General features: G+C 61.6%; 95 protein-coding genes and 1 other RNA gene (2 of these 96 only partly in view). 34 read left to right on the top strand and 62 right to left on the bottom strand.

The window, feature by feature from the left end; genetic code table 11:
* The 10 genes from ISP18_RS18365 to ISP18_RS18320 all read right to left on the bottom strand — a co-directional run.
* Positions 1-1,585 carry the 5' portion of a ShlB/FhaC/HecB family hemolysin secretion/activation protein gene (locus ISP18_RS18365; protein ID WP_380015506.1) on the bottom strand. 92 nt of this gene lie to the left of the window's left edge, so 1,585 of the gene's 1,677 nt are visible here — the first part of the coding sequence; the start codon lies at positions 1,583-1,585; its stop codon lies beyond the left edge, outside the window.
* 43 nt (positions 1,586-1,628) lie between these two features.
* Positions 1,629-9,503: a YDG domain-containing protein gene (locus ISP18_RS18360; protein WP_380015503.1), complete on the bottom strand. Its 7,875-nt coding sequence runs from the start codon at positions 9,501-9,503 to the stop codon at positions 1,629-1,631.
* A gap of 494 nt (positions 9,504-9,997) precedes the next feature.
* Entirely contained in the window at positions 9,998-10,612 is a 615-nt protein-coding gene (locus ISP18_RS18355; RefSeq protein ID WP_380015500.1) for a phage tail protein, read from the bottom strand.
* Positions 10,613-10,647: 35 nt separating this feature from the next.
* Positions 10,648-11,001 (bottom strand): DUF6916 family protein, encoded by a 354-nt coding sequence (locus ISP18_RS18350; RefSeq protein ID WP_380015497.1) that lies wholly within the window; start codon positions 10,999-11,001, stop codon positions 10,648-10,650.
* Between the two features lie 54 nt (positions 11,002-11,055).
* Positions 11,056-11,721 carry a GNAT family N-acetyltransferase gene (locus ISP18_RS18345; RefSeq protein ID WP_404559533.1) on the bottom strand — a complete coding sequence of 222 codons (666 nt, stop codon included), beginning with the start codon at positions 11,719-11,721 and terminating at the stop codon, positions 11,056-11,058.
* Positions 11,722-11,912: 191 nt separating this feature from the next.
* Entirely contained in the window at positions 11,913-13,259 is a 1,347-nt protein-coding gene (locus ISP18_RS18340) for a hypothetical protein (protein ID WP_380015491.1), read from the bottom strand.
* Between the two features lie 165 nt (positions 13,260-13,424).
* Positions 13,425-13,883 carry a hypothetical protein gene (locus tag ISP18_RS18335; protein WP_380015488.1) on the bottom strand — a complete coding sequence of 153 codons (459 nt, stop codon included), beginning with the start codon at positions 13,881-13,883 and terminating at the stop codon, positions 13,425-13,427.
* An 84-nt stretch (positions 13,884-13,967) separates the two neighbouring features.
* Entirely contained in the window at positions 13,968-16,007 is a 2,040-nt protein-coding gene (locus tag ISP18_RS18330) for an alkaline phosphatase family protein (RefSeq protein WP_380015485.1), read from the bottom strand.
* A 208-nt stretch (positions 16,008-16,215) separates the two neighbouring features.
* Positions 16,216-17,787: a multicopper oxidase family protein gene (locus ISP18_RS18325; protein ID WP_380015482.1), complete on the bottom strand. Its 1,572-nt coding sequence runs from the start codon at positions 17,785-17,787 to the stop codon at positions 16,216-16,218.
* Between the two features lie 180 nt (positions 17,788-17,967).
* Positions 17,968-18,498 carry a lipocalin-like domain-containing protein gene (locus ISP18_RS18320; protein ID WP_380015479.1) on the bottom strand — a complete coding sequence of 177 codons (531 nt, stop codon included), beginning with the start codon at positions 18,496-18,498 and terminating at the stop codon, positions 17,968-17,970.
* A 459-nt stretch (positions 18,499-18,957) separates the two neighbouring features.
* On the opposite strand from ISP18_RS18320, the gene ISP18_RS18315 reads away from it, so the two are divergent.
* Both ISP18_RS18315 and ISP18_RS18310 read left to right on the top strand, forming a co-directional pair.
* Positions 18,958-20,148, top strand: a complete 1,191-nt coding sequence (locus ISP18_RS18315; RefSeq protein WP_380015476.1) for an AAA family ATPase — start codon at positions 18,958-18,960, stop codon at positions 20,146-20,148.
* A gap of 2 nt (positions 20,149-20,150) precedes the next feature.
* Positions 20,151-20,624, top strand: coding sequence for a GNAT family N-acetyltransferase (locus ISP18_RS18310; protein ID WP_380015473.1), 474 nt, complete (start codon positions 20,151-20,153; stop codon positions 20,622-20,624).
* Positions 20,625-20,824: 200 nt separating this feature from the next.
* On the opposite strand, the gene ISP18_RS18305 is transcribed toward ISP18_RS18310, so the two are convergent.
* From ISP18_RS18305 to glnA, 6 genes are all read right to left on the bottom strand, one after another.
* A complete protein-coding gene (locus tag ISP18_RS18305) occupies positions 20,825-30,304 on the bottom strand; it encodes an autotransporter-associated beta strand repeat-containing protein (RefSeq protein ID WP_380015470.1) in 9,480 nt (3,159 codons plus the stop codon).
* A gap of 112 nt (positions 30,305-30,416) precedes the next feature.
* Positions 30,417-31,232 carry a sulfotransferase family protein gene (locus ISP18_RS18300; protein WP_380015467.1) on the bottom strand — a complete coding sequence of 272 codons (816 nt, stop codon included), beginning with the start codon at positions 31,230-31,232 and terminating at the stop codon, positions 30,417-30,419.
* A 191-nt stretch (positions 31,233-31,423) separates the two neighbouring features.
* Complete coding sequence (locus tag ISP18_RS18295) at positions 31,424-32,422, bottom strand: helix-turn-helix domain-containing protein (RefSeq protein WP_380015464.1); 999 nt, start codon at positions 32,420-32,422, stop codon at positions 31,424-31,426.
* Positions 32,419-33,705 carry an MFS transporter gene (locus ISP18_RS18290; protein ID WP_380015461.1) on the bottom strand — a complete coding sequence of 429 codons (1,287 nt, stop codon included), beginning with the start codon at positions 33,703-33,705 and terminating at the stop codon, positions 32,419-32,421. The genes ISP18_RS18295 and ISP18_RS18290 overlap by 4 nt, the downstream gene beginning before the upstream one ends.
* Positions 33,706-33,903: 198 nt before the next feature.
* Positions 33,904-35,730, bottom strand: coding sequence for an alpha-L-fucosidase (locus ISP18_RS18285; RefSeq protein ID WP_380015458.1), 1,827 nt, complete (start codon positions 35,728-35,730; stop codon positions 33,904-33,906).
* A gap of 279 nt (positions 35,731-36,009) precedes the next feature.
* Positions 36,010-37,419 (bottom strand): type I glutamate--ammonia ligase, encoded by a 1,410-nt coding sequence (gene glnA / locus ISP18_RS18280; RefSeq protein WP_380015456.1) that lies wholly within the window; start codon positions 37,417-37,419, stop codon positions 36,010-36,012.
* Positions 37,420-37,681: 262 nt separating this feature from the next.
* Here glnA and ISP18_RS18275 point away from each other — a divergent pair, with 262 nt between their 5' ends.
* Complete coding sequence (locus ISP18_RS18275; protein ID WP_380015453.1) at positions 37,682-38,479, top strand: undecaprenyl-diphosphate phosphatase; 798 nt, start codon at positions 37,682-37,684, stop codon at positions 38,477-38,479.
* Between the two features lie 39 nt (positions 38,480-38,518).
* Here ISP18_RS18275 and ISP18_RS18270 read toward each other — a convergent pair whose 3' ends face one another.
* On the bottom strand, positions 38,519-39,502 hold the full coding sequence (locus tag ISP18_RS18270) for a LysR family transcriptional regulator (protein ID WP_380015450.1): 984 nt from the start codon (positions 39,500-39,502) through the stop codon (positions 38,519-38,521).
* 165 nt (positions 39,503-39,667) lie between these two features.
* Here ISP18_RS18270 and ISP18_RS18265 point away from each other — a divergent pair, with 165 nt between their 5' ends.
* The 3 genes from ISP18_RS18265 to ISP18_RS18255 all read left to right on the top strand — a co-directional run bounded on the left by ISP18_RS18265 (position 39,668) and on the right by ISP18_RS18255 (position 45,724).
* Positions 39,668-40,930, top strand: a complete 1,263-nt coding sequence (locus ISP18_RS18265) for an efflux RND transporter periplasmic adaptor subunit (protein WP_380015447.1) — start codon at positions 39,668-39,670, stop codon at positions 40,928-40,930.
* Positions 40,931-41,103: 173 nt separating this feature from the next.
* Complete coding sequence (locus tag ISP18_RS18260) at positions 41,104-44,289, top strand: efflux RND transporter permease subunit (protein ID WP_380015444.1); 3,186 nt, start codon at positions 41,104-41,106, stop codon at positions 44,287-44,289.
* Between the two features lies 1 nt (position 44,290).
* Positions 44,291-45,724: an efflux transporter outer membrane subunit gene (locus ISP18_RS18255; RefSeq protein ID WP_380015441.1), complete on the top strand. Its 1,434-nt coding sequence runs from the start codon at positions 44,291-44,293 to the stop codon at positions 45,722-45,724.
* 173 nt (positions 45,725-45,897) lie between these two features.
* Here ISP18_RS18255 and ISP18_RS18250 read toward each other — a convergent pair whose 3' ends face one another.
* The 6 genes from ISP18_RS18250 to ISP18_RS18225 all read right to left on the bottom strand — a co-directional run bounded on the left by ISP18_RS18250 (position 45,898) and on the right by ISP18_RS18225 (position 49,213).
* A complete protein-coding gene (locus tag ISP18_RS18250; RefSeq protein WP_380015438.1) occupies positions 45,898-47,055 on the bottom strand; it encodes an AI-2E family transporter in 1,158 nt (385 codons plus the stop codon).
* Positions 47,052-47,363 (bottom strand): hypothetical protein, encoded by a 312-nt coding sequence (locus ISP18_RS18245; protein WP_380015435.1) that lies wholly within the window; start codon positions 47,361-47,363, stop codon positions 47,052-47,054. The genes ISP18_RS18250 and ISP18_RS18245 overlap by 4 nt, the downstream gene beginning before the upstream one ends.
* A 1-nt stretch (position 47,364) precedes the next feature.
* Positions 47,365-47,844, bottom strand: a complete 480-nt coding sequence (locus ISP18_RS18240; RefSeq protein WP_380015432.1) for an ABC transporter ATP-binding protein — start codon at positions 47,842-47,844, stop codon at positions 47,365-47,367.
* 30 nt (positions 47,845-47,874) lie between these two features.
* On the bottom strand, positions 47,875-48,237 hold the full coding sequence (locus ISP18_RS18235; RefSeq protein WP_380015429.1) for a DUF883 family protein: 363 nt from the start codon (positions 48,235-48,237) through the stop codon (positions 47,875-47,877).
* A gap of 74 nt (positions 48,238-48,311) precedes the next feature.
* Entirely contained in the window at positions 48,312-48,467 is a 156-nt protein-coding gene (locus tag ISP18_RS18230; protein ID WP_284319167.1) for a DUF1328 domain-containing protein, read from the bottom strand.
* A gap of 119 nt (positions 48,468-48,586) precedes the next feature.
* Positions 48,587-49,213, bottom strand: a complete 627-nt coding sequence (locus ISP18_RS18225) for a YbhB/YbcL family Raf kinase inhibitor-like protein (RefSeq protein ID WP_380015425.1) — start codon at positions 49,211-49,213, stop codon at positions 48,587-48,589.
* Between the two features lie 153 nt (positions 49,214-49,366).
* Here ISP18_RS18225 and ISP18_RS18220 point away from each other — a divergent pair, with 153 nt between their 5' ends.
* Positions 49,367-50,848, top strand: coding sequence for an AAA family ATPase (locus ISP18_RS18220; protein WP_380015422.1), 1,482 nt, complete (start codon positions 49,367-49,369; stop codon positions 50,846-50,848).
* A 3-nt stretch (positions 50,849-50,851) separates the two neighbouring features.
* Here the strand turns inward: ISP18_RS18220 and ISP18_RS18215 are convergent, their stop codons facing one another.
* From ISP18_RS18215 to ISP18_RS18205, 3 genes are all read right to left on the bottom strand, one after another.
* The gene (locus tag ISP18_RS18215; protein WP_380015419.1) at positions 50,852-51,865 is read right to left on the bottom strand and encodes a YheT family hydrolase; all 1,014 of its coding nucleotides are present in this window, start codon (positions 51,863-51,865) and stop codon (positions 50,852-50,854) included.
* Positions 51,862-52,662 (bottom strand): lysophospholipid acyltransferase family protein, encoded by an 801-nt coding sequence (locus ISP18_RS18210; protein WP_380015416.1) that lies wholly within the window; start codon positions 52,660-52,662, stop codon positions 51,862-51,864. Before ISP18_RS18210 ends, ISP18_RS18215 begins: the two co-directional genes overlap by 4 nt.
* A 133-nt stretch (positions 52,663-52,795) precedes the next feature.
* Positions 52,796-53,392, bottom strand: a complete 597-nt coding sequence (locus tag ISP18_RS18205; RefSeq protein WP_380015413.1) for a TetR/AcrR family transcriptional regulator — start codon at positions 53,390-53,392, stop codon at positions 52,796-52,798.
* A gap of 75 nt (positions 53,393-53,467) precedes the next feature.
* Here ISP18_RS18205 and ISP18_RS18200 point away from each other — a divergent pair, with 75 nt between their 5' ends.
* On the top strand, positions 53,468-54,760 hold the full coding sequence (locus tag ISP18_RS18200; protein WP_380015410.1) for an MFS transporter: 1,293 nt from the start codon (positions 53,468-53,470) through the stop codon (positions 54,758-54,760).
* On the opposite strand, the gene ISP18_RS18195 is transcribed toward ISP18_RS18200, so the two are convergent.
* The gene (locus ISP18_RS18195; protein ID WP_380015407.1) at positions 54,761-55,237 is read right to left on the bottom strand and encodes an Lrp/AsnC family transcriptional regulator; all 477 of its coding nucleotides are present in this window, start codon (positions 55,235-55,237) and stop codon (positions 54,761-54,763) included.
* Between the two features lie 151 nt (positions 55,238-55,388).
* Here ISP18_RS18195 and phhA point away from each other — a divergent pair, with 151 nt between their 5' ends.
* The gene (gene phhA, locus ISP18_RS18190; protein WP_380015404.1) at positions 55,389-56,282 is read left to right on the top strand and encodes a phenylalanine 4-monooxygenase; all 894 of its coding nucleotides are present in this window, start codon (positions 55,389-55,391) and stop codon (positions 56,280-56,282) included.
* A gap of 18 nt (positions 56,283-56,300) precedes the next feature.
* Here the strand turns inward: phhA and ISP18_RS18185 are convergent, their stop codons facing one another.
* The 13 genes from ISP18_RS18185 to ISP18_RS18125 all read right to left on the bottom strand — a co-directional run bounded on the left by ISP18_RS18185 (position 56,301) and on the right by ISP18_RS18125 (position 66,402).
* Positions 56,301-57,122 carry a CPBP family glutamic-type intramembrane protease gene (locus tag ISP18_RS18185; RefSeq protein ID WP_380015401.1) on the bottom strand — a complete coding sequence of 274 codons (822 nt, stop codon included), beginning with the start codon at positions 57,120-57,122 and terminating at the stop codon, positions 56,301-56,303.
* A gap of 159 nt (positions 57,123-57,281) precedes the next feature.
* The gene (locus ISP18_RS18180; RefSeq protein WP_380015398.1) at positions 57,282-57,956 is read right to left on the bottom strand and encodes an SGNH/GDSL hydrolase family protein; all 675 of its coding nucleotides are present in this window, start codon (positions 57,954-57,956) and stop codon (positions 57,282-57,284) included.
* Positions 57,957-58,022: 66 nt separating this feature from the next.
* Entirely contained in the window at positions 58,023-58,709 is a 687-nt protein-coding gene (locus ISP18_RS18175; protein WP_380015395.1) for an RES family NAD+ phosphorylase, read from the bottom strand.
* Positions 58,710-58,811: 102 nt separating this feature from the next.
* A non-coding RNA gene (locus tag ISP18_RS18170) (sX9 sRNA) lies at positions 58,812-58,888 on the bottom strand.
* Between the two features lie 60 nt (positions 58,889-58,948).
* On the bottom strand, positions 58,949-59,344 hold the full coding sequence (locus ISP18_RS18165) for an MbcA/ParS/Xre antitoxin family protein (RefSeq protein WP_380015392.1): 396 nt from the start codon (positions 59,342-59,344) through the stop codon (positions 58,949-58,951).
* 93 nt (positions 59,345-59,437) lie between these two features.
* Positions 59,438-61,180 (bottom strand): DUF885 domain-containing protein, encoded by a 1,743-nt coding sequence (locus ISP18_RS18160; protein ID WP_380015389.1) that lies wholly within the window; start codon positions 61,178-61,180, stop codon positions 59,438-59,440.
* A gap of 23 nt (positions 61,181-61,203) precedes the next feature.
* Positions 61,204-62,847 carry a SulP family inorganic anion transporter gene (locus ISP18_RS18155; RefSeq protein WP_380015386.1) on the bottom strand — a complete coding sequence of 548 codons (1,644 nt, stop codon included), beginning with the start codon at positions 62,845-62,847 and terminating at the stop codon, positions 61,204-61,206.
* Positions 62,844-63,458, bottom strand: a complete 615-nt coding sequence (locus ISP18_RS18150) for a ParB-like protein (protein ID WP_380015383.1) — start codon at positions 63,456-63,458, stop codon at positions 62,844-62,846. Before ISP18_RS18150 ends, ISP18_RS18155 begins: the two co-directional genes overlap by 4 nt.
* A gap of 156 nt (positions 63,459-63,614) precedes the next feature.
* Positions 63,615-64,319, bottom strand: a complete 705-nt coding sequence (locus ISP18_RS18145; RefSeq protein ID WP_380015380.1) for a helix-turn-helix transcriptional regulator — start codon at positions 64,317-64,319, stop codon at positions 63,615-63,617.
* 121 nt (positions 64,320-64,440) lie between these two features.
* Positions 64,441-65,067, bottom strand: a complete 627-nt coding sequence (locus ISP18_RS18140; protein ID WP_380015377.1) for a glutathione S-transferase family protein — start codon at positions 65,065-65,067, stop codon at positions 64,441-64,443.
* Positions 65,068-65,088: 21 nt separating this feature from the next.
* On the bottom strand, positions 65,089-65,493 hold the full coding sequence (locus ISP18_RS18135) for a GFA family protein (RefSeq protein WP_380015374.1): 405 nt from the start codon (positions 65,491-65,493) through the stop codon (positions 65,089-65,091).
* A 27-nt stretch (positions 65,494-65,520) separates the two neighbouring features.
* A complete protein-coding gene (locus ISP18_RS18130; protein WP_380015371.1) occupies positions 65,521-65,769 on the bottom strand; it encodes a hypothetical protein in 249 nt (82 codons plus the stop codon).
* A gap of 12 nt (positions 65,770-65,781) precedes the next feature.
* The gene (locus tag ISP18_RS18125) at positions 65,782-66,402 is read right to left on the bottom strand and encodes a DJ-1/PfpI family protein (protein ID WP_380015368.1); all 621 of its coding nucleotides are present in this window, start codon (positions 66,400-66,402) and stop codon (positions 65,782-65,784) included.
* 149 nt (positions 66,403-66,551) lie between these two features.
* Here ISP18_RS18125 and ISP18_RS18120 point away from each other — a divergent pair, with 149 nt between their 5' ends.
* Positions 66,552-67,568: a class 1 fructose-bisphosphatase gene (locus tag ISP18_RS18120; RefSeq protein WP_380015365.1), complete on the top strand. Its 1,017-nt coding sequence runs from the start codon at positions 66,552-66,554 to the stop codon at positions 67,566-67,568.
* 65 nt (positions 67,569-67,633) lie between these two features.
* Here ISP18_RS18120 and ISP18_RS18115 read toward each other — a convergent pair whose 3' ends face one another.
* From ISP18_RS18115 to ISP18_RS18100, 4 genes are all read right to left on the bottom strand, one after another.
* Positions 67,634-69,193, bottom strand: a complete 1,560-nt coding sequence (locus ISP18_RS18115; protein WP_380015362.1) for a carbohydrate-binding protein — start codon at positions 69,191-69,193, stop codon at positions 67,634-67,636.
* A 310-nt stretch (positions 69,194-69,503) separates the two neighbouring features.
* Entirely contained in the window at positions 69,504-70,061 is a 558-nt protein-coding gene (locus tag ISP18_RS18110) for a hypothetical protein (protein ID WP_380015359.1), read from the bottom strand.
* A 34-nt stretch (positions 70,062-70,095) separates the two neighbouring features.
* Positions 70,096-70,980 carry a 2OG-Fe(II) oxygenase gene (locus tag ISP18_RS18105; RefSeq protein WP_380015356.1) on the bottom strand — a complete coding sequence of 295 codons (885 nt, stop codon included), beginning with the start codon at positions 70,978-70,980 and terminating at the stop codon, positions 70,096-70,098.
* A 302-nt stretch (positions 70,981-71,282) separates the two neighbouring features.
* Positions 71,283-73,340: a M3 family metallopeptidase gene (locus tag ISP18_RS18100; protein WP_380015353.1), complete on the bottom strand. Its 2,058-nt coding sequence runs from the start codon at positions 73,338-73,340 to the stop codon at positions 71,283-71,285.
* Positions 73,341-73,481: 141 nt separating this feature from the next.
* Between ISP18_RS18100 and ISP18_RS18095 the strand changes: the two genes are divergently transcribed.
* Positions 73,482-75,248 carry a patatin-like phospholipase family protein gene (locus ISP18_RS18095; protein ID WP_380015350.1) on the top strand — a complete coding sequence of 589 codons (1,767 nt, stop codon included), beginning with the start codon at positions 73,482-73,484 and terminating at the stop codon, positions 75,246-75,248.
* Between the two features lie 9 nt (positions 75,249-75,257).
* Positions 75,258-75,791, top strand: coding sequence for a gamma carbonic anhydrase family protein (locus ISP18_RS18090; RefSeq protein WP_380015347.1), 534 nt, complete (start codon positions 75,258-75,260; stop codon positions 75,789-75,791).
* A 54-nt stretch (positions 75,792-75,845) separates the two neighbouring features.
* On the opposite strand, the gene ISP18_RS18085 is transcribed toward ISP18_RS18090, so the two are convergent.
* The 6 genes from ISP18_RS18085 to ISP18_RS18060 form a co-directional block, all read right to left on the bottom strand.
* Positions 75,846-76,364, bottom strand: coding sequence for a hypothetical protein (locus ISP18_RS18085; RefSeq protein ID WP_380015344.1), 519 nt, complete (start codon positions 76,362-76,364; stop codon positions 75,846-75,848).
* Between the two features lie 136 nt (positions 76,365-76,500).
* Positions 76,501-76,797 (bottom strand): hypothetical protein, encoded by a 297-nt coding sequence (locus ISP18_RS18080; RefSeq protein WP_380015341.1) that lies wholly within the window; start codon positions 76,795-76,797, stop codon positions 76,501-76,503.
* Positions 76,798-77,168: 371 nt separating this feature from the next.
* On the bottom strand, positions 77,169-78,938 hold the full coding sequence (locus ISP18_RS18075) for a peptide-N4-asparagine amidase (protein ID WP_380015338.1): 1,770 nt from the start codon (positions 78,936-78,938) through the stop codon (positions 77,169-77,171).
* Between the two features lie 105 nt (positions 78,939-79,043).
* A complete protein-coding gene (locus ISP18_RS18070) occupies positions 79,044-79,301 on the bottom strand; it encodes a YkgJ family cysteine cluster protein (protein WP_380015895.1) in 258 nt (85 codons plus the stop codon).
* A 10-nt stretch (positions 79,302-79,311) separates the two neighbouring features.
* Positions 79,312-80,148: a shikimate dehydrogenase gene (aroE, locus tag ISP18_RS18065; RefSeq protein ID WP_380015335.1), complete on the bottom strand. Its 837-nt coding sequence runs from the start codon at positions 80,146-80,148 to the stop codon at positions 79,312-79,314.
* Between the two features lie 129 nt (positions 80,149-80,277).
* Complete coding sequence (locus ISP18_RS18060) at positions 80,278-82,749, bottom strand: TonB-dependent receptor plug domain-containing protein (protein ID WP_380015332.1); 2,472 nt, start codon at positions 82,747-82,749, stop codon at positions 80,278-80,280.
* 471 nt (positions 82,750-83,220) lie between these two features.
* Between ISP18_RS18060 and ISP18_RS18055 the strand changes: the two genes are divergently transcribed.
* Positions 83,221-83,478, top strand: coding sequence for a hypothetical protein (locus ISP18_RS18055; RefSeq protein ID WP_380015329.1), 258 nt, complete (start codon positions 83,221-83,223; stop codon positions 83,476-83,478).
* A 236-nt stretch (positions 83,479-83,714) separates the two neighbouring features.
* Here the strand turns inward: ISP18_RS18055 and ISP18_RS18050 are convergent, their stop codons facing one another.
* Positions 83,715-85,199 (bottom strand): RimK family protein, encoded by a 1,485-nt coding sequence (locus ISP18_RS18050; RefSeq protein ID WP_380015326.1) that lies wholly within the window; start codon positions 85,197-85,199, stop codon positions 83,715-83,717.
* Positions 85,200-85,478: 279 nt separating this feature from the next.
* On the opposite strand from ISP18_RS18050, the gene ISP18_RS18045 reads away from it, so the two are divergent.
* On the top strand, positions 85,479-85,955 hold the full coding sequence (locus tag ISP18_RS18045; RefSeq protein WP_380015323.1) for a GNAT family N-acetyltransferase: 477 nt from the start codon (positions 85,479-85,481) through the stop codon (positions 85,953-85,955).
* A 48-nt stretch (positions 85,956-86,003) separates the two neighbouring features.
* On the opposite strand, the gene ISP18_RS18040 is transcribed toward ISP18_RS18045, so the two are convergent.
* Complete coding sequence (locus ISP18_RS18040) at positions 86,004-86,276, bottom strand: hypothetical protein (RefSeq protein WP_380015320.1); 273 nt, start codon at positions 86,274-86,276, stop codon at positions 86,004-86,006.
* Positions 86,277-86,405: 129 nt separating this feature from the next.
* A complete protein-coding gene (locus tag ISP18_RS18035) occupies positions 86,406-87,095 on the bottom strand; it encodes a hypothetical protein (RefSeq protein ID WP_380015317.1) in 690 nt (229 codons plus the stop codon).
* Positions 87,096-87,220: 125 nt separating this feature from the next.
* On the opposite strand from ISP18_RS18035, the gene lptM reads away from it, so the two are divergent.
* The 8 genes from lptM to ISP18_RS17995 all read left to right on the top strand — a co-directional run bounded on the left by lptM (position 87,221) and on the right by ISP18_RS17995 (position 93,051).
* Complete coding sequence (gene lptM / locus ISP18_RS18030; protein WP_380015314.1) at positions 87,221-87,424, top strand: LPS translocon maturation chaperone LptM; 204 nt, start codon at positions 87,221-87,223, stop codon at positions 87,422-87,424.
* 14 nt (positions 87,425-87,438) lie between these two features.
* Positions 87,439-88,275: a diaminopimelate epimerase gene (gene dapF / locus ISP18_RS18025; RefSeq protein WP_380015311.1), complete on the top strand. Its 837-nt coding sequence runs from the start codon at positions 87,439-87,441 to the stop codon at positions 88,273-88,275.
* A 54-nt stretch (positions 88,276-88,329) separates the two neighbouring features.
* The gene (locus ISP18_RS18020; RefSeq protein ID WP_380015308.1) at positions 88,330-89,013 is read left to right on the top strand and encodes a DUF484 family protein; all 684 of its coding nucleotides are present in this window, start codon (positions 88,330-88,332) and stop codon (positions 89,011-89,013) included.
* A gap of 8 nt (positions 89,014-89,021) precedes the next feature.
* Positions 89,022-89,909, top strand: coding sequence for a tyrosine recombinase XerC (gene xerC, locus ISP18_RS18015; RefSeq protein ID WP_380015305.1), 888 nt, complete (start codon positions 89,022-89,024; stop codon positions 89,907-89,909).
* Between the two features lie 10 nt (positions 89,910-89,919).
* Complete coding sequence (locus tag ISP18_RS18010; protein WP_380015302.1) at positions 89,920-90,252, top strand: GlpM family protein; 333 nt, start codon at positions 89,920-89,922, stop codon at positions 90,250-90,252.
* A 98-nt stretch (positions 90,253-90,350) separates the two neighbouring features.
* Complete coding sequence (hslV, locus tag ISP18_RS18005) at positions 90,351-90,884, top strand: ATP-dependent protease subunit HslV (protein ID WP_380015299.1); 534 nt, start codon at positions 90,351-90,353, stop codon at positions 90,882-90,884.
* Between the two features lie 102 nt (positions 90,885-90,986).
* Positions 90,987-92,327 carry an ATP-dependent protease ATPase subunit HslU gene (gene hslU, locus ISP18_RS18000; RefSeq protein ID WP_380015296.1) on the top strand — a complete coding sequence of 447 codons (1,341 nt, stop codon included), beginning with the start codon at positions 90,987-90,989 and terminating at the stop codon, positions 92,325-92,327.
* 109 nt (positions 92,328-92,436) lie between these two features.
* Positions 92,437-93,051: a hypothetical protein gene (locus ISP18_RS17995; RefSeq protein WP_380015293.1), complete on the top strand. Its 615-nt coding sequence runs from the start codon at positions 92,437-92,439 to the stop codon at positions 93,049-93,051.
* 104 nt (positions 93,052-93,155) lie between these two features.
* Here the strand turns inward: ISP18_RS17995 and ISP18_RS17990 are convergent, their stop codons facing one another.
* The gene (locus tag ISP18_RS17990) at positions 93,156-93,842 is read right to left on the bottom strand and encodes a glutathione binding-like protein (protein WP_380015290.1); all 687 of its coding nucleotides are present in this window, start codon (positions 93,840-93,842) and stop codon (positions 93,156-93,158) included.
* Between the two features lie 165 nt (positions 93,843-94,007).
* On the opposite strand from ISP18_RS17990, the gene ISP18_RS17985 reads away from it, so the two are divergent.
* Entirely contained in the window at positions 94,008-94,475 is a 468-nt protein-coding gene (locus ISP18_RS17985) for a hypothetical protein (RefSeq protein WP_380015287.1), read from the top strand.
* A 112-nt stretch (positions 94,476-94,587) separates the two neighbouring features.
* Positions 94,588-95,484: a ribokinase gene (gene rbsK / locus ISP18_RS17980; protein WP_380015284.1), complete on the top strand. Its 897-nt coding sequence runs from the start codon at positions 94,588-94,590 to the stop codon at positions 95,482-95,484.
* On the opposite strand, the gene mnmE is transcribed toward rbsK, so the two are convergent.
* Genes mnmE through rpmH form a run of 4 tightly spaced genes read right to left on the bottom strand, consistent with a single transcriptional unit; the run spans position 95,485 to position 99,159 of the window.
* Positions 95,485-96,837: a tRNA uridine-5-carboxymethylaminomethyl(34) synthesis GTPase MnmE gene (gene mnmE / locus ISP18_RS17975; RefSeq protein ID WP_380015281.1), complete on the bottom strand. Its 1,353-nt coding sequence runs from the start codon at positions 96,835-96,837 to the stop codon at positions 95,485-95,487. It lies immediately after the preceding gene.
* A 51-nt stretch (positions 96,838-96,888) separates the two neighbouring features.
* Positions 96,889-98,571, bottom strand: a complete 1,683-nt coding sequence (yidC, locus tag ISP18_RS17970; RefSeq protein WP_380015278.1) for a membrane protein insertase YidC — start codon at positions 98,569-98,571, stop codon at positions 96,889-96,891.
* 60 nt (positions 98,572-98,631) lie between these two features.
* Entirely contained in the window at positions 98,632-99,012 is a 381-nt protein-coding gene (rnpA, locus tag ISP18_RS17965; protein WP_380015275.1) for a ribonuclease P protein component, read from the bottom strand.
* 12 nt (positions 99,013-99,024) lie between these two features.
* The gene (rpmH, locus tag ISP18_RS17960) at positions 99,025-99,159 is read right to left on the bottom strand and encodes a 50S ribosomal protein L34 (protein WP_007510029.1); all 135 of its coding nucleotides are present in this window, start codon (positions 99,157-99,159) and stop codon (positions 99,025-99,027) included.
* A gap of 180 nt (positions 99,160-99,339) precedes the next feature.
* Between rpmH and dnaA the strand changes: the two genes are divergently transcribed.
* The 9 genes from dnaA to ISP18_RS17915 all read left to right on the top strand — a co-directional run bounded on the left by dnaA (position 99,340) and on the right by ISP18_RS17915 (position 109,858).
* A complete protein-coding gene (gene dnaA, locus ISP18_RS17955; protein ID WP_380015270.1) occupies positions 99,340-100,674 on the top strand; it encodes a chromosomal replication initiator protein DnaA in 1,335 nt (444 codons plus the stop codon).
* A 248-nt stretch (positions 100,675-100,922) separates the two neighbouring features.
* Positions 100,923-102,023 (top strand): DNA polymerase III subunit beta, encoded by a 1,101-nt coding sequence (gene dnaN, locus ISP18_RS17950; RefSeq protein WP_380015266.1) that lies wholly within the window; start codon positions 100,923-100,925, stop codon positions 102,021-102,023.
* A 91-nt stretch (positions 102,024-102,114) separates the two neighbouring features.
* Positions 102,115-103,194 carry a DNA replication/repair protein RecF gene (gene recF, locus ISP18_RS17945; RefSeq protein ID WP_380015263.1) on the top strand — a complete coding sequence of 360 codons (1,080 nt, stop codon included), beginning with the start codon at positions 102,115-102,117 and terminating at the stop codon, positions 103,192-103,194.
* 76 nt (positions 103,195-103,270) lie between these two features.
* Positions 103,271-105,685 carry a DNA topoisomerase (ATP-hydrolyzing) subunit B gene (gene gyrB, locus ISP18_RS17940; protein ID WP_380015260.1) on the top strand — a complete coding sequence of 805 codons (2,415 nt, stop codon included), beginning with the start codon at positions 103,271-103,273 and terminating at the stop codon, positions 105,683-105,685.
* A gap of 305 nt (positions 105,686-105,990) precedes the next feature.
* Positions 105,991-107,289, top strand: coding sequence for a tetratricopeptide repeat protein (locus tag ISP18_RS17935; protein WP_380015257.1), 1,299 nt, complete (start codon positions 105,991-105,993; stop codon positions 107,287-107,289).
* 225 nt (positions 107,290-107,514) lie between these two features.
* Entirely contained in the window at positions 107,515-108,174 is a 660-nt protein-coding gene (locus tag ISP18_RS17930) for an energy transducer TonB (RefSeq protein WP_380015254.1), read from the top strand.
* A 48-nt stretch (positions 108,175-108,222) separates the two neighbouring features.
* Complete coding sequence (locus tag ISP18_RS17925; RefSeq protein ID WP_380015251.1) at positions 108,223-108,999, top strand: MotA/TolQ/ExbB proton channel family protein; 777 nt, start codon at positions 108,223-108,225, stop codon at positions 108,997-108,999.
* A 10-nt stretch (positions 109,000-109,009) separates the two neighbouring features.
* Entirely contained in the window at positions 109,010-109,432 is a 423-nt protein-coding gene (locus ISP18_RS17920) for an ExbD/TolR family protein (protein WP_380015248.1), read from the top strand.
* A 6-nt stretch (positions 109,433-109,438) separates the two neighbouring features.
* Entirely contained in the window at positions 109,439-109,858 is a 420-nt protein-coding gene (locus ISP18_RS17915; protein WP_380015245.1) for an ExbD/TolR family protein, read from the top strand.
* Between the two features lie 161 nt (positions 109,859-110,019).
* On the opposite strand, the gene ISP18_RS17910 is transcribed toward ISP18_RS17915, so the two are convergent.
* The 4 genes from ISP18_RS17910 to ISP18_RS17895 all read right to left on the bottom strand — a co-directional run bounded on the left by ISP18_RS17910 (position 110,020) and on the right by ISP18_RS17895 (position 113,852).
* Positions 110,020-110,763 (bottom strand): pyridoxine 5'-phosphate synthase, encoded by a 744-nt coding sequence (locus ISP18_RS17910; protein ID WP_380015893.1) that lies wholly within the window; start codon positions 110,761-110,763, stop codon positions 110,020-110,022.
* A gap of 43 nt (positions 110,764-110,806) precedes the next feature.
* Entirely contained in the window at positions 110,807-111,451 is a 645-nt protein-coding gene (locus ISP18_RS17905) for a 4'-phosphopantetheinyl transferase family protein (RefSeq protein ID WP_380015242.1), read from the bottom strand.
* Positions 111,452-111,560: 109 nt separating this feature from the next.
* A complete protein-coding gene (gene acs, locus ISP18_RS17900) occupies positions 111,561-113,501 on the bottom strand; it encodes an acetate--CoA ligase (protein ID WP_380015239.1) in 1,941 nt (646 codons plus the stop codon).
* A gap of 129 nt (positions 113,502-113,630) precedes the next feature.
* Entirely contained in the window at positions 113,631-113,852 is a 222-nt protein-coding gene (locus ISP18_RS17895) for a hypothetical protein (protein ID WP_380015236.1), read from the bottom strand.
* A gap of 146 nt (positions 113,853-113,998) precedes the next feature.
* On the opposite strand from ISP18_RS17895, the gene ISP18_RS17890 reads away from it, so the two are divergent.
* On the top strand, positions 113,999-115,343 hold the 5' portion of the coding sequence (locus tag ISP18_RS17890) for a hypothetical protein (RefSeq protein ID WP_380015233.1). The gene runs 845 nt beyond the window's last position; 1,345 of the gene's 2,190 nt are visible here — the first part of the coding sequence; its start codon is at positions 113,999-114,001; its stop codon lies off the right edge, out of view.

Here is a 115,343-nt window from a genome sequence, read left to right as displayed (position 1 = left end):
CTTGCGCTATCCATTGATCGGGACCGGCCCAGGCCAGTCCAGCGCCCACGCTGCTCAGCGTGGCGTGGTTGCTGCCAGTGCTACCAGCCCACTGATGCGGGTTGATCCATAGTCCACCGTTGTCGGCAAACACACTGCCCTGCCAAGCTCCGCCGGGCAGGCGCAAGTCATGGCGCAGTTCCACCGTGGCCAGATAACCCGAGGCACCGGCCAGCGTACTCACTTCGTAGCCACGTACGCTTTGCATACCACCAAGCAGGAACTGTTCGGAGGAGTCCAGGTTGTGGTGGCTGTATTGACCACTGAGTGCCACGTACAAGCGCGTCGTGGCAGTGATCGTCTGCAGGCGGCTCACATTGCCATCCCAATGCAGCTCATGCCCCTGCGTGTGGGCTGTCACTGCATCACTGGCCTTTGCTGCAGCGTTGTCAAAGCCTAGCTGTCCGCGTGTCAGCGACAGTTGCGCTTGCGTCACGCCTCCTCCGCCCCAGCTATCGCGGTGATCGAATGTGCTACTGGCCGTCCAGTCCCATGTGTGGCGGTCATCGTGCACACCGGTGCTGCCGGTGTCGTCCGCCAAATGGTGATTGTCCACTTCCAGTCGTGCACTGACATTCGTGTTGGGACTGCGCACGATGGCTTGCGACAACCACGCGCTGGCTTCGGTGGCATGCCCTCGGGCATGCAGGTCCGACAAGCCATCGCCCAATTGGTAGGACAGCGTCGAGTACGCAAGTCCGAACCGGGTGCCTGCACCATTGAGCGCAAAGTCATAGGCCGCATGGCCGTAGTGCATGTGCTCGTCGGAAGCCAAAAGCCCCACGCTGAGCTGATCGCCGAGACCTGTCAGATTGTTCACGGCCACATTGCCGCCCAAACGGATACGGCCGGTGTAGCGATCTCCCCCATCATCCAGCGTAAGGTTGCCGGTCACAGGCGGCAGCGCCTGTGCATCGACGCTGAGGTCGCTGGTTCCGGGCGTTCTGCCGGGGCCTAGTACGGCATGCCCTTGCACTCCCGGTAGATCGTTCAACAACAACAGCTGACGATCCAGTCCATCCTGCGTGACCAGTTGGCCGCTTTGCAACGGGCTGAGCGTAGCGTTGAGCAGGCTCGTCTGGACACGGCTGTGGTTGATCACCTGCACCTGGTCATAGCGCGCCTCGATAACCTTGAACTGCACCACGCCGTTACTCAAGTCCTGTGCCGGCACGGTGGCGCGCGACAGCGGATAACCATGGGCGCGGTAGTAATCGGTGATGCGCTGCGCCAGCACGATGAGCGAGGTGAGCGTCTGCGTGTGGCCTTCACCGTCGGCGACCAGAGCGTGCAGCGTCCCTGTATCGAAAGCAGTGTTGCCGCTAACGACAATCTGCTTCACCTCGAAGGGCGTGTTATCGGTGACGTGGGCGGCCACGGGCGACTGGATCTGTATCCCCGGCTCACGTTTGGGTAACGATTGCTGCGGAGGCTGCGCCTGCTGCAGTAGCTGACCGCTGGTGGGCGGCGTCTGCTGCGCGAACGCGGGAGCAACCAACAAGGCCATGGCGAGGGGCGATAAACGCAACGCGATAGATCGGGTCACAGGCAAGCATCCGAAAGACGAGGAAGGAAGATGGTGTGAGTCGTTATGGCAGGCGCACACCGCCGCCCACTACGCGTACATCCGGCGTGTAGAGATCCGACGCAGCCGCTGGAGTAGCAGACCGGAGCGGCACGGTGGACGGCGCCGATCCATCCGATGTGGTCATCGCCGACACCAGCAAGCCGCCCTGCGGTAGTTCGGTGGCAGTGGGCACTGACTGACCCACTTGCTGCTCCAGATACGCCACGCCTGGTAACGCCACTTCACCGTTGGCCAACACATTGAACGCTATCGCATTGCCTGCGGCCTGCACGAAGACGTAATTGCCATCGTTCGCGGCCAGGCCGCTGCCATTAATGGCGTATTCCCCGGCCGGACTCTGTGCTGTGGCCGGAGTGGTAAAGGTCAGCCCACCGGTGGTGGCATTGGCCAACGTGTCGTTCCCCTGGAAACCGGTAATCATGCCGGTCAGCGTCGGAATCGCTTGGCCGGCATATATCTGCGCAGGTGTCGCTACGTACGACAGCGTGGCGGGCGTTACCGCGAGCGAACCGCCGTTGTAGGTGATGGCGTAGTTATTCGACGCGAGGCCACCGGGCATGAGTGTGTAGCTGCCCACGTTCAAGGCGCCTTGTGAACTGCCGCCATAGGTCAATGCACCACCCAGCACTGCTGAAGTCTGCCCATCGACGAAGCCGTTATAGATAACGCCGTTGCCACCGCTGTACGCCTGCGCGTTGTAGATGGTGCTGGCGTTATTGGCCGTGATGGTGAGTCGGGCCGGAGTAATCATGCCGATGGCGGCGGTGGCGGTGCTGTTGCTCAGTATGTAGTTGCTTGCTCCACTGCCGCTGATCGCCAATCCACTCGCTTGTACGTTGATGCCACTGCCGGCATTGGCGCTGGCATAGACGCCGGACGTCGGATTATTGAGGTTCACCACATCGCTGCCGAACACACCGGTCAATGTGTAGTTGCCCGACGCCAGCGTTGCCGCGGTGGTGCCGTCGTACACCTTGCTCACCGCGCCAATGAGGTTGGCCGTCAACGTGGCCGGGTTCACCGTCAGCAGGCCATTGTCGTAATTGATCGTGTAATTGCTCGAGCTCAGCCCTGTCGGCGTGATGGTGTAGAACCCGGCGTTGACCGCGCCTTGTGAAGCTCCACTGTAGGCCAGCGTGCCACCGAGTACCGATGCACCTTCACCATTCACGAAGCCACTGTAGACCACGCCATTGCCGCCACTGTAGGCAGCACCGTTATAGGTCTTGCTGGCGTTGTTCGCCGTCACCAGCAACAACGCTGGCGTGATGCTCGCTGCACCGCTCGCACTGGTGGGTAATGTGTAATTGGACAGGTTCGTGCCGCCGTTGGCAGTGAAGTCACCGCCACCCAGTGTTGCTGTGACCGTGGTGGCGTTGGCCACGTTGGGGCTGTTGTAGGTACCCGCGGTCTGCGTCACCGTTGCGCCCTGGCCACTGACAAAACCGCTCAGCGTGTAATCGATCGGTGTGAGCGTTGCAGTGGTAGTACCGTCATACACCTTGCTGATCGAGCCAGTAAGGCTGCCTGTCAGCGTGGCCGGTGTGATGGTCGCTGCCACGCTGGCGCTTCCGGACGCCAAGGTGTAATCGCTCGCCACCGAGCCGTTGCTGCCGGCAATGCCGCTGATGCTCAGACCCGATACCGTGACGTTAGTGGCATTGGCTACGTTGGCGTTGTTGTAAGCCGCGCTGGTGTCGGAGAGGTTGGCACTTGTATCGCCGGAGACCAGCCCGCTGTAGCTGTAGGTCGGCGTAAAGCCGCCTGGCGCATTCGTCGTGCCGTCATAGGTTTTGGTCACGCCACTGTTGGTCAGTGTCGCCGTCAACGTTGCAGGTGTGATGGTCGCCGCCACACTCACGTTGCTGGATGCCAAGCTGTAATCGCTGGCCTGCGAACCGTTGCTGCCGGTAATGCCGCTGATGCTTAGCCCCGATACCGTGACGTCGGTGGCGGCTACCACGTGCGCGCTGTTGTAGATCACACTTATGTCAGTGAGGCTGGCGTTGGTATCGCCGGAAACAAAACCACTGTAGCTGTACGTCGGGGTAAAGCCGATCGGCGCGCTGATAGTGCCGTCATAGCTCTTGGTCACGCCGCTGTTGGTCAGCGTCGGCGTCAATGTTGCCGGTGTGATGGTTCCGGCCACCGCGGCGATGGATGGCAGTGTCACGCTGTAGTCGGTGCTCTGGCTACCGTTCGTGCTGGAAAGGATATCCACCGCGAGACTGCCGCTGGCGCTGATGCTGCTGGCACTGGCTACGTGACTGCTGTTGTAGTCCAACACGATGCCGCTGGTATCGAGCGACAGGCTATCGCCGCTAAGTGCACCGCTGACGCCGCCCCCATTCAAGCTGGCGCCGGTTGCCGCGATGGTACCGTTGTAGACCTTGGTCGTCGCGCCGCCGATGGTCGGTGCCGTAGCCGTCAACGCCAGCGGCGTGATGCTTGCCGCGCCCGCGCCGGTGGAGGCGGTGGTACTCACCAAGGTGTAATCGCTGAGCACGGAACTATCGGTACCGTTGCCAGAGATCGATGCCAGCGACAGGCCGCCTTGCGTGATCTTCGTCGCCGAGGCCACGTGAGCCGAATTGAATAGCGGCGTCGCCGAACTACTCACCGCGGCGCTGTCGCCAGACACCAGACCTGCGATGAAGTACGTCGGGCTGAACCCGCCTGGTGTAGCTGTGGTGCCGTCGTAGTGCTTGGTGACGTTGGTATTGGAGAGCAATACCGTCAGCGGTGCTGGTGTGATCGTCGCTGCCACACTCGCGCTGCTGGATGCCAGGGTGTAATCGCTGGCCTGCGAACCGTCGCTGCCGGTAATACCACTGATGCTCAGACCCGATACCGTGACGTTGGTGGCGCTGGCCACGTGCGCGCTGTCGTAAGCCACGCTGGTGTTAGCCAGACTGGCGTTGGTATCACCGGAAATCAGTCCGCTGTAGCTGTACATCGGCGTAAAGCCGCCTGGCGCATTCGTCGTACCGTCATAGGTCTTGGTCACACCGCTGTTGGTCAGCGTTGCCGTCAGCGTCGCGGGTGTGATGGTCGCCGCCACACTCGCGCTGCTGGATGTCAAGGTGTAGTCGCTGGTCAGCGAACTATTGCTGCCGACAATGCTGCTGATGCTTAGCCCTGATACCGTGACGTCGGTGGCGCTGGCCACATGCGTGCTGTTGTAAGCCACGCTGGTGTCGGCCAGGCTAGCGCCGGTATCGCCGGCAGCCAAACCGATGTAGCTATACGTCGGGTTGAAACCAGCCGGCGCAGCGATCGAACCATCATAGGTTTTGGTCACACCGCTGTTGGTCAGCGTCGCCGTCAGCGGCGCGGGTGTGATGCTCGCTGCCACATTCGCGCTGCTGGATGCCAAGCTGTAATCGCTGGCCTGCGAACCGTTGCTGCCGGTAATGCCGCTGATGCTCAGTCCCGATACCGTGAGGTTGGTGGCGCTGACCACGTGCGCGCTGTTGTAAATCACACTTGTGTCGGCGAGGCTGGCACCAGTATCGCCGGAAACAAAACCACTGTAGCTGTACGTTGGGGTAAAGCCGACCGGCGCATTGATCGTGCCGTCATAGGTCTTGGTCACGCCGCTGTTGGTTAGCGTCGACGTCAGCGTCGCTGGCGTGATGGTTCCGGCCACCGAAGTGATCGCCGGCACCGACACGCTGTAGTCCGTGCTCTGACTGCCGTTCGTGCTGCTGACGATATTCACCCCGAGACTGCCGATGGCGTTGATGCTGCTGGCATTGGCTACATGACTGCTGTTGTAGTCCAACGTGATGCCGCTGGTATCGAGCACCAGACTATCGCCACTGAGTGCACCGCTGACGCTACCGCCGTTCAAACTGGCGCCGGTTGCCGCGATGGTGCCGTCGTAGACCTTAGTCGTCGCGCCGCCGATGGTCGGTGCCGTGGCCGTCAACACCAGCGGCGAGATGCTTGCCACGCCCGCACCGGTGGAAGCGGTGGTGCTCGCCAAGGTGTAATCGCCGAGTACGGAATTATCGGTACCGTTACCGGTGATCGATGCCAACGACAAACCACCTTGCGTGATCGCCGTCGCCGACGCGACATGAGCCGAATTGAATGTCGGCGTCGCCGAACTACTCGCCGTGGCGCTGTCGCCAGATACCAGGCCCGCGAAGCTGTATGTCGGACTGAAACCGCTTGGTGCCGCTGTGGTGCCGTCGTAGGTCTTGGTGACGTTGGTGGTATTGGAGAGCAATACCGTCAGCGGTGCTGGCGTGATCGTCGCCGCCACATTCGCATTGCTGGATGCCAGGGTGTAATCGCTGGCCAGCGAACCGTTGCTGCCGGTAATGCTGCTGATGCTCAAGCCCGATAGCGTGAGGTTGGTGGCGCTGACCACGTGCACGCTGTTGTAAGCCGCACCGGTGTCGGACAGGCTGGCGCCGGTGTCGCCGGAGATCAAGCCACTGTAGCTGTACGTCGGCGTAAAGCCGCCTGGCGCATTCGTCGTGCCGTCATAGGTTTTGGTCACGCCGCTGTTGGTCAGCGTTGCCGTCAGCGTCGCGGGTGTGATGGTCGCCGCCACACTCGCGCTGTTGGGTGCCAAGGTGTAATCGCTGATCAGCGAACCGTTGCTGCCCGTAATGAGGAGGATGCGCAAACCCGATACGGTAATGCGGGAGGCGCTACCCGCGTGCACGCCGTTGTAGGCCACGCCGGTGTTGGTCAGGATGGCGCCGGTGTCGCCAGGGACCAGGCCAAGGTAGCTGTACGTCGGGGTAAAGCCGACCGGTGCATTGGTCGTGCCGTTATAGACCTTGGTCACGCCGCTGTTCGTTAGTCTCGGCGTCAGTATTGCGCGTGTGATGGTCGCCGCCACATTCTCACTCGCGGCCGCCAAGGTGTAATCGCTCGCCAGCGAGCCGTTGCTGCCGGTAATGCCGCTGATGCTCAGACCCGATACCGTGACGTCGGCAGCGTTGACCACGTGCGCGCTGTTGTACGTCGCACTGGTGTCGGTCAGGCTGGCGCTGGTATCGCCGGAAACCAGCCCGGTATAGCTGTACGTAGGAGTAAAGCCGACCGGTGCAGCGGTGGTGCCGTTATAGGTTTTGGTCACACCGGTATTGGTTAGCGTCGGCGTCAGCGTCGCCGGATTGATCGTCAGGGTCGCGCTCGACGTGCCGAAGCTCAGGTCGTAACTGGTGGAATACGCCAATGAGACATTCTCGGCGTAGCTGCCGGCGTGCTGCGCGTTCGTCAGCCCCAGTGTGATCGCCGAAAGATTCGGCGATGCAAGCGAATAGCTCAACACTGCAGCGTCTTGATTGGTTCCGTTATACGTCACCGTCTGATTGCTTGCGCTGATCGTCAGTGGAATCAGTAGGCTGTCGATCAAGGGTGTGGTGTAGCCGTTGTAGATTCGCCAGGTGGCGCCACTACCGCCGCTGATTGCGGGGATCCAGGAAAAACTGCTCTGCTGCATCATGCCGGCTGTGGACAGGCCGGTCATCCCGGTTGCTGCGGCACCGCCAGTCCCGAATTGCTGTCCGGTAGTCTCCGTATCCCAATAGCTGGCTGTAGTCGTGCCTGCTGAGACAAGCCCAACCAAGCCACCGAGCTGATTGCTTGCATCACTATTCGACATGATGCCTGTGGCATAGGCGTCTTTGATCGTGCCCGCGTTTACCCCTACCAGCCCTCCAATCTCATTGTTGTTGCTGATCCCATTGGAGGTCCACGACACATTGCCCGTTTCGTAGGCGTTCTGGATTCCGCCCACGTTATAGCCGATCAGGCCGCCGATATAGTCCGCCGCTGCGGCCGTGGGGGTGCCATACGAACCGCTCACCGCACCCGTGGCGTAGGCATTGCTCACCGAGCCGTAGTTGGCCCCGACCAGACCGCCGAGATAGGCGGTATATGACGATCCGTTGACCGCTCCCGTAGCGTAAGCGTTACTGATGGTTCCGACGGAGGATCCGCTCTGACCATTCTGGCCAACCAACCCACCAATCGCTTCGCCGCCTCCCAAGCCACTAACCGTTCCCGTCGTGAAAACGTTGCTAATGGTGCCCAAGTTATCGCCCACCAGACCACCGATGTGAGCTTGCACTGCCGTAGCTGTGCCTGAAACGCTCCCCCCAAGCAAGCCAACGTTGCGAATCGTGCCCGAGGACACTCCAAACAGGCCTACATTGACAGCGGAAGAACTCGTGATGGTGAGGTTGCTGATGGTGTGACCAAGACCGTCAAACACCCCTGAGAACGGCGCGGTACTGGTTCCGATCGGTACGAAGCTGGAGCTCGGAAGAGTCAGATTGCTCGCAAGCGCATAGAATCCGCTCGTTCCAATGCCCTGCAGCACCCCAGTGCTGCTGATCAACGTATAGCCCTGTCCGTTGATGCTCAGCGTGTTGCTGCCCGTAAAGTTCACCTGACCAGCAAACCCACTGCCGCCCAGCCCCACATTGACGCTGGTGCCCGCAGCCGGCGTGGTAACGGTCGTACCGTTGTAGCTGCCGTAGTTCAATGCGAGACCCGCCGAACCACTTGCGGTCATCGTCCTGTTGATATTGATGTTGCTCTGCGCATCCAGCGTCAGCGTGTTCGAGCCCCAGCTCACCGTGTCATTCACGTTCACGTTGCCGGTACCGCTGGTACTACCCGCGCTGGACTGGATAACAACATTACCGCCGCCCAACTCAGTGCTTAGTGCGGCGCCCGTAATGTCACCACCAGAGGGCGCGATAGTGAAATCATTCGGGTCGATCAGCCACGTTCCGGACAAACCGAGCAGAGCGGCCGTCGTGATTCGTGTTTTATTCGCAACGTTGACTTTCGCCGCACTCGTTTCGATCTGACCGCCGTTTCCACCGTTAGGGGCGCTGGCATCGAGCGTGCCGCCCACACTGACCGTGCCCGCATCCATGCCACCGAGCAGCATGATGTGACCGTGCTGGTTCTGTACGGTCTGCGCCTCGATGGTGCCGGTATTGTTCACCGCACTGGCGAGCAGGCTTTCGCGTGCACCGGCCGTCATCCATACATTGCCGCCATCCGCTTCGATCAGCTGGCCGTTCTGCGCCAGCGCGTTGAGCGTGCTCTGGTCCACCCGCACGCTCACCAGTTTGTCGCCGCCGAAGTTGAGCGTCACGGCGCTACCACCGGCGAGCGCCACACTGCCCAGCTGGGCATGAATCGCACCCTGGTTGCTGACCTGATTGCCGAGCAGTGCTGCGTAGCCGCCGCCATTGACGTTGATCGTGCCCAGATTGGTCACGCTGCCCTTGCCCGTGCCACTAAAGCTCAGCGAGTCGGTACCCAATGCGCTGTCGTCGACATCCAGCGTCGAGGCGACGAGACCGCCCACATTCACCTGCGCACCCTGACCAAACAGAACGCCGTTGGGATTGATCAGGAACACCTGACCGTTGGCGTTGAGGTGGCCGAAGATCTGGCTGCCGTTGGTATCGGCGATGCGGTTGACCGCAATGGCGCTGGCGTCAGGCTGCACAAAGTCCACGGTGGACTGGCTGCCGATATTGAAGGTCTGCCAGTTGAGCGAGAGGTTCTGGCTCTGCTGGCTGATGGTGAGTGTGTCGCCACGTTGCGCAAGGTGACCGGCGCCGCTGGTGACCTGGCCGCCGGTGGGCAGTGCGTTTGCCGCCACGGCTGAAGTTGCGGTGGGAGCGGCGCTCGACGTGGTGATGCCTGGAGACGGTGTCGCCGCGAACGCCAGAAGCGGCAGACTCAGGGGTATACCCGCCAACCACGCGGCACGGCGCGTGCCACCTTCAGCACTGCGCCCACCCTTGGTACGGCCACGGGCGAATTCGGACGCCACCTGAAGCACGCCCAGCTTACGGTTCCAGACCAGCCGAAAGATGCGGTTCATTTGATTGTCCCCTGTAAGGCGCCCGTGGCTGAGCGCCAGTCTTCACGCGGTAATAACGCGACCGACATCACCCACGATTCGCATAATCCGTGCGGCCCCTCGAGTGGTGATCCCCAAAAACTTTAAGCAGCGTCTATGCCAGCCTTCGCGTTCGCTGCTGGCAACAGCGTGGCGCCGCAACTCGATCAACTTGATCAACAGCTACTGAGGTTGCTCGAAAATCGAGCACTTCAGAGCCCGAATCAGACTGCCGGCATGCTGCCTTATTTGTGATGTACATCACAATAGGCTCATCGTCAGGCAAGTACTTCAGCAAAACGAAAGCGGCCGGGAGTACGGGCGCCCGGCCGCTTTTTTAACGTGTGATGTGCGCCGCTGGCCTGGCGCACTCCGTTTTTTAGCGTGCACGATCCAATCCGTTCCTACGCCTGCCGTCGCGCGAAACGCGAACGGCGAGGCGTGTTGACCGTGCAACGCTCATTCGGAGAACCCAACTAGGGACGGGATGGGAAAATGCCCTGCAGCGAAATGATGCAAGTCAACCCGAGATAGGGATTGCGCACCGAGAACGGCTGACTGCCGCCCGTGATACCAGTCGTGCCAGCGGAAACTGTGCCGGTCGACTGCACATTGAAAGGCAGGAGGTTGGTGTTCGGCGCGGTGGTGGTGTACAGCTCGCCGGGTCGGCCGCCGGCGATACTCGTCCCCAATACCGTAGTCGCCCCAGGCGTTCCCGTTGAGGTTCCAGACGTTGGCGACGAGCAGGCCGGAATAGATGCACTGCCGGTTACCGTTACATTGGCGCCGCCTGTCGTATGCGTATGCATGGGCATCTGCGTGACCAAGAGCGTGACGGCCTCGTTGCCGGACTTTTCGCCAGGTACTATCGGGCTAAGCCCCAGGCCGCTGCCTGTGCCGACCGGCGAGCGCCCCTGCAGATCGGGCAAGCCGAACGTACTTTGACCATTACCGCCATAGGTCGTGCCGAGCAAAGAAAACAGCGCGGTGTTCTGGTTGATCGACATCAGGTTTCCGTTGCACATGGCCCAGCCGTTCGGTGCAAAGGTGAAGCCAACCATACGAATTTCGCCTAGAAACGGATCGCTCATGATGTTCCCCTGTTTAAGAGTGAAGGATCGAGTGATTACGTCACCACCTGATACGACGGTTCTGTGTCGCGCTGGGCGGCGTCTTTGGAACGCAGGTAATGCATGACTGCAGTAAGGTTGGCCCGGCCATCGGCACTGGGCTGAGTCGGCGTGGCAAGCAGATCCCAGGACGTGCCATCAGGCGCCGTAATGCGATAGGTATCCTGGGGAAGCCCGATGCCAACGGGCAGTTCGAAGATCGCGGAATAACTGACGTACGTTGCATTCATCGCGATGCCGGCTGGCGCAGCGGCCAGGCGCGCCTCTACGCGACGGCCATCGGCCGTTTCCAGCACGAACAGCTGGTTCAGCGATGCAGTGAGCGCCTCATGGGTTGGAACAGCCTGCATTTGCCTCTCCCTGTTTCGTTCGCAACGATGCTGCGAACGCCATGCAACCGTCGATTATTGAAAAGGGTTGTTTAAACCTCTTACTGACGCCCACGCCTCTTCGTCAAAGGGCATGGCATCCCGATGCATCAGCTCGTAGATACCGTTTTCGCCAGCAGGCGCGAATCCGAGCGTGCGATACAACGCTCGAACCGGATTGTCGAATTCCACGTACAGCTGCATCCGCATGTGCTTTCGAGCCGCCTCGGTCACGATCGCCCGCATCAAGCGCGTGCCGATGCCCGCACCGCGATAAGCCGACAAGAGAGCGATATCGATCAACTGGACAACATCACCGCTCCAATCGTGATAAAGCCGGCCGATATTTTTCGTGCCCTGCATGATGATGTCGAAGCGACCATGCGGGTAATGCTGACGGTAATAGGTGTGCTGGATAGAGAACTGGCTGGCAAGCAAGGATTCGGCCTGTTCCACCGGCATGCCCGCGCTCACGAATTCATGCATTCGCGTGGACGAAAACACGTCGCGAAGAAAATCCATGTCCGCATCTGTGGCGGCGCGTAACGCGATGTCATCATGCGTCACACAAACGTCATTTTCCGCCGAGGTGCTTCCGGCGGATCGATTCAACCAAGCTTCGCGGCCGTCCATCCCCATGGAACCAGCTTGCCCCCTGTCCCTCGAGGCCCGGAATCTACTCGGGCGATTGTTAAAGCGCAATCAAGAAGCCTGCCCCGTGCCTGCCTGGTTTGAGAGATGGCAGAGAAACGAGTGGTTTCCCGTAGCATTGTTCGATATGACTGCGCGCAGCAAAGTCCGTGGCAAGGAAATCGCTAGTTCTGCGAACAATCGTTGCAGCGCACACGAACCGGACTGTTTGAGCAGCCCGGCTCGTGCTGTTACGCAGGCGATCAATGCAATTCGTTGAGCGCCGGATCGCGTTCCACTTTGTAGACCTTCGCCGGCGGTGTAGCCGACTTCATCAGCTTGAGGCGGAAGTTGGTCGCCTGTTGGCAGGCATTGCCGCCACCGACGAAGACGCCGCCCTGATCGCATTTCCATTCGTAGAAGTTGGCGATGCCACCGGCCAATTGCAGGCTGTAGTCGGTGCTGAGCGCCGCGGCATCGAACGGTACGCCGGCTTCTTCGTTCTGGAACCAACGCATCCATGCTTTCGATCCCACTGGCGGTACTTTGTCCGGCGCCTGGAAGGTGGGATTCATCGGCGAAAGTTGCGGGCTTTCGGCGGTCATGTGGCAGCTCATGCACGAACTTACCGGGTTATCGACTGGACCGTTTAGACGTCCATTCCAACCCAGGTGCGTGGGTGGCAATTCCGGACGTGCGTTGATGGCCGATTCCATGATCGTAGGATTGATCTTGGTCACCGTGGGCTGCTTGTTGGTGTAGTTGTCCTTGTTGTTTTCCGGATCGTTGCCCCACATCACGCCCACCGGCACCAGATTGTCCCAGCCCGGTTTGCCGGTGACTGCACCGTTGTACTGGAAGGTGCCGAAGATCCAGCCGGTGCCCGGCACACGGCTATCACGCACGGCGAAATCCATTTGAATCAGCGCAACGTTTTTGATCTCGCGATTGGCCGAATCGAAAGTGTCGGTGATGTAGGCCTGCCACAGCACCGGATTGACCAGGAACGGCACCTGCTGAAGGTCGATGTCGGCGAACAGCGCTTTGCAGACCACCGTGCCGTCATGAAAGCTGTTGGGCTTGGACGTGAAGCTTGGATCGGGATCCTGCGGGTTCTTCCACACTTCGCCGAAGGTGTAACCACCGACATCGTTGTAGATGCCTACGGCAAAGGTCTGCCCTTTCGTGATCTGCGTGGACGCAAGCTGCTTGGATTGAATTTGCGCTTCCTTGGTCAGGCCGTGAATGCCTTCGCGTCCTAGCGGTCCGTAGTGCTGCCATGGCGCGTGGTACCAGTGGCGGATGGTGTTCTTCTGCACGACCCAGTCGTTTTCGACGTTGCCCTCCAGGCAATACTGCTTCACCGCATCGACATACGGCCGCCATTGCTCGAAGTTGTTGGTGAGCTTGGCCGGCAGCAATTTGAAAAACGCAGGCGGCGGTCCGCTCGGCAGCGTTGTCGGGTAGTTCTGGCTCAACTCGAACAGCGGACCCTTGTACGTGGCCGGCGGTTGATAGCCGTAATCCGGAAAGGTACCTGCGCTGACCACAGCACTCGTCATCACCAGTGCCACGACGGCACCGGCTTTCACGCCTTTGGCGAAAAGCATAAATTGTTCCCCCTTTGTTGGTCGTCCTAACGCGAGCGTTGCGCTCGCACGTTGTCCGGCATGACGCTGGCCCGGACGGCCTTCCTCCATCCATCGCGGGCTAACTTGGCCCCGGTTATGTGTTGGTGATGTGAAGGCTGGCGATCGAAAGGGGGACAGGTTCGATCAGTCGGCCGGACCGGTGCAGGCGGCGTAGCGTTGGCCTTCCACCTGCAGCGAAGCCTGGCCATCCAGTGCTACCTCACCGGTGTAATGCTGCGGCGAGTCCAGCGCGATACGACCATGTCCGGCATGGGCACCGCATGTCGTTTTCCAGGCCAATGCTGTGCTCGTGCGATGTTCGCCGCTACGCGCGCAATTTGCTTCTGACTGCACGGGATCCACGAAAGTGGTCCACGGATCCGCGCCGTCGTAGAAGCATTTCCATTTGACGGTCAGAGCGCCGGCATGCCCATCTTTGATGGTGTGCAAGGTGATCTTCCACAAGCCGGGCATGGCCTGGAAATCGGCCGGATCGGCATGTGCGCTTGTGCTGAACGCAGCGGATGCGCCGATCAGCATCATGGCAGCAACGGGATTGGACCAGCGGCTGAGGTGCGCAGTAGAGCGTGATAGCAAGGTCATCGTGCGAATCGTATGTGGGTTGTGTCAGGTCGGAAACAACATACCCTGCCTGCCGGAGCAGGCAGGGTATGCATCGGAGCTTACTCAGTTTTTCGCCGAAACGACGCTTGAATCTCCATCCCAATGGCGATGGAAGTCGAACATGTCCATCAGGTCGCCAATGGCCGGGGAGTTAAGCGGCACATACGGGTTGTTGGGCAGCGAGATCGGGTTCGGCAGGTTGTCGCGGCTGCGGCGGGAGATGGTTTCATCCAGATCCCAGTTCGCTTCCACGAATTTGTCGAACGATACGTGATCGCCATACGTGTGCACCACGCGGCCACCGGTCGAATACTTCGACACCACCAGCAGCGGAATGCGCGTGCCGTCGCCGAAGAAGTCGATCGGCTGCACGTAACCGGAGTCGTAGTAGCCGCCGCCTTCATCGAAGGTAATCATGACGGCGGTGTTCTCCCACAGCTTCGGATTGGCTTTCACCATCTCGATGATCTTCTGCGCGTAGCCTTCGAACAGCTCCAGCTTGCTCGAGGACGGATGGCCGTCCAGCAGTCCATCCGGCTTGGCGATGGAAACGGCCGGCAACGTGCCGTTCTGGATATCGCTGTAGAGGTTGTTGAGATCCTGGTTGTTCGCACGCAGCTTCGCGTTGGTCATGACCTGCGTGGAATACAGGAAGGGATCGCAGATGTTGCAGAAGGTGCCGGCTTCACCGTCTTCCTTGCCGCCGTCGAAGCCTTCACCGTAATACTTCCAGCTTACGTGATGGCGGGCCAGCAGCAACGCGAGATTCTGCTGCTTGGTCGGCGGAACAGTGAACTGGTTGGCGCCCAACGGTGCGGGTGTGCCATCGCCCAGGTAGCCGGGGTTGTAGTTGTTGACCAGGTAGTACGCGCCCTTCTTGCAATCGCCGTGGCGGAAAGCGTCGTACGGAAGGCTCTTGAGATATTTGCGCACCGCGCCGACACCCGGCTGGCTTTCATCCGCGCAGTTCACGTAGGAGCCGCCGCCGTAGCCGTCCTGCACCCACCAGTTGTTGGTACCCGTTTGCGAGTTCGGGTTTTCGATCTGGTTGGATGGCGGCACAGCCGCTTCGCCATTCGCGTCGGCGTAATAGATCGGGTCGCCGAAGCCCAGCATGATGTGATTGGCACCGGTACCGCCCATCACCGACTGGTGGAAGTTGTCGCTGAGCGCATATTGCTCGGCCAGGTGCTTGAAGTACGTTACATCGCCCTGCGCCATGTTGAGGAACTGCATCGACGTGGAACCTTCGCCGGTGCTCTCATCCGTGAAGTTGGCCGGTTGCGTCTTGCCGTTGTTGCCGGCACCCATGGTCACTTCCACCCACGGGAACAGGTCGGCACGGCAACCACTGGGATTCTTCCAAGTCGCGTGGCTCACGTCGCAATCGAGCTGCTGCCACATCTGGAAGAAACGGTGTACGGGACTGTTGGCGTAATCGTTGTAGCTGATCGAGGCATGCATATCGACCGGCGCATTCGGCAGCGTGGCCGGGAAGCGCGTATCGATCACGTCGTTCGGCAGTCCGGTGCCGCCCTCGGCGAGATAGGGGTAGTAATTCGGCAGCAGTCCTGGCTCGATCGCTTCCGCCTGTGCGACAGAAGAAAGATACGGCTGGGTGGGCGCACCACCGGTATTCATCGGCGGCAGGTTGGTATATGCGCTGGTGTGTGTGGGCGAGTTGGAATAATCGCCAGTCTGGCTCGCCTGCCACTGCTGCGCCTTGGTCATGTTCGGACCAGGCGTGCCGTCTGCATTGACGATGCCTTCGGACAGCAGGTTCTCGACGGTTTGTCCTTTCGGCGGCGTGTAGGTAGCGAACACGTGGTCGAAGGTGCGGTTTTCACCGATCAGCAGAATCACGTGCTTGATCGGCGTGCGGGTGCGGTTGCTGGCGTCCTGGCCGTCATTCGGGCTGTAGAGCGTGACCGCGCCGCCGGGCTGACCGTCCACGGGTTTGGTGCCCGTGGCTGGCACGTTCGCGCGGAAGTGCGCGTCATTGGGTGGGCTCGCGGTCTGCGCATTCGCCAGCCCGACAAGGCTGGTGATGAGCGCACCGAGTACAAAAGGTTTCAACCGGGTACGGCCAAACTTCGTGGGCATAACTGGTGTCTCCTGCTGGCATGCTGCGAAAGCCTGCAATCGAGTAATCCCCCTGATTACGGTTTGCGATGCGCAAGTCCCCCGCAAACCGTATGGAAGTCTGCGCTGCTTAGATGACGTAACGTTGGCAAGAGCGCGACATTGCGTCAGCGCGCGATGACAGTGCTGCGACAAATGTGACAACTTGCACGCTGCATTGACGCGCGCTTCACGAATGCGCCGGCAACAAGTCGAACGGGCGCATCATTTCGTTGTCTTCGTGCTCAAGCAGATGACAGTGCCACACGTAGCGTCCCGGCTCGCCTTCGAAGCGCATCGCAATACGCGTGACCATTCCCGGATCGGCGCGCACAGTGTCCTTCCATCCAAGTTCTTGTGGCTCGGGCGAAATGGCCGGCCCGGTGAACACCAGTTTGCGATGCGCATTCCACGCGAAGAGATCGAACGGTCGGCGATCGATCACCTGGAAACGCACCAGATGCAGATGAATGGGATGCGCATCGCCGGTGAGATTGACGAAGCTCCAGGTTTCGATGCTGTTCTGTCGCGGGTTTTCCGTGACGGGATCGGACCAGCGTTTGCCGTCCAGCAGCATCGTCATCGCGTTGCCGTTGGCATCGTCGGTTTCGTTGAGCGTGAGGATGCGTTGGCGCGCAGCACTCGCCGGATCGATGCGCGGCACCTTGCGCAAGGTTGCAGGTAGTGCAGAGGTGTCGCGGGTACCGCGATCGCGTACGCGGAATTCCAGAATGCCTTCCGCTTCATGCCGCAATTGCAGAGACTTGCCGGCGAAGTCCGAGAAATCGATTACCACGTCGGCGCGCTCGGCCGGGTGCAACTCGATGCGCGTGCGCTGTAGCGGTGCGGAAAGCAACCCCTGATCGCTAGCGATCTGCTGCATGGGTTGATCGTGCGATAGCGAGAGATCGAAGAAGCGCGTGTTCGCCACATTGATGACGCGAAAGCGATAGCGCCGCGGCTCTACGTCGAGGTAGGGAAAGATCTTGCCATTGCACAACACGAGATTGCCGTTGCACTGCATGACCCACGGCGCAGAAGGATCGTCCGACACGGGGTAATAAAGCTGGCCATCCTGCGCAACCAGACGATCGCACAGCATCAGCGGTATGTCGCATTCGCCGGAGGGAAGATGCAGCGCCTGCTCCTCGTCATCCCGCACGAGATACGCCCCGAACAAGCCGGCATAGATGTTCAGCCGCGTAATACCCATCGCGTGATCGTGATACCACAGCGTGGCCGCATCCTGTCCGTTGGGATAGTGATACAGCGCCGAATGGCCGGGCGTGTACCAATCGTCAGGAAAACCATCCGATTTGGCCGGCGCACGCGCGCCGTGTACATGCGTGACCGCGCGCACTTCAGGCTTGTCGTGTTCCGCGCCATGGATGGTGTGATCGATGGGCAGAAAATGTTTCGGCGGTAATCCATTGATCCATTCGACCAACAACGGCTCGCCGCGCCGTGCCTCGATAGTCGGGCCGGGAAACTGGCCGTTGTAGCCCCATAGCGGCGTAGCTGGAATATCGCGATGCAGGTGCACTTTGCACTCGCGCATCGTCACGCGATAGCAAGGCAGCGTACGTCCCGGATAAGCCGGATGCGTGCGCTGATCCGAAGCGCGCGCCACGGCGGGAATGGGAAGCGGATCGACGAAACGCGCCAGCGAGGTCGGATTGATCAGCGGCACCTTGGGCGCAGCCAGGGTGGCCGCACTGGTCCGCGCCGGCATCGCCATCGGCATGGACGATGCCGATGCCATGCGCCACGCATCTGCAAGTGTCCATGCACCCAAAAACGTACCGGCGCCACAGAGAAAGTCCCGCCGCCTCATCGTCATGCCGGTACCGCCTGGCTTCGGCGGTCAGCGCTTGCTGGATAAGTCATCCAGCCACCCTAAGGGGCCGAAATGACAGAAATGTGGCAACGTCTTGGTCTGCCTTCAGTGGCCGGCCATGTTCGTGTCGACACGCTGCCATACCGAAATCGGCACATCGCCGTTCGGACGCGGCGGCACGCGATAGCTGAGCATGTTGCCTTTCAATTCGTACTGTCTGCGCTGCTGCTGGCCTTCCCAATTGGGAAACGAGGCGCCGTCGATATGGAAGACCAATTCGCCGCGCGCCGAATCCATGCTGACCGTGCCGAAGTGCGTGCTGGAGCCCATCACGGCAGCCTTGTATTCGGCATCGCTTCCTTTCGCCTTGTCGCCAGTGCTGAAGCGCGGGCGGTCGGCCCTGAATATTTGCAATGAATAGTGACCTTGCTTGTCGATCAGTAGCACGCCCTTGGGCGCGGCGCCGAAATCGGACGTGCGCGTTCCATCCGGATGCAGCACGTCGGCCGCTGCCAGCGTCCAGGTTCCGGCGAGTGTCGACGACGTGGCTGGCGGTATGGCCAACGCGACCGAGGCAGGGACGATCAAGCTGCCTAACATGGTTGCGATGAAGGCGAATCGTGACGATCGTTTCATGGGCTTTGCTCTCTCGCGCGGTCATGCGTTGTGATGCACAGCCTAGCGATGGTCCATCACGGGATACACATAGCGAAACGTCTTTCAGTGATTCGAGTTCTCAATGGCTCGTACTCGTAAGGGTCTAGCGCTCGCCCGTGCTTCGCCGCTTACCTGAACTCGATGACCGCTTCGGTCACGATGTAGCCACGTGGCGGAAGTTCTCGGTGAATACCGGTTTGGCCGCAGCATTAACGCCGCACCTAGCCGCTGTAGTGGGGACCGGATCGGTACACGTTTCGGCAATGGCGATCGGCTTGGTGCCCTTGCTCTGCGGCATCCGATACACGGTTTGCGCGCACGTGCGCCACCGAGAGCCCTCGTATATACAAATTTAACAAATCTGGCAGTTATGCTGAAGTTTGCCTAGTTTATGCAATTTACATAAACTCCTTAAACTCCCTGGATATCGAGACCGCAATGGACCCTGTACTTAACCCCTATGCGCCCGGAGCCGGCGCTCAGCCTCATGAGCTGGCCGGGCGTGACGGCGTCCGCGAAATGGTGCGCATAGCGATAGCTCGCGTAAGGGCAGGACGTCCAGCCAAAAGCGCAATGCTCGTGGGCTTGCGTGGAGTCGGCAAAACTGTACTGCTGGACAAGATGAGGTTGGATGCGGAAGTCGCGGGCTGCATCACCGCGCGGATTGAAGCGCCAGAAGGTCGGTCCCTGCCATCCATGCTGGCGCCGCAATTGCGTATCGCGCTTTTGTCTTTGAGTCGGATCGAGATCGCGAAGGAGGCAGGCATCAAGGCTCTTCGCGCACTGGCCGGTTTCGTGAAGAGTTTGAAGGTCAAATTCAACGACATCGAGGTTGGCATTGATTATGACCCCGACCCCGGCATCGCGGACAACGGCGACCTTGAACATGACATGCAAGCACTGTTTGAACGGGTTGGTGAGGCCGCAAAGGTGGCGAGCACTGCCGTTGTCATATTCGTGGATGAACTCCAATATGTCCGGGAAGAAGAGCTTGCGGCTCTGATCACCGTGATGCATCGCATGTCGCAACGAGCTCTGCCCGTCTTGCTGGTCGGCGCAGGCCTTCCTCAACTTCGTGGTCGGATGGGCGAAGCGAAATCATATTCAGAGCGCCTTTTCGAATTCCCGGAAATCGGCGCGCTTAGTCCGGCTGACGCCGGGGCAGCGTTAATCAAACCGGCGGAAGAAAACGGCGTCACCTATACGGAAGAAGCCATCTATACGATCTTGGGCCACACCAAGGGCTATCCCTACTTCATTCAAGAATGGGGTTCGCACAGTTGGAACATCGCACTGAATTCCCCTATTGGATACGAAGATGTCCATAAGGCTTCCGCCACTGTGATCGCGGCAATGGATGAGGGGTTTTTCCGCGTAAGATTCGACCGGATGACTCCCACCGAAAAGAAATATCTGCGCGCGATGGCAGAACTTGGCCCTGGGCCGCATCGCTCGGGAGACATCGCTGATGTACTCGAAAGATCGGTTCAATCCATGGCACCCGTTAGAAGCAGCATCATCACCAAAGGCATGGTTTGGTCACCAAGTCATGGCGATACTGCGTTTACCGTGCCATTGTTCGATGAGTTCATGCGACGAATCATGCCGGGCGACGAATGGAAACGTTAGAGTTGCAAGAGCGATTCAAAGTGCAATGGGTGTTCGGCAACATTACCGAAGCACTGCGGTGCCAGATCGTCGCATTTTGGCTGCAGGAAGGTGCACTGACGAATCCAGACGAAGCCTGGCGCCGTTCGTTTGAAGTCGCATGCGTGCTTGAGGATGATGAAACCGGAAGCATCGCGGGTGTGTGTACTGTCGCGATCGGCATGGACGATCAGGACCGGTCATATGGATTCGTGCGCATCTTCGTCAGGCCGAGCAGCCGGCGCGCGGGACTGAATGTGCGAATGATGGAGCGAATGATCGAAGGCTTTAAGGTGCTTGCACGTGAACCAGGCGGTCCGCATCGGCTGGTAGCGACGATCGAGAATCGCAAACTGGAGCGCCGTGCGGCGCAGAGGATTCTTGCGCGACTTGGGTTCGTGCATGTCGGCGTTGCACCGAATGGCGAACAGGTTATGCAGCGCATGCTTGCGGCATAACACCGGGCGCAACCTCATGGCCGTCATTCCCGCGAAAGCGGGAATCCATTTGCCGTGATGCAAAGGCAAACATGGATTCCCGCTTTCGCGGGAATGACGACCATACATAGGCTGGGATGGCATCTAAGGCGAGTGTTCAACCCTCCCCTGCAAGCAGGGGAGGGAGCTCGTGTGAAGCATCACCAAGCTTTCTTTCGTACTTAGAACTTCTTGGTGAAACCCACACTCAACGCATTGTCGTTGAGGTGGCTGGCGAACTGACCCTGATAATCCAGGTACAGACTCCACGATGCTCCGGCTTGCGCAGTGATGCGCGCGCCCACCGTCGCCATGCCTCGTCCGAAGGTTTCGCCTGGCAGCGAGAACGCCGTGCCATCCTGGCTGGCGGCCTGCACCATGGCATTACCGCCGTGCGCGTTGTAGCGATAACCCACGTCAAACTGCGGCACATAGCTGATGCCCTGCGCCACGAACGGCCGCGAGAACAACACACGCGCATACGGCTCCAACGTGGTGTAGGTGCTATGTGCACCCTGCAGCGCGAAATCGTTGGCAAACGGATTGGTGCTGGCGATGGATTCGCTGAAGCTGCTCAGGCTCTGGTGCTGATACAGCGCACCGATCGCCGGCGTCACTTGCCACTTTGCCGCCGCGATCGGCCATGCGGCTTGCAATGCTGCGCCCGTGGTATCGCCGTCCGGACGCGCCACGCTGTGGCCAATGCCTGTCTGGCGATACACGCTGTAGCTGCTGTGCGTTTCGTCGATCATGCCCGACAACACCACAGGCCCGACGTTGGCGTAGGCATACACGCCACCGTGCACGCTATCCACGTTGGCATTGCTGCCCTGGTGGTCGCTGCTGTTGATGCGGCCGAAACCCGCTTCCACGCCCACATGCAGCACATCGGTTACCGCGTGATCGAATCCACCCTGCAAGCCGAACAGCGAGCTGTTCAAGCCATTGCTGCCGGTGAGCGATTCGTTGCCACCGCTGTACTGAACCCACAGATCGCTGTTGCAAGACGACGCAACCGTGTTGGCATGCGCAGCGTGCGTGTCGTTGCACGCCGTGTCACTGGAACGTAGCGTCGCGCCGAGTACGGTGTTCAGCGATTGCTGGCCGACCAGGTTCGTGCTTTGCAGCAGATTGGCGTACAGCGCACCGTCTGCGGGCGCGACAATCTTCGACATCACCATCAGATCGGCTTGCGTCGGCGTGTAGACCACCCTCGTGTCGAGGGCGGACGGCGCACCTGTGGAGGTCGTCGTGGCAAATTGCCCGCTCAGCGACGTGGCCTGCACCAAGGTGTAGCTGTTGGTGTTGTACGTGCCTGGTGCATAGATCAGGTGCAGCGTGCCAGCAAGGCTTGCGTTGCCGTTGACCAGCAATTCCGATGCCTGCGTCGGTGTTACATCGATCTGCAACGTCGCATCCGCGTTCTGCGTGTAATTGCCGTTGATGGTCAGCATGCCTACCGAACCGCCCGGCCATACCGTGCCATCGCTGGTCACATTGCCGTTGATGCTGCCGTGACCACGCAAGATGCTGCCGACATCCACTGTGACATTGCTTTGCACGGATGCGCTGGTGTGCGAGCTGTCACCCACTTCCAGCGTACCCGACTGCACCGTGGTGCCGCCGGTGTAGGTGTTCACACCGTTGAGGATCAATGTGCCGCTGCCGATCTGCGCCACGCTGCCGGTGCCGCTGATCACCGCGCTGTAGGTGACCGTGTCGGAACGATCGAACGCCACCCTGCCGGTGCTGGCGACATTGCCGTTGATCATGCCGCTGGTGGTGTTGTTGGCCACCTGCAACAGGCCACCGGTGATCGTGGTGGTGCCGGTATAGGTGTTGGCACCAGTCAGCACCAACGTGCCGCTGCCGGTCTTGGTCAACGAACCGTCGCCGCTGATCGCGCCGGTGAAGGTGCCGTTGGTCGACTGGTTGAACGTCACGTCGGCACTGCCGCCGCTGACCGGTGCGAACGTCACGCTGCCAGCGATGCTGCTACTGGAGCCGACCAGCGTGCCGTTAGTGATCGTGGTACCGCCGGTGTACGTGTTGGCGCCGGTCAGGGTCAGCGTGCCGGTACCGGTCTTGATCAGCGAGCCGTTGCCGCTGATCGCGCCGCTGAAGGTACCGGTAGTCGACTGGTTAAAGGTGAGGTTCGCACTGCCACCGCTCGCCGGCGCAAACGTCACGTTGCCGGTGAGGCTGGTGGTGGCGCCCACCAGGCTGCCGTTGGTGATCGTGGTGCCGCCGGTGTACGTGTTGGCACCGGTCAGTGTCAGCGTGCCGCTGCCCGTCTTGGTCACCCCACCGTTGCCGCTGATCGCGCCGGCAAAAGTGCCGTTGCTCGACTGGTTGAAGGTCAGGTCGGCAATGCCCCCGCTCACCGGTGCGAACGTCATGTTGCCGGTGAGGCTGCTGCTGTTGCCCACCAGCGTGCCGTTGGCGATCGTGGTGCCGCCGGTATACGTATTGGCGCCCGTCAGAGTCAGCGTGCCGCTGCCTGTCTTGGTCAGCGAGCCGTTGCCGCTGATTGCGCCGGCAAAAGTGCCGTTGCTCGACTGGTTGAAGGTCAGGTTCGCGCTGCCGCCACTCACCGGTGCAAACGTCACGTTGCCGACAATGCTGCTGCTGTTGCCCACCAGCATGCCGTTGCTGATCGTCCACGCCTGGCTGGCGCTGCCGGTTCCGCTCAGCGTCCAGGTGCTGGTGCCGCTCTTGCCGAACTGGTTAAAGCCCTGGATCGCCGCGTTGCTGCCCACCGCGCCCACCTGTCCCAGGTTGAAGCTGGCGTTGCTGTTGCCGCCGAGTTCGAGCGTGTCGCCGCCGTTGCTGCTGCCGCTGGTGCTCACCACGTTTCCAGTGAACGTGTAGCCGGCTTCCAGCACCAGCGTGTTGCCGCCGCCGCTCAGATTGACGGCATCGGCTTGCACGCCGCTAGCACTCAAGCCCCCGCTGATGGTGCCGGCATTGACGATGATCGAGCCGCCGCTGGACACCACGCCCACGCCACCCGCACCACCCGCACCGCCGTTACCCCCCATGCCACCCGCGCCGCCGGTCACCGAGCCAGTATTGGTCAGGACGAACTGCGTGCCCTTCACGCCATTGCCGCCGGCACCGCCCACACCACCGGCGCCGCCATTGCCGCCATTGCCCGTGGTGCCGTTGTTCGTGCTACCGCCCAAGCCGGCGTTCCCGCCAGAGCCGCCGGTACCGCCCATGCCGCCGACCACCGAACCGGCATTGGTCAGGGTGAACTGCGTGCCCTGCACGCCACTGCCACCGGTGCCGCCCACGCCACCTGCACCGCCGTCACCGCCGAGGCCGCCATTACCGCCCGTGGCCCCATTGCTGGAACCGGAGCCACCCGAACCGCCGCCGCCCCCCATGCCACCGATGCCACCCTGGCCGCCGACGATCGATGCATGGCTGTTGTTGGTGAGGCTGAAGCTGGTGCCGCTCACGCCTGCGCCACCGGCGCCACCGATACCGCCCGTACCGCCAGTGCCACCCGCACCGCCATTACCGGTGGTACCGCTGACCAAGTAGGCGCTCGAGCCGCCACCGGCGCCCACACCGCCCTGACCGCCCACGCCGCCAAGGCCGCCGGTGATCGTGCCGCTGTTGACCAGGCCGCTCTGCCCGGCCGCGTAGACACCTGCGCCGCCATGGCCACCTGCGCCGCCCATACCGCCGTTACCGCCGTTGCCGGCGTTGCCGCTGGCCCCAACCACGGGGGGCACCGGTGTGTTGCCCCAGTACTTGCCACCTTCACCACCGCGCCCACCCACGCCGCCGGCACCACCCTGGCCGCCGACGATGCGGCCGGTATTGGTGAGGGCAAGTCCCGAGCCACTCACGCCCGCGCCACCGATGCCACCGCTACCGCCGGTACCGCCATAGGCGCCGGCCGTCGGCGCGCTCGAATACTTGGGGCCGTGCATGACGCCGAAGCCGCCCTGGCCACCGCTGCCACCGGCACCGCCGAGGCCGCCAGCCAGCTGGCTCTGGTTGTTCAGCGCAAAGCCGGTACCGCCGACCGCGGCGCCGCCGACGTAGCCAGCGCCACCCGCGCTGCCAGCCGTGGCCGACGCACCAGTGGAACCGGAGGTGCCGCTATTGCCCGAATTGCCGTTGGCGCCGGTCACCGTCACGCTCGCGCCGTTCACGCCCACCTGCAGGGTGGTACCCGATGCCATGCTGACGCCGCCGCTGACACTGCTGCCGGACCCGGCCAGGTCCAGCTCACCGCCCTGCACCGACACGCCGCCGCTGATGGTGGTGGTGCCGGCCAGCAACAGCGTGCCGGCATTGGTCTTGGCCAGGCCCACACTGGAAATCAGCGCGTTGTTGAGCGTGGCGAGCCAGCTCGCACTGCCGCTGCTGCCATCGCCAACCGCGATCACCGGGGCGCTACCGTTGCCGCTCACCAGGGTCAGCTGGCCGCCGTTCAAGACATAACCGTTGCTGGCGAACTGCAGGCCGGTGGCCTGCACGGCGCCCACGCTGTTGTCGACCGTCACGGTGCCAGCCGCGCCGCCAAAGATGGCGAAGCCCGGCTGCGGTTGCATCGGCGCGGTGACCGCGCCGCTGGCATCGGTCCAGTTGGGCGATGTGGTCGACCAGGTGCCGCTGCCGCCGCCGAGCTGGCTCGCGCTGGCCTGACCGTTGGCGTTCCAGAAGCTCAGCGTGAGGCCGGCAGTGTTGAGCAGGTTGATCTGCTTGTTGGCGGACAGGTACTGGATCGAGAAGCTGCTGCCAGCCGGCGTACTGCCCAGGCTTAGGCCACCGTTGTTCTGCACCAGGCTGCCGCCATAGCTGAACAAGTTGTACAGACCCGGTCCCATGCTGCCGCTGTTGCTCACGTTCACCGTGGCGCCATCCAGCTCCAGATTGCCGGTGACGGCGACGTTGCTGCCGCTGCCAAGCGTGGTGAAGTTCGGACCGGGCGCACCCAACGAAATGTTGATCTGGCTGCCCTGTTCGGCGACCAGGCTGCCCAAGGTCAAGGTGCCGGTGGGCATAAGGTTCGCCCCGGAGCTCAGGTCAACCTGGCCACCCACCGAGCCGGAGCCACTCAGCGTAGCCCCGTTCTGCACATTGACGGCGCCGGCGATCGATGCGCCAGAAGTCAGCAGCAAGGTACCCGCCTGTACCGTGGTGCTGCCGGTATAGGTGTTGATGCCACCCAGCGTGAATGTGCTGCCGCCCTGTTTGACCAGCGAACCGCCGCTGCCGGCGATCACGCCGTCGAACTCGGTGTTGTTGGCGAGGCCCAGCGTCAGCGTGTTGCCGCCTAGCTGCACGCTGCCCGTACCGGACAGATCGCCGATGGTGGTGCCGCCGTTGCTGAGGCCGGAGATATCCAGCGTTCCACCGCTGACGGCGACGCCACTGGACGCGGCAATACTGCCGCTGCCCGACAGCTGCAGCGTGCCGCCGTTGACCGTCGTACTGCCGGTGTAGGTGTTCGTCCCCGTCAAATCGAGCGTGCCGCTGCCCTGCTTGATCAGCGAACCGCCGCTGCCGCCCGCGATACCGCCGTCGGCGATCACCCCGTCGAACTCGGTGCTGTTCGCGGTACCGAGCGTTAGCGTATTGCGACCCAGGGCGACCGTGCCCGCACCGGAAAGGTTGGCGATAGTGGTGCCACCATTCGTCAGACCGGAAATGTCGAAGCTGTCGCCGCTGCTAACGGCGACGCCAGTCGACGCGGCAATAGCGCCGGAGCCCGACAACTGCAGCGTGCCGCCGTTGATCGTGGTGCTGCCGGTGTAGGTGTTCGCGCCGGTCAGATCGAGCGTGCCGCTGCCCTGCTTGATCAGCAAACCGCCGCTGCCGCCCGCGATGCCCCCGTCGGCGATCACGCCATCGAATTCGCTGCTGTTTGGGGTACCAAGTGTGAGTGTGTTGCCGCCCAGCGCCACCGTGCCCGCGCCGGAAAGGTTGCCGATGGTGGTGCCACCATTCGTCAGACCGGAAATGTCGAAGCTGCTGCCACCGCTGACGTTGACGCCACTCGATACGGCAATGCTGCCGGAGCCCGACAACTGCAGCGTGCCGCCGTTGACCGTGGTGCTACCGGTGTAGGTGTTCGTGCCGGTCAGATCGAGCGTGCCGCTGCCCTGCTTGACCAACGAACCGCCGCTGCCGCCCGCGATACCACCGTCGGCGATCACCCCGTCGAACTCGGTGCTATTCGCGGTACCGAGCGTGAGCGTATTGCGACCCAGCGCCACCGTGCCCGCACCGGAAAGATCGCCGATGGTGGTGCCACCATTCGTCAGACCGGAAATGTCGAAACTGTTGCCGCCGCTGACGTTGACGCCCCTCGATGCAGCAATGCTGCCGGCTCCCGACAACTGCAGCGTGCCGCCATTGATGGTGGTGCTGCCGGTATAGGCATTGTCGCCCGTGAGATCGAGCGTGCCGCTCCCTTGCTTGACGACTGCACCGCCGATGCCGAGCGCGCCATCGGCGATCACGCCGTCGAACTGGCTGCTGTTCGCGGTACCGAGCGTGAGCGTGTTGCCGCCAAGCGTGACGGTACCGGTGCCGGTAAGGTCGCCGACAGTGGCGTCGAGCGTGGTCACGCCGGAAATGTCGAAGCTGCTACCGCTGCTAACTGCGACGCCACTCGAAGCAGCGATGCTGCCGCTGCCTGACAACGCCAGCGTGCCGCCACTGATCGTAGTGCTACCGGTGTAGGTGTTCGTGCCGGTCAGATCGAGCGTGCCGCTGCCCTGCTTGACCAGGGAGCCGCCGCTGCCGCCCGCGATACCGCCGTCGGCGATCACGCCATCGAACTCGCCGTTGTTTGCAGTACCAAGTGTGAGCGTGTTACCACCCAGCGCCACCGCGCCCGCACCGGAAAGGTCGCCAATGGTGGTGCCATGGTTAGTCAGCGCGGAAATGTCCAAGCTGCCGTTGTTGACGGTCACACCGCTGGACGAGGCAATGCTGCCGCTGCCCGACAGCTGCAGCGTGCCACCGCTGATGTTGGTCGCACCGCTGTAGCTGTTGTCTGCGGTAAAGATGGTGGTGCCCGCCAGCTGGTCGACCGTGCCGGCGCCGGTGATCACCGGCGCAAACGCGTAGCCGGTGTCGGTATGGTTAAACACGAGCGTGCCCGAACCATTGCCGAAGGATACGGTGCTGGTGTTCAACGTACCCACGGCCGTGGGAGCGTCGCCCGCTGCAGCACCGATGTTCACGGTGCCGACGGAGCCGCTGTCCGCGGCGATCACGAAGCTGTTGGTAGCGGTGACCGTGCCGCCGTTGGCGACGGTGAGGCTACCCGTACCGTCGTGATTACCCACCGCGATGTTCGGCGAGCTGAGGCTTGAGCCGCTGTCGGTGACCAGGACGGTACCGTTGGATCCGCCGCCGTCGGCGATGGAGAAGAAGCCGCTGGCGCTAACTTTGCCGCCAGCTGACACAGTGAGCGTACCGGTGCCAAGTTGGCCGACATTGATGAAGGTGCTGCTGGACAGCTGCGCGCCGCTGGTGACGGTCACCGTACCGTTGTCGCCTGCGTTCTGGCCGATGTTCAATTGGCCGTTACTGATGACGGTCGCGCCGTTGCTGACGGTCAGCGTACCGGTGCCGTTATCGCCGACCATGATGGGAGTACCGCCGGGGGGGAGGGTGGCGGTGATGTTCGAGCCCAATCCGTCGACCACCACGGTGCCGTCGTCGATGAGCTCCGAGCTGCGGGCGACGCTACCGCCGCTGGCAATGGTCAGCGTGCCGGCCGCGACCGCCGTGGCGCCGGTGTAGCTATTGGCACCCGTGAGCACCAACGCGCCGCCACCGCTCTTGGTCAACGAGCCCGCGCCGCTGATGATGCCGGTTTCCGTCAGGGTCGTGCCGTTATCGGTGGACAGCGTGCCACCGCTACCGCCGAGCGCGATGGCGCGGTTGGAGGTGATGGCTGCGGTGGTCTCCAGCGTGCCGCCGTTGAAGATTAGCGCGGCTGAGCTGGCGCCAAGATTGGCGTCACTGGAAATAGCCAGCGTGCCTGCATTGATCGTGGTGCTGCCGGTATACGCATTGGTGCCGGTAAGCGCCAACTTGCCACTACCGGACTTGGTCAGCGTGCCGGCGCCGCTGATGACGCCTGTTTCCGTCCAGGTCGTACCGCTATCGGTGGACACGGTGCCGCCGCCGGCGCCGAGCGTGATGGCGCGGCTGGAGGTGATGGTTGCGGTGGTCTCCAGCGTACCGCCATTGAACGTCAGCCCGCCCGCGCTGGCGCCAAGGCTGGCGTCATTGGAAATGGCTAGCGTGCCGGCGACCAGCGTCCAGGACGTCGTCGATGCGGTCGCGCCCGTCAATGTCCAGGTGCTGGTACCAAGCTTTTCGTACTGAGCAAAACCTTGATATTGGGAACCGATTTGCGACGCGGCAAAGCTACTGTTGGCGGTGCCGCCCAGGGCAAGCGTATCGCCGCCGTTGGTGCTGCCGCTGCTGCTGACCACGTTGCCCGTGATGGCTGACCCGGCCTGCAGGACCAACGTGTTGCCACCGCCGCTCAGGTCGATCGCGTCGGCCTGAACGCTGCCACCCGTTAACAGCGGCTCCAGTCCTCCGGCAATGGAGCCGCTGTTGGTGATGGTGGAATTGCCCGTCACCACCACGCCAACGCCACCGGCGCCGGCGTTGCCGTTGCTATGGGTATCGAGGGCACCCGCACCGCCGTTGCCGCCCACAATCCGGCCGCTATTGGTGATCGTCAGGTTGCTGCCAGCGACACCCGCGCCACCGTTGCCGCCGTTGCCGCCATATCCACCATCGCTGAGCTGTCCGCCGCCGTTGCCACCGGCGCCGCCGGTGATCGTGCCCCCGTTATTAAGGGTGAAACCCACACCTGCCACGCCCACGCCACCGCCCGCACCAGCGGCCGCTTTGAAGCCGCCGCCGCCATTGCCGCCGGCACCGCCGGTGATCGTAGTGCCGGTAGCGCTGGTGATCGCACTGCCATTGATGGCGTATACGCCAGCACCACCACCGCCACCGCCACCGCCATAACCCGATGAGGTGGAGAAAGCGCCATTGCCGCCGTTACCGCCCTTGCCACCCACGATGCTGCCTGGGTTGGCAAAGGACGTGCCGCTGACGGACTGGCCGGCGCCGCCGCCACCGCCACCACCGCCGCCGCCATACTTGCTGTTGCTGCCATTGAAGTAGCCGCCACCACCACCGCCGCCGCCATTGCCAAGCGTGCGCAGTCCGCCGCCCGCACCCGCGCCACCGGGCAGATCGACGGGGCCGCCCGATCCGCCACTGCCATTGACTCCTTGACCTGCGGCGCCGCTGCCATTCGAACCGCCCGCGCCACCGCCGTTGGCGGAGAGGCCTGAAGTGATGGCCCCGATACCTCCCGCACCAGCTTGATCGCTGGTGGTGCCGGCGCCGCCGTTCCCGCCGGCCACGCCGCAGATCGTGGTCGCGCTGGGCGTGCAGGTCTGCGACCAGGCCGGCGATGCAACGGCCGCCAAGGCCACACTCACCGCGATCGCCAACAGGCGTGATGTCGGCTCGAACTTCGATGCCGCATTGGCGCCGTCGACCACGCCGCCTTTCGGCGCACTCGCCAATTCGGACACCACTTGCGGAATGCCCAAAGTGCGGTTGAAAACGATGCGATAGATACGGTTCATGGCAAGGCCCCCTGTTGGCCTGGAAGTTAATGACGGCAATACGGCAGCGCGGCGCGCGCAGGCGTGCCGTTTTTCAATCACATAGCGATGGAGCGGTAAGGACCCTGCGCGCTTACACCACCCGCACGCCGTGCGGATTCAATGCGGGGTCCAGCCAGAAAACATCATTCTCGAAACGTCGGAACACGTCCGGCGGCAGCACGCTGGTGCGCCCACGCGCTTCGACTTTCTTGCGCACGGTGTGCAGTCCCGGCGTGCCCGCACGCAGATCGAATTCATCGGCTTGGTAGCTGACGTTGTCGAAGTCGTGGGCGTAAGCCGATTCACCGATGAAGTCGTAGACGGCGGCGATGGCGCGCGCCGGATCGCTGGTCAGCGTTTCGTAGCTCAGCAGCAACAGGTTGTCGGTCTGGTCGCCGTAGAACGCCTCTTTCAAGGCGTTGTAGGCAAAGCCGACCATGCCCTCGCCGTTGGCTAAGCCTTCGGCACGCGAATACACCGTACCGCCGGTCTGGTAATTGAAAATGGAGGAGGGTTGGAACGCGTTCTTGCGCACGAGCTGTTCGATGCTGTCGATGATCCACGACACGTGCCGCACGCAGGCGATCACCTTGCCTTGCGGGAACAACTCTTTCAGCTGACGCATCTTGGTGCACCAGCTGCGATTGGTGTCGAACACCACCTCGGCTTTGTATTCGGGGCCGTAATAGGTGTCGAACAAGCCCTTCAGCATCCGCTTGCGCTGTTCGTCGGTGATGAATACCGAGTACTCGTTGCGGTCGCTGAGCTCACCCAACAGGGTGTTGAAGGCGCCGCCCATCGGGCCGCTCATGCCCGCATGAAAGCGCGGGTTCTGGCTCAAAATGGCCGCAAGCAAGGTCGACCCGGACCTTGGCAGGCCCGAGATAAAGTGAAACTGGCGTTCCATCCGATTGTCCCCTGTAGGCTTTCGCCCCTTTGTTCCGCGCACGCCGTTCCTCGTCGTCCGCGTCATTCAATAATGTGAACTGAGTCACATATTTTTCTTAGCAGTGATGCTAGGCGATGGGAGGCGATAGGGACATGTCTGTGCGTTTCAGCTTTGGAACGTACGTGCAAGAAAAGCGCGCTGATCGGGGCTCAGCGAAGCTCGGCCAGGCTGCCGTTCCAGCGGCGCGCCATCAGGTCGACCGTTGGATTTTCCATACCGCGAATGCTGGCCGCGCGATAGGCGCCAGGCGAGATGCCGAAGGCTTGCTTGAACAGACGACTGGCGTGGCTTTCGCCGGAGAAGCCCAACATGGGCGTCAGCTCGGCGAGGGATAGATGGTCGAAGGCCCGGTCGTCCAGTTGATCGCGCAACCGCTGCAACCGGCAAAATTGCATGAAGCGGGCCACGCCGCCGCAGCTCTCGAACAGGCGATACAGACCGGTGCGCGACATGCCCGTGCCGTCGATGATGTCTTGAACGGAAAAATCGGGCGTACCGAGGTTCGCCTCAACCAGCCGGCGGACTTTTTCACGGCGCACATGTTCGAGCCGGTAAAACTCCGAGCGCCCGCCCGAGCCAGCAGGATTGATCGCCACGGATAAAAGATCGACCAGCGTGCGCGTGACCGCTGCATGCGCACCGAGCGGCAATCGCGGAGCTTGCTCGACCAACGCACGCAGCATGGCGCTGAGCAAGGCGCCTTCCTGCGCGCCAATGCGGTAGCCATGGAGACTGCTCAAGTCGCAGGCTGCCGCCCGCGTGGCCTCGCGCGCCAGGCTTACCGTGATCAGGCCGACGCTCTCCGCGGCGTTTTCCATCGACTGGCATGTATCGGCCAGCAAGGTTTCGCCTGGCACGACCGGCACAGCCTGACCGATCGGACCACCGACCAGCTCGCCGCTGACGACATGGTTTAGGACGAAATGATCGAAACCATCGTCCGCCACGCGTTCCCCACGGCAATGGCGAACACCACCGTACTCGCGCTCGAACAGTATCGTTCGATCCAGCCGCCAGCTGCGCACTCGGGCGAAGAATGGTGTGCCCGTTCGCTCTACGTCCGCGCCGCGCGCGTAAAGATCACGGTAACGCGCGAACGCCTCATCTGCCTCGTACGCCGCGCTATCAAAGGTGAAGATCTCGCTCACCGAGCTGCCTCCGCCGCGACGGGCCGCCTACCGCTGCGTGCCAGCAACGACGCCACGACGCCAGCGATGGCCGCGACCATGCACACCTCGCTTAGGGCCGACGACAAGCCGTGACCGCCCAGGCCCCTGGCATCGCTCACCACTCCCGCCATGAACGGACCCAGCGCCACGCCAACCAGAGTGATGAAGGCGAGAAACACGCGCAGGCCGGCATCGCGCTGTGATGGGCTCAGCATCGCGGGCAATCCGGCCAACGCGGCCACGGCCGCAGTACCGCCGACCAGTGAAGCCAGCGCCAACAAAGCGCAGGCCGCCACACTGGAGGAGGTCAGGGGAATCACTGCCAGCATCGGCATGACGAGCAGCAGTGCACCGGCCACGATGGTGAGGGGCGAGCGCCGCTCGCCACGCTTGTCGACCAGGATTCCCGCAATGAAATGCCCAAGCGGCGACGCGATGAGCAACGAGGCGCCGAACGCGAGCGAAGCCGTCGCCGGCGTCAGCCCTTGTTCGCGATGCAGTACTGACGGCGCCCATGCACCGATCGTCTGCACGACCAGCACGCTGGCACCGGCTCCGCACAGATACATGCTCATCAGGCGCGATTGCCCGCGGAACGAGGCGAGTATTTGCTTGAATACGTGCCCGGCGGGTGGAAACGGCGTGGCACGCGGTTCGGCTCGGCACACCAGCAGCACCATCAACACCAGATTCGGCGCCGCCATGGCCAGGAACAATAAGCGCCAATGAGCAAGCGCGGGCGCGGGCGCCCATTTCGCCAACCAGGCCAGCACCAACCCTCCCAACAGCAGCGAAAGACTGCGCCCGGTCGTCGAAGCCGCCGTAAACACTGCCACGCAGCGGCCGCGCCACTGCGGCGCGGAACACTCTACGATCAGGCCCAAGGCGAGCGGCACAAAAGCGGCCTGTCCCAATCCCACCAGCGCCCGCGCAACCATCAGCGTCGCCAACGCATGCCCGCACGCGAAAACGACCATGCCGAGCATCCAGGTCGCGATGCATCCGGCCAGCAGGCGAAGCCGCTGCGGCGAATGCGCCAGCGGCCAACTGGCCAGCATACCGATGACATACAGCAGTGCGAATGCGGGCCCATCGAGCAAGCCGAGCTGGGTATCCGACAAGCCGAGGTCCGTCTTCAGCAACGGCGCTGCGACGGCGGGTAGATTGCGGTCGATAAAGGCCATGCAGTGGCCCAGCGCAAGCAAGGCAATCAGCGATGTCGGCGTGCTTGCCGAATTGGAACGAGAATCGGACAGCTGCATATCTCCCCTGCACAACTGTTCGTAGATCGATGAGGTGACGTGGGCGGTCCATTTTGTGAACCACATCACACCTTTGAGTGGAAGCAACGTTTATGCCACGGCGGCGCGCGAGCTCGGCCCTGTGCGCCCGCGCCTGGTCTAACCGGTTGCCGGCAGGCGTCGGACGCGACAGGTCACCTTATGCCCTGAAGAGACGCCTTATCGGGTCGGGGACAGATCCACGGATTGCATCGTCACCGGCAGCGCCGTGCCCTGCTCGAACGGTGCCGGCGGCGTAAGCTCGACCTGCATGGCGTAAGGATGCACGGCACGGTTCCGGTGAATGAGCAAAACCTGGCTGCCTGCTTGTTGCTTGCCTGCAGCGCCGCCGCCCAGATCCAGCGGATAACGCTGGCCGTCGATCCACAAATCCATCTTGGTGTGCGCAGGCACCGGCGTGTAATGCAGGGTGAGCGTGTAATTCGTAGCTTTCGCATCGAGCTGCCAGCTCAGCTTGTAGAGCGTGGCAGGCGCTTCGTAGCCTTCGCCGTTGTAGTTGAGGTAATGCTCGGCCTGCGATGGCTGCAGATGAAAGCTGCCATCGGGCGCGGCGGCGATCATGCGAGGCCGGACGTGCAGCGGACCTTTGAGAGGCAGCACGACGACGGGCATGAATGCGTCGATGTCATCGTTGCTGGCGCCCGTTGTTAGGTTGGCGAGACGATCCAGAGGAATAGTGATGTCTTCGCCATCGCGCTGCACGTCAACGGTAGCTTCATGCGCGCCAAGTCGATAAGCGGGGCCGAATGCCGTGTCAGCCACCCCCGGCACATGTAGTTTGTGATCCGGCGGCAGCTTGGCCACGAACAGGTAGATCGCATGCGGGCTTTGGGTTGCATAACCGAAATCCAGTGGCGCGAACGGCTGCTTGCGCGTGCCATAGATGGCCTCGCCGTTGCGCTTGAGCCACGCACCGATGCCGTGCAATACCTGCGCTTCGTACGGAACGACGGAACCATCGCCTTCCGGTCCGATATTGAGAATGTAGTTGCCGCCCTGGCTGACCACGCGTACCAGCCGCGTGATGTTCTCGCGGATCTTGTCTTGCGGATCCTTTCTTTCCTGCCACGAGCGATAGCCCCAGGTTTCCGGAAACATGGAGGCCGGCGATTGCCAGGGCAGCTCCATCGCCACGTCGGGTTCGGCGTTGTCACCCATCACGGCGAAGTCACCGTAGTAGTTCCATACGCGGCCGGAGATCATGGTTTGTGGCTGCAGCGCGTGCACGGTGTGCGCGAAGTGCGCGCTTTGCGCGGGCGTGGGTTTGCCCATGTCGAACCAGATTTCGGAGATGGGGCCGTAGTGGCCCAACAGTTCCTTCAGCTGCGTGACATTGAATGCTTCTTGCTCCGATGTGATCGGATTGCTGTTGCCTTCGATGTACTTGTTCCCGCCTGGGTGATGCCAATCAATGGTCGAGTAATACACACCAAACTTCAGGCCACCGCGCGCGCAGGCATCAGCAAGTTCCTTCACGATGTCCCGGTGATAAGGCGTGCCATCCACGGCGTTGTAAGAAGTCTCTGCGGTCTGAAACAGATTGAAACCGTCGTGATGTTTGGCAGTGATCACAATGAACTTCATACCCGCAGCTTTGGCCAAGGCCACGATTGCGTCGGGATCGAAGTTCACCGGATCGAATTGTTTGGCCAGTGCTTCGTAATCTTTGTCGGGAATCGGCCCGTTGGCGAATATCTGCTCGCTATAGCCGTTGTCCACGCGCTTGCCGTTCCACATGCCGCCCGCAATGGAATACAGGCCGAAGTGGATGAACATGCCGAACTTGCGGTCTTGCCAGGCCTTGATGGTTCCGGCGCTGGGCCCGGGACCCGGTAGCGGCCGAGGCTGGTCGAGCGAGCGGCGTGTCGCAACGGGAGCATCGGTCGCAGGCGTGGAAGGTGATGCAGCGAACAGGGTATGCGAGCAACACGCGATGGATGCAATGAGCCACAGTGCGGCTCGCTTTCGCGTAGCGATGATTCCCATGTGGTTCGCTTCCTTTGTCTAGAACGAGAACGAAGGAGCAAACCTTGCCATGAAATCGAAAGATCCGGGTAAAACGCAAGACAAACATTAGCGAGAAAGTTTGAGGCAAGTGCTCACTCCACCCCAACCCCCGTTCAAGTCGAGGGCAGGCTCCTCCCCTGCAAGCAGGGGATGGAGCAGTTCTGACGATCGTAGTGCTAGCCGTACATTTGAAATTGCATGGCATAAACAACAACGGGCGCCGAAGCGCCCGTTGCTTTATTGCGATGATGCGCGCGATCAGATCGCGTAGTACATCTGGAATTCCAGCGGATGCGTGCTGGCGCGGTAGCGCGTCACTTCCTGCATCTTCAGTTCGATGTAGGCATCGATGAAGTCGTCGTTGAACACGCCACCGGCCTTGAGGAAGTCGCGGTCCTTGTCCAGCGCTTCCAGCGCGGCGTCGAGGCTGGAGCACACCTGCGGGATGTTCTTCTCTTCTTCGGGCGGCAGATCGTAGAGATCCTTGTCGGCCGGCGCGCCCGGGTCGATCTTGTTCACGATGCCATCGAGGCCGGCCATCATCAGCGCGGTGAAGGTGAGGTAGCCCGACTGCATCGGATCGGGGAAGCGCACTTCGATGCGGCGGCCCTTTGGGTTCGACACGAACGGAATGCGGCAGCTCGCCGAGCGGTTGCGCGCGGAGTAGGCCAGCATCACCGGCGCTTCGAAGCCCGGCACCAGGCGCTTGTAGCTGTTGGTGGTGGAGTTGGCGAACGCGTTGATGGCCTTGGCATGCTTGAAGATGCCGCCGATGTACCACAGCGCGAGCTGCGACAGGCCGCCGTACAGGTCGCCGGAGAACAGGTTTTTGCCGTCCTTGCTGAGCGACTGGTGCACATGCATGCCGCTGCCGTTGTCGCCGACTATCGGCTTGGGCATGAAGGTGACGGTCTTGCCGTTCTGGTGCGCGACGTTCTTGATGACGTACTTCAGCGTCATCAGCTCGTCGGCCTTCTGCACCAGGGTGTTGAACTTGACGCCGATCTCGCACTGGCCAGCGTTGGCCACTTCGTGGTGATGCACTTCCACCACCTGGCCGAGCGATTCGAGCACTTTGCACATGTCGGCGCGCAGGTCACCCAGCGAATCGACCGGGCTGACCGGGAAATAGCCGCCCTTCACACCCGGACGATGGCCGCTGTTGCCTTCGTCGTACTTGAAGCGCGAGCTCCATGCTGCTTCCTGCGATTCGATTTCGTAGAACACGCGGCCCATGTCGTTCTGCCAGCGCACGGAATCGAAGATGAAGAATTCCGGCTCCGGACCAAAGAAGGCCGTGTCGGCCAAGCCGGTGGATTTCAGATACGCCTCGGCGCGCTTGGCGATGGAGCGCGGATCGCGGCCGTAAGCCTGCATGGTGCTGGGTTCCAGCACGTCGCAATGCAGAACCAGCTGTGTGTGGCTGCTGAACGGATCGAGGTAGGCCGTGGCCGGGTCAGGCAGCAGCACCATGTCCGATTCGTTGATGCCCTTCCACCCGGAGATCGAGGAACCGTCGAACATCTTGCCGTCCTCGAACGTGGACTCGTCGATGGTGTGGGCAGGGAAGGTGACGTGGTGGTGCTTGCCGAGCATGTCGGCAAAACGCAGGTCGACGAACTCGACCTCGTGTTCCTGGATCAGGTCGAGCACTTTCTTCGCGGACATGTAAAACCTCGATAATTCGTGGAAGGGATCGCGCGTGCTTCTAGGCAAGCACCGTACCAACTCTAAAACACTTTACCGTTCAAATGATTACACAGAGGCGACGGACTTGTGCGAGCTTGTTTTGCACCAAATTAGGGATTAATTTGCACTTGTATGGCGCGTCTTGACCCCCTTGCACTTAACCGCCCGGCAAGGAGGAGCTAAGCCTTAAGCTATACCGTTTTTACGGCACTCTGCCGCCTGCGACACAAGGAACCTCTGCGTGCATGACCTCTTCCATGTGATTCTGCTCGGCATCATCGAGGGTATTACCGAATTCCTGCCGATCTCCAGTACCGGACACCTGCTGATTGCCGAAAGCTTCGGGCTCGGCGCCCGCTCGGATCTTTTCAACGTGGGCATCCAGGCTGGCGCGATCCTGGCCATCACGTTGATCTACTGGAAGCGCATCTGGGAATTGCTGACGCAGTGGCGGGACCCGGTCAATCGCGCGTATCTGGCCAAACTGGTCGTGGCGTTTCTGATCACGTGCGTGCTCGGGCTCGTGGTAACGCATTACGGCTTCAAGCTGCCGGAAACGGTAACGCCGATTGCGTGGGCGCTACTGATCGGCGGTTTCTGGATTCTCGGCGCGGAAGCAGTTGCCGCACGGCAAGTGGATCGCAGCGAGGTTACCTGGCGGGTAGCGATCCTGGTCGGCATCGCGCAGATCGTGGCGGGCGTGTTTCCGGGCACCTCACGCTCGGGGGCAACGATTTTCACGGCGATGCTCGCGGGCACCAGCAATCGTCCCGCGGCGACGGAATTCTCGTTCCTGGTCGGCATTCCCACCATGTATGCAGCAACCGGTTACGAGCTTCTGAAGGTGCTCAAGAGCGGCGGCGCCGCGCATGAAGACTGGGGCGCGCTGATCGTCGGCTTCGTGGTGTCGCTGGTGGTGGCGTTCGTGGCGGTGAAGTGGCTGCTGGGCTATATCCGCACGCATCGCTTCACGTGGTTTGCGTGGTATCGCATTGCGCTGGGCGCGGCGTTGTTATTGCTGATTCCGGCGGGCGCCTGAACCAGCTCCCTCTCCTATAAAGGGAGAGGGAGAAAAAAGTCACTGCGCCCGCACCGGCTTTTCTTTCCGTACCGGCGGCAACGGCGGCCGGAACGCCTCGACCACCGGCACCGTCTGGCACAACATCGATTCGAAAGGCCGTTCGAACAGCCCGCGCGCCCATTCGATGAAGGCCTGCACGCGCGCGGAAAGATGTTTCTTCTGCGGATACACGATCCACACGTTCTTGCCGGTGGACACGGTGTCGGGGAGGATCGGCTCGAGCTTGGCCAAATCCAGTGCACAGGCCGCCAACACGTGCGGCGCCTGGATGATGCCCAGTCCCGCCATCGCCGCCTGGATCACCGACTCGCCGTCATTGATCAACAGGTGTGCGTTGACGTCCACTTCGATGCGGCCGTGGGGCGTATCGAACTGCCACTGCCGCGGCTTGCCGTTGGCGTAGACGTAGTTGATGCAGCGATGATTTTTCAGATCCTCGATGCTGGAGGGCGAACCGTAGCGCTCCAGGTATTCCGGGGAAGCCAGCAGCACATTGCGCAGATAGCCGATCTTGCGGGCGATCAGGCTGGAATCCTCCAGTTCGCCCATGCGGATGGCGCAATCGATCCCTTCTTCGTTGAGGTCGTAGGGGTAATCGCACATCATCAGTTCGAGCCGGATGTCCGGGTAACGGCGCTCGAATTCGGACAGCTGCGGCACGATGGCCGCGCGGCCCACCGAGGCGGACATACCCACCCGCAACTTGCCCTGCGGCTTGCGGTGAGCGTAGCCCAGGGATTCGGTCGCTTCAGCAAGATCGGCCAGGATCTCCTTGCAACGTGTATAGAACGAGGCCCCATCGTCGGTAAGACGCAAAGCGCGGGTGGAGCGGAACAGCAGGCGCACGCCTAGGTGTTCCTCCAGCCGGGACACGGCGCGGCTAACGCCGGAGGGGGTCATGCCCAGCTGGGCGGCGGCGGATGCAAAACTCTTCGCTTCCACGACCCGGACAAAGGCGGAAATAGCAGAAAAATCTTCCATAGCACGATCCAGAATACGTTCTGCTGGCGATTATGCACCCATTCATGACTGATAGTCACGAGTAGCTTGCGCAAGGAACGGATTTTCTAAACTGTACGGTATACCCATTATTCGTTTCCTCAAAACCTTGTTGCATTGCGGCAAGAAGATCCAAGGGAGCGAACGATGTTAAAGAAAGCCATCTTGGCCAGCCTGGTCGTAGCAGCCATTGCCGGCAGTTGGGCGTTGTTGGGCAATCACGGCGGAAGCGCCCATGCCCAAGGCGCCGGCGGACAAGGCGGCCCGCCGGAAGTGAGCGTCGCCACGGTCATGGTACGCCCAGTCAGCGACAGCGCCGATTTCACCGGCCAATTGCAGGCGGTCGATTCCGTCGATGTACGTCCGCGCGTGAGCGGGTACGTGGAAACCGTGCAGTTCAAGGAAGGTACTGAAGTGCACAAGGGCGACGTGCTGTTCCGCATCGACCCGCGTCCGTTCCAGGCCGAAGTCGATCGGCTCACCGCCAATATCGCGCAAGCGCAGGCGCAACTCGGCTTGGCGCAAGCCAATGCGGCACGCGCGAGGAAGCTGCTGGCTCAGCACGCGATCTCGCAGGAAGACGCCGATAGCCAGAGCACCAACGAGCAAAGCGCCAAGGCGACGCTGGCGGCATCCACCGCAGCGCTGGCTTCGGCGAAGCTCAATCTGGACTGGACCGACGTGCGCGCGCCCATCGATGGTCGTGTCAGCAACGCGCATATCCAATCGGGAAACTTGGTATCCAGTTCAGACGTGCTCACCACGGTGGTATCGGTGAATCCGATCTACGTGTATTTCGACGTGGACGAGCAAACCTGGCTGAAGCTGGATCGCTTGCGCCGCGACGCCATCAAGAACGGGCGTGCGCCACGCATTGAAGCCACCATGGGCCTGGCCGACGAACAGGCTTATCCGCACACCGGCCGCATCGACTTCGTCGACAACCAGGTGCGTCCGGGCTCCGGCACGATGCGTCTGCGCGCCGTATTCGATGAGGAAGACGGCCTGCTCACGCCTGGCTTGTACGCACGTGTGCATCTGCAAGCAGGTCAGCCGCGTCCGCGTGTGCTGATCGACGATCGCGCCGTCGGCACCGATCTCGGCAACCAGTTCGTCTACGTGGTGGATGGGCAGCACAAAGTGGAGTACCGCAAGGTGGCTCCGGGTCCGCTGTTCCACGGTCTGCGCGTGATCGACGATGGCCTGAAGGCTGGCGACGTGGTGGTGGTGAATGGTCTGCAGCATGTGCGTCCCGGCGCGGAAGTGAATCCGCAGCAAGTGGCGATGGATGCCCGACTGGATGCCCAGGACAAGGCGCTGGTCGATGCCACCGAGACGAATCCGGATGGCAAGGATGTGCGTACGGCGCAGGCGGATAACCGGAATACACAGAAGCGCTCGCAGGGCTGAGCTTTTCCTCCTCTCCCCTCCGGGGAGAGGACTGAGGTGAGGGGCCAATCTTGCGAGTGGCTCACATCAGAAGCGGCTCTATAACTGCATCTTCGCGAGGCGTCCCCTCACCCCAACCCTCTCCCCGGAGGGGAGAGGGAGCCATTTGCGGCAAGCATGAAGAGATATAACCCATGAAAAACATCGCACAGTTTTTCGTCGACCGGCCAATCATGGCCGCGGTGCTTTCGCTGATCTTCGTGATCGCGGGCAGCATCGCGGTGTTCAAGCTGCCGATCAGCGAATATCCCGAAGTCGTGCCGCCCACCGTAGTGGTGCGCGCCAACTATCCCGGCGCAAGCCCCGAAGTGATCGGTGAAACCGTCGCCACGCCACTGGAAGAACAGATCAACGGCGTGGAAGGTATGTTGTATTCCTCCTCGCAGGCCACCAGCGACGGGCAGATGACGCTGACCGTCACCTTCGCGCTGGGCACGGATCTCAACAACGCGCAAGTGGAAGTACAGAACCGCGTGGCGCAGGCGTTGCCGCGTCTGCCGGAAGAAGTGCAGCGCCTGGGCGTGACCACGCAGAAGAGTTCGCCCGACCTCACCATGGTCGTGCATCTCACCTCGCCGGATAAGCGCTACGACATGCTTTACCTGTCGAACTACGCGCGCCTGCACATCAAGGACATCCTCGCGCGCCTCGACGGCGTCGGCGACGTGCAGCTGTTCGGTGCCGGCGAATACAGCATGCGTGTATGGCTGGATCCCAACAAGCTCGCCCAGCGCAACATGACCACCGGCGACATCGTGCACGCCATCCAGGAGCAGAACGTAGCGGTCGCGGCTGGTGCGCTGAATGCGCCGCCGGTGCCGGGCAATACGGACTTCCAGCTCAACGTTCACACGCAGGGCCGCCTCGGCACGGTGGAGGAATTCGGCAACATCATCGTGCGCACCGATGCAGACGGCAGCGTGGTGCATCTGCGCGATGTGGCGCGCATCGAATTGGGCTCCAATCAGTACGCGCTGCGCAGCATGCTGGACAACCAGCCGGCCGTCGCGATTCCGATCTTCGCGCGTCCGGGTTCCAACGCCATCCAGATCTCCAACGAAGTGCGCGCCACGATGGCGGAGCTGAAGAAGGAGTTTCCGCAAGGTGTGGAATACAGCATCGTCTACGATCCCACGGTGTTCGTGCGCGGCTCGATTGAAGCGGTAGCGCACACCCTGATCGAAGCGATCTTACTGGTCGTGCTGGTGGTGATCCTGTTCCTGCAGACCTGGCGTGCATCGGTGATTCCGCTGGTGGCCGTGCCGGTATCGCTGATCGGCACCTTCGCGGTGATGTATCTGGCTGGCTTCTCGCTCAATGCGCTGTCGCTGTTCGGCCTGGTGCTGGCCATCGGCATCGTGGTGGACGATGCGATCGTGGTGGTGGAGAACGTCGAGCGTAATATCGAACTGGGTCATACGCCGCGCGAAGCCACGCGCCGCGCGATGAACGAGGTAACAGGACCGATTGTCGCCACGGCATTGGTGCTTTGTGCCGTGTTCATCCCGACGGCCTTCATCAGCGGCCTTACCGGCCAGTTCTATCGTCAGTTCGCGCTGACCATCGCGATCTCCACCGTGATCTCGGCGTTCAATTCGCTCAGCCTCAGCCCTGCGCTCGCCGCCGTACTGCTGAGGGGTCACGATGCGCCGAAGGATCGCGTGGCCATTTTGATGGACAAGGCGCTCGGCTGGATCTTCCGTCCATTCAACCGCTTCTTCCATCGCAGCGCGGACCGCTACGTCGGCGGCGTGCGCCGCATCGTGGGCAAGGGCTCGGCGGCAGTCGTTGTTTACGTGGGCCTGATTGGCTTGGCGGTGCTGGGTTTCTATCACGTGCCGGCCGGCTTCGTACCGCAGCAGGACAAGCAGTACCTGGTGTCGTTCGCGCAGCTGCCGGATGCCTCGTCGCTCGATCGCACGGAAGACGTGATCCACCGCATGTCGGAGATCGCGTTGAAGCAGCCGGGCGTGCAGAGCGCAGTGGCGTTCCCGGGCTTGTCGATCAACGGCTTCACCAACGCCACTAACGCGGGCATTGTGTTCGAGACGCTGAAGCCGTTCGAGGAGCGTCGCGATCCTTCGCTGTCCGCCGGTGCGATTGCCGCGGCGTTGAACCAGAAGTACGCGACGATCCAGGATGCGTACATCGCCACCTTCCCGCCGCCGCCTGTGCAAGGTCTCGGCACAATCGGCGGTTTCCGCATCCAGATCGAGGATCGCGGCCAGCTTGGTTTCGATGAGCTCTACAAGCAGACGCAGAACCTGATCGCGCAGAGCCAAAAGGTGCCGGCGCTGGCCGGGCTGTTCTCCAGCTATCAGGTGAGCGTGCCGCAGATCGATGCTGACGTGAATCGCGAGAAGGCGAAGGCGGAAGGCATCGATCTCACCGACGCCAATGAAACGCTGCAGGCGTATCTGGGCTCGCTGTACGTCAACGACTTCAATCGCTTCGGGCGCGTGTACCAGGTGAATGTCTCGGCTGAACCGGCCTTCCGTCATGAGCCGGAGAACATCCTGCAGCTTAAGACGCGCAATGCGAAGGGCGACATGGTGCCGCTGGGTTCATTCGTCACCGTGCGCCGCACGGCCGGCTTGGAACGCGTGCAGCATTACAACGGCTATATCACCGCGGAAATCAACGGCGGTCCGGCGCCGGGCTTCAGCTCGGGCCAGGCCCAGGCGGCGATGGAAAAGCTGGCGCAAGACAATCTGCCCAACGGCATGAGCTATGAGTGGACCGAGCTCACCTATCAGCAGATCCTCGCCGGCAACACTGCGATCCTGGTGTTCCCGTTGTGCGTACTGCTGGTGTTCCTGGTGCTGTCTTCGCTGTACGAGAGCTGGTCGTTGCCGCTGGCAGTGATCCTGATCGTGCCGATGGTGCTGCTGTCCGCGATTGCCGGTGTGTGGATGTCGGGTGGCGACAACAACATCTTCACCCAGATCGGTCTGATCGTGCTGGTGGGCCTGGCGTGCAAAAACGCGATCCTGATCGTGGAGTTCGCGCGCGAACGTCAGCATGAAGGCATGACGCGCTACGACGCGGTGCTGGAGGCGGCTCGTCTGCGACTGCGCCCGATCCTGATGACGTCGATCGCCTTCATCATGGGCGTGGTGCCGCTGGTGACCTCGCACGGCGCCGGTGCGGAAATGCGTCACGCGATGGGCGTGGCGGTGTTCTCCGGCATGCTGGGCGTGACCATCTTCGGCCTGATCTATACCCCGCTGTTCTACGTGCTGATCCGCGCCGTGGTGGAACGCCGCGAAGCGCACAAGAAGCAGCACGCATCCAACTTGCCCGCCTTGGAGGGGCATTGAGATGACTCGTTTTCTTCGTAACACCACGTTGTTCGCGGCACTCGCGCTGGCCGGATGCGCCAGCGTGGGACCGGACTACAAGACACCAAACACAGCAGCGGCGAACGTGCAGAACGTCGATGCGACGCACGAGAGCCATGCGCAGTTCCAGGCCGATTGGTGGAAGCAGTTCAACGATCCGGTCCTGGATGCGCTGATCCAGCGCGCGGCCAAAGGCAGCCTCGACCTGCGCGTCGCACGGGCACGGCTGACCGAATCGCGCGCGCTGCTCGGCACGGCGAAATCCGATCAGATTCCCACCATCGACACCTCGGTTGCGTATAGCCGCGCGATCGAACAACAACCGGGGTTCGGTACGCAGCGTGTGCCGGTCGACACGTATCAGGCGGGCTTCGATGCGTCGTGGGAACTCGATCTGTTCGGCGGCATCCGCCGTTCGGTGGAAGCGGCGCGTGCGGATCTGGGCGCCAGTGAAGCGTCCTTGCACGATGCGCAGGTAAGCCTGTTCGCCGAAGTGGCGCGCAATTACTTCGAGTTGCGCGGTACGCAGCAACGGCTCGCTATCGCCCAGCGCAACATCGCCAACCAGGCCGATTCGTTGAAGCTGATCAATGCGCGTGCAGAAATTGGCACGGCCTCGGAGCAGGACGTGGCCAGCGCCAGCGCCCAGCTCAGCGCCGCGAAAGCGCAGCTGCCCGTGCTCGATGCGGCAACACGCAGCTACGAATACCGGCTTGCCGCTCTGCTGGGCGAACGTCCGGGAGAACTGGATGTAGACGTATCGCCCACGACGTTCAAACCGATCGCCACGGCATTACCGATTGGCGATAGCGGCGACGTGTTGTCGCGTCGACCCGACGTGCGCATCGCTGAACGCGAATACGCGGCGGCCAACGCGCGTATCGGCGTGGCGAAGGCGGATTTCTTTCCGCACATCTCGCTCGGCGGTTTCGTTGGCTTCCTGTCCGGTCGCCCCAACGACTTCGGCGGGCTCGCATCGCGCGCATGGTCGTTCACGCCCAGCATCACGTGGAACGGCTTGAACGTGGAACGCGTGCGCTCGAACCTGCATGCCAGCGAAGCGCGCGCCGATGCGGCAGAGGCGAACTATCAGCGCACCGTGCTGCAGGCAATCGAGGACGTGGATAGCGCGGTCACCAACTACAACGCCGAGCATGCGCGCATCGAGCAGTTGATTGCCCAGGCCGAGCAGAGCCGACGTGCGGCGGAGCTTGCACGTATTCGCTATCAGGAAGGCGCCACCGGTTATCTGGAATTGCTGGATGCCGAGCGCGTGCAGTTGGCGGCGGAAGATACGCTGGCGCAGTCGGAAAGTGCGATCGATACGCGGGCGGTGGCGTTGTACAAGGCGCTCGGCGGTGGTTGGCAGGCGTGCGGTGATGCGAATTGCGCCAACGTCGCGCAAGTGCCTTGATCTCTGCCGCCCTTTATCCCCTCTCCCCTCTGGGGAGAGGGCTAGGGTGAGGGGACACCCTCGCCACAGTGGCAGATCGAAGCGCGGTTTCTTTTAAAGCTTGAGGCAAGCCTTGGCCCCTCACCCCAACCCTCTCCCCGAAGTCCCCGAAGGAGAGAGGGAGCACATTCCTCTCACCGCTGGACCATCCGCGCAAACCACTCCCACCCGCGCACGCGTTCCGCGATCAACTTCGCGCTGGTGAGCATCGGCACCGCCAGCAGTGCACCCGGCACGCCCCACAACCAGCCCCAAATCAGCAACCAGATCAGAATGGCGATAGGGCTAACGCGCATGCGCCGCCCGAGGATCATCGGCGTGATCAAATTGCCTTCGACCGCGGTGATGCAGGCAAAGCACAGTGCCGGCAGTAAGGCAGCCGGGAATACCTCGAAGTGAATCAGCCCGACGAACAACAGCGTCGTGGTGGTCACAATCGCGCCGACGTAAGGGATAAAGTTGGCGAACATAGCCACCGTGCCCCATAGCAGCGGATCGGGCATGTGCAGCAGATACAGCATGCCGGCCGTGGTGATGCCGAGCGAGGCATTGATCACCACGGTGGTGAGAATGTAGCGCGACACTTCGGTCTGGATGCCGCGCACGATACTCACCGCGTGGCGCTTGTAGCCGAAGCTGGGCGCAATCTCAACCAGGCGGCGCAGGATCAGATCACCGTAAATCAGAAAGAAGAACACCAGGAGCAGCACGGTGAGCACGGCAGCCAACACTTTCGGCGCGTTGGCCAGCACGTCCCACACACTGATGGCGACATCGCTGGGATTCTGCGCCGCCAGCGCAGGATGGCCATTGACCAGCGTCTGCGTGGCGCGGCCTGCTGCTTCCAGCGGGCGAGTGAAATGTTCGAGCTTGGGAATGAAGCTGCGAATCTGCGATGGCGCGCTATGCAGCCAACCCATCGCCGGCTGCGTCAGCATGCTGATGCCGCTGGCGATGCCCGCAATCAGCGACGCCATCAGCACGCTCGCGCCCAGCCAACGCGGTATGTGGTGACGAGTGCCGCGTGCCACGATGGGATTCAGGGCCAGGCCGATGAAGGCGGCCAGCACCAGGGGAATGATCAGCGCCTTGACGAGGGTGACGGTGTAGAGCAAGGCCAACGCCAGCAGCGCATTGAGTGTCATGCGGATGGCGCGTAGATGGCTGCGCAACCGGTAAGCGCCGCGCGTCGCCAACTGCGCCGGTGTGGCCGTAACAACCGGGAGAGGATCCTGCGCTGCTCCCTCCACGGACGTCGTACTCGGTAACGCCGTGGGTTCGATCGCAGTCATGGTTCTTCGGGGTCAGGGCCAGTATCGCCATCCTCCATGATGCCCATTTCGGCAATCAGTCGTGTGCCGTACGCCACGATCTGTGCCAACCCCGCACTCACCGTCGAAACCAGCCCCGGTACGCGCAGGGGGCCGACACCAAGAGTGCCGAGTACGAAACCCGCGCCAGCGGCAGCACCGACGGTTGTCAGGGGGTGGTGGTAACCACGTTCCAATAGCGCGGCAGCCGGCGCGGCGATTTCGTCCCGATGCCGCGCTACGCGCTGGCGTGCTTCACGCACCCGCTCGAGTTGCTTGAACAAGCTCATGTCAGACCTCCCCCTTGCCCGCGTCCTTGCCTGCTTCGATGTCTTGCTCGGCCCGCCGCAGCGTATCGCTCATGATCGCACGCCACTCCTGTCGCGTACCCGGCAGACTCATCCAGTGCATGCAGCGGCGGAACAGCAGGATCGCTCCCAACAAGGCAGCGACTTCCAGCACGGCGAGCACGACGAAGGCCCATATCCAGGAATCGAACCATTTGGCAAGCAGCAGGCCGATCAGGCCCAGCAAGGTGAGCCCCAGACCCACGCCCGCAACGGTGGCGCCCAGCCCGGCCGCCAACAGCCAAGAAACGGCGCTGCGCGCCAGCCCCAGTTCGGCGGCCAACAAGGTGAGTTGCGCGCCGAACAGCTTGCGCACGCCGCGGCCAAGCCGACCGATGTCGTCGAGCAGGCCGCTCGATGCCGCCGCTTCGTCGGATGGCTCCGGTTGTTCTGCCGTTTCGTTATCGCGCACGGAATCGTGCATCACCCGCCTCCGTGCCTGAATCAGTCACGCTCAGCGACGCAGGATGCGGCCAAGCAGCCAGCCTGCGCCGAGTGCAATGGCTACAGCCTGGACAGGTTTTTCGCGCACGTATTCGCGCACTTCTTCCAACCATTCGTCCGCGCGGTCCCTGGCGTGATCGTAAGCTTCGCGCCCGCGTTCGCTTGCTTCGGCGACCTTGTCGGTGGCGCGATTGGCGGCATGCGCGGCCTTGTCGGTAGCGTGATGCACGCGTTCTTCAACACGGTCGGCTGCGCGATCGAATTTTTCCTTGCTAGTCGCTACGGCGTCGGACGTGGCCTGCTTGATGCGCTCGGCGCCTTGGTCGATGCGTCCGTGGACATTGTCTTCATTAGCCTGGACTTCGTTGCTCATGACGTTGCTCCGTGAGGTCAAGGGTATTCACTCTAACGGTTTGCTGTGGTGTTAGCTGAACAGATTCGCCCCGTTCAGCTGGTTCGCCGGAAAAATGCGATCACCGCAAGGATCAGGAACAGCACGAACAGCACCTTGGCGATCCACGCGGCGGTACCGGCTATACCGGTAAAACCGAGTAGGGCCGCGATGACGGCGATCACTAGGAAGACCAGGGCGTAATGCAGCATGGCGGCTTTCCTCCGAATCCGAGGGCATCGTGTCGTGGTCCCTTATGCCATGTGCCACAGAACATGCTGTCCCGGCGTGAAGGCGTTGGTGTTCCCCTTTCCCCTCCAGGGAGAGGGAATCAGCTCGCCGGCACGCTGGGATTGAGGCTGTAAGTACCAGTAAGCACAGCTTCCGACAGCACATGCCCGGCCATGGCCGCGCGCAGTTCTTCCAGCGAGAACCCCTGCTCCAACGGCAGACCGGGAACATCGAGCGCATGGATGCGGAAGTGATAGTGATGCACGATCGAATCGTTCCACGGCGGGCATGGACCGTCGTAGCCCAGGTAAGCGCCTTCCATCTGCACGTCGCCCGCGAACCAGTCGGTATAGCTGTTGACGCCCTGCACGCTGCGTGGCGGGCCGTACGGTTGTTTTTTGCCGCGCGGAGTGACCTCGTCGCTGCAGGCGCCTTCGGCCAATTCCCCGCATTCGAGCGGAATGTTCGCCATCAGCCAGTGCACGAATTCCACGCGCGGCAGGTCGGCGGGCACCACGCGGCCTTCCTTGTTGACGTCATCGGGCCTGCTCGGTACATCGTTGTCGATGCAGGTGAGCACGAACGACTGCGTGCCTGCCGGAACGTCCTTCCAGGCCAAGTGCGGACTGAGGTTGTCCGACAACGCGACCGGCTTGCCCGGCTTGGCAAATGCGAAGACCGGTGGAATGGGCTTGCCGTGCTGGAAGTTGTCGCTGCGTAGCTGCATGGGAAATCTCCGTGATGCGGTGGAAAGTCCGTCAGTTTGGGGCAGGGTCGTGCAGGCGCAAGTCAGCGCTTGCTGTCGCGAGCGGAGCGTAGCCTGCCGACTATGATCCGGTCGTGACAGCTCTGCTACCTTAGCCTTCTCGCGGGAGGATGCATGAGCGAACTGGACGACCTGAGCACGCTGGTGCGTGCCGCGACACCCTTGCTGGTGATCGAAACGATCGACGAACAACGGGTGATCGAGTGCTTTCGTCACGTCATCGCCCAGGCGCTGCACCCACTCTGGCGTTGGACGCTCACCGACGGCCTGGAGCGGCTCGATTTCAACGGCCCGAGGACACTTGAGGTTGCAGCGGACGCCACCTCCACGCTCAACGCCATCCGCGAAGCGGAACAGCGCAGCATCTATTTGCTATTCGATTTCCAGCCTTGCCTGCAGTACTCAGTAACGCTGCGGCAGATGCGCGAGATCGTACAGCGGCAGCGCTGCGCCGCGCACACACTGGTGCTGGTAGGCGCGAAGGTGGAACTGCCGCAGGAGCTGGATGCACTGGCCACGCGCGTGCCGCTGGCGCTGCCAGACATCAAGGAGCTCGCCGGCATCCTGCGTGGCGAAGCCGCCGCCTGGCAGCGCGAACACAACCGCAACCTGGAAGTGGACAACGAGGCCGCACGCACCATCGTGCGCAACCTGGTCGGGCTCACCTCGCCGGATGCGCGACGCATCGTGCGCAAGCTGATCTACAACGACGGTGCGCTCACAGCGAGCGATCTGCCCGAATTGATGAAGGCCAAGTTCGAACTGCTCAACCGATCCGGCTTGCTGCATTACGAGTACGCCACCGCCAGCTTTGCCGACGTGGCCGGCGTGAGCCAGGTGCGCGAGTGGGTGCAGCGGCGGCGCACGGTGTTTCTCGATCCCAGCCCGAAGCCGGCGCTCGATCCACCCAAAGGCGTGCTGCTGCTCGGCGTGCAGGGCTGCGGCAAGAGCCTCGTTTCCAAGGCCATCGCCGGCGGCTTCGGCGTGCCTCTCGTGCGCCTGGATTTCGGCTCGCTCTACGACAAATATCAGGGCGAAACGGAAAAGAATCTACGTGAAGCACTGGCGAGCTGCGAAACACTGGCGCCTTGCGTACTGTGGATCGACGAAATCGAGAAAGGCCTGGCCAGCGGTGGTGGCGAGGACGGCGGCGTATCGCGCCGCGTATTGGGTTATCTGCTGACCTGGATGGCGGAGCGCAAGTCCAAGGTGTTTGTAGTAGCTACGGCGAATGCGGTGAACGAATTGCCGGCGGAACTGCTACGCAAGGGGCGCTTCGACGAAATCTTCTTCGTCGATCTGCCCAAGCCCGATGTGCGCACTGCGATCTTCACGATGCATTTGAAACGGCGCAATCTGGATGCCAGCACGTTCGACATGGATGCCCTGTCGCAAGCTAGCGAAGGTTTTTCCGGCGCGGAGATCGAACAGGCCATCGTCAGCGCGCTTTACGACGCCAGCGGCAACGGTGGCGCGCTCGATCAGCCGATACTGCTGCATGCCCTGGAAACCACCAGGCCGCTGTCGGTGCTGATGCATGAACAGGTGGAAGCATTGCGTGCATGGGCGCGAGGGCGCTGTGTGTTGGCGGATTGAGTCTTAGCGAGCTTGCGCATCAGCAATCGCGTTGAAGCGCGCCGCGATGTATTCATCGCAGAAGCTGGTCATGTCCCACCCTTGGATGAAACCGCAGTGCCCGCCGTAGGGGGCAATGTCCAGCTCCACGTTGCTGGGCAACTCCAGTTTTTCGAACGCGGTGACGGGGATCACCGGATCGTCGCGCGCCGTAAGAATGGTCGCGGGAATCTGCATGTCGGCTAGGATGTGGCCGGCAACCGAATAGCCGTCCAGATAGGCTTCGAGCGAACCGAAATCAGTATGGCGCAGCACCAGTGCTTCAGTAAGGCCGCGCAGGTTCTGCTTCAGTTCCTGCAGTTCGAAGTATTGAACGTGTGGAAACGCTTTCTGCTTGGCGCGCAGCGAACGGCGCCATTTGTTCATGAAGTACGCTTGGTAGAACCACGGCGCGGATTCTTCGAGCGAAAACAGGCCTTCGCTGGGATCGATGATGGGACACACCGCCAGCGCGTAATTGAGCGGGATGCCGAGGGCTGGCGCCTGCAGCGCCGCGCGCAACGCGAAGTTACCGCCCAGCGAAAATCCGGCCAGGGCCATCACACGTGCCGGCCAGCGGCGCGCGATATCGCTCAGCGCATGCGCTACTTCATCGAGCCGGCAGGAATGGAACAGCGCCTCGTTGAGCCCGTGGCTTTCGCCATGATCGCGAAAATTGAGGCGGAAGATATCCCAGCCGTCTTCCAGCAGCCGGCTGCCGGTCTGCAGCACGTAGGTGGAATCGACGCTGCCTTCCCAACCGTGGAACAACACGGCCAGGCCGCGCGACTCGGGCTGTATTTTCTGTGCGGTGAATGAGCCGGTGAGACGAATGCCATCGCCGCCATCCACCAACACTTCCTGCGCGCCTTCCAGTACGCGGTAGGCACGTTTCGGCAGCAGTGTGCGCCGCACGCCGCTGGAGGAAAGCATGGTCTGGATATGCCCGCTCGTCAGCGGCCAGGGCGGCTGAAAGTCGCGTCCTTGCGGTAAGGTCATGCAGAACGATCCTCAAGCGCCGCAGCGATGCGTTCGCGCGCCAGCTCGGCCATGCGGCGCCGGCCATCGGCATTCGTGGGCACCGGCTCAAGGAAATGCACTTCGGCATCCATCGACGGACCGCCGAGCATGCGCAGGAAGTTTTGCAGGAAGTTCTCGTGCTCGCGGAAGCCCGCATCGATCTGCCGTTTGCCGTCGCGCACGAAGCGCAGTGCCACTGGTTGTACCGGTACTTCGGCATCGAGCGCGGCCTGGAAGATGCGTGCATGGAACACTTTCAGCACGCCGTTGTGGCCGGTGCCGCCTTCGGGAAACACCGCCACAGAGCGGCCGGTGCGTAGCCGGTCCACCATGACCTGCATCACCGCCGCCAGCGAATGGTTGCTGCCGCGGCGGTGAAAGATGGTGCCACCGCTAGCTGCCAGCCAGCCGACCAGCGGCCAGTTGGCAATCTCCGCCTTGGCGACAAAGCAGGCCGCACGTTGGCTATGCAGCAACTCGATGTCGATCCACGAGGTGTGATTGGCGACGAATAGCGCCGAATCCTGCAGCGGTTGGCCGACGCGTACGGAGCGCAGGCCGAAGATGCGCATCAGCCCGGTGGACCAGGCGCGGATCATGCGATGGGTGAACGGCTCGCGGCCGTTCTTCATGACCGCGTGGCGATTCCAAGTGAGGATGAATCCGCACAGCAGAATGCCGAGCAATACGTGCACTAGCAGCAGCGGCACGCGCCACAGGTAGCGCAGCGGGCGCAGCAGGTCTCGGTCCAAAGTGGAAACGGCTTCGATGCTCATCAGTGCAGTTAGTTTAGCGTTAATCGACCGCGCTTCGTAGGTTGGCGGTGAGGCGTAGCCGAACCCCAACATCGCCATGCACATCGTTGCGTTGGATTCGGCTGTGCCTCTCCACCAACCTACGTGCGTCGTTTTATACGTACGCGTCGATCAGGCACCGCACCATCGCGCCAAGCACCCGCGCGGGACCGCCTTCGCCAAACGTCTGGCCAGATACATAGCTGCCTTCGAGCAACAACAAGATTCCATCCGCCAGTTCGTCGGGTTCGCGCGCGCCCATACCGCGGCACATCTCGCGCAGGCGTTCACGCAAGGCTTGCTTGCTTTCGACGGCAACCTGATGCGCGGGATGGTCGCGCTCGGGGTATTCGATCACCGCATTGGTCAGGCCGCAGCCGCGATAGCCGTCGCGGCTGGCGCGCGCGGCCAGTTTGTCCAAGTAAGCAAGCAGTTGCCCCTTAGGATCGCCGGGGTGGTCGGCCGCGGGTGCTTCGAAGCGCTGGCAGAAGCGCTGGTCGTAGTCACGCAGGTAGGCGGCGATCAGCTCGTCCTTCGATTCGAAGGCACGATACAAGCTGGGCTTGGTCACGCCGGCCTGGCTGACGATTTCCTCCACGCCCACCGCGCGGATGCCCTCGCGGTAGAACAGGTCGAACGCCGTGTCGCGGATGCGATCGGCGGCGCGGCGCGGGGGTTCGGTGGGGGTATTGGGGGCAGGTTTAGAACGCATGGACATAAGCAGGCCGGTTGACAATGTTACCGATCGGTACGTACTCTGCACGTCCGTCCCGTACCGATCGGTAACATGACTATACAACGCCGCCGGCCGTTCGGCCAAAAGTACGCTTTCGTGGTGGTCGCCGTGGTGTTCCTCGCGCTGCTGGCCTCGGCTGGCATGCGCGCCACGCCTGGCGTGCTGATGTTGCCGCTGGGTCGAGCCTTCGGCTGGAGCCGGGACGATATTTCCTCCGCGGCGGCCGTCGGCATCCTGCTTTACGGCCTGATGGGTCCGTTCGCCGCGGCGCTGATGCAGCGTTTCGGCATCAAGCGCGTGTTGCTGATCGCGCTGACGGTGATGGCCGCCGCGGCTGCATCCAGCGCACTGATGACCCGGCCCTGGCACCTGCTGCTGACTTGGGGTTTGTTTTCCGGCGCCGGCACCGGCTGCGTGGCGGTGGTACTGGGCGCGACCGTGGTCGGCCGCTGGTTCAGCACGCATCGCGGCCTGATGATGGGTTTGCTCACCGCGAGCACCGCGACTGGCACGCTGATCTTCCTGCCGGGCCTGGCCGCCATCGCCGAATACGCGGGTTGGCGTCCGGTGGTGCTGACTATCGCCGCGGTGTGCGCGCTGCTGTTGCCGCTGGTGCTGTGGCTGATGCCGGAGCGCCCGGCCGATATCGGCCTGACGCGTTACGGCGCGGAGCCCAATGAACCAGCCGATGCGGGCGCGCCTTCAGGCAACCTGTTCGCGCTGACGCTGGGCACGCTGCATCGCGCCAGCAAAAGCGGCGTGTTCTGGCTGCTGTTCGCCACGTTCTTCGTGTGCGGTTTCACCACCAACGGCTTGATCGGCACGCACTTCATTGCGCTGTGCGGCGATCACGGTATTCCCGAAGTGCGCGCGGCCGGGGTGCTGGCGATGATGGGCGTGTGCGATCTGATCGGCACCACCCTGTCGGGCTGGCTGACCGATCGCTTCGACCCGCGCAAATTGCTGTTCGTCTATTACGCGCTGCGCGGTTTATCGCTGATGTATCTGCCCTATTCCGATTTCTCGTTCTACAGCCTGTCGCTGTTCGGCGTGTTTTACGGGTTGGACTGGATTGCCACGGTGCCGCCCACCTTGCGCTTGACCACGGATGCCTTCGGCGAACGCGATGCGCCGGTGGTGTTCGGCTGGGTGGTGGCCGGACACCAGGTCGGCGCGGCGACCGCCGCCTTCATGGCCGGCGTGCTGCGCGTGCAACTGGGTAGTTATCTCACGCCGTTCGTGATTGCCGGCGCCACCGGTGTGGTGGCGGCCTTCCTGGCCTTGCGTATTCAACGCCGCGATACATCGTCGATGCCGCTCACGCCGGCCGGCGAGAGCGCGTAGTCAACGTTCGAGCTGACTGAGCGGCAAGGCGGCCGAACGCTTCACGGTGCGCAGCACGAAGCTGGAGTTCACGTCCGCCACGCCCGAAGCATTGAGCAGGCGATCCAGCAAGAAACGCGAGAAGTGCTGCAGATCGGCCACGTAGATGTGCATGAGGTAATCCATGTCGCCGGTGAGCGCATAGCAGGCCACCACTTCGTCCCAGCCGTTGACGCGTTCCACGAAGCGTTCGATTACGTCGCTTTCGTGCCGGGTGAGCTGGACACGCACGAACGCCTGCAAGCCCAGCCCAACCGCCTCTGGATCCACCTGCGCGCTGTAGCCGGTGAGCACGCCCTCGCCTTCCAGCCGCTGCAGGCGGCGCAAGCAGGCGGAGGGGGACAGGTTCACCCGATCGGCCAACTCGGCATTGGTGATGCGCCCCTCCGTCTGTAGGACGGCGAGGATACGCAGGTCAGTGCGATCGAGCTCGATCATTGCAATATTCGTCAGCTGATTAGCCATTTTCCGGTGGAATATTGCACCTAACCCTACAGTCTCGGCAACAAAACAATCATCTTGCGCCTTGGCAGACCTATGATCTTGCTCGTGCCTCGTAGGGATTGGCCCTACACGCCACGGAGCCGCCATGGAAAACGACACCCCTCGCCGCGTTGAGCACCAGCAGACCGATCGCGGCTACGTGCCGGTGTACGCCACGGGTGTGGTGGAACAGCCGTGGGCCGACTACAGCCGGACCGATCATGAGGTGTGGGACACGCTGTACAAGCGCCAGCGCGAGCTGCTGCCCGGCCGCGCCTGCCGTGAATTCATGGAAGGCGTGGAACGTTTCGGCCTGGGCGACGGCGGCATTCCGAAATTCGCCGACCTCAACAAGGTGCTAGGAAAGACCACCGGCTGGGAGCTGGTCGCGGTCGAGGGCCTGTTGCCGGACGAGGTGTTCTTCGACCACCTCGCCAACCGCCGTTTCCCCGTCAGTTGGTGGATCCGCAAACCGGAACAACTCGATTACCTGAGCGAGCCCGATCTGTTCCACGACTTGTTCGGCCACGTGCCGCTGCTGCTCAATCCGATCTTCGCCGATTACATGCAAGCCTACGGCCGCGGCGGCATGAAGGCGTTCGGCATCGGTCCCGAGGCGCTGATGAACTTGACGCGCCTGTACTGGTACACGGTGGAATTCGGCCTGATCAACACCGACGAAGGCATGCGCATCTACGGCGCGGGCATCGTCAGCTCCAAGGGCGAATCGATCTACTGCCTGGATTCACCTGCACCGAACCGTATCGGCTTTGGCCTGGAGCGCGTGATGAACACGCGCTACCGCATCGACACCTACCAGCAAACCTATTTCGTGATCGACAGCTTCAAGCAGCTGTTCGATGCGACACGACCGGATTTCACCCCGATCTACGCCGGGCTCAAGCAGCTTTCGGCGCATGCAGCGGCCGATGTGCTCGACAGCGATCGCGTTTTCAACCGCGGCACGCGCGAAGGTTTCGCCAGCAACGCGGATACCTGAGCGACATCCGCGCCGCGGCTATGCCAGCGTGCGACGGCGATAGACCCGCGACGTGAGCAACACGATTACCGCCACCGCGACATTGAGCACGGCAAACACGATAAGCCCGCGCTCATCGTGCCGTGGCGATGTATCGACCAACATATAGAAGTTGAAGCAGAGATTGGCCGCGGTGTGAAACAGCAGAGACGCAAGGATGCTCTTGCCGGCCCCCTCGTATGCCCAGACGTAGATGACGCGCAGGGCCGTCGTGAGTATCGCGAAGGCCCAAAACGGCATGACCGACTGCGACGTGCCTGGAATGTAGAACAGCGGCAGATGCCAGACACCCCAGATCACGCCAAACACGGGCGCTGCTAGCGCCAGCGGGCGCGCTAGTTGCAGACGATCGATGGCATAGGCCCAGCCAAACTCCTCGTTACACGAACCGCCACCAAAAAACAGGATCGCGTACAGCAGCGGCAAGTGCGCCAGCGACACATTGATACCCAAAGGCGGACCACCATGGCGAGCCAGCCACCACGCCGTTATCCAGCCTAGTGCAGGCTCAAGTAGCAGCGCTGCAATGAGATAGAGCGGGCCGATGCGGTAGCGCAGGCAGCGTCCGAAGAATTCGCGCACGTGCGGCCAGCCGCCGTCGCGATATGTGGATACGAAGGCCGCCATGAACGGGCCGAACGAACCGATCACCAGCCAGACAATCTGCATGGTCGACGACAGCGTGAACATGCCCCGGCCTGCGAGCACGGGGACCATCCATGCAAGCCACGTGATGGCAAACGCCAGCACAAAAAAAGATAGCGGCGTGGTTCGATACGTGCGCGGATCGTTTGCGTTCACAACGGCGCCCCCTGACTGGAAACCTGTCGCCACGCATCCCTGGCCTGCATCGATGCTTGCATACTCGGCAGGTCGCGAAATGGCCCGGAGGTCATGACTCCGTGTGAACGTGTTTCGACCGGTATTTCTGGTCCCCGCGGCTTTTCACCAACGCTCAGATCACGTCGGATGCAAGGCGTGCGCGTCGACCCAGGGCTTGATGATGCTGATCCACAACGCATAACCCGTGCGGTTCATGTGCAGACCATCGTCAATAAACCACTTGAGTTGCGGCTGACCATCCGCCCCCAACATTGGCGTGAAGACATCGATATACGTGACGTTCTTCTGTGTCGCCGCGTATTCCCGCACCAGCTCGTTGGTCTGCTTGATCTTCGGCAACAATGCCTTGCGTGCCATGCTGGGCTTGATCGCGATGAAGGCGATCGGCACCCCGGGATCGACCGATCGCGCCTTGCGCACGAACGCCTCGAAATCATCACGCACCTGCTTCGGCAAGTGACCGTCATACAAATCGTTGTCGCCGGCATACAGGACGATGGCGCGCGGATGGTAAGGCTTGATGATACGGTCGGCGAAATAAGTGGAATCGCCCAACTCTGAACCACCGAAACCGCGATTGATCACCTTCACTTCCGGAAAATCCGCCGCGACGGATTTCCAGTGTTCGATCGACGAACTGCCGATAAACAGCACCGCACCTTGCGGCGGCGGATTAGCGCGATCGGAGGCCTCGAAAGCTTCGATCGCCGCATTCCATTGCGCGTGATTGGTCTGGGCTACGCAAGCAAAGCACGGCACCAGGGCAAGCAACAGCGATAGCAGGATCTTCATGACGCTCCCGGTTCGATCGTTACGACGAACGGCGATCATAATCCCGATACGTAAGTCATAAGCGCATCAGTGCCGCTTCAACTCGCTGACTTCAAGAACTTGCGCAATATGCTGGCCGTCCCAGCGATAGATCAGGTGCTGCGCCTGCACGCAGGGCGCCACCACGTCGGGATAGAACGCCGCCAGACATTCGCCGCCGCGATGACGCGCGCTGTCGTAGACGATGCCGTTGGAATCTTCTCCGCGCAGTCTGCGCGCAAGCTTGACGCTATCGGCGTAGCTGTCCGGATCATGCGCTTCCGTCCAACCACCGCGGATGTCGTGCAATTTGCAATCGACGCTGGTGCGATAGCAGCGCATCTCGATATCGCAAGCAGGTTCGGATGTCGCCGCAAGAAATCGCTCGCGGTGGTACACCGTTTCTTCCACTGCCGTGATCACGTTGCGCGCCGCGTAGAACACGCCCCACGTGCCATCGGAAAAGCGGCTGCCTTCGGGATTGAGATGCGTGAACGCGGCCATCACCGGTGTCGAACCCGGGCCGCTGATGCGGCGATCCTTCGGCACTAGGCGCAGGGTATCGGCCTCTTCGCGCAGGCGCGGATTGGTCAGCGCTTCGATGGCGAAGATTGCATCGAGATCGGCCGGATCGGCAATGCGATCGAACAAGCCGGCTGGCGGAAAACGGCTGGGTACGATGCGGTAGGCATGGGTCCAGCGGATGCGTCGAAGGGGAGGCGTGTCGATAGGCATGGCGTAATCCGCAGCACATCATTGCAACGTTTCATTCGTCCCTGTTCGACGTTGAATAGTGCCGAAGCGGGTTCTCGCCGACTGCGACGAAGGTCGTAGAGTCGTCGACAAAGCGTAGCGAGCGGTCGCGAGGCGGGTGCGGACGGCGCGCAGGAACCGGAGTGTACTTGCGCGTACATGAGGATTCCGAGCACCGGCTGCGCCCGCCTCGCGGCCGCGCAGTAGCTTTGGCGGCGGCTCTACCAGCCGCGCTGCGCGTCCAGATACTGCCGCACTACATACAAATCGCTCACGTTGCCCGACAGCATGCGATCCAGCGCCGACTGTCCACCGAACAGTGACGAGCGGTTGGGCCTGTGCAACCAGGCGTCGGCCTGTTCGGCATCGGGAAATAGAATCTGCAGCGCCTTGTAGATGCCGAGCAGATAACTGATGCGCTCCAGCGTGTCGCGCCCCAGCGCGCCATCCTGGTGGCGCTTCCATTTGTAGAAAGTCGATTCGGGCGGATCGCCCAGCAGCTTCCGTTGCTCGGCAATGCGCAGGTTCCAGCGCTCGGCCATGTTGAAGAAGGCGCGCAGGGCGGGGCCGCTCAATTCCTCGGCGGGGGCTGGCCGGTGTAAGGCATGGGCTGTCACGGCGAACTCTCCCAATGAAGTTTAGACACATACTACTTTATTGGTGAAGTTTTTGCCAATTGACCGGAACCGCCCCTTTTCCCGAGGAGAGAATCAGTGCGCGGCGCAATGACAGCCGTAATCCGGCTCCACCCCGCCCTCGGCAATAAACCGGTCGATTCGCTGCTCCAGTAGCGGCAGCGGTACCGAGCCAACGGATAGCACCGTGTCATGGAAGGCGCGCAGGTCGAACTTCGGTCCCAGCGCTTTTTCTGCCTTGCCGCGCAGTTCCATCATCTTGAGATACCCCAGCTCGTACGAGAGCGCCTGCCCCGGCCAGCTGATGTAGCGGTCCACCTCGTTGGCGATCTCGCGCTCGGACAGGGCGGTGTTTTCGGTCATGTAGTCGATCGCCTGCTGGCGCGTCCAGCCGAGATGATGGATGCCGGTGTCGACCACCAGGCGGCAGGCGCGCCACATCTGGTAGGTGAGGAAGCCGAAGCGTTGGTAGGGCGTCTTGTAGATGCCCATTTCGGTTCCGAGGTATTCCGAATACAACGCCCAGCCTTCGCCATAGGCGGAGATATAGCTGTTGCGGCGAAAGGCGGGCTGGTCGTGCTGTTCTTCGGCCAGTTCCAGCTGCAGGGCGTGGCCGGGATACGACTCGTGCAAGGTCAGCGCCGGCATGTTGTAGAGCGGGCGCGAGGGCAGGTCGTAGGTGTTGACCAGATAGACGTCCGGACCGCCGCGGCCGGAGGTGTAGTACGGCGCAATATCATCCGGCACCGGCTCGATGGTGAAGCGCTTGCGTGGCAGGTGGCCGAAGAATTTGGCCAGTTGGCCATCCACTTCCTTGGCCACCCAGGCCGTTTTGTCGAGCAGTTCCTGCGGCGTCTTGGCGTAGAACTGCGGGTCCGTGCGCAGAAAATGCAGGAACTCGGCAAAGCTGCCTTTGAAGCCGGTTTCCTGCATGGTTTGCAGCATTTCGGCGTGGATTTTTTCCACTTGCTCCAGGCCGATCTGGTGAATCGCGTCAGGATCGAGATCGAGCGTGGTGTATTCGCGAATCTGCTGACGGTAGTACTCCTTGCCGTCAGGCAGGGCTTCCGCGGCCAGCGTGTTGCGCGCCTGCGGTACGTAATCGTTGCGGAAGAACGCGAGCAGTTTTACGTAGGCGGGAATCACGTCGCGGCTGATCTTGGCGCGCGCATCGGCCTGAATGGCTGCGGCGGTGACAGCCGGAATGCTCGACGGCATGTGCTGCAGGGGTTCATAGAACGATGTTTGCGTTGGATCCTTCGCTGCGGCGGTGGCAGCGATGGAAACGTCGCGTCCGGCCAACACCGCGCGCGGCACGCTGAAACCGCGCTTCAGGCCGTCGCGCATGTTGGCGATCTCCTGGTCGAAATAAGCAGACACCTGCCCCAGGCGATCGACATAACGGCGATAGTCGGTTTCATTGCGTAGGGAGTCGGCGCCGAGGTCGTCGTAGAGTTCGCTCCAGAACGCCGAGTCGCTGTTGAACGGCATCTGCCATTGCTTGAATTGCTGGTCGGCGATGAAATCGTGAATCTGCTCGCGGTAGATCGCGTAGTTCACCTGCTCGGCCGCCGAGAGCTGCTTCGGATCGATCGCATCGAGCTGGCTCATCACTTTCTGCCAGTGGGCGAGACGCTCCTGCTGGCGCTTGGCATCGACCTGATCGAGACGCCCATTGTTCGGCTGCGATTCGCCCGATGCGCTGATCCCGGCCTGTCCCGTGCGCCAGGCCCATTCCTGCTCGTAGATCTGCTTGAAATGCGCGTCGGCACTCTGTTGCGCGAAAACCGGCATGGTCAGCAGCAAGCCCGCTGCCATGCATCCGATGCGTATCGTGTTTTTCACTGATTCCCCGTGACAGGTGATGCGGCCATGGACGCCGACACGGCATCTTCCACGCTCCAGCTATCGAGCGCCTGTGACGAAAGCTGGGGTAGGGCGGCGCGTTGCAGCAGAGCGCGCGTTTCATCCTTCAGGCGCGCCACGCGCAAGCCCACACCGCACGCCTGTAGCCAGCCGGAAAAATCGCCCAGCGATTCGAGCGCGGTGCTGTCCAGATCCGGCGAAGCTTCGAGGCTCAGGATCACCTGTTTGACGTCGCTGCGTTGTTGCACCTGCGTGCGTGCCAGCGCCATCACCGATTCTGCGTTGGCAAAGAACAGTGGTTCTTCTGGGCGCAGAATCAGCATGCCCGGTGGCGGCGTCGCGTTGGGATGCTGCGCGATATCGACGAAATCGTGGCTGTTGGCCAGACGCCCGAGCACGCTTACCCGCGCCGACGCGAGTTGACGCAGCAACAGGATCAAACTGAAGCCGATCGCAAGCAGCAAGCCGTTGAGAATACCCAGCGAGAGCACCGCCACCACGGCGGCGAGCGCCAGCAAGCGATCGCGTTTCCATTGCAGATACGGCCGGAAAACCGACAGGCGCCACGACTTGCTCACCGCATGAATCACGATGGCCGCCAACACCGGCAACGGAATGCGTTCGATCCAGCGCAGCAGCAACCACACCATCAGCAGCACCGTGATGGCAGCCACCAGGCCCGCCAGACGCGATCGCGCACCCGCCGCTTCATTTGCGGATGTAGCGGAATATCCAGCGCCTACCGGCATGCCCTGGCACAGGCCGCTCAGAACATTGGCGACGCCAAGCACCAGCAAATCGCGGTTCGGCTGCACCGCATCGTTGTGTTTCAGTGCAAAGCCGCGGATGGAGCTGTACGACTCGGCATACAGAATCAGCAGCAACGCCCCCGCCAGTTCCACGCTCGGCAGCCATTGGCCGCTGGCCGGCCAGGCGGGCATGCCGATATTCATCTGCAGACTGATCGTACCCGTCAGCGGCACACCATGCGTCGCCAGCCACGCGGAAGCGGCCACACCCAGCGCAATCACCAACAAGCTGCCGGGCAACCTACGCACGCGCTCGCATGCATACAACAACAGCAAAGCCACCACGCCCGTGGCCAGCGTGACACCATGGATTTGCCCGGATGTCCGCACCAGGTCCGTCACCAGCAGCGGCACGAAATCACCGTGCAAGTCCGGCCAACCACCCAGATGCGGCAGCTGCTTGAGCGCGATCACGATCGCAAGTCCGAAGGTGTAACCCCGCAGCACAGGACGCGCGATCAGATGCGACAGCCCGCCCAGTCGCGCGACGCCGGCCAGCAAAAAACAGATGCCGCCCAGCAACACGAGCATCGCCGCGACAGCGATGCGATTGACCCCGCCGCCTGCCAACAGCAACGTTCCCGCCGCCAGCACCGCAGCTGATGACGATGTGGACGACACGATCGCGAAGCGACTGGTGCCTAGCAGCCCGTAGCAGATCAGCCCGATGAACAGCGCCACCACACCGGCCTGAGGCGGCATGCCGGCAATGCCCGAGTACGCGACCGCTTCGGGCAACAGCAAACCCGCTATGCCCAGGCCCGCCAGCGCATCGGCGACGCGCACCGACGAGGGCGCCTCGCTGCTCATTGAATTTGTCCGCTCCAACCCGGCAGATAGGCCGTCTCGTGCGAGTGGGCGAGCAGCAAAGCATCCTGCAATTGCTTCGGACCGACACGATCGCCCTTGAGTTTGAGGTTGCGCCGGTAGAACTCCGCCCACAGGAATTCCGAGTACGGCGTGGCGTCCTTGGCATAACCGCCGGCGGTGCGCACGCGCGCGGCAAGGGTGCGGTAGGGGTCGTCGGTCAAATCATTGAGGGTGCGTGGAATCGCCTGGTATTCCTGCCGCTGGCCGTGTTCGTTGTACGGATGCGCCCAGCGATTGAACTCCATAGTGCGCCAGAACACGTCCTGGTCCAACCAGGAAAAGTCGCGCTGAATCATCACCGGCACTTCTTTCACCCCTTCCTCGCACAGGGCTAGGCCAAGGTGATGGTGATCGACGATATAAACCTGATGCTTCGGCCCCAGCACGCCGGGAAACCAGTGCGCAGCGAGCAGTTCCTTGCGCTTCTTCTTGCCGAGCTTTTCCCATTGGGCTCGCTTTTCTGCCACTTCCGCCTTGCCCACCGTCATCTGGGTGGGGCGCAGCTTGGCTGGCGCAATCGACAACAGAGGATGACGCACGCCTGATGACATGGGATGACTCCTGCGGTAGCGGTGGTTGGCGCAGGGTAGCTCAAGAGCGAGGGGGTAGGTTGGGGTGGGCTCACGCGAACCTCAGCATGGAATGCCGCATCATGGCGACGTTGGGGTTCGCCTTCGCTCACCCCAAGCTACGCCACCCGCAGAGGCTTATTCGAGGCCTGAGTAATAACCGCGCATTGCCTGCAAGTACGACCCCAGATCCCGATCCGGCGCACTCACAAACACCTCACCCGCGTTCTCCATCCGCGCGATGCGATCCGGGCGGAAGTTGCGGAAGTCCTTGCGCAGCCGGCACCAGGTGCCGAGCGTCCATTTGCCGCCCCAGAACGCCAGGCACAGCGGTTCCACTTCGCGTTCGCTTTCGCGGCCAACTTCGTCGCGATAGAACAGGCGCAGCACCTGCTGCGCTTCGATCGCCGCATGCAGCTGGTCGATACGCGCAGCGAATGCGGTCGATTCCGCATCGCGCCAGATCGGCGCGTAGATGCGCGTGCGCGAGGAACGCTCGCGCAATTCCGGCGGAAGCACCGCCTCGATTTTCACCAGCGCGGCCTGCGCGCCGGCTGCCAGTTTCTCGCCGGCAAATGCGCGAACGAAGCGCGTGCCGACCACCAGCGATTCGAGTTCGTCGGCGGTAAACATCAGCGGTGGAATGTCCGAGCCTTTGCGTAGCACGTAACCCACGCCGGCTTCGCCTTCGATGGGTACGCCTGAGAGCTGCAGGTCCGCCACGTCACGGTAGACCGTGCGCAGCGATACACCCAGTGTTTCGGCAAGCTGACGCGCCTGCAGCGCGGTCCGTCGACCACGCAGGGCGTTGATGATGAGAAACAGGCGATCGGCGCGACGCATTCGTGCATGATCGCCCAGGTGGCGGCGACGAACCAGCGTCCGAAGTCATGCTTGGCCATCGCAGCGTGTGAGACAGCCGCATGCGAGTCGGATGAGAACGTGGTCATCGCCGCAATACGCCCTACGCCGCCTGTTGCGCCAGGAATTCGGTATCCATGGCCGCCACGCGCTGCATGGCAGGGCGTGTGATCACGCGGTCGACATACGCGCGTATCTGCGGCGTTTCCGGCACGAGCTTGAACAGGGTCGCCCAATGCAGGGCGCCGCCCCACAGCACGTCCACCGCGGTGAAGCGCTCGCCGAGCATATACGGGCCCTTGGTCAATTGAAGTTGCAGCGCCCCCAACACGTCATCCCAGGTGCCATAGGGCGAGGTGGACGGCGGCGCCGGATCGCGTTGCAACGAGCGGTCGACCAGCGCCGGCTCGAAGCACGAACCGTAAAAAACCAGCCAGCGCAGGTAAGGACCGCGCAACGGATCGTCCACCGCCGGAGCAAGTCCCGCTTCCGCATACAGGTCGGCCAGGTACATAAACACAGCCGGCTGCTCGGTGATCAGCACATCACCATGCTGTATCGCGGGCACCTTGCCCATGGGATTGATCGACCGATATTCGGGACGGCGCGACTCGCCTGCTTTGAGGTTGATCAGTCGCAATTCGTAATCCGCACTCAGTTCCTCGAGCAGGGCAAACGCGCCGCCCGAACGACTGTTGGGTGCGTGATAGAAAACGATCTTCTGGTTCATGTCGCCACCTCGCGATAGGAATTACAGATGCCGCGTCTCAGCCGGCACGTTCTGCCAGTTGTTGTTACGCCCATCCGAGAAACGCATCGGCGCTTCAATCAGCTCGCTGGGATCAGCATCATCCAGGCAGAACACATTGACGAAGTAGAAGTCACCCCCCAACACATCCAGATGGCCTTTACCGAACGGCCTCACACCGCAATGCCGGCAAAACAGGTGATGCATGCTGTGGCTGCCGAACTGGTAGTCGGAAAGCTCGCCTTCGCCACTCGTCAGCCGAAACGCATCCGGCTTCACAACCACACCCCATTGCCGCGCCTTGGTACAGATCGAACAATTGCAGCGCCCAGTACCTTGCGTGAGATCGACATCTGCTTCGAACGTCACTGCACCGCAATGGCAACTGCCGTGGTAGGTCTTTCCCATGATCATTTCCTTTAGTTGTAGTTGGATTTATGCACCGCTCCAGCCACCCGATGGCTCATCGGTGGGTGGAACACGCAGGCTTGCGGAAGCGGGGACAGGCGCTATCAACACCCGCTTGCGGCCCGGTTCGAACGCTGGCGTAAGGTGAACCACCCTGTTCCCCTTTTTCGGTTTCTCTTCTTGTGTTGCGGGCAAGCGATATTGTCCGTCCATCAACAAACCCCGCAGATACAACGGCCGGTATGCGGCCAAAACGCGATCGATGAAATTACTCATGACGTAAACACCTCATGCAGCGCGAATCACTTCGACGGTTTCGCCGGCAAGCCACGGCGGCGGCACGGCATGCTTGAACAATCGGTACCAGTGTTCGCGATCGCTGGCGCTGTACAGATCCAGCGTGTGGATGATTTCGCGTGCGAACTCGATGCTGCCCAGATGGCTCGCCGTGATGGCGCCGCCATCGCTCACCGCGAGCACGTTAGCGTCGTATTGATCGTGTCCTGCATACGCAGGTACTTCGCGACCGATCTGGCCTGCCCAGTTGCCGGTGTGCCGGCAATGGTCGAGCAAGCCGGCACGTGCCAGATGCAGTACACCTTGATCGATGGCGGCCACCGGCGCTCCGGCGTCGTGCACGCGACGAGCCACGGCCGCAGCCTGCTCAATATGCGTGGTCAGCCACAGATGGCCACCCGGCAGGATCAACAGCGCGATCGCGTCCAGGTCCAGCTCATCCACGCGAACATCCGGTAACACCTGCAGCCCGCTCATCGACGTGACCGGCTCACGCGTGAAGCCGACGCTGCGCACTTCCCACTCCCCAGGGCGACGGATTTCGGCCAGGGCCAAGGCCACCTGCCAGTCCGCGAACCCCTCGTACACCAGTACATAAACTGTGTCGCGCATGATCGTCCCTCCTTTTCGATGGTGAGAGCTTGCGCCCCTGCTACTGCCAGCGTGTTGTCAGTAGGAAGGTGCGGGGCAGTTCAGCCGCTCGACTGGCTTCCGTAAGGCTGAGCCGGGACAATGGCGGCCTCTTTGCTAACAGGTCCGTCATGAAGCCCATTTCGTTGATCCAGTTTCTGATCGAGGAACGTCGCGCCGGTCATATCAACGCCGAACTCACCTTGCTGATCGAAGTGGTCGCGCGCGCCTGCAAACGCATCGCCGTAGCCACCAACAAGGGCGCCATCGGCGGTGTGCTGGGTGAAGCGGGTACCGGCAACATCCAGGGTGAGGCACAGAAAAAGCTGGACGTGATTTCCAATGAAATCCTGCTCGAGGCCAACGCCTGGGGCGGCCAGCTCGCCGCCTGCGCGTCGGAGGAGATGGAAGATCCGCAGCAGATTCCCGACATGTATCCGAAGGGCCATCACCTGCTGCTGTTCGATCCGCTGGACGGCAGCTCCAATATCGACGTGAACATTTCCGTCGGCACCATCTTCTCCGTGCTGCGTTGCCCGGACGGTGTGACGGAACCGAAAGCCGAACACTTCCTGCAACCAGGTACCACTCAGCTCGCCGCCGGTTACGTGGTTTACGGCCCAGCCACGGTGCTGGTACTGACCTTCGGCCATGGCACGCACGAGTTCACGCTCGACCGCGAAGTCGGCAGCTTCATCCTGAGCCGTCGCGATATCCGCATTCCCGAAGAAACCGCCGAGTTCGCCATCAACATGTCGAATCAGCGCCACTGGGAGCCACCGATGCAGCGCTACATCGGCGAACTGCTGGCCGGCCAGGATGGTCCGCGCGGCAAGGATTTCAACATGCGCTGGGTCGCCTCGATGGTTGCTGACGTCCACCGCATCATCACCCGCGGCGGCGTGTTCTTCTATCCGCTGGATGCGAAGATCAAGAGCAAGGGCGGCAAGCTGCGCGTGATGTACGAAGCCAATCCGATGGCGTTCATCATCGAACAGGCGGGCGGTTCAGCGACTACTGGGCGTGAGCGTATCCTCGATCTGCAGCCCACCGGCCTGCATCAGCGCGTGCCTGTGTTTCTCGGTTCGAAGAAAGAAGTGGAAGTGGCCACGCATTACCATCTCGAAGCAGACGGCGCGCGCAGCTAAAGCCTTCGATGCGCATAAATGCGCGAAGCCCTTCGCCTGAGCGAAGGGCTTCGCATTCTGCGCGCTTACAATTGCGAATTAGTCGTAGTGTTGAACTGCGTGCCGAGGTTGGTCTCCAGGTTGCCGATCGCATGTTCCAGCAAGCTGAAGATTTGCGCGCGATCCGATGCATTGCTCAGGTCCAGCGTTCCGGTGCTGGATATGCCTGTTTGAGTGAGTGCGGTATTGAACGCCGCCGTGGCCTGCGCCGCAGTGATGTAAGTCCCGGTACCTGAGCTGTTGACGTAGTCCATCGTCTGGAACACGTTGGAAAACACGTTTTCCAGTGCTGCAATATTAAATGCCACGTGGTTGGCGGACGTAACGACCGTCGACAGGCTAGTGGTCGGAATGGGATTGTCGTAGAGCTGGTCGAGGTAGTAACGAACCTGATAGGGGTATTGCTTGTAGGTGTCGTTTACGCCCCACACCGATCCATAGTTATTCACCTGCGCCACAGTGGATGACGTCGCCGTTGCGCCCAAACTGCTATAGCTTTGCACTAGCCCGCCGTAGTAGCCCTGGTTGTAAGCCACGTTCAGCAGCACATCCAGGAAGCTGTTCGGCAAGGTCTTGAAGTTCGCCAGCGTGTTGTCATACGCCGGCTCCCACGGCGTTTGCCAGCCATTGGCCCCTTTGCCCGTGACGTTCAAGGCAACGAAATCGTTGTAGTGGAAATACGCCGTCAGCATCGGGCCGTAATATTTGTTGTTGAACGACGCTGGCGTCGGCTTGCTGTATTGCGTAGGCGCCGTCGCCATGGTGTAGCCGATATTCTTCTGGATCGTGGCGTAATTGATCAACGAATGACCTGCCGGGGTGTACGACCCGGACACCATGTCGGCAGCGTAATTGTTGATCTGATAAGGACCGCCTTGGCCAACACCCATGACGGCCGCCTGGTCGGGTGATGGATCGATCAGGCTGCTCGTACCGACGTAATACTCGGTGGCAATGTTTTCCTGCAGCAATTGGCCCAGGACCGAGCCGTACAAATAGTCCTTGTCGAACTGAATGCCCGGGTAATACTCCTGCACCAGGTGGCCATACATCACGCCGGCAATGATGTTGGACATGATCAGATCGGTGTAGTTGTCTCCTGCCAGGGCGATCTGGTCCTGGGCGCTGCCTATGCCGAGCAGCAAATGGAAATTCACGTCGCCTGATGTGGTCACCGACGAAGGAGACGGTGTTGGTGTTGGTGTTGGTGTTGGTGTTGGTGTTGGTGTTGGTGTTGGTGTTGGTGTTGGTGTTGGTGTGGGAGTAGGCGTTGGGGTTGGCGTGGGTGAACTGCTGCACGCGCCTTGCGAAGTCCAGGGCTGGCCACTGCCCGAACCGCCATTATTCGTCGCCGGATCGTTCCCCTGTGTCCACCAGTTGGCCTTGTAGTTGAGGCCGTTTTCGCTGGCGACGTTGCCGGCGGTGTAAATGGCCGTCGAACTCCAGGTCGGTGCGCAAGTCGTTTGCGCGTGCACCGCCTGCACAGGCATCGCTGTAAGCAAGCTTGTCGATAGCACGGCACCCAGCGCAGTGCTCAGTGTACTCAACGTCAAATTGGTTCGCGTCGCTGACTTCGTCATATGCATGAGCCGTCTCCAGAATGGAATGGAAATGCAACCAGTGAATCGCATTGGCGATATCACAACCGCGTTCCAGGCAGTCATGCAGGGGATAGTCGCCATAACGCATCCTTGCCCTTATTGCGCGTCTTCTGTGGACGCTCGACAGAGTGCGGCGGGAGTATCTGCGCGGAATGACAACGTTGTCTATATGGGACAGCGTGCTCACGGCAACGCTTGCATCAGAACGTGATGGGGGTCGCCTTCCATCCGGATGACGGCAAAAAAGCGAAGGCAGAAGATAGGCGCCTCTCGCGGAGACGCCACTCGCTTGTAGCTAAGCGGCGGGATTGTCAGGCATGAACAAACCTATGAAAGCTAGCGCGAGGATCAGACCACCGACCACGATGGCGATCCAGTTGGCGCCCCGGATTTTCGCGTTAGGGTCGTGATCGGGCGCTTCGATCAGGTTGATGTCGTTGATGACCTTTTGCACCGGAAGCAGGAAAGCGACCGACCCCATGCTGGTCAGCCAAAAAGGGGCCGGCAGCCTATACATGAAGGTTACGATGATCCATCCGAAGGCCAACAAGCCGGCGGGCATTTCTCCCTTTCCATTCTCTTTCTGCCATTCCCTCATCTCACTAAAAAGGGAGTAACAGAAGAAGTAGGCAAAAACGGCGCGCCAGAAGGGGGAGATGTTCTCCTTTTCGCGGACTTTGATGCATTGCCAGTTCTTGTAGAACCAATAAAGTTCGTACAGCCCGAGCGTGAAAATCGACATCACCGCCAACTTCAATGGTGAAACGGCGAAGAATGGTGCCTCTGAATTGGATTTGTTGTCTGCCGATAGAACCAGTTCGGCGTTGGGAGGTGAATACGGATTGTCCTGCATGGTGAAGTAGCTTCCTGTGAGTTATCCGATTTTTTTATGTTGATGCAGGGCCTTCCCCATAGCGCCGCTGCCGCATCCACTTCGTCACGATCCATTTTTCACCACGCGTCACTGGCGAACCACCATGCAGCGTGAGCTTGTCGAGCTGGTTGTGGCTGTTGGTGTATTCGAAATAGACGGCTGAACCTTTTTTCGGCACGACTTCCAGGCCGATCTCGGGAAAGATGGTGGTGCCGCCCTCTTCCACTTCGTTCAAGTACATCACCATGGTGGAGACGCGCTGGCCGCCGATGGTCATCTGCACCTGGCTGCCGGGGTCTTCCGGTGGGAAGTAGTCGAAGTGCGGCTTGTATTCGCCACCGGTGCCGTAATGCAGGATCTGCAGGCCTTCGCCATGGTCTACAGGCCAATTCATCACTTCAGAGATGCGGCGATCGAGACGGGCGATGAAGGGGTCGGCGTTGAGCGCGAAGAAGGTGCCTTCGCTACTGCGGTCGGCGATCACTTCGTGTTTGCCGGTGAGTGGATCGACCGTGGTGGAGCGGTGCATCTTGTCGGCGGAGCGGCGGATCATCTCGTCGCACTCCTCTACGCTCAGCACGCCGTCAAGCACGGCGATCATGGGACGGTTGACGCGTGTGACTACGCGCACGTCGCGATCGAAGGTGTGGATCAGGTTGCCGGCATGCAGACGCGGCTTTTCATACGCGTAGCCCTGAGGAGTCATGGGCTGCGCTTGCGGCTGGACGGGGGCAATGAAAGGACCGCTCATCACGCCATTGACGGCGGCTTGCGCAAAAACGGGATCGAAGTGGTTGCGCACCATGTCATCGATCAGCGATTGCGGGGCGCAGCCGCGCGCAAGGTTTTCCTGGATCCAATGGTGCCATTCGGGTGCCAGTTGCGTGATCGCGTTCATCGCAGACTCCTCAGGTCTACACAGCGCTAACGGTTCGATAGCCGGGTGCACCGCCGATGCTGGCAGGGCGGTGCGGAGGCGATTGTGAACCTGTTTGCGAGGAAAGCGCGAGCCTACCCTTTACGTAAGCGCAGGCCCTTGCATCGAACGAACTCCTCCCCCTGCTTGCAGGGGGAGGTCCGGAGGGGGTGAACACTTGCGGGAAGGTCTGAGGCGAGTACTCACCCCAACCCTCCCCTGCATGCAGGGGAGGGGGTAGTTCCGTGCACTTGGATCAATACAAGGCAAGAAGATGAGTAGCCTCAGGCCAGCCCGTAACTGCGCAGCAACGCCTCCGGCTCCGGTTTGCGGCCGCGGAAGGCGATGAAGCTTTCCAGCGCCGGGCGGCTGGCTCCCACGGCCAGGATTTCGCGGCGGAAACGGTCGCCGGTGGCCGGGTCGATCACGCTGTGACCGGTGTGTGCGCCTTCCTCGAAGGCGCCGAACGCATCGGCGCTCAGCAGCTCTGCCCACAGGTAGCTGTAGTAGCCGGCCGCGTAGCCGCCCGCAAAAATATGCGTGAAAGCGTTGGGGAAACGTTGCCATGCCGGCGGATGCAACACAGCCACTTCCTGCCGCGTCTGTTCCAGCACTTCGAGCGCGCGCGCGCCTTTGGCCGGGTCGTATTGCAGGTGCAGCAGGAAGTCGAACAGGGCGAATTCGAGCTGGCGCACCAGGAACATGCCCGCGTGGAAATGCCGGGCCGCCAGCATGCGCTGGAATAGTTCATCCGGCAGGCGCTCGCCTGTTTCCCAGTGCCGGGCGAACAGGTCAAGCGCTTCGCGGTTCCAGCCGAAGTTCTCCATGAACTGACTAGGCAGCTCCACCGCGTCCCATTCCACGCCTTCGATGCCGCTCACCGAAGGCAGCGGTACTTCGGTCAGCAGGTGGTGAAAACCATGGCCGAATTCATGGAACAGGGTAAGTACGTCATCATGCGTGAGCAGGGCCGGACGGCCTTCGGTCGGCGGCGCGAAATTGCAGGTAAGGAATGTGACTGGCAACTGCATGTGCGCGCCGTCATCGAAGCGCGCCCTGCACACATCCATCCATGCGCCGCCGCGCTTGCCGCTGCGTGCGTACAGATCGATGTATGCGCCGGCGAAGACATGTCCGGCGGCATCGACCACGTCGTAGTAGCTCACGTCAGGGTGCCACACGTCCACGCCATCACGCAGTTTCAACGTAATGCCGTACAAGCGCTGCACCAGTCCGAACAAACCGTCGATCACGGCGGGTAGCGGGAAGTAGGGTTTGAGCTGTTCTTCATCCAGCGCGTACTGGTTTTGGCGCAGTTTTTCCGCAGCGTAGGTAACGTCCCAGGCTTCGAGGTTGTCGAGCTTCAGCTCGGTGGCAGCGAAATCGCGCAGCGTAGTCAATTCCTTCTGCGCCATCGGTTTGGCGCGCGCAGCGAGATCGCGCAAGAAGCCCAGCACCTCCGCCGGCGTGCCGGCCATCTTGGTGGCGAGCGATTCTTCCGCCGCATTGGCGAAGCTGAGCAGTTGGGCCGCCTCATGGCGCAAGGCCACGATCTTCTCGATGCGCGCCGTGTTGTCGTACTGGCCAGCGTGCGGCCCCTGGTCGGACGCGCGTGTTTGGTAGGCCCAGTACACACGCTCGCGCAAGCCACGGTTATCGGCATAGGTCATCACCGCCTGCACGCTGGGCTGCTTGAGCGTGACCAGATAGCCGTCCAAACCTTTGTCCTTCGCATATTGGCGCAGTACTGCGCGACCGGATTCGGGAATGCCGGCCAGATCGCGCTCGTCGGTGATGTGCTCCTGCCAGGCATCCGTGGCATCCAACACCGCGTTGGAAAATTCGGTGGAGAGCTTGCTCAGTTCCACACCGATGTCGCGGAAGCGCGAACGCGCGGGTTCTTCCAACGCGACGCCGGAGAGCTTGAAATCGCGCAGCGCGTGTTCGACCAGCGCGCGCTGCGCACGTGACAGCGTGGCGAACTCCGGCGCATCGGCCACGGCCTGCACAGCGGCATAGAGATCGCGGTTCTGCCCGACTTCGATCGAATAGTCGGTGAGTTTTTCCTCAGCCGGCCCATAGACCTTGCGCAAGGCTTCGCCATCGGCCACCGAATGCAGATGCGAGACGGGTGCCCAGGCTTGCGAAATGCGTTGCTCGAACCGCTCCTGCGGCAGCATCACCGCATTGAAATCGTGCGGCGCGCCGGGTGCGGTCAGCGCGTCGATGCCGGTGCGGCTTTCGGCCAGCAGGGCGTCTACGGCGGGCAGCACGTGCTCGGGTTTGATTTGGGAAAACGCGGGCAGCGCGGTGTCGGCCAGCAGGGGGTTGTCTTGACTCATGGTTCGCTCCTTCAGACCTTGAAGCGTGCTTGCAGCATGCACCGAAATCAAGCGGAACCGAGGAGTCTGTCGGACTTGAGTCGGCCGGGCTCCTAATGACAAAGGCGACCACGTCATCGTGCTCGTCGTACCATCGCGCGCATGCTACCTGCCGACGTCCCCGCCCTGATCCGTCGCATTCCGCTGTTTGCGCATCTGACCGATGCGCAGCGGGCGACGCTGGCCGGCTATCTGCGCTGGATCTGCCTGCCCGGCGGCCAATACCTGTTCCGGGCCGGCGAAGTGGCCGAGGCGTTGTATCTGCTGCGCGGCGGCAGCCTGGGCGTGTTCAATGGCTCCACCGAGCTGATACGGCAGGTTTCAGCGGACGATTGCGTGGGTGAAATCAGCCTGCTGAGCGGCGAGTCGCTGCGCTATAACGTGCGCGCCCTGCGCGATTGCGAATTGCTGCGGCTGGATCGCCATCATTTCGAACTGCTGATCGAGCATCATCCCCGCGCCATGTTGGGCATGGCGCGGCAGTCGGTGGACCGGTTGCTCCAGCGCGAACGCCATGTGGAACCGCCGGACAAGCCGCGCACCTTCGCCATTCTGCCGGTGGACACGAGCGTGCCGGTGCGCGGCTTGGCGATGCAGCTCGCGCAGGCGCTGGAAGCCTACGGCAGCTGTGTGGTGATCGATGCGGAGCACGGCGCCAACCGGGGCAGCGACTGGTTTGCCGAGCGCGAGGCGCAAGCGCGCTTCGTGATCTACCTGGACAGCACCGGCGATGCCTCCTGGCGTTTGCGCTGCCTGCGCCAGGCGGATGTGCTGCTGCTACCCGCGCTGGCGGCACAGCCGGCGCGGCCATGGCCTGAGGCCGCGCCGGGACATCCGGCGCGCGTGCGACATCGCCCGCGCCACCTGCTGTTGATTCACCCTGCGCATCGCGTACTGCCTGGCGCTGCACGACGCTGGCGCGGGCAATTCAGCGGCGAGTTGGAGCACCACCACATCTGCGGTGAAGGCGATATTCCGCGCATCGCACGCCTGATCAGCGGCCATGCGCGCGGGCTGGTGATGGCGGGCGGCGGCGCGCGCGGTCTCGCGCATCTGGGCGCGCTACGTGCATTGCGCGAGGCCGGCCATGATTTTGATGCGATCGGCGGCACCAGCATCGGCGCCATCATCGGCGCGGGTGTCGCCAACATGTGGAGCATCGAGGACATGATGCGCGTGTATTACGAAGCCTTCGTGCGCGGCAAACCGCTGTCAGATTGGACCCTGCCGCTGGTGGCGCTCACGCGTGGGCGCCGCGCGGCGATCATGCTGCGGCGCGCCTTCGGGGCGATCGATATCGAAGATCTGGAGCGGCCGTTCTTCTGCGTTTCGACCAATCTTTCGGGGCAGGGCAAGGTCGTGCACCGCCACGGTCCGTTGTGGTTGTGGTTGCGCGCGAGCAGCTCGATTCCCGGCATTCTTCCGCCGGTGCTACATCACGGACAGGTGTACGTGGACGGCGCGCTGGTGGACAACCTACCGACCGACGTGATGGCGGAAGACGGCATTGCGCACATCACGGCAGTGAGCATTCGCGCGGATATCGAACTTCGCGCACAGACCGAGGAATTCGCCACGCCTCCATGGTGGCGGTTATGGATCCGCCAACGCAGCGGTACCGGCTGGCCCGGCCTGGTTTCCACGCTGACCCGCGCGGCGATGGTGAACAGCGAGGAGACCAGCGAACACTGCCGCGCGCGTGCGGACCTGCTGATCACGCCGCCGCTGGAACACGTGGGCATGCTTGACTGGCGCGACTGGCAACTCGCCGTGGATTCCGGTTACCAGGAAACGATGCGCGTGCTGGAGGAGCGGGAACGCGCCCCGCGTCCTTCGGGCGGCGCGGCACAGCTTCCGCTGGAAGGCTAAAATATCGGGATGACTTCTTTGCGTTCCTTCAAGGGCATCCTGCCCACCCTCGGCGCCCGCGCCTATGTCGATCCAGCGGCCACCGTTATTGGCGACGTGGTGCTGGGCGATGACGTTTCCATCTGGCCCGGCGCCGTGCTGCGCGGCGATGTGAATTACATCCGCGTCGGTGCTCGCAGCAATATCCAGGACGGCACCATCGTGCACGTAACGCACGACGGGCCGTATTCGCCAGGTGGTTTTCCCACGCTGATCGGCGAGGGCGTCACCATCGGCCATGCTGCGGTGATTCACGCCTGCACCATCGAGGATTACTGCCTGATCGGCATGCATGCCACCGTGCTCGATGGCGCAGTAGTGAAGAAATACGGCTTCGTCGGCGCCGGCAGCGTGGTGCCGCCGGGCAAGGTGGTCGGCGAGCGCGAGCTATGGTTGGGTAATCCGGCGCAGCGCGTACGGCTACTGACGGACAAGCAGATCGAGCAGCTGCATTACTCGGCGGATCATTACGTGCGGCTGAAGGACACGTATCTCGCTGGTTAAGCGATACTTTGAAACTACATGGGCGTCATTCCGGCGCGGGCCGGAATAACGCGCTCAGTGGGAATTCTGACCGCCCTGTTGCGCCTGAATCCGCGCCGCCTCCGCCTCATGCCGGCGCCGCTCGATCACGCGCTGCGCATCGAGCACGCTGCCGAGCAGAGCCAGCTTGTAGTTGTGCGGATCGTACTGGCGCAGCAGTGAAAGTTCTCGCTGCGCCTCATCGAGGTCGCCCCCGTTGATGGTGTTTTCCACCACGTCGCAGGCAGGCTTGAAGGCATCGCGCATACGTCGCTGGGCCGTGGCATTGTTCGGATCGAGCTGCAGCACGCTGAAATAAAATTCGTAGGCGTTGCTACCGACCGGCGCCACCAGTTGCTTGTTCTGATAGGCCTTGTCGGCCAGATCCATCATGACGCCGACCTCGCTACCGTCGTTGGCGACATGTCCTCCACCTGACGCGCTCCTGGATGCATGCGCATACCAAAGCCCGCCACCGGCGAGTATCAACACCGCGGCGAGCACGACAAAAAGCAAACCGCGCCGGTTCGCAGCGAATGAAGTGGATGAAGACATGCTGGTTCGCTTACCGATCCTGGAAAAACAGCCGTCCGCCAAGCGAACGGCGCCCTGTTGGGGATCAGGCTAGCGCCGCAACATGTCAGCAAAATGACTCAGGCTGTCGAATATGACAGCTTGAATACATCAAGCACTAGTGGAAATCACCGCCGATGATGCGGCCGCTGTTGTCCATCTGGGGGAAGAAACGCGTGTTGTCGTAGCGCATTTCCATCGTGCTGATCATGCCCGGCAACATCAGTTGCACGCCTGGGTACATCTTCTTGAATTCGTCAGACGTCGGATGCGTGGCGACGAAGCTCTCGAACGTCGCCATATCAGTGACGCCTTGCTTGTCCACACGCGAGCCATCCGGACGTGTACCGTGATGGCAACCGGCCAGGGCAACGGCCACGCCAAGAACGGAAAGGGCAAGCAGACGGGTACGCATCGGTAAAGGCTCCAGTGAGCGCGGTGCTCATTTATATGCCGGCAAAATTAGCATGCCGGTACCCCTTCAGACCATCGTGGAGCCTGCCTAGGGTCTCGGCGTGGCCCGCGCCTGATCTGTTTGCCTGTCGGGCAAGGAGGAACGAAGACGTGTATGTCGATACACAACTGAGTGAGGACGCAGCCCGGCGGGCAAACAGACCCGGCCCGAAGGGTTGTCACGGTGCGTCCACCATGCGGCAGCGCGCGGCTTGGCTTGCCAGCCAGGCAAGCGCTGCGCCACGCACTACCACCTGGCGAACGCACCGTGACAACGCGGGCTACGCCGAGACCCTAGGCAGGCTCCTAGGGCACCGCGTTCACCCGTTCCTCTTACCAAGGCAGCAACGTGCTGCCCTGATAGGGCGAACCATCCGGATGCGTGAACCAGAACACGTGGTTCTGTCCACCGGGACAACCCTGGCCGCTGCTGTAGGCAGTCACCACGTTGTCCGCCGAACTCACACTGCCGCGATAGCAGCTGCCCAGCGAATCGTGGAACGCAAAGTCTTGCGTGGCTTGTTGACCGCTGTGGCTCACGATCTGGAAACTGCTGTTCAGCACCAGCGTGTCGGAGCCCGCCACCTTGTTGTGCACGTCGGCCGCGTACAGCGGGAAGCCGCCGAGGCTCAGGCCCGTGTGCTGGTCGTAGCCCTGCTTGATCGAGGTGAGGATGGAGTAATCCCCATTCGTTTCGCTGGTCTGGTTGTAATCCACATGCAGGGGATAGCGGAAGCTGGCCTTGAATTCACCACTCAGGAACGCGCCGATCTTGCTGCGGCTCTCGCCTTGGACCGTGGTGAGCTGGTCACTGATCTGATGGTAGTCAGTGGCGGTGATATTGAAGGTCTGCGTATCGGCAAAACCCACCGTCTGATCCACCGTAGTGGTGACGCGTCCATGCGAGGTGTTCACGTACCCTTCGATGACGAAATGGCGGCTCAGGTTGGTGGTGATGTCACCGGTGACATTGCCGGACGAATCCTGCGTCAATGTGCTGCCGATGGTCGGCGTGGGCAGCTGATTCACCAGCGTATTGCGCACTAGTGCGCCGCTCACCTGCTTGGCGCCATGATCCTGGTAGACCAGCAACGCAGCCGTAGCCGAGAAGTAGTTGTTTGCGCCCTGCACGCTCACTGCCACCGTATGCGGCGAACCGTTGCTGAGAATGCCGGCGAACGGCGTCAGGTCCACGCGATAGGGCATGAAGTTCAACGTCTGCACACCGGGTGTCGGCTTCCAGATAAACAGGTCGATGCCGCCGGTATAAATCCACGGATACACCGGCGCCACGCCAGCTGCCTGGCCGTCGATGCTGACTTCGGCCTCGCGGAAGTTACCGCCGCCGCATTCCTGCGCCTCGCTGGCGTACTGGTCCGGCACACAGGTGTACCAGAACTCGTCGTTGTGCTGGCTTTGCGTGAACACATCCAGGTAGGCGCGTTCGACATTGCTCGGCAAGGTGAGCGTAGCGGCCACCTGGTCGCTGGACGTATTCAAGGTGACGGTGTTGCCCACCGGATCGCTGCCCAGCGGATAGACCGCATCCGCCACCTGCGGCGCAGGCGCCGCGGCCGAAGCGGGATAGAACAGCAGCCGCGCGCTGCCATGGATCACGCCTGTGTAGGTGCTGTCGACAATGTTATAGAGAACCGCCTGGCCTTGGCCCGCATTACGCAACAACGCGCTGTAATCGGTGAGGTCGCGCTCCACGTGCCAGCTCGGCGCAAGGGTGGAGCTGGGCTCCTGAGTGGTGCCGAAATAGATGTTGACGCCGCTCAGCCATATCGATGCCGTGCGATCGAACTGCACACCGGCCGTGACCGAGAAATCCGCTTCCAACACCACCTTCGACCAGCGCGTGCCGCATCCAGTGGGTGGCGCATAGCTGTAAGGGCGCGTGCCGAAATCGTTGAACGTGTCATCGCTAAAAAGCTGCACCACACATGGCTGACCTGGCGGCCGCGGAACGGTGGGATCGGCCACGGTGACGTTGGCCGAGCCGATTGGACTGCTATCCGGCGCCGCCTGCGCGACACCACCCAACACCAACGAAAGCCCGGCTACTGCCAGGCAGCGACTGAAACACCCCTTCGGCAACATGGTGCAACTCTCCCCACAAGTGATGCCCCCCGTCCGCCAAAACTAGCATGAGTAGATGTTTAAAAAGGCCAAATTCGGTGTGGATGAGCTGCGTTGCAACACGCATCACGCCGTATGGGTTGCGGCTTCCAGTTTGGTCAGCCAACGCAATGCATGTTGCCTGTCTGCACCGCACATTGCCGGCTCCGGTTGAAGACGCGCGCATACCGCCGGACGGCGCGGATCGCCGAAGATCGCGCAACGGTTGTCATCGGTGAGCTGGATGCAGCGCTCTCCGGACAACTTGCCGTTTGGCATGCCTGGAATGGGCGAGGTCATCGACGGCGCGATGCAACATGCGCCGCAGCCGGCTCGGCACTGCATGCTCATCACTTCACGTACCTTGCACGTGCAGCGACTGATATACCGGCCCGGTGGCCGGACGTTGGCCATGCCACAGCTCGAACGCATCGGCCGCCTGCTCCACCAACATGCCGAGGCCGTCATAGGCATAGCGCGCACCGGCGGCGTGTGCCCAGGCAAGAAAGCCAAAGGCGGATTTGCCGTAGCCGAGGTCGTAGCAGGCGGCACGCGATCCCGCCAGCGAGAACGGCAGCGTAAGCGACTTACCCAGCGTGCCGGCGGAGGTAGCGTTGACGATCAGGTCGAAGCTGCCGATGTTGGCGAGGTCTTCCCAATAGCGTGTATGCACACGCGCCGGTTCCCCGATCGCGTCGGCCAAGGCATCGGCCGCTGCCGGTGAACGGTTGACGATGGTGAGGTTCTGCACGCCCGCTTCGAACAGCGACCAGGCCACCGCCCGCGCCGCGCCGCCCGCGCCGAGCAGTAACGCATCGTGACCACGTAGATCCAGATCATGCCGCTCGGTGAGGTCGCGCACCAACGCGGCGCCGTCGGTGTTATGGGCGGATAGACGTCCATTCGCCAGACTCGTCAGCACATTGGCCGTGCCTGCGCGCGTGGCAGCCTGCGTGCGTTCGTCGGCCTGTGCGAAGGCCGCGGACTTGTGCGGCAAGGTGACGTTCGCCCCACGCCCGCCTTCTTCCTGGAAGAAACGCTGCACGGTCTCGGCAAAGGCTTCCGGTGTCGCGTCGATCGCGCGATATTCGAGCGCAATGCCGAACTGTCGCGCAAAAGCCTGGTGAATCTGCGGCGAAAGGCTGTGCGCGATCGGATGGCCGAACACGGCGAACTGCAACGGCTGGGACATGCGGGTGCTCCTGCGTGGCCCTCCATTGTAAGCGCTTTGGTGCTGCCCAACCCTCCCCTGCAAGCAGGGGAGGGAGCCACTTCTTGTCTTTGTGCAGCGGCCTAGGAGAAGCGGGATTTTTTAAGCCACTTACCAGCGGTAAGTCACCTTGCCGTACCAGTAACGGCCATCGAAGCCGAACGGCGAAAGCGCCGAATACTGCAAGCCGTTCGTGCGGTCTTCGTAGCCGCCATTGTTCGACAAGGCCACCTTGGTGGGGTACTGGTTCGTTACATTGTCGATGCCGGCCGCGAAGATCCAGTTTTGCAGGCTGTAATTGGCGGAAAGATTCAACAACCAACGCGGCGCGAACGTCTGGCCGACCAATCCGATGGCGGGATCGGAGACATCGGTTACCGAGCCGTAGCGCGTAAAGTCTGCGTGCACGTTCCACCCGCCACGCAGCCAATCGCTGTACAGCACATACTTGGTACGCGGCGTGCCCTTCGTCAGCAGACCCTGGTTGTAAGGACCTAGCAAAGCGGGATTGCTGATCTCCTCGATGTGCACCTGGTTGTAGTTGGCACTAACGCCATTGTTGAGTCGTCCCCAGTCGCCCAGCTCCTGGTTGTAGTTCACTACCAAATCAGCTCCTCGCGTGCGGGTATTGCCACCATTGACGAAGAACTGAAGCTGCGCGATCTGCGGAAAGTTGGGATTGGTGTTGGTGAGCGGATCACTGTAGAGAATCTGGTGCCAGATGCGGATCTGATACACATCCAGCGTGGCGTTGAGCCGGTCGAACGGCGTGAAGACGGCGCCGATCGAGTAATTCGAGGATTTCTCCGGCGACAATGGTTTGGCGCCATACGCGATGGCCAACGGATCGTTCGGTCGCAACGTGCCCACTTGCACGAGCTGTCCGTTCGACACGAGGGTGACAGTGGAGCTGTAGTTGACCTGCGCCATCGACGGTGCGCGAAAACCGTTGGAAGCGGTGGCGCGCAAAGCAAAGGTATCGGTGAATTGATAGCGCCCGGAAAGCTTGCCCGAGACCACCGAACCGACACCGCCGGAGTAGTTCTCGTAGCGTCCGGCCACACCTGCAGAGAACTTGTCGGTCACGTCATTTTCGAGATCGAAGTACGCGGCGTAATTGTGACGGCTGAAGTTGCCGGCGAGATTGGGCGTGATGCCCGGCCACACTTGTGAGCCACCCGGATATACATTGCCGCTGGGGTCGAGCGCATTGGGATTGAAGTACCAGGACGCTGGTTCGCCCGCACCTACGTCATATTCGTCTTTCTTGTATTCCACGCCCCACGCCACCGTCAGCGGATTCTTGAGAAAGCCCAAGCTGAATTCGCGTGCCGCGTCGAAATCCAATACGTCCAGCTTGGTGGCATATCTGCCCGAAAAGAAGGAGGTTGGCGAGGAACCGGTGGAGTGGTAGAGGTTGGTATTGATGGAGTTGGTGATGTCGAATACCAGGTCGTTTTCGCCGTGGGTACCTGACAAATCCCAGTTCCAACCGAGGGCCTGGCCCTTGATGCCCAAGGTACCCTGGTAATCCCGCGTTGGGTTGACGATGTGCGGCAGGAAACCATCGGGATACACCGCGATCACATTGCGATCGGGATTGTTCCACATGCGCCAGTAACCGTTAGACGTGACGTCGCGCTTGCCCAGGATCAGATTGCCGTAAAGCTCGAGACTATCGCCAAGGCGGTAATCCATGTTGATGACGGCCTGCATGACTTTCTCTGCAGGTTCGCCATAGCGCTGGTATGGCGTCGGTGGCGGGTAAGGATTGTTGACGAAGTCGCGTGGCGGATAGTTGAAGGTCGGATCGGTGTTCTCGGCGCGATTGGTATTCATCACGCTTTGATAATTCCAGGAAAACCGCATCCAGCCTGGCGCCTTGTCCTCCACACCGCCCAGCGGAATCGCTACGGATCCTTCCACGCCATTGTTGGCGCCGTCGCCGACATCCATCACGCCGCCGTAGACGTCGATGTCGTTCTTGCCTGGGCCAGGAGCGCCTTTGAGGATGATGTTGATCACTCCGGCGATGGCGTCGGAACCGTACTGCGCCGAAGCACCGTCACGCAGCACTTCGATATGGTCGATAGCGGCGATCGGAATGGAGTTGAGATCCACGGGTGCCGAACCGCGGCCTACGCTTTCGTTGTAGTTGACCAGCGCGGAGGTGTGATAACGCTTGCCGTTGACCAGTACCAGCACGTCATCGGGCGAAAGGCCGCGCAGGGAGGCGGGGCGCAATGCATCGTTGCCGTCGTTGATTGCCGGTCGAGGAAAATCCAGTGACGGCAGGAGCCGGTTGAGCGCAGTGGCTAAATCGCCGGCGCCGGTTGAAGACAGATCCTTAGGCGTTAACACGTCGATCGGTGCGAGCGATTCGTCCACCGTGCGGCTGGTGGCGCGCGTACCTGTTACGACGACCTGCTGCAGTTGTTTGACGTTCTTGTTGTCTTGTGTGGTCGTGTTGTCTTGCGTGGCCGTGTCCTGAGCATGCACCAAGGAACCGGAAACTAATGCGGACACCATCGACAGCCACAGCGCATGTCGTCGAAACGACGACGTATGCAATTTATTAGGCATGAGTGATCCCTCCCCACCAATGACGGCGAGCTGAAATGAAAAGACATGAGATGACTAACGTGTCTCCCCGACACGTCGGCCGCACCCTCCCCGGTGCGGCCGGTTGCAAAGTAGGCCGAAAGTCATGGATCGGTCAAGACAACTCCGCATGCATCGCGATCTTTGCGATCGATCGCACACATCACGCTGCTCAACGCGCATGCGTTTTGTCAGTTATGCGCAAGATCGCTGCTGAAACACGGTGCACGGCACGCGACGAGAGAAAAAAACAGGCGCGCGATTTTCACAAAGGCTTCATCAACGAACACAACCGCACGTCCGTGTATGAAACGGGAGTTGAAGGCACTTTCACATAACGCGCTGCTATCGAGCGAGTCGTCGATGATCTGCGAGTTAGGTAGTCATGACCATCGCAACCTATGAGACGGACGCGGGGCAAGCTGCATCCATCGTGCAGCTTCGGAGTTCGTCATGCGCAGCAAATCCATTGATCCTGGCCGACATCCACGTCTTCTTGCCACAGCCTTGCTGTGGTTGTTCAGTGGCAGTTTGCTGCTCGCCACGACACTCGTTCCTGCTCATACCGCGTTGTTCGGTTGGACGCCGTTCTTCTGGCTGTTCGTCGCGCCGCTCGCGGTGGCGCTAACGCTGGAACCGAGTCTGCCGCGCCAGTTGCTGAGCCTGCGCAAGCCGCGTCGCCGCAATACTTCGCAATTGATCTGGAACTGATCCGTATTCCGCTTGGCAGTGGAGCCGTTGCGGCCGGAGTGCCGCATTAAGGGATGATCGCCGGTTGAAAGGGAGTGGTCGCGACCGGCGATCAGCGCGAAGGAACGCGCGAGCGATTCCGGTTCGCCCAGGGAAGGGTGACCGGAATGGCCCTTTAACGGATGGAGATAGTGAGGAGGAGTGAGGCGTGAGAGATGGGCATCGTTGGTACCACTGTCTTTCTCTTATTTTCACTCCTAGACAATGATGCCCATGCGCTTGCGCTCCATGCGGCGCAGAAACTCCTGCATGATGCGGCGATATAGATCTTCACCGAGATACTGATCTTCCACGCCAGCATCGATCGAAGGGTTGTCGTTGACCTCGATCACCACGACCTTGTCGCCCACCTGCTTCAGATCCACACCGTAGAGACCATCGCCCACTGCGCCGGTAGCCTTGAGCGCGAGCTTCACCACTTCGGCCGGCGCATCACGCACCGGAATGGTTTCGAAGCCACCGGATCTCGCCGTGCCTTTCGCGCCGTGGTTGTAGATCTGCCAGTGGCCGCGCGACATGTAGTACTTGCACGCATACAGCGGCTCGCGGTTGAGTACACCGACACGCCAGTCGAAGTCGGTGTAGACGAACTCCTGCGCCAGCAACAGGGCGCTGTGTTGAAACAGCTCGCTGGCGGCTTTTTCCAGCTGATCCGCGCTTTCCACTTTGACGACGCCGCGCGAAAACGAGCCGTCCGGAATTTTCAGCACCAGCGGGAAGCCAAGTTTTTCGGCAACCTCCCTCAAACCCTTGGTGTCATCACGATAGAGAATCTCGGTGCGCGGCACGGCAAGCTTGCGCGAGACCATCAGATCGTTGAGGAAGATCTTGTTCGTGCAGCGCAGGATTGAACTGGGATCGTCCATCACCACCATGCCTTCGCGCTCGGCGCGATGCGCGAAACTGTAGGTGTGATTGTCGCTGGCGGTGGTTTCGCGAATGAACAGGCCGTCGTATTCGGCCAAGCGCTGGTAGTCGTTCTTGCCGATCGGATCGACTTCGATGCCCAGCTCCTTGCCCGCCGAAATAAACGATTTCAGCGCCTTCTTGTTCGACGGCGGCATCCCCTCGTTCGGATCGACCAGCATGGCGAGGTCGTAGCGATACAGCCGTCTTGCGCGAGGCTTGCGCCACAGCTTCTTGGAGAAGCGATCGAGCTCGGCGGCGAAGGCATCTTCCTGGGCATCGTCCAGCGTGTGCAGGCCCACCGGCTTAATCGAAGCGATCTGCCACACGCGTTCGCGCTCGAATTCGATACGCAGCAGCGGGCACGGGAACATTTCGAACACCTGCCTCGCCAGGTCTTGCAGCGCGGGGTAGGCGGTTTCGCCGAAGTAGACGAGGGTGCCGAAATCCGTGGTATCGCGCCCGCCCGCGGGCAGGAAGTGGGTGAGCTTGGCGTTGAGATCGTCGATGGCCAGGCCGTACAGCGAACGGCGGCGCAGATCGTTCACCGTGCGCACGGAAGGCATCACGCGGTGTCCGCGCGCTTCGGCCAGCAGCGAGACGTAATAGCCGGTGCCGAGGTATTTGTAGCTGCGGCACAGGTTGAGCACGTGAGTGCGCTCCTCGTCGCCGCCTACCGGCTCGCGCAGGTAGTCCATGGCGGTGACGACGTCGACGGACGGATAGTAGGAGCCCCAATCGGAAGCTTTCTCGACGACGATGACGAGTCGGGTCATGGCACCTCAGTAGACCGGCAGGAAGGACGTCGTCGCGTAAGGGGGAACGTGGCGGCGCAGCGCAAGGCGGCAGTGTCTTGCAGCTCGGCGAAGCGCACAAGGGTGGCTGATGAAGAAGGACTAAACGCCGCGCCCTGTACGTGCTGCGAGTACCTTTGGTGGGATGATTTCCAGTCTCAGCTGCACTAGAGTGCCGCGCTTGCTCGAACCCACCCGAGCAGAGAACCCCTGGGGCCATAGCACCTGCCACAGGCGCATTGTTCTTCACGAGAGCCGCTGATGACCCCATCGCCAGCCACCGCCGCCGTGCGGGTGCGCCGCGCCGAACTTTCCGATCTCGATGACCTGGTCTCGTTGGAACAGGCCACGTTCGACAGCGATCGGATCAGCCGTGCGCAATTTCGCCGTCACCTGGACAGCGATTCGGCGCGCGTGCTGGTGGCCAGCGCGAACCATCGGCGCTTCCTCGGCACGGCGATGGTGTTTTTCCGCAAAGGCAGCCGCATGGCGCGGCTGTATTCGATCGCCAGCCTGCCAGAGGCACGCGGCAAAGGTGTGGGCACGGCGTTGATCGAAGCGGCCGAAGCGGCGGCGCTCCAGCGACGTTGCCAGGTGCTGCGGCTGGAAGTGCGCACGGACAACGAGAGCGCGATCCGTCTCTACGAGCGGTTGGGCTACCGCCGCATCGGCCCGATTGAAAAGCGGTTCTATGAAGATGGCTCGGATGCGTTTCGCTACGAAAAAGCGCTGATCTGAAGAAAAGGCCTCCCTGGTCAGGGAGGCCTTCGTCATCTCAGCCGCCGGTCAGCGGTGGTTTTCGTTAGATACCTCAGCCGCCTGTTTGAGCTCGGCGTTGGCTTGGTCCAGCAGCTCCTTCGCTCTCGCAGCGTGGCCGCCAAGGTCGAATTCGTTGGCTTGCTGGGCGTCGACGACGCGCTTGTAAGCTTGGTCGACCAGGTGCTGGGCGGCGGCCAGGTTCGGATGGCGCTTGGCGCTGACATCACGGACCGGCTGGGCGGCAGCGGTGGCGACCATAACGACACCGGCGATGGCTGCAACGAATACGATGCGTTTCATGCTTATTTTCCCCTTGTGTTGTCTGCGAAGCAGGTAATGGTGGGGCGAATCTAGCATCGCTTCGTGACAGCGACCACGGGGATGTTTTTACGGTGAAATCCTTCGATTTGGGGCAGCCAAGCGTTTCACTCAGCCCCCGAACGGCTGCCCGATACGTTGCGCCGTGGCGTCGTCCGGGCGCGCCACCAGTGCGCCAGTGCGCATCAGGCTTACGTTGTAGTGGCCGCCGTCGACCATCGGTAGGAAGGCACCGCTACCGAACACCGTATCCACTTCGGGGAACCAGCGTGGTACCTGCTTTTTCAGATCGAACAGATCGGCTGCGCCGGCCTGGCTGAAATCGATCACGGTGCGCGGCGCGCTCATCTCCTGACTGGCATCGTCGTAGCGCCCGGATAGGCGATCGAGCCGGTACAGCGGCGGCAAGCCGGCGAGCATCGCGGGCAGCTTCCACTTCAGCACGATGGCATCGACCTGGAAATCGTCGCCGGCCAGCATCACGTTGCGCGTGGCGCCGTCCGGCCAGGTGAGGGTGAGCGCCCAGCGCTGCGGCGACAGGATGTGCGCGTCGATCTGCACCACCGGTGCTTCCTCGTTGAAGAAGCGGTAGCCGCGCAGCGACATCGCAATGCCGCCGAGAAATGCCGCCAGCAGCAGGAAAACCACCAGCAGCAGCGAATGCCCGGTGGCAGTGAGATGGCGGCGATGACGCACGTGCTGGCGCGCGGCCAGCAACTGCACAAGGGCAAGCAGCAGCAGCACGCCCGTCAGAATCACGAGCAGGGTGGTGGGCAGGCGCAGTACTTCGTTCCAGTTCATCGGGGTACTCCAACGTTCCGCATATCCGTTGCAAGGTGCGCATGATAACGGTGACGCCTATGCAGAATGGATCAGATCATCCCTCAGCTTGGCTATACTCCGAGCGTTTTCCGAGGATCCATCTCATGCGCCGACCGATTCTGCTGCTGCTGACCTGCCTCGCCTTCGCCGCGATCGCCGGCTGCGGCAACAAAGGCCCGCTGTTTTATCCGCCGCCCGAACCTGCTCATCCCGCGCCGGCTCCTGCTCCGGCACCGGCGCATGCGGCTACCGCACAAGCGCCGGCCAGCGCCAGCAGTGTTCAGACCAAGCCGCTGAACGGACAGTGATTGCAGCTGACACCATGGCTCTGCGCTTTTCCAAAATGCACGGCAGCGGCAACGACTTTGCTGTGATCGACAGCCGTGACGGCGCGCTTGCGCTGTCCCCCGCCTGTATTCGTGCGATGGCCGATCGCAACACCGGCATCGGCTTCGACCAGTTGCTGAGCGTGGAACCGGCGCGCGATGGCGTCAGTGCTTTCTATTACGGCATCTGGAATGCCGATGGTTCGCCCTCAGGCCAATGTGGCAACGGCGTACGCTGCATCGCAGCCTGGCTGCAGCGAGCCGGTGCGCTGGCGATCGGCGAAACGGCACAGATCCAGAGCCCTTCCGGCCCGGTAGCCGTGCGCCTGGTCGATACGCAGCGCGTTACCGTGGACATGGGCGAGCCGATCTTCGAGCCGGCACGCATTCCGTTTGAAGCACCGAACAACGCTGATCGCCACATGCTGGACGTGCACGGACAGGCGCTGGAGATTGGCGTGGTGTCCATGGGCAATCCTCACGCTGTGGTCGTGGTGGAGGATCTCGAGGCTCCGGCGCTGGCACGCCTCGGCCCTGCATTGACTGCCCACGCGCGCTTTCCGGAAGGTGTCAACGCCGGCTTCGTGCAGAAACTGAGCCCACAACATGTGCGCCTGCGGGTGCATGAGCGCGGTTCGGGATGGACGCTGGCCTGCGGCACCGGCGCCTGCGCGGCGATGGCCGTGCTGCGTCGTCGCGGCGAGGTGGATGCGCAGGTGCGGGTAGATCTTCCCGGCGGCACATTGGAGATCGAATGGATCGGACCCGGCGAGCGGCTGTGGATGACCGGGCCGGCCACCTTTGTTTATGAAGGCGAATGGTTAGGCGATTGATGCGAGGCCGCGTCCATCGCACACTCCGTCCCAGGGTTTAAAGAGGTTCCAGGCATGACCAACGCCCTGCTCGAAGACACCATCAAGGCCAGCGACGTGGCGGCGTATCTGCGCCAGCATCCTGGTTTCCTTAGCGAATACCCGGAACTGGCCACGCTGCTGACCCTGCCGCGCGAGCAAGGCGCGGTGGCATCGCTCGCGGCGTATCAGCTGCAGGCCTTGCGCGACAGGAACGCCGAACTGGAGCGCAAGCTCGTCGAGTTCACCGCTATCGCCACGGAAAACCAGCGCCTGATGCAGCGCGTGCACGAGCTCAACGTCGCCGTGCTGCGCGCCAATACGCCGGAAGTGGCTGCACGCAGCGTGGTGGCCCGGCTGTCGGAAGATTTCGGTACGGACCAGACCCGCTTCGTGCTTTTTGGTGAATCGATGCTGCCGCCGGCGGACTGGCTGCTGCACGAGCCGGGCGGCCGCGCCGCCATGCCCGAGTTCGCCGATTTCCTCGCCCATCACGAGCCTATCTCCGGTCGGCTTTCCGCCGAGCGCCTGCAACGGCTGTTCGGCGCACAGGCAGCGCACATCAAATCCGCCGCGCTGATGCCGCTGGGCGAGCTGGGCCTGCTGGCGCTGGGCAGCCGCGATCCCGATCACTTCCAGCCCGGCATGGGCACGCTGTTCCTGAAAATGATCGCCGCAACCGTCACCGCTGCGCTGGCACGCATGCAGGACGGCGCTTGAGCGCAGCGATGGACGCACAGCCCCAGGTCGACGCATGGCTTGCGCGGTTGGGCAACGAACGCAAAGCATCACCGCACACGTTGGAAGGTTATCGTCGCGATCTGGACAAGCTGCTGCGCCATATGCAAAAACAGCAGATCGCTTCGTTCGCGCAGTTGCAACCTCATCACATGCGCGGCTTTGTTGCCGCCGAACATCGCGCGGGCCTGTCGCCCAAGAGCCTGCAGCGGCTGCTCTCCTCCTGCCGCAGCCTGTTTCGCCAGCTCACGCGCGAAGGCGCGCTGTCGCACGATCCGCTGGCCGGCGTGCGCGGTCCGAAGGTGCATCGCAAGCTGCCGGAAGTGCTGGATGTGGATGAAGCCACCGCCTTGGTGGAGGGCGACGGTAATGACGACGCGCTGAGTGTGCGCGATCGCGCCATGCTCGAGCTGTTCTATTCTTCCGGCCTTCGCCTTTCCGAATTGACCGGTTTGCGCTGGCTGGATCTGGATCTGGATGCCGGCGAAGTGCGCGTGCTGGGCAAAGGACGCAAGACGCGCATCGTGCCCGTAGGGCGGCATGCCATCGCTGCACTGCGAGCGCTGGGCGAAGCGGAGGGCCGCGCGCCGGAATCGCCGGTGTTTCGCGGCCGCCAAGGTGCGCCGATCAGTCCACGCACCGTGCAAGCACGAATGAAAACATTGGCCTTGCGCCAGGGCTTCGCCAAGCACGTGCATCCACATCTGCTGCGACACACGTTTGCAAGCCATATGTTGGAATCTTCCGGTGATCTACGTGCGGTCCAGGAACTGCTCGGCCATGCCGACATCGCCACCACGCAGATCTACACGCACCTGGATTTCCAGCATCTGGCCAAGGTGTACGACGCCGCGCATCCGCGTGCGCGCAAGAAATGATTTCGACGGCATGAACTTGCTCGCGAAAACCCTGATCGGCGCGTTGATGGTGCTGCTGATCGGATTGTTGGCGCGCACACGCAATTACTACATCGCTGGCTTGTTGCCGCTGTTTCCGACCTTCGCGCTGATGGCGCACTATATCGTGGGCAGCGAACGCGGCACGGCCGATTTGAAGGCCACCATCGTGTTTGGCATGTGGTCCGTCGTGCCCTATCTGGCATACCTCGCCAGCCTCTATTGGCTGGTCGACCGACTGCGGCTGGTGCCGGCCTTGCTGGCCGCGTTGCTGGTGTGGAGTGTTGTCGCGGCAGGAGCGGTATTGCTCTGGCAGCGGCATTGAGCTTGCCTTGACTGGCCCACCCCGGCGGCCTCGCAACATCTTGGATTTCCCCCGGACGGCCCCACTTTTGCGGTCTTGGCCTAGTTTCGGAGAGCTCCATGGAATCCTTCCACGCCACCACCATCGTGTCGGTGCGACGGCACGGACGCGTCGTGATCGGCGGCGACGGCCAGGTCACGTTGGGCAACACTGTGATGAAGGCCAATGCGCGCAAGATCCGCCGACTGGGCAAAGGCGACGTGCTAGCCGGCTTTGCCGGTGCAACCGCCGATGCGTTCACCCTGTTCGAATTGTTCGAGCAGAAGCTGGACAAACACGGTGGCAACCTTACCCGCGGCGCCGTCGAGATGGCCAAGGAATGGCGTACCGATCGCCGCCTGGGTCGCCTCGAAGCGATGCTCGCAGTGGCCGATAAAGAAGCTTCGCTGCTGATTTCCGGCAACGGCGACGTACTGGAACCGGAGCACGGACTGATCGCCATCGGCTCCGGTGGCCCGTATGCGCAGTCGGCCGCGCTCGCGCTGATGGAAAACACCGACCTCGACGCACGCGCCATTGTGGAGCGCGCGTTGAAGATTGCTGGCGACATCTGCATCTATACCAATCACAACACCACGATCGAAGAACTCTGATGGAAAGCCGGGAACGGGGAACAGGGAACGGGGAACATCACCCCACCCGCAATCCTCACGTTCCCTGTTCCCCGTTCCTCATTCCCTGGGTTTAAAAAAACCATGTCCGAGCTCACTCCCCGCGAAATCGTCAACGAACTGGATCGCTACATCGTCGGTCAGCACGACGCCAAGCGTGCCGTCGCCATCGCACTGCGCAACCGCTGGCGTCGCATGCAGCTGGAACCGGCACTGCGCGAGGAAGTGACGCCGAAGAACATCCTGATGATCGGCCCTACCGGCGTCGGCAAGACGGAAATCGCGCGCCGCCTGGCCACGCTTGCCAACGCCCCGTTCGTGAAGGTGGAAGCCACCAAGTTCACCGAAGTGGGTTACGTGGGCAAAGACGTGGAATCGATCGTGCGCGATCTCGCCGACGTGTCCTACAAACTCACGCGCGAGCAGGCGATGAAGCGCGTGCGCTCGCAGGCCGAAGACCGCGCCGAAGATCGCATCCTGGATGCGCTGCTGCCGCGCCGCATGTCGCCCACCGACTGGACGCATGACCCAGCCCCGGCTGCTTCGCTCGAAAACGACACACGTCAGAAGCTGCGCAAGCAGCTGCGCGAAGGCGCGCTGGACGATCGCGAAATCGAATTCGATGTCGCCATGAACGTCGGCGTGGAAATCATGTCGCCGCCTGGCATGGAAGAAATGGGCCAACAGTTGCGCCAAATGTTCCAGAACCTGGGCGGCGCGCGCACGCAAAAGCGCAAGCTGGCGATCAAGGCCGCGCGTCCGTTGCTGGTCGACGAAGAGGCGGCCAAGCTGCTCAACGACGAGGAAATCCGCGCACTGGCGGTGGAGTCGGCCGAGCAGAACGGCATCGTCTTCATCGACGAGATCGACAAGATCGCGCAGCGTTCCGAATGGGGCGGCGCGGGTGTGAGTCGCGAAGGTGTGCAACGCGATCTGCTGCCGCTGGTGGAAGGCTCCACGGTGTCCACCAAGTACGGGCCGATCAAGACCGACCACGTGTTGTTCATCGCCTCCGGCGCGTTCTCGCTGGCCAAACCGTCGGACCTGATTCCGGAACTGCAGGGCCGCCTACCGATACGCGTCGAGCTGGCGGCACTCTCGGTGGATGACTTCAAACGCATCCTGCGCGAGCCGCACAGCGCGCTCACCAAACAATACGTGGCTCTGCTCGGCACCGAGGGCGTGACCCTCAGCTTCGAGGACTCCGGCGTCGATCGCCTGGCCGAGGTGGCCTACCAGGTGAACGAACGCACTGAGAACATCGGCGCCCGCCGCTTGCATACGGTGATGGAGCGCCTGCTGGAGAAAATCTCCTACGAAGCTGCTGACAAATCCGGCGAAAACTATGTGATTGACGCCGAATATGTCGATAAAAACCTTTCTAGCCTGGTCAAGGATGAGGATCTGAGCCGATACATCCTCTGATTCGGCGAGTTTTCTGTAAGCGCTTGTTTATAAAAGCTAACTTTTCTGAACATCGGCAGTTAGCGGGCTGTAAACAAGCGGCCAGACCCCCTCTGATAAAATGGTGGCCATGGGTACGATCATTGAACTGAAGGCCACCGGCTCGCGTGCGCAACTCCGCGAAGCGCAGCAGAAACAGCAGCTGGTGCGTCTATGGCGCGGCGAATTAGAACACGGCAGCTTCTGCGGTTATGTCGGTAGCGTGGGCCGGGAATTTTTCCTGCTATGGGTTGTGGGTGACGGCGTTACCTACGATGGCATGTATGTGATGCGTCATCGCGACATCACCGAGCTGGAGACCCCGGACAAGCACTCCAACTTCATGGAGAAAGCGTTGGTGCTGAAGAACCTGGTGCCGCGCCTGCCGCGCAGCTTCCCGCTCGACGGCATCCGGGACGTGGTGCAGGCCGCTAGCGCGATGGCGCCGGTGATCGGTGTGCACGTCGACAGCGAAGACGAGTCGGAAGTCTGCTACATCGGCCGCCTGATCAGCATCGAGGAAGACGGCTTCAACATGCAGGAAATCACACCCGATGCGGAATGGCTGAGTGAGCCTTCGTTCTTCGCCTGGGACGAGGTGTCCACGGTGACGATGGAAGACGGCTATGCGCAATCCCTGCTTGCTGTGGCCGGCGCACCGCCGCCGCTATTGCAGGGCGATTCCGGTGTCGGCCGGGCGCAATGAAATGCATGAAGAAGCCCGCCGAATGGCGGGCTTTCTTTTTGATAGTCCAATCTCGCAAAGAACCAACATCGCGATGCATGCATGACATACGCGAACTTGCATTCTCATCGCCCAAACAGATGTCGACGCGCCTCCTCATCCGAGCGCAAATCCGTTTTGCCCTCGATGGTGTCAGCGATCGCGTACGCTCGACGCGTCGCATCACGATCACGAATTCGCTCGAACCAGCGCTTCAGATGCGTAAAATCTTCCAGCTTCATACCCTGGTTTTCGTACGGCACGATCCACGGATACGCCGCCATGTCAGCAATGGTGTATTCACTGCCCGCAATGAAATCCCGTCCATCCAGCTGCTTGTCCAATACGCCATATAAGCGGCGCGTTTCACGCATGTAGCGGTCGATCGCGTACGGAATCTTTTCCGGCGCGTAGCGGTTGAAGTGATGGTTCTGCCCGAGCATGGGTCCAAGACCGCCCACCTGCCAGAAGAGCCATTCCAGCGCGGTGAATCGACCACGCAGATCCTTGGGCAGGAAACGCCCGGTCTTTTCCGCCAAGTACTGCAAGATCGCGCCCGATTCGAACACGCTGACCGGCGCTCCACCATCGGCCGGTTCTGTATCGACGATGGCCGGCATGCGGTTGTTAGGCGAAATCTTCAGGAACGCGGGTTCGAATTGCTCGCCCTTGCCGATGTTCACCGGCTTGATGGTGTAGGGCAGACCGGTTTCTTCCAGAAATAGGGTGATCTTGTGGCCATTCGGTGTGGGCCAGTAATGAAGTTCGATCATGATCGGCTCCAGGGCGGAAAGTCCCAGCGTCGGGGCGCCGTCCGGGCTTTCAAGGTCGCGAAGGTTAGATGTGCCCAGACACGGTAAACGACACACGCGCTTCGTCGTTTCCTTATCTTGCCGGCCGTCGACTGATGGCCTCACCCAAGGAACCTGGAGAGACCCATGAACAGATTCGCCTCGCGTTTCGCCCTGCTCGGCCTGGCGCTCGGTGTCGCGAGCTTCGCCCCTGCCGCGTTCGCCCAGGACGGCGGCTCGGCCGCCGACTCGAACAACGCACCGGCTCAGCAACACCGCGCACCACCGGATCCACAGAAGCAGGCCGCACGCCTCGCCACACGGCTGGGGCTGAGTGACGATCAGACGTCCAAGCTTACCGCGATTCTGCAAGATCGCCAGCAACAGCTCGCCGCCGTGCGCAGCGACAGCTCACTAGCTCCGCAGGATCGCCGCGCCAAGCTGCACTCGATCCAGCAAGGCGCCGATACGCAGATCAATGCCGTGCTTACGCCCGACCAACAGAAGCAATATGCCACCCTGAAGCAGAACATGAAGGATCGCTGGCAAAACGCGCATGGTGCGCCGAACACTTCCGGCGGCGCCGATAGTGGCTCGGACAACGACAGCCACTGATCGACCGAACGGGTACGCGCTGGCATAGCTGGCGCGTATCGGCGCACGAACTACCCTCGCCACGCTTCTGCGTTTACGCTCTCGCAAGTCATCCACATTTTGCGAGAGCTTCATGACCCGCATTGTTGTCGTCGGCAGCATCAATATGGATCTTGTCACCGTGGCGCTGCGCTTCCCCGCACCGGGTGAAACGCTGCTGGGCGAACGCTTTCTGTCCGTGCATGGCGGCAAAGGCGGCAATCAAGCCGTGGCTGCCGCGCGACTGGGCGCCGACGTGCACATGATCGGCGCTGTCGGCGACGATGCCTTCGCGCAGTCGCTGTGTGACGGACTCGCAGAAGAAGGCGTGGACGTGACACATGTAGCGCGCATCGCCAACTCCAGCAGCGGCACGGCATCCATTATCGTCGCCGGCGGCGAAAACGAAATCGTCGTGGTGTCCGGCGCCAATGCGCGACTGGAACATTCACATGTCGCTAAAGCACAACATTTGATTGCGAACGCCGATGCCGTATTGGTACAGATGGAAATTCCACTTCAAACCGTGGAAGCCACGCTACGCATCGCGCACGCGCAACAAGTGCCGGTCATTCTCAATCCCGCGCCCGCGCAGCCATTGCCTGAAGCGTGGTTGCGTCTTGCCCGCTACATCACGCCCAATCAACACGAACTCGCCACCTTGCTTGGCGCCGATGCTTCCGAAGATTTTCGTGACCTGATGCGTCGCGCGCCATGTCCCGTGGTGCTGACGCGCGGTGGCGAAGGCGCATGGTTTCGTGAAGAAGGCGAGCCACAACATCAAACCGGCTTCGCAGTGGAAGTCGTAGATAGCACCGGCGCCGGCGATACGTTCAACGCCGCGTTTGCCGTGTTTCTGCACGAAAGCTTGCCGATCGCCGTACGCAAGGCGTGCGCGGCGGCAGCACTGTCCGTCACGCGCCTTGGTGCGCGCGGCGGCATGCCGCGCACCGCCGAAGTGGATGCATTACTGGCAAGACAGCGCGTTTGATTACTTGCCGATGCAGAACGAACTGAAGATGGCGCCGAGCAAATCATCGCTGGTGTAGGTGCCGGTGATTTCACCAAGCGCGTGTTGCGCCTGACGCAATTCCTCGGCAGCAAGTTCACCGGCGTGCGTATCCGTGAGCACGTGCGCCGCACGATCGAGATGATCGGATACCAGCTCAAGCGCCAGCACATGTCGACGCCGAGCGCTGAAAGCGCCCTCGCCGCTGCCCGCACCGGCCAATTGTTTGAGCTGTTCGCGTAACGCCTCGAGGCCTTCGCCGGTTTTTACCGAGAGCCAAAGCCAACGCGCGCCATCGTGCATGTCTGCATGTGGCCGTTCGTCACCAAGATCGATTTTGTTGATGACGACGATGCGTTCGACGTTCGATGGGAGATCACGCAACCATGCAAGGTCGGTATCTGCATGCCGTGCATCGGTAATGAGCAGCACGGCATCGGCGCGCTCGCGTTCACTGTGAGCGCGGCGCACGCCTTCGCGCTCCACGGGATCGTGCGTATCGCGCAAACCGGCAGTATCGGCCAGCTCCAACGCAATGCCCTCCAGCGAAATGCTTTCGCGCAGCACGTCGCGCGTGGTGCCGGCGATGTCAGTGACGATAGCGCGTTCGCTGCCGGCGAGTGCATTGAGCAAGCTCGATTTGCCGGCGTTGGGACGGCCGACGATGGCAACACGCAGACCATCGTTGAGTCGCACGCCGCGCTGGGCTTCGCGCAGCAGATCCGCAAGTTGTGTGCGTAGCGATTGCAGTTTCTGGGTGATGGCAGGATCGGCGAGAAAGTCGATTTCTTCCTCAGGAAAATCGATCGCGGCTTCGATGTGCACACGCAAAGCGATCAGCGCTTGCAGCAAGGCATCCACTTTGCGCGAGAAGACACCTTCCATCGATTGCAGCGCTGCGCGTGCGCCGGCTTGCGAACGTGCGGCGATCAAATCCGCAACGGCTTCTGCTTGCGCAAGATCGAGCTTACCGTTGAGGAACGCGCGCTCGGTGAATTCACCAGGACGTGCGAGACGGGCGCCAAGTTCGCATACGCGACGCAGCAGCGCATCGAGCAACACCGCACTGCCGTGGCCTTGCAACTCGAGCACATGTTCGCCGGTGTAAGAAGCGGGAGCAGGGAAGTACAGCAGCAGGCCGCGATCGATCAGCTCGCCATCTGCCGCGCGGAATGCGGCGAAGTGAGCATGGCGTGGAGAGGGTAAACGGCCCAGCAGGGTTTGCGCGATGGAAAGCACACGCGGGCCGGATACGCGCACGACACCGACGCCCGCCGCACCAGGTGCACTGGCGATGGCGGCGATGGTGTCGTCATGGAGAGGTTGTGCGGCCATGGTGCATCAGCATAACCGCAGAGGGCGGCCATGGCCGCCCTCGCGAAGTTCTTATGCTGCCGCCTTGGCCGGCGGTGCGGCATCGGCGCGGCGCATCATCCACCACTGTTGCAACAAACGGCACAGGCCGTTGACCGCGTAGTAGAGCACCAAGCCCGACGGGAAGAACAGGAAGATCACCGCGAACATCAACGGCATGAACTTCATCATCTTCTGCTGCGCAGGATCCATGCCCGGCTGGACGGGCATCAGCCATTGCTGCGCCAGCATCACGATGGTGTAAAGAACCGGCAGCACGAAGTACGGATCGGCGGCAGACAAATCGTGAATCCAGCCGAAGAACGGTGCTTGGCGCAGCTCCACGCTATCGCGCAGCACGTAGTACAAGCCATAGAAGATCGGAATGGTGATCAGCAGCGGGAAGCAACCCGCGGCCGGGTTCACCTTCTCCTTCTTGTACAGCTCCATCATCGCCTGCTGCATCTTCTGGCGATCGTCACCGTAGCGCTCCTTCAACGCATCAATGCGCGGCTTGAGCTTGCGCATTTTGTTCGCCGACTCGAACTGCGCATTGGTGAGCTTGAAGGTGGTCAGGTTGATTAGAAGCACCAGCAGGATGATCGATACACCCCAGTTGCCGGTGAGCTTGTCGAGCTGCGCGAGAATCCAGTGCAACGGCTCGGCGAAGATCTTCAACATGCCGTAGTCGATGCTGAGGTCCAGGCCCGGCGCAATGACCGCAAGTTGATCAGGGAGCTTGGGCCCCATGTAAAGCTGCGCCGTGCTGCTGGCTTGCTGGCCGGGCGCCACGCTGATCTGGGGACCGACGCTGCGAATCACATAGCGCGGCTTGCCGTTGGCCTCGTTAACTACGGCGCTGGAGAACGTGTCCGCTTCCTTCGCCGGCGGAATCCATGCGCCGAGGAAGTACTGCTGCATCATCGCCACCCAGCCACCGGTAACTGCGTTCGTCTGCAGCGGCTCCTTCTCGAACTTGTCGAACTGCAGCTTGTTGAATTTTTGCTCCGGGCTGTACCACACGGCGCCGAAGAAGCCGTAGCGCGACTGGTCAGAAATGCGCTGTAGGAAGTTGCTGTACACCGGCGCCGGACGATCCACGCGCTGCAGCTGACGATAGGCATTGCCGTCCCAGGTTTTGCTGCTGCCGTTGTCGATCTGCTGATCCAGGTCGATCACGTAGCTGCCGCGATGCACGGTGTAGCGCTTGATCACCTTGACCCCGGAAGCGTCAGTCCAGGTGAGCTCAATATTCAGCGCATCCTGGCCGGAAGCGAGTTCATAGCTGCTCTGCGCTGCCTGGAAAATCGCACGATGGTCGGGCGCGGCACCGTCAGCGCTCACCAGCCCGCTTTGCGCGGCGAAGTAATCAACATCGCCGTCGTCGAGCAGACGAATCGGCGCCGGGTTTGGATCCTTCTTCGTGCGCGGTGTGACTGGATACTTCAGCAGCTCGGAGCGCACGATGCTGCCGCCACGCGTATCGATGGTCAGGCGCAGTACGTCGGTAGTAACGGTTACAAGCTGAGCAGTTCCCGTTTCACCGCCATTGGCGATCGCTGGCGCGGCGCCGGGCGCGCTGTTGCTGTTAGTGCTGGTGCTTGAGGCAGTGCTCGGTGCGACTGGATGCGGGCCGTAATCTTGTTCCCATTGTTGGAACAACAGATAGGCCACTGCCAGCAGGGCAAAGAGAAGGAAGGTGCGCGTTTGATTCATCGCGTAGCGATCCGAAAGAGGGCCCTGCCATGGCAGGCCAGGCGAGTGAAAGAAGGAAGGTCAGCAAGCCATTGTGGAGGTGTCGCCTTCACGCTTCAACGGCGGCAACTTGCGCCAGAGAGCATCGAGCTCGGCCAGCAGCACGGCGCCGGACAATACACAGGCCTGTTCGCGGGCCATCACCAGCAAATCCACCGGTGGAAGTGTGTGACGGGCGCGGCGAAATGACTCGCGTACCAGCCGCTTAATGCGGTTGCGATCCACGGCGCGCTTGGAAACCCGCTTGGAAATGGCAAGGCCGAGCCTGGCGTGGCCTACATCATTCTGCCGATAGCGCACAGAAAAACAGCGGCCGCCGAAGCGACCGCTGGCTTGACGCAAGACCGCAAAATCACCGGCTCGGCGAATCCGCGCCTCGCGCGGCAGGCCGGCGGTGCCCATAAACGCGATCGCTTACGGGATCAGGCGCTTGCGGCCCTTGGCGCGACGTGCGTTGAGCACCTTGCGACCGTCGGCCGTGGCCATACGAGCACGAAAGCCGTGCGTGCGGGCGCGCTTGAGCTTGCTGGGCTGGAAGGTCCGCTTCATGGCTTCCTCCTAATGTTGGGGTGAAAAAGATTGGGGATTATGCGGAATCAGGCCGAACTGTGTCAAACACAATCGTGGCGGCAACTTGTGGATATCCGTGTGGATAGATGTCCGAGGAGTACTGTTAGACTTCCTGGTCCACCCTGCGCGAAAGCGCCCCTGCTGTGGCTGAAAGTATCCATGAGTGATTTGTGGCGGCGCTGTCTCGAGCGTCTTGAAGGTGAGTTGAGCGCCGAGGACCTGCACACCTGGCTTATGCCACTGCAGGCGCGCGACGATGCCGACGGTTTGCAGCTTTACGCCCCCAATCCCTACACATTGGATGCTGTTCGCGACCGTTACCTGACGCGGATCGAGGCAGTACTGAGCCTGTTGAGCGGGCAGAGCATGACGGTTCGCCTGGAAGTAGGCTCCAGTAGCGCTAACGGCAGCCATCGTCCCACGCCGGTCGTCGTTAAGCCGTCCGCGGTAGCGGAAGCCCCTCCGCTGAATTTTCACCACAATCTTGACCCGCACTACACCTTCGAGACCTTCGTCGAGGGCAAGTCCAACCAGTTGGGCAAGGCCGCGGCGATGCAGGTGGCGCAAAATCCGGGCCGCGCTTACAACCCGTTGCTGCTTTACGGCGGTACCGGCCTGGGCAAGACGCATTTGATGCACGCCGCCGGCAACCTGATGCGCGAGCACAATCCGAACTTCAAGGTGCTTTACCTGCGCTCGGAGCAGTTTGTGGGCTCGATGATCGAAGCGCTGCGCACCAAGAGCATGGACGAGTTCAAGCGCCGCTTCCGTTCGGTGGATGCGTTGCTGATCGACGACATCCAGTTCTTCGCCGGCAAGGACACTACGCAGGAGGAGTTCTTCCACACCTTCAATGCGCTGTTCGAATCTAAGCAGCAGATCATTCTTACCTGCGATCGCTACCCGAAAGAAGTGGACAAGCTCGAGCCGCGCCTGAAATCGAGGCTGGGTTGGGGACTGTCGGTGGCGATCGAGCCGCCGGATTTCGAAACGCGCGCTGCGATTCTGCTAGCGAAGGCGCACGACAAGGGCGTGAAGGTGAGCGAAGACGTAGCGATGCTGCTGGCCAAGCGCATCCGCTCCAACGTCCGCGACCTGGAAGGTGCGCTCAACACACTCGCGGCGCGCGCGAATTTCTATGGGCGACCGATCACCACGGATTTCGCGGAAGAGACCTTGCGCGATCTGCTGGCCACGCATGCGCAGGCGGTGACGGTGCCGAACATCCAGAAGATCGTCGCCGAGTATTTTGGTGTGCGCCTGCAGGATCTCCTGTCCAAGCGCCGCGTCCGTTCATTGGCGCGGCCGCGCCAGATCGCGATGGCGCTGTCCAAGGAGCTTACCGAGCACAGCCTGCCCGAAATCGGAGAGGCCTTCGGCGGTCGGGATCACACCACCGTGCTGCATGCCTGCCGCACCATCCGCAAATTATGCGAAACCGATACGCGCATGCGGCAGGACTGGGAACAGCTGATTCGCAGTTTGACCGGATGATCTTGCGCGTTCGTTGAACAAGCGCTTGAAAAGCGGTCGGGTATCCTGTGGATAATATGGTGATGCTTTGATGTGCCAAAGTTATCCACTGACGATGCACAAGCCGCAAAGCGTTCCAAGCACAGGGGAATTTTATGCAACCCTTTGTTGTTCAAGGATAATTGGCAGTTTTTAAGTTATCCACGCCACCTACTACAACCACTACTCTTCTTTTAAAAACAGAACTGCAGGATAGGGAAAGCGCAAACATGCAATTCAGCATCCAACGAGAAGCTCTGCTTAAACCCTTGCAGCAGGTTGTCGGTGTGGTGGAACGTCGTCAGACGTTACCGGTACTCGCCAATCTTCTGGTGAAAGTCGGAGGGGGCAAACTGTCCTTCACCGGTACTGATCTGGAAGTAGAGATGGTTGCTTCCACCGAAGCGGAAAAGCTGTTGGACGGTGAAACCACCATCCCCGCGCGTAAGTTGTTCGACATCGTGCGCGCACTGCCGGATGGCGCGAAGATCGAGCTGAAACAGAACGGTGATCGCGTCGCGCTCAACGCGGGCCGCAGTCGTTTCACATTGGCCACGCTACCAGCGACTGAGTTTCCAACCATCGATGAAATTGAGTTGGTCGAGCGGGTGAGCCTTCCGGAAGAAGTGCTGCGTGATCTGATGGAACGCACTTCGTTTGCGATGGCCAATCAGGATGTGCGCTATTACCTCAACGGCATGCTGCTCGATTTGCAGGAACATGCGCTGCGCTGCGTGGCGACGGATGGGCATCGTTTGGCGCTGAAGGAAACGCATCTCGAGAGCAAAGTATCGGCGCGCCGGCAGATCATCATTCCGCGCAAGGGCGTCAATGAGCTGGTTGGCTTATTGGAATCCGGCGATGGTTCGGTGGAGCTGGAGTTCGGTCGGAATCACTTGCGCGTGCGTCGCGGTGAAGTGGTGTTTACGTCCAAGTTGATTGATGGCCGTTTTCCGGATTACGAAGCGGTGATCCCGCTCGGTGCAGACAAGCGCGCTACACTAGATCGCGAAGTGCTTCGCGGCGCCTTGCAGCGCGCAGCCATTCTTTCCAACGAAAAGTACCGCGGCGTGAAATTGGAGTTTTCGCCCAGCAAGCTGCGTATCGTCGCGCACAACCCGGAGCAAGAAGAGGCGGTGGAGGAGGTGGAGGCGGATACCGGCGTCTCCGATCTCACCGTGGGGTTCAATGTCGGTTATCTGCTGGATGCGCTGAATGCGCTGCGCGGTGACAAGGCACGTTTGAGCCTTCGTGATGCGCAGTCGAGCTGCCTGGTGCAGGAAGAGGACAACGAACAGTCTCGGCACGTGATCATGCCGCTGCGGCTCTGATCGTCGCTTTCATGATTGTTTGTAGGCTGTATTCGCCTTTGCGACGCCGGAGCCAGAAGCTCCGGCGTCGTCGTTTGGGAGCTCATCAGCCATGAGGTTGGAGCGGCTGCATTTGCAGGGATTGCGCTGCATAAGCGATCTGACTCTGGAGCTGGCGTCCGGTTTTAACGTTCTGCTCGGTGCGAACGGAGCAGGCAAAACGTCGGTATTGGAGGCGGCTTTCCTGCTTTCGCATGGTCGCTCGTTCCGCAGTGGGGCGCGTGACGCGCTTGTGCAGCGGGGAACGTCCGGTTTGAATGTTTTTTCAAGCGTGCGGCATGACTCTGGAGTAGTGCATCGCCTGGGCTTGGGTCGGGAAGGTGCGCGTTGGGACGCTCGCTTGGACGGGCAGGATGTTCCCATGGGCCAATTGATCCGGGAATGTGCCGTGGTTTGCTTTGAACCCGGTTCACATGCGTTGATTGCTGGGGCCGCGGAGGAAAGGCGACGTTTCCTGGATTGGGGTGTGTTCCACGTGGAACATGATTTCCTGGTTACCTGGCGGCGCTACCAAAGAGCGCTCAAGCAACGAAATAGCCTGCTTCGGAACGGGCAGGATGCCGACGAGCGGTTACTTGGTCCTTGGGAACTGGAGCTGGCTCGCACCGGCACGCTGATTGATCAATGGCGCCGGACGTATTTGGACGCACTGCAGCCGTTCCTCCGGGAGCAGGCGGTCCTGCTGCTTCCTGAGTTGGGAGTTATCGAGCTGCGTTACCGGCCCGGCTGGCCGGAGGGCGAGGATTTGGCGCAGGTTTTGGCGTCCCAGCGAGCTCGTGACCAGGGCAGGGGACATACCACCTCGGGCGCCCATCGGGCGGACTGGTCGCTTTCCTTCGAGCTGGCACCTCAGCGGGAGCACCTTTCCCGCGGCCAGGAAAAGCTCACCGCGCTAATCTGCGTGCTGGCCCAGGCCTGGCTAGATGCCAAGCATCGGGGCGAGTGGCCCATCGTCTGCTTGGATGATTTGGCGTCGGAGCTCGATCAGGCCCACCAGGCAGCTGTGGTGAACAGCCTACGCGGCACTCAGGCGCAGGTCCTGATTTCCGGTACGGAGCTGCCTAAGGTGCTGGAGCAGACTCCGGTCAAGATGTTCCACGTGGAACAGGGGCAATTGACGCGCCTGTTATAATTGATCGGTTGCATCCAGCTCGGCTCCCTTGGCGCCACACCGAGCGGGATTACTGGCGTCGGAATATGGTTACTGCATGAACGCATCCTACGATTCGAACAGCATCAAGGTACTCAAAGGTCTGGAAGCGGTGCGCAAGCGCCCTGGCATGTACATCGGCGATACCGATGATGGCACCGGCCTTCACCACATGGTGTTCGAAGTCGTCGACAACGCCATCGACGAAGCCTTGGCCGGCTACTGCGACCACGTGATCGTAACCATTCATGACGATAGTTCCGTCAGCGTGCAGGACAACGGTCGTGGTATCCCGGTGGACACACATCCGGAAGAGGGCCGTTCCACTGCCGAAGTGGTCATGACGGTGCTGCACGCCGGCGGCAAGTTCGATGCGAACTCGTACAAGGTGTCCGGCGGCCTGCACGGCGTGGGCGTATCCGTGGTGAACGCACTCAGCGACCACCTTTGGCTGACCATCTACCGCGACGGGCACGAGTACCACCAGGAATACCAGCTGGGCGAACCGCTGTACCCGGTGAAGCAGGTGGGACCGGCCGAGAAGCGCGGCACCACGGTGCGCTTTCGGCCCAGCCCGGGAACCTTCACCAATATCGAGTTCCATTACGAGATCCTGGCCAAACGCCTGCGTGAGCTGGCCTTCCTCAACTCCGGTGTCACCATCGATCTGCGCGATGAGCGCGGGGAAGAGCGCGCCGATACGTTCGCCTACGAGGGCGGTATCAGGTCCTTCGTGCAGCATCTGGCGCTGCTCAAGACGGCGCTGCATCCCAATGTCATCAGCCTCACCGCACAGCAGGACGCCATCACCGTCGATCTGGCGATGCAATGGACCGACTCCTACCAGGAGACGATGTTTTGCTTCACCAACAACATTCCCCAGCGCGACGGCGGTACCCATCTCACCGGTTTCCGCGCCGCGCTGACGCGCGCGATCCAGGCCTACATCGAGAAGGAAGGGTTGGCCAAGAACGCCAAGGTCACGCTATCCGGCGATGACATGCGCGAGGGCTTGATCGCCGTGCTGTCCGTGAAGGTGCCGGACCCGAAGTTCTCCTCGCAGACCAAGGACAAGCTCGTGTCGTCCGAGGTGAAGACGGTGGTGGAGCAGGTGGTCTACGAGAAGCTCGGCGAATTCCTGCTCGAGCATCCGAACGAAGCCAAAGCCATCGCTTCCAAAGTGGTAGACGCCGCCCGCGCCCGCGAAGCCGCTCGCAAGGCCCGCGAGATGACCCGCCGCAAAGGCGCGCTCGACATCGCTGGCCTGCCGGGCAAGCTGGCCGACTGCCAAGAAAAAGATCCTGCATTGTGCGAACTATTCCTGGTGGAGGGTGACTCCGCAGGCGGCTCGGCCAAGCAGGGCCGCAACCGCAAGACGCAAGCCGTGCTGCCGTTGAAGGGCAAGATCCTCAACGTCGAAAAGGCACGCTTCGACAAAATGCTTTCCTCTGCCGAAGTCGGCACGCTGATTACCGCGTTGGGCACCGGCATCGGTAAAGAGGATTACAACCCCGACAAGCTGCGCTACCACCGCATCATCATCATGACTGACGCGGACGTGGACGGCTCGCACATCCGCACGCTGTTGCTGACTTTCTTCTACCGTCAAATGCCCGATCTGATCGAGCGCGGTCACGTCTACATCGGCCTGCCGCCGCTGTACAAGCTCAAGCAGGGCAAGCAGGAGCTGTATCTGAAAGACGATGCAGCGCTCAACGCGTATCTCATTTCCAGCGCCGTCGACAACGCTGAGCTGACGTATAGCCCGGATGCACTGCCGATCAGCGGCGAAGCCTTGGAAAAACTGCTGCGCGATTATCAGACGGCGCTGGATCAGATCGACCGTCTCGGACATCGCTTCGATACCAACGTGCTGAGCGCCATGCTTGAGCATCCGCCGATCGACGCGCATCACTGGGAAGACCCGGTTGCCATGCAAAGCTGGCTGGATGGTGTCGCGCGGAATCTTGCATCCAGCGGCCTGGGCAAGCCGCGCTATCGGCTTTCATTCCGTCCGTCGCATGGCGAACAGCCGGCCGCGATCGAAGTCGTGCGCGACCAGCACGGCCTCAGCCACACTTGGCTGCTTCCCCAGCCGTTCTTCGGCGGCTCCGAATTCCGACCCATTCTCGCCATCAGCCAGCAGTTGGCCGGACTGGTTCAATCCGATGCAGTCGTCCGACGAGGCAATGCTTCGCGCGGTGTCATCCGCTTTGCGGACGTGCGTACCTGGTTACTGGACGAAGCCAAGAAGGGTCGCACCATCCAGCGCTTCAAGGGCCTTGGCGAAATGAATCCGGAGCAATTGTGGGAAACCACAGTGAATCCAGAGACGCGGCGCATGCTCCAAGTGGGCGTCGAAGACGCCATTGCTGCAGATCAGATGTTCTCGATGCTGATGGGCGAGGCAGTCGAACCACGCCGCGACTTCATCGAGGCCAATGCGCTGAAGGTGGCCAACCTCGATATCTGAGTTTGAGCAGGCGCGTCGCGGATTCCGCAGCGCGCCTAAGCGTGAACTACTGTACTAACGCATTAATACAAACAGACAGGCATATACGTGTCCGTCACAACGGCCGCCGGATGCTCGTGCATGCAAATGAGGCATTTTCGGGCCCGCAATGCGGAGCCGTATGGCGACAATGTCATAACCGTTTGATTTTGAAGAAACTTTAATGTGGCAATGCAGCTTGTTATCGATAGCACGCTCAGGTTAATCTCAACGATCCCCCGCACGCTTCGTGCGCGTAATTCGAATCCTTCCATTTGAGGAACGCTATGAAACACGCTTCCCTGAAGATGCTGGCCGGCGCAGCGCTTGCGTTGATGTTGGCAAGCACTCCGGCGCTAGCGAGCGACAATTCGTCGAGCGACCAGCAGAAAGCGGCTCCGTTGTATCCCAATGCGACCCGCAAAGAACCGAAGCTGGATCTGACCGACAAGAAAGAACAGGAAGCGCTCAACAAAGGACTCGACGCCGCACAAGCCAACAACAAGGATCAGGCCACGCAATTGCTGCAGCCGCTGGTCGACAGCAGCAAGAGCAAGTACGTGCAAGCGATGGCGCTGCAGGGCTTGGCTCGCGTGCATGCGACGAACAACGATATGCCGGGTGGCATCGATCTTCTGAAGCGTTCGCTTGACAACGGTGTGATGCCGAACGACGCATACTTCCAACTCGAATACGAACTGGCGACGTTCTACTTGCTCAATCAGCAATACCAGCCGGCCATCGATCAAGTCGAAAAGTGGCGCGCCGAAGGCAAGAAGGAAACGCCTGAGTCCTACGCGCTGGAAGGCGAAGCGTATTACCGCATGCAGAAGTATCCCGAATCGATTGCTGCGATCAAGAAAGCGCAGTCGATGACGGATAAACCTGATCCGCGTTGGAATCAGTTGTTGATGCTCGCCTACAACGATTCGGGTCAAAAAGATAAAGCCGCCGACGTCGCCAAGCAGCAAGTGGCCGCTGCGCCGACCGATCCCACCAGCTTCCACAACGCGCTGAGTCTGGACATCCAGATGCAGAAGTATGACGACGCGTTGAAGCTGATGGAGGATGGCAAGGCGAAGGGCTTGCTCAGCACGGAAAGCGACTACGTGACCATGGCTAAGCTTTATATGAATAAAGCGCAGGACCAAGCCACGCAGGATCCGGGTCCGGATACTGAAAAGGCCACGCAAGTACTGCAAGAAGGTATGACTAAGGGCATCGTCAAACCCAGCGCAGAGAACTACGTACTGATGGGCGACGCGAGCATGATCGGTGGCAACGCTGACGCTGCGGCTGCTCAATACAAAAAGGCAGTACCACTCGCCAGCGATGGCGAGGCGGCTTACAAGGCTGGCGTTGCGCTCGTTACACAGAACGAATACAGCGCTGCCAAGCCGCTGCTCCAGCAGGCCATCAGCAAGGGCGTGAAGCACAAGGGCAAGGCCTACATGGCCCTGGCCCAAGCGAACGTCGGCCTAAAGGATAAGGCAGCTGCGGCCGAAGCAGTCATGGAAGCTGAGAAGGATCCGGAAACCGCCTCCCAAGCCAAGAAGTGGCTGAAGGAAGCCAACATTGGCGGTTGATTGAAAAGCACGTGGCGAACGCAATGCAGTGCACCCGGATGGACGTCCATAAGATAGCCATCCGATGCCTACACAAAAGCTATACAAACGCCATGTGCTGTTGTACCGTTGGACTTTTCCCGCGTTGTCCAGTGGCAAATGTCACCCTATATGGGAGCGGACTTTTGCCGCTGAATGCTGCGACCACGAATCCTCCGATTACTAGCTCCTGATTGAAAGCGACAGATGGCCTCAAGTAACGAAGATACCGGCGCTAAGCCGTTCAGTTGGGGGCGCACATGGGCGCTGGCGGTAGCCATTGCGCTGCATGCGTTTGCTTTCCTGATACTGATTGCGCCAATGGCGCCCCCGAAGACGGCGGAAGTTCAGAAAGAAAAGATCGTGCAGGTGAACTTCATCGAACCTCCGCCGCCACCTCCTCCTCCCCCGCCGCCTCCGCCGGAACCGCCGAAGCAGCCGCCGCCGAAGATCATCAAGCAGGTGGTCCCGCCGCCGACTCCGCCGCCGCCGGCTCCGCCGCCGCCTTCGGAAGAAGCGTCGAACAATCCTGCACCGTCGCCGCCGCCGGCTCCGCCTGCGCCACCGGCTCCGCCTGCGGATATCACGGCGAGCCAGGATATCAGCTACAACAGTCGCATGCAGCCTAAGTATCCGCCGCAGGCAATTCGCCAACGGCACGAGGGCACAGTGACGCTGTTGATTCTGGTAGCCGTGGACGGCACGCCGAAGGACATCAAGGTCGAACAGTCCAGCGGCTTCCGCGAACTGGATCGCGCAGCGATTGAGGCGGCCCAGAAATGGCGCTTCAATGCTGAAATGAAAAACGGTAAGAAGGTTGAAGGTTACGTACGCGTACCCGTCAACTTCAATCTCAATCAGCTGTAATACCTATTACAGTTACAGTTCACGCCTGACTTCCTAAGGGTAGCGTTTATGTTCCAACAAACTCCTGCGTCCGACGCCGCCGCTCCGGCACTGGGTGGCAACGCCAATGCGATGGCCATGCAACAAATGGGTTTCCACGACCTGCTCCACAACTTCGATTTTCTGGGGTGGATCGTGTTCGTGGTGCTCGTGGCGATGTCGTTCTCCTCGTGGTACTTCATCATTGCCAACGCCATCCGCAACTCGATGGTCCGCGGTCGCGCCGATGGCGTGATCAACGGTTTCTGGTCCAACAACTCCACGCAAGACGCGATTCGTGAGCTGGAAGCCCAGCCCAAGGGCGAACCCTTCTCGAAGATCGCGTTGGACGCCGCCTCGGCGGTCGCTCACCACCAGCAGGCTTCTGCCAGTGGTGGCCGTCTTGCCGAATCGCTGAGCCGTTCGGAATTCATCGACCGCGCTCTGCGCCAGGCTGTCGCTCGCGAAAGTCTGCGTCTGGAAGGTGGCATGACGCTGCTCGCCACGGTCGGTTCTTCCGCGCCGTTCATCGGTCTGCTCGGTACTGTGTGGGGCATCTACCACGCCCTGATCCGTATCGCGGCTTCCGGTAATGCTTCGATGGAAGCGGTGGCCGGTCCGGTGGGTGAAGCGCTGATCATGACCGCCTTCGGTCTGTTCACCGCTATTCCGGCCGTGCTTGCCTACAACTTCTTTACCCGTTCCAACCGCCTGACCTACGCCCGTTTCGACGAATTCGCGCATGACCTGCACGACTTCTTCGCCACCGGCGCACGCGTCGAAGGCGTCGCCCCGACTCAGAAGTGAGGATTGACCCATGGCGATGAGCTCCGGAAACGAGTCCGGCTCGCCGATGTCGGAAATCAACGTCACGCCGCTGGTTGACGTGATGCTGGTGCTGTTGATCATCTTCATGATCACAGCACCGCTGATGTCGCACCGGATCACGGTGAAGCTGCCGACGGCGAATCCGAAAACCACGGATACGCCGCCGCTGACACCACCGATGGATATTGCCATCAAGGATGACGGCAGCATGTATCTCAACGACGATCAGAACCCGATCAACGATTCCGAGTTGAAGGCCAAATTTGTAGTTTTCGCGGCCATGTCGCCACAGCCGGAACTGCAGATTCGTGCCGCCAAAGACACGGAGTTCAAGACCGTCCGGAAGGTGCTTGGCGAAGCCAAGGACTCAGGGATGGTCCACGTCGGCTTCATGACGACCGGCAAGGAGTGATGAGCCATGGCATTTAGTACAGGTGGTGGCAAAGGCCCCATGGCCGACATCAACGTCACACCGCTGGTCGACGTGATGCTGGTGCTCCTGATCATCTTCATGATCACGGCGCCGATCATGACTCACAAGATCAAGATCGACCTGCCGCAGCCGAATCCGAACGTGATTCCGCCAACGAATCCGCCGGAACCGATCCGCTTGAAGATCGATCAGTCGGGTGCGTTCTACTGGAACGATACCCCGGTGGACGAGGCGCAGCTGAAGACACAGATCGCGGTGATCTCGACTAAGGCGGAATCCGAGCAGCCGGAAGTGCAGATCGATGCGGCCGACCAGGTGCCTTACCAGGTGGTGGCTCGTGTGCTGGCTGACGCGAAAAGCTACGGCTTGAACAAGATCGGCTTTACCGAAAGCAGTGGACAGTAACAGCGGCGGTTGAATCGGAACAGTTCAACCGTGCAGCCAAGCGTTACCCACAGAACCCCCGCGTATGCGGGGGTTTCTGTTTTACGGGCATACCACTCACACTCATCGCCGTTTTCTCCTACTTGGCGATAAAAGCAAATAGCCGTCTAGACGGCCAAACCTCAGCGAAGAATTTGCAGATACTTGCGTACCGTCGTGGCCAGCCCTTCGTAAAGCGCCTCGCCTATCAAGGCATGCCCGATAGATACTTCGGCAAGCCCGGGAATGGCCGCGCGCAAAGTGCCGAGATTGGCCTGGCTGAGGTCGTGCCCCGCGTTCACCGCCAAGCCTGCTTGTTGCGCGCGGCGTGCCGTATCGACACACAAGGTCAATGGCTCCTTCGCGTCACCTTCCGCAAAAGCATGGGCGTACGGGCCGGTGTAGATCTCCACGCGCTGCACGCCCAACGCCACGGCATGTTCGAAACCTGTTGCGCCCGGATCGACGAACAAACTCACGCGGCAGCCCAGCTCGCGCAGTTCGGCGACTAGGGGACGTAGTCGTTCCGCATCCTGGGCGAGGTCGAAACCATGGTCGGAGGTGATCTGGCCATCGCTGTCGGGCACCAGAGTCACCTGGGTCGGGCGCACCTCGCGAGCCAGCGCGATCAGCCCGGGATATTCGCCACGCGGTGGCGCAAACGGATTGCCCTCGATGTTGTACTCGACCCGTCCGCGCAGGATGGCGGCGAGCGTGCGCACATCGTCGGGGCGCACATGACGCATGTCCGGGCGTGGATGCACCGTAATGCCGCCGCAACCGGATTCAATGCAGGTCACTGCGGCGCGCGCGATATCGGGTTCGTCGCCGCCGCGCGAATTGCGCAGCACGGCGATCTTGTTGAGATTGACGCTGAGCAGGGTCATGGAGGCCAAGGAACAAAATCGTGGGCCGGACACAGTGCTCCGTTCAGCCGCTGTCGGCAAGTGTCCAGCAGGCAATGGCTTGCGCCGGCCCGCGCCAAGCCAAACTGGCCACATGACTGCTGTCGACCTGCAGTGGATGAAGCTGCCATTGCGCGGGATCGTCGCCATCCAGCCAAATCACTTGGGGGGCCGCAGGCGCCACTGCCAGACGTAGCCGATCCAGTCCGAACGCAATGCCGCGGCCCATCGCTTTGAGCACCGCTTCCTTGCCCGTCCACAGTTGCAGAAAAGCCTGCTCTCGCTCGGTCGCGTCCAATGACGCCAGCGCTGCGGTCTCTTCCGGATGGAAAAATCGATCCGCCAGTTGCATCGCGCGCGCGCGCGGACGAAGACGCTCGATATCGACGCCCGGAGCGACTCTGCGCGCCAACGCAACCAACGCCGTATCGCCACTGTGCGACCAGTTGAACTGCAGCAAGCCATTCCACGGTTCGGCAAGTTCAGGCCGCCCGTGCTTACCATCCACCAGGGCAATGTCCCCCGCAGGCAAGCCCAGATAGATGCCGAGCAATGCGCACAACGGCTCCCGCCGCCACGCTCTTTCGTAGCGAAGCCGCCATACGTGGATCTGATCATTGCCCAGTCCGGCCGCGATGCTTGCGACGTCCTGGCCTAGGGTGGTGCGCATGCGCGCATGCTGCCGAATGGGCCGGAAGTGCACAAGCGTCCGTCAAAGGTAACCGAAACGCGCGTCGCTCCAGTCCTCGCCGGGGCGACGTCAGGCAAGTCTTTGCAACTCAGCGAATCAGCCGTTCTTCGACCAGATTCTTCACCACCGCCGGATCGGCCAGCGTGGAGATGTCGCCCAGCTGATCGGGCTGATTCTCGCCGATCTTGCGCAGAATGCGCCGCATGATCTTGCCCGAACGCGTCTTCGGCAGGCCCGGCGCCCACTGGATGTAATCGGGCGTGGCGATCGGGCCGATTTCCTTGCGCACCCAGGCGACCAGTTCCTTGCGCAGTTCATCGCTACCCTGCTCGCCGGCCACCAGCGTGACATAGGCATAGATGCCTTGTCCCTTGATCTCATGCGGACAGCCGACCACGGCCGCTTCAGCAACTTTCGGGTGTGCCACCAGCGCGCTTTCCACCTCGGCGGTGCCGATGCGGTGGCCGGACACGTTGATCACATCGTCCACGCGGCCGGTGATCCAGTAGTAGCCATCCTCGTCGCGACGCACGCCATCGCCGGTGAAGTAATTGCCGGGATAAGCCTTGAAGTAGGTCTCGATGAAGCGCTCATGATCCCCATACACCGTGCGCATCTGACCGGGCCAGGAATCGGTGATCAGCAGATTGCCCTCGGCCGCGCCTTCCAGCAACGCACCGCCAGCATCCACCACGGCGGGCCTGATGCCGAAGAACGGCAAAGTGGCCGATCCAGGCTTCGCGTCGATAGCGCCGGCCAGCGGCGTGATCAGGATGCCGCCGGTCTCGGTCTGCCACCAGGTATCCACGATCGGGCAGCGCTCGTCGCCCACCACACGGTGATACCACTCCCAGGCTTCCGGATTGATCGGTTCCCCGACTGAACCGAGCAAGCGAAGGCTGGCACGCGAGCACTTTTTCACCGGTGCCTCGCCTTCGCGCATCAGCGCGCGGATCGCGGTCGGCGCGGTGTAGAACAGCGATACCTTGTGCTTGTCCACCACCTGCCAGAAACGGCTGAAATCCGGATAGTTCGGTACACCGTCGAACATCACCGTGGTGGCGCCATTGGCGAGCGGGCCATAGACCACATAGCTGTGACCGGTCACCCAGCCTACGTCGGCCGTGCACCAATAGACGTCGTCGTCGCGCAGGTCGAACACCAGCTCGTGCGTGAAACTCGCATACACCAGGTAGCCACCAGAGGTGTGCAGCACACCCTTGGGCTTGCCGGTGGAGCCGGAGGTGTAAAGGATGAACAACGGATGTTCTGCTTCCATCGGTTCGGCCGGGCAGTCGGCCGACTGCCCTTCCATCAGCACGTGGTAGTAACGATCGCGCGGGGACTGCATCGGTACCGCAGAGCCGGTACGGCGCACCACGATCACCGTCTCCACGCTATTGGTGCCTGGGCGCTCCAGCGCCGCATCCACGTTCGCCTTCAACGGAATCTTCTTGCCGCCACGCAAGCCCTCGTCCGCCGTCACCACGGCCTTTGCAGTGGAATCGGCGATGCGGCCGGCCAGCGAATCGGGCGAGAAGCCGCCGAATACCACCGAATGAACCGCACCGATGCGCGCGCAGGCCAGCATGGCCACCGCTGCCTCCGGGATCATCGGCATGTAGATCGCCACGCGATCGCCCTTCTTGATGCCCAAATGTTTCAGCGTATTGGCGAACTTGCACACTTCCGCATGCAGTTCGCAGTAGGTGATGCGTCGCGATTCGGAAGGATCGTCGCCTTCGAAGATGATCGCGGTCTTGTCACCACGAGTGGCCAGATGACGATCCAGACAGTTGGCCGATACATTGAGCTGTCCGTCGTCGTACCAGCGGATGTGCAGGTTGCTTGGATCGTAGGAAACGTCGCGAATGCGCGTGGGCTTCTTCACCCATTCCAAGCGCTCGCCAATGCGGCCCCAGAAACCCTCGGGATCCTTCACCGACTCGGCGTACTGGCGTTCGTATTCCTCTTTGCGAATGCGCGCCTTGGCGGCAAAGGCGGGATCGACCGGATAAACCTTTGACATGTTTGCCTCCTGCTCGCCGGCCTACCGGGAGCGCACTCGGTGAATAATCGCGCGCGGCGCCTTCGCGCCGTGTGAACCGTCCGAGTGTAGCGTTTGGATGGCTAAACCGACAAAGCTGCAGTGCAGCATTTAGGTCTGCGGAGGATTTTCCTGCTTCGGCGGGCGCTTAGGCAGATCAAGCATGATCTCTGGTTGCGCATTGGCTTCGATGCGTGCTTGCGCAAACCCCAGTGCGGTGGCAATGACGCCGACAAAGCCCGCGAACAGCCAGAACGCCAGGGCGCCGGCGCTGTGGCGCGTAAAGCAGATCACCCACGACAGCAACGTCGCGAACAGCAGCAACCAGCGCATGACAGGCCTCTACAACAGATTCCCCCTGAGACGAGCCCATCATACGCTGCCAACCTCCGCCGGAACTGCGATCCTATCCACCGGCCCGACACATGCCATATCCGTAATATGGGCGCCCATCGGACATGGCCGGGGAAAAGGGAACGATGGCTGAGCAGAATCCGTCCACCTCCGTGACGCAACGCGCGCGGCTCGTCTGGCTGAATGTCGTCGATTGGCTGGCCATCGGTCTGGATCACTGCAAACCGGTTCGCGTCTCCCTGCTAGTGCTGGCCTTTGCCGGCATCGTCATTACCAATGTTGATCAAGCTACAGAGCTGTTTCTGATTGCCATGTGGGCCGATCCCAGCAGCACGCGCTATGTGTTTCTGCTGGCGACCAGCGCACTGGCCGGGCTCGCAGTCTGGTACACCGCGCACAATGCGTACCGCCTGACCTATCCGCGCTGGCCTGCCCTGCAGGACCCGCGTGCCGCCAAGCTACGGCAGTGGATACCGCGGTTGCTGGGCATTCTCGTGCCGCTGCTGGTGGTGTTCGGGTACCTGATGGCGCTGCGGAGCACGCCACACCCGGTTTGCGCCACGCATGCGCAATGCCTGCGCCGTGACTGGCGTACTGCGGGCCTGCTCATTGTGGCGGCAGCCATGATCGTGTTCTTCATCGGAAGGGAAAAAGTGTTGCAGGCTGTGGCCGAGCGCACAGAGAAGCCCATCGAGCCGCGTGTGGCATCCATTGCCACCCTCGGCACCACACCGTTGAGCGTGTTCCTCGCCGTGCTGATCTTGAACGTGCTGCTCACCGTGCTGGTGGCATTTCAGCCACGCCAGTTCGATGGCATGGGCTCGTTGGCGGTGCTGCTGCTAAGCGGCAGCTTTTTCTGCATGACTGGCGGATTTCTGTGCATGCTCGCCGACCGGCGCGGCGTGCCGCTGCTGAGCCTGCTGGTGCTGATGGCGGTGAGCCTGCACGCGCTGCATCTTAACGACAACCACCGCGTGCGCCAGTACCCGGCGATGAGCACGCACCAGCAACCCGCACCCGCGCCGGCCGATCATCGACCGGACTTCGACAGCTACGCCAAAGCCTGGTTGCAAAGCCGCTGCACACTGCATCAAAGCTGCCCGGTCATCATGGTTTCCACCGAAGGCGGCGGCCTGCGCAGCGCGGCGTGGACCGCGATGGTGCTGACCCGATTCACCGCGCTCATCGATCAGGCCATGCCGCCAAACGGCACAGAGCCCATGTTCGAGCGCTACTTGTTCGCGGGTAGCGGCGTATCCGGCGGCAGCCTCGGCATGGCGACCTACGTCGCAGCGCTGCAGGTAGCGCCCCAGACGGGCATAGCTGCGCAAGGCCGCGCCGAGAATATGCTCGATCACGACTTCCTCGCGCCGGTGATGGCGAACGCTTGGTTCATCGATTTCACGCAACGCTGGCTGCCGGGTGCCTTGTTCGACGATCGCGGCCGCGCGCTCACGCGTGCCTGGGAGC

The sequence above is a fragment of the Dyella humi genome, from assembly GCF_044904605.1.
Classification (GTDB): domain Bacteria; phylum Pseudomonadota; class Gammaproteobacteria; order Xanthomonadales; family Rhodanobacteraceae; genus Dyella_B; species Dyella_B humi.
The sequence above is the reverse complement of the archived record's forward strand: the minus strand, read 5'-3'. Positions and strand labels throughout refer to the sequence as shown.

What these genes read in the sequence shown, in the direction of transcription:
- ISP18_RS18360 (WP_380015503.1), bottom strand. Translation starts at nt 9,503, where the DNA reads ATGAACCGCATCTTTCGGCTGGTCTGGAACCGTAAGCTGGGCGTGCTT.
- ISP18_RS18355 (WP_380015500.1), bottom strand. Translation starts at nt 10,612, where the DNA reads ATGAGCGATCCGTTTCTAGGCGAAATTCGTATGGTTGGCTTCACCTTT.
- ISP18_RS18350 (WP_380015497.1), bottom strand. Translation starts at nt 11,001, where the DNA reads ATGCAGGCTGTTCCAACCCATGAGGCGCTCACTGCATCGCTGAACCAG.
- ISP18_RS18340 (WP_380015491.1), bottom strand. Translation starts at nt 13,259, where the DNA reads ATGCTTTTCGCCAAAGGCGTGAAAGCCGGTGCCGTCGTGGCACTGGTG.
- ISP18_RS18335 (WP_380015488.1), bottom strand. Translation starts at nt 13,883, where the DNA reads ATGACCTTGCTATCACGCTCTACTGCGCACCTCAGCCGCTGGTCCAAT.
- ISP18_RS18330 (WP_380015485.1), bottom strand. Translation starts at nt 16,007, where the DNA reads ATGCCCACGAAGTTTGGCCGTACCCGGTTGAAACCTTTTGTACTCGGT.
- ISP18_RS18325 (WP_380015482.1), bottom strand. Translation starts at nt 17,787, where the DNA reads ATGGCATCGGCATCGTCCATGCCGATGGCGATGCCGGCGCGGACCAGT.
- ISP18_RS18320 (WP_380015479.1), bottom strand. Translation starts at nt 18,498, where the DNA reads ATGAAACGATCGTCACGATTCGCCTTCATCGCAACCATGTTAGGCAGC.
- ISP18_RS18315 (WP_380015476.1), top strand. Translation starts at nt 18,958, where the DNA reads ATGGACCCTGTACTTAACCCCTATGCGCCCGGAGCCGGCGCTCAGCCT.
- ISP18_RS18305 (WP_380015470.1), bottom strand. Translation starts at nt 30,304, where the DNA reads ATGAACCGTATCTATCGCATCGTTTTCAACCGCACTTTGGGCATTCCG.
- ISP18_RS18300 (WP_380015467.1), bottom strand. Translation starts at nt 31,232, where the DNA reads ATGGAACGCCAGTTTCACTTTATCTCGGGCCTGCCAAGGTCCGGGTCG.
- ISP18_RS18290 (WP_380015461.1), bottom strand. Translation starts at nt 33,705, where the DNA reads ATGCAGCTGTCCGATTCTCGTTCCAATTCGGCAAGCACGCCGACATCG.
- ISP18_RS18285 (WP_380015458.1), bottom strand. Translation starts at nt 35,730, where the DNA reads ATGGGAATCATCGCTACGCGAAAGCGAGCCGCACTGTGGCTCATTGCA.
- glnA (WP_380015456.1), bottom strand. Translation starts at nt 37,419, where the DNA reads ATGTCCGCGAAGAAAGTGCTCGACCTGATCCAGGAACACGAGGTCGAG.
- ISP18_RS18270 (WP_380015450.1), bottom strand. Translation starts at nt 39,502, where the DNA reads ATGGAAGATTTTTCTGCTATTTCCGCCTTTGTCCGGGTCGTGGAAGCG.
- ISP18_RS18265 (WP_380015447.1), top strand. Translation starts at nt 39,668, where the DNA reads ATGTTAAAGAAAGCCATCTTGGCCAGCCTGGTCGTAGCAGCCATTGCC.
- ISP18_RS18260 (WP_380015444.1), top strand. Translation starts at nt 41,104, where the DNA reads ATGAAAAACATCGCACAGTTTTTCGTCGACCGGCCAATCATGGCCGCG.
- ISP18_RS18255 (WP_380015441.1), top strand. Translation starts at nt 44,291, where the DNA reads ATGACTCGTTTTCTTCGTAACACCACGTTGTTCGCGGCACTCGCGCTG.
- ISP18_RS18250 (WP_380015438.1), bottom strand. Translation starts at nt 47,055, where the DNA reads ATGACTGCGATCGAACCCACGGCGTTACCGAGTACGACGTCCGTGGAG.
- ISP18_RS18245 (WP_380015435.1), bottom strand. Translation starts at nt 47,363, where the DNA reads ATGAGCTTGTTCAAGCAACTCGAGCGGGTGCGTGAAGCACGCCAGCGC.
- ISP18_RS18240 (WP_380015432.1), bottom strand. Translation starts at nt 47,844, where the DNA reads ATGCACGATTCCGTGCGCGATAACGAAACGGCAGAACAACCGGAGCCA.
- ISP18_RS18235 (WP_380015429.1), bottom strand. Translation starts at nt 48,237, where the DNA reads ATGAGCAACGAAGTCCAGGCTAATGAAGACAATGTCCACGGACGCATC.
- ISP18_RS18230 (WP_284319167.1), bottom strand. Translation starts at nt 48,467, where the DNA reads ATGCTGCATTACGCCCTGGTCTTCCTAGTGATCGCCGTCATCGCGGCC.
- ISP18_RS18225 (WP_380015425.1), bottom strand. Translation starts at nt 49,213, where the DNA reads ATGCAGCTACGCAGCGACAACTTCCAGCACGGCAAGCCCATTCCACCG.
- ISP18_RS18220 (WP_380015422.1), top strand. Translation starts at nt 49,367, where the DNA reads ATGAGCGAACTGGACGACCTGAGCACGCTGGTGCGTGCCGCGACACCC.
- ISP18_RS18215 (WP_380015419.1), bottom strand. Translation starts at nt 51,865, where the DNA reads ATGACCTTACCGCAAGGACGCGACTTTCAGCCGCCCTGGCCGCTGACG.
- ISP18_RS18210 (WP_380015416.1), bottom strand. Translation starts at nt 52,662, where the DNA reads ATGAGCATCGAAGCCGTTTCCACTTTGGACCGAGACCTGCTGCGCCCG.
- ISP18_RS18205 (WP_380015413.1), bottom strand. Translation starts at nt 53,392, where the DNA reads ATGCGTTCTAAACCTGCCCCCAATACCCCCACCGAACCCCCGCGCCGC.
- ISP18_RS18200 (WP_380015410.1), top strand. Translation starts at nt 53,468, where the DNA reads ATGACTATACAACGCCGCCGGCCGTTCGGCCAAAAGTACGCTTTCGTG.
- ISP18_RS18195 (WP_380015407.1), bottom strand. Translation starts at nt 55,237, where the DNA reads ATGATCGAGCTCGATCGCACTGACCTGCGTATCCTCGCCGTCCTACAG.
- phhA (WP_380015404.1), top strand. Translation starts at nt 55,389, where the DNA reads ATGGAAAACGACACCCCTCGCCGCGTTGAGCACCAGCAGACCGATCGC.
- ISP18_RS18180 (WP_380015398.1), bottom strand. Translation starts at nt 57,956, where the DNA reads ATGAAGATCCTGCTATCGCTGTTGCTTGCCCTGGTGCCGTGCTTTGCT.
- ISP18_RS18175 (WP_380015395.1), bottom strand. Translation starts at nt 58,709, where the DNA reads ATGCCTATCGACACGCCTCCCCTTCGACGCATCCGCTGGACCCATGCC.
- ISP18_RS18160 (WP_380015389.1), bottom strand. Translation starts at nt 61,180, where the DNA reads ATGGCAGCGGGCTTGCTGCTGACCATGCCGGTTTTCGCGCAACAGAGT.
- ISP18_RS18155 (WP_380015386.1), bottom strand. Translation starts at nt 62,847, where the DNA reads ATGAGCAGCGAGGCGCCCTCGTCGGTGCGCGTCGCCGATGCGCTGGCG.
- ISP18_RS18150 (WP_380015383.1), bottom strand. Translation starts at nt 63,458, where the DNA reads ATGTCATCAGGCGTGCGTCATCCTCTGTTGTCGATTGCGCCAGCCAAG.
- ISP18_RS18145 (WP_380015380.1), bottom strand. Translation starts at nt 64,319, where the DNA reads ATGCGTCGCGCCGATCGCCTGTTTCTCATCATCAACGCCCTGCGTGGT.
- ISP18_RS18140 (WP_380015377.1), bottom strand. Translation starts at nt 65,067, where the DNA reads ATGAACCAGAAGATCGTTTTCTATCACGCACCCAACAGTCGTTCGGGC.
- ISP18_RS18135 (WP_380015374.1), bottom strand. Translation starts at nt 65,493, where the DNA reads ATGGGAAAGACCTACCACGGCAGTTGCCATTGCGGTGCAGTGACGTTC.
- ISP18_RS18130 (WP_380015371.1), bottom strand. Translation starts at nt 65,769, where the DNA reads ATGAGTAATTTCATCGATCGCGTTTTGGCCGCATACCGGCCGTTGTAT.
- ISP18_RS18125 (WP_380015368.1), bottom strand. Translation starts at nt 66,402, where the DNA reads ATGCGCGACACAGTTTATGTACTGGTGTACGAGGGGTTCGCGGACTGG.
- ISP18_RS18120 (WP_380015365.1), top strand. Translation starts at nt 66,552, where the DNA reads ATGAAGCCCATTTCGTTGATCCAGTTTCTGATCGAGGAACGTCGCGCC.
- ISP18_RS18115 (WP_380015362.1), bottom strand. Translation starts at nt 69,193, where the DNA reads ATGCATATGACGAAGTCAGCGACGCGAACCAATTTGACGTTGAGTACA.
- ISP18_RS18110 (WP_380015359.1), bottom strand. Translation starts at nt 70,061, where the DNA reads ATGCAGGACAATCCGTATTCACCTCCCAACGCCGAACTGGTTCTATCG.
- ISP18_RS18105 (WP_380015356.1), bottom strand. Translation starts at nt 70,980, where the DNA reads ATGAACGCGATCACGCAACTGGCACCCGAATGGCACCATTGGATCCAG.
- ISP18_RS18100 (WP_380015353.1), bottom strand. Translation starts at nt 73,340, where the DNA reads ATGAGTCAAGACAACCCCCTGCTGGCCGACACCGCGCTGCCCGCGTTT.
- ISP18_RS18095 (WP_380015350.1), top strand. Translation starts at nt 73,482, where the DNA reads ATGCTACCTGCCGACGTCCCCGCCCTGATCCGTCGCATTCCGCTGTTT.
- ISP18_RS18090 (WP_380015347.1), top strand. Translation starts at nt 75,258, where the DNA reads ATGACTTCTTTGCGTTCCTTCAAGGGCATCCTGCCCACCCTCGGCGCC.
- ISP18_RS18085 (WP_380015344.1), bottom strand. Translation starts at nt 76,364, where the DNA reads ATGTCTTCATCCACTTCATTCGCTGCGAACCGGCGCGGTTTGCTTTTT.
- ISP18_RS18080 (WP_380015341.1), bottom strand. Translation starts at nt 76,797, where the DNA reads ATGCGTACCCGTCTGCTTGCCCTTTCCGTTCTTGGCGTGGCCGTTGCC.
- ISP18_RS18075 (WP_380015338.1), bottom strand. Translation starts at nt 78,938, where the DNA reads ATGTTGCCGAAGGGGTGTTTCAGTCGCTGCCTGGCAGTAGCCGGGCTT.
- ISP18_RS18070 (WP_380015895.1), bottom strand. Translation starts at nt 79,301, where the DNA reads ATGCAGTGCCGAGCCGGCTGCGGCGCATGTTGCATCGCGCCGTCGATG.
- aroE (WP_380015335.1), bottom strand. Translation starts at nt 80,148, where the DNA reads ATGTCCCAGCCGTTGCAGTTCGCCGTGTTCGGCCATCCGATCGCGCAC.
- ISP18_RS18060 (WP_380015332.1), bottom strand. Translation starts at nt 82,749, where the DNA reads ATGCCTAATAAATTGCATACGTCGTCGTTTCGACGACATGCGCTGTGG.
- ISP18_RS18055 (WP_380015329.1), top strand. Translation starts at nt 83,221, where the DNA reads ATGCGCAGCAAATCCATTGATCCTGGCCGACATCCACGTCTTCTTGCC.
- ISP18_RS18050 (WP_380015326.1), bottom strand. Translation starts at nt 85,199, where the DNA reads ATGACCCGACTCGTCATCGTCGTCGAGAAAGCTTCCGATTGGGGCTCC.
- ISP18_RS18045 (WP_380015323.1), top strand. Translation starts at nt 85,479, where the DNA reads ATGACCCCATCGCCAGCCACCGCCGCCGTGCGGGTGCGCCGCGCCGAA.
- ISP18_RS18040 (WP_380015320.1), bottom strand. Translation starts at nt 86,276, where the DNA reads ATGAAACGCATCGTATTCGTTGCAGCCATCGCCGGTGTCGTTATGGTC.
- ISP18_RS18035 (WP_380015317.1), bottom strand. Translation starts at nt 87,095, where the DNA reads ATGAACTGGAACGAAGTACTGCGCCTGCCCACCACCCTGCTCGTGATT.
- lptM (WP_380015314.1), top strand. Translation starts at nt 87,221, where the DNA reads ATGCGCCGACCGATTCTGCTGCTGCTGACCTGCCTCGCCTTCGCCGCG.
- dapF (WP_380015311.1), top strand. Translation starts at nt 87,439, where the DNA reads ATGGCTCTGCGCTTTTCCAAAATGCACGGCAGCGGCAACGACTTTGCT.
- ISP18_RS18020 (WP_380015308.1), top strand. Translation starts at nt 88,330, where the DNA reads ATGACCAACGCCCTGCTCGAAGACACCATCAAGGCCAGCGACGTGGCG.
- xerC (WP_380015305.1), top strand. Translation starts at nt 89,022, where the DNA reads ATGGACGCACAGCCCCAGGTCGACGCATGGCTTGCGCGGTTGGGCAAC.
- ISP18_RS18010 (WP_380015302.1), top strand. Translation starts at nt 89,920, where the DNA reads ATGAACTTGCTCGCGAAAACCCTGATCGGCGCGTTGATGGTGCTGCTG.
- hslV (WP_380015299.1), top strand. Translation starts at nt 90,351, where the DNA reads ATGGAATCCTTCCACGCCACCACCATCGTGTCGGTGCGACGGCACGGA.
- hslU (WP_380015296.1), top strand. Translation starts at nt 90,987, where the DNA reads ATGTCCGAGCTCACTCCCCGCGAAATCGTCAACGAACTGGATCGCTAC.
- ISP18_RS17995 (WP_380015293.1), top strand. Translation starts at nt 92,437, where the DNA reads ATGGGTACGATCATTGAACTGAAGGCCACCGGCTCGCGTGCGCAACTC.
- ISP18_RS17990 (WP_380015290.1), bottom strand. Translation starts at nt 93,842, where the DNA reads ATGATCGAACTTCATTACTGGCCCACACCGAATGGCCACAAGATCACC.
- ISP18_RS17985 (WP_380015287.1), top strand. Translation starts at nt 94,008, where the DNA reads ATGAACAGATTCGCCTCGCGTTTCGCCCTGCTCGGCCTGGCGCTCGGT.
- rbsK (WP_380015284.1), top strand. Translation starts at nt 94,588, where the DNA reads ATGACCCGCATTGTTGTCGTCGGCAGCATCAATATGGATCTTGTCACC.
- mnmE (WP_380015281.1), bottom strand. Translation starts at nt 96,837, where the DNA reads ATGGCCGCACAACCTCTCCATGACGACACCATCGCCGCCATCGCCAGT.
- yidC (WP_380015278.1), bottom strand. Translation starts at nt 98,571, where the DNA reads ATGAATCAAACGCGCACCTTCCTTCTCTTTGCCCTGCTGGCAGTGGCC.
- rnpA (WP_380015275.1), bottom strand. Translation starts at nt 99,012, where the DNA reads ATGGGCACCGCCGGCCTGCCGCGCGAGGCGCGGATTCGCCGAGCCGGT.
- rpmH (WP_007510029.1), bottom strand. Translation starts at nt 99,159, where the DNA reads ATGAAGCGGACCTTCCAGCCCAGCAAGCTCAAGCGCGCCCGCACGCAC.
- dnaA (WP_380015270.1), top strand. Translation starts at nt 99,340, where the DNA reads ATGAGTGATTTGTGGCGGCGCTGTCTCGAGCGTCTTGAAGGTGAGTTG.
- dnaN (WP_380015266.1), top strand. Translation starts at nt 100,923, where the DNA reads ATGCAATTCAGCATCCAACGAGAAGCTCTGCTTAAACCCTTGCAGCAG.
- recF (WP_380015263.1), top strand. Translation starts at nt 102,115, where the DNA reads ATGAGGTTGGAGCGGCTGCATTTGCAGGGATTGCGCTGCATAAGCGAT.
- gyrB (WP_380015260.1), top strand. Translation starts at nt 103,271, where the DNA reads ATGAACGCATCCTACGATTCGAACAGCATCAAGGTACTCAAAGGTCTG.
- ISP18_RS17935 (WP_380015257.1), top strand. Translation starts at nt 105,991, where the DNA reads ATGAAACACGCTTCCCTGAAGATGCTGGCCGGCGCAGCGCTTGCGTTG.
- ISP18_RS17930 (WP_380015254.1), top strand. Translation starts at nt 107,515, where the DNA reads ATGGCCTCAAGTAACGAAGATACCGGCGCTAAGCCGTTCAGTTGGGGG.
- ISP18_RS17925 (WP_380015251.1), top strand. Translation starts at nt 108,223, where the DNA reads ATGTTCCAACAAACTCCTGCGTCCGACGCCGCCGCTCCGGCACTGGGT.
- ISP18_RS17920 (WP_380015248.1), top strand. Translation starts at nt 109,010, where the DNA reads ATGGCGATGAGCTCCGGAAACGAGTCCGGCTCGCCGATGTCGGAAATC.
- ISP18_RS17915 (WP_380015245.1), top strand. Translation starts at nt 109,439, where the DNA reads ATGGCATTTAGTACAGGTGGTGGCAAAGGCCCCATGGCCGACATCAAC.
- ISP18_RS17910 (WP_380015893.1), bottom strand. Translation starts at nt 110,763, where the DNA reads ATGACCCTGCTCAGCGTCAATCTCAACAAGATCGCCGTGCTGCGCAAT.
- ISP18_RS17905 (WP_380015242.1), bottom strand. Translation starts at nt 111,451, where the DNA reads ATGCGCACCACCCTAGGCCAGGACGTCGCAAGCATCGCGGCCGGACTG.
- acs (WP_380015239.1), bottom strand. Translation starts at nt 113,501, where the DNA reads ATGTCAAAGGTTTATCCGGTCGATCCCGCCTTTGCCGCCAAGGCGCGC.
- ISP18_RS17895 (WP_380015236.1), bottom strand. Translation starts at nt 113,852, where the DNA reads ATGCGCTGGTTGCTGCTGTTCGCGACGTTGCTGTCGTGGGTGATCTGC.